We start from the raw sequence: 115,343 nt of genomic DNA, 5'->3' as shown, positions 1-115,343 counted from the left end.
CTAACTTTTAATCCAAGAGAAGTTTTTTTCATCACAAATAAGATTGCTAAAAATACAGCAAATGCAAATATAATGATATAAAGTCTGTTGTATGTTAAAAACAGCGTACTATTTACTTCTAAAGCTCCACTCATCCAAGATGGTGTTTTTACTTCTTGATTTAAAGGCGAGTAGATTGTTCTAACTAATTGTTGTAAAATCAAACTAACCCCAAATGTTGCTAAAAGTGTTTCAAGTGGTCTTCCATAAAGATGTCTAATAACCAATCTTTCAATTAAAATCCCAACAATACCACTTACAATAAAAGCAGCAGGAATAGCAATAAGAACCGAGTACTCAATAAGTCCTGGCATAACTTGCTGAATTGTATAAGTTGTATATGCTCCAATCATAATAAGCTCACCATGAGCCATATTAATAACCTTCATAACACCAAAAGTAATAGCTAAACCAATAGCAGCTAAAAGTAGAACAGACCCCATACTTAAACCAAAAAATGCAGTTTCAATAAAAGAGTAAAAAGACTTACTTGATTCAATACTTTTTATTGATTTTTGGGCAGTTTGAACTAAAACTTTATCTTCACTGCTGTTTTTAATCTCATTTAATGTTTGAAGAGATTTAGAAGATAAAAACTCTCCTAGTTTTTTTGTAGCTTCAATTTGTTTTTCTTTTGTTGAAGCATATTTTGCATCAAGATTTGTTTTTATTTCTTCTAAAACCTCTTTTACATCGCTACTTTTCTCTTTGTTTAAAGCTTCTAAAACTAAAGCTTGATTTTTTACATCTAAGTTTTTAAGTAGATTTTTTGCTGACTTAAGTCTTTTGTCTTCATTTTTTGAAAAAAGATTTAATTTAGCAAGTGATTCTTTGATAACACTTCTTAATTTATTGTTTATCTTTATCTTTTTAAAATCATATTTTGATTTTTTATCTAAAGTTTTTTTTGAGAAAACCTCAACAGTTAAATACTCATTTTCTATTTTCTCTTTTAAAAAAACTAAACTTTTATCTTCCTTTGTATAGTAAAGTTTACCCTCAAGTACAGCTTGTAAAATTTCTTCTAAATTATCATTTGTTGAGTATTTTGAAGTTAGATTTAAAATAGCTTTTTCTTTGTTTTTAAAACTATTTGTAATTAAAGAGTTTGCCTCTTCTTTTAAAGTATTTGCATAAGTAAAACCTACTAGCAATAAATTAAGTAATATTATTTTTAAAATATTCATATTAACCTTTCATTATAAAAGTATGGAAGAGAACTTCCATACTTTTATTAATTTGCACCTATACATTTATTAGTTTTTGTGTTGTAGTTTCCACAATTAACTGGTTTAGTCCAGTCAGAAATCAAGTCTTTACTTCCTGGTAAAAAGTCAGACCATGCATCACCTGCAACTTCACCATCTGTTTGCCATACAGTTTCAAATTGACCGTTTTCTTGAATCTCACCAATTAAAACTGGTTTTGTTAAATGGTGGTTTTTAAGCATTTTTGCAGTTCCACCTGTAAGGTTTGGAACAGTAATACCAATCATTGCATCTCTTACTTTATCAACATTAGTAGTTCCAGCTTTTTCTACAGCTTTTACCCACATGTTAAATCCAATATAAGTTGCTTCCATTGGGTCATTTGTAACTCTTTTATCATCTTTGATAAATGTTTTCCACTTAGAAATAAACTCATCATTTGCCTGAGACTCAGCACTTTGGAAGTAGTTCCATGCAGCTAAGTGACCAACTAAAGGTTTAGTATCAATTCCTGACAATTCTTCTTCACCAACAGAGAATGCAACTACTGGAATATTTTCAGAAGTAATACCTTGGTTTCCTAACTCTTTATAAAATGGTACATTTGCATCACCATTGATTGTAGAAACAACTGCTGTTTTCTTCCCAGCACTACCAAACTTCTTAACATCACTTACAATACTTTGCCAGTCAGAGTGACCAAATGGTGTATAGTTAACCATAATATCTGAAGCAGCAACCCCTTTTGCTTTTAAATATGCTTCTAAAATTTTGTTTGTTGTTCTTGGATATACATAGTCAGTTCCTGCTAAAACCCATCTTTTAACACCAACTTCATTCATTAAGTAATCAACTGCTGGAATTGCCTGCTGATTTGGCGCAGCACCTGTATAAAATACATTTTTAGAAGACTCTTCCCCTTCATATTGAACAGGATAGAATAATAAACCATTTAACTCTTCAACCACAGGTAAAACAGATTTTCTAGATACTGATGTCCAACATCCAAAAGTAACATCTACCTTATCTTTAGTTAAAAGACCTCTCATTTTTTCTGCAAATAAAGGCCAGTTTGAGGCAGGGTCAACAACTACAGGCTCTAATTTTTTACCTAGTAGTCCACCTTTTTTATTTTGCTCTTCTATTAGCATTAAAACTGTATCTTTAAGTGTTGTCTCACTAATAGCCATAGTTCCTGATAAAGAGTGTAAAACACCAACTTTAATTGTATCAGCAGCTTGTGCCATTAAACTCATACTAACCAACGCCGAAGCAGCTAAGGCTTTTGCAAATCTTTTCTTCATGAATTCTCCTTTTTAATTCAAGTCATCTTGACTTCTAAAAAGAAGTATAAAAAAGAAGTGTTGTTTTAGTGTTGTTTTTTAGATTAAAAATAAAGACTTAGTGTATATATTTTATACACAAGTCATTTATCTTACTGTAGTTAAAATCATCTAGTAGGACTTTTATATAAGCCTTTTGATCCTCTAATAGTTTATAAGTTTCAAGAAGTTCAACTATCTTATCTTCATTCATATCTAAACTATATTTTTTTAATAGTTCAAAAAAAGTTTTAGAGATGCCACTAAAACTATCTTCTATATTTTCTACTTTTACAGTTTTAGGTAAAGTTTGAGGTTTTGAACTTAGATTTAAATATTTTGAGATTTTAGAAATAAGTTCATTTTCATCTATTGGTTTACTTATGAAGTCATTTGCACCACAAGCTAAAGCTTGTGTTTTATCTTCCTCATATACATTTGCAGAAATAGCAATAATAGGCAAGTCTAAATTTAATTGTTCTCTTATTATCTTCATAGTTTCTAAACCATTTAAATCCTTCATCAAAATATCCATACATACTAAATCTATATCATACTTTGAGATTAACTCCAAAGCTTCTTTACCACTACTTGCTTCATATGTTTTAAATTTATATTGTTCTAATATTTTACAAATCAAATCCCTATTTACTTTTATATCATCAACCACTAAGATAGTTTTATTTTTATTTTCTATTATTGGATTAGTCTCAAACTCTAAAACATCTACTTTTTTAACTTTATCTTGTGATAATTCATATTCAATACTAAAAAAGAATTGAGTTCCTTTATTTATTTGGCTCTTAACATAAATATCTCCACCCATTAAAGTAACTAACTCTTTAGTAATAGATAAGCCAAGACCTGTTCCTTTTAGTTTAAACTCATCATCAACTTGCTCAAATGGCTTAAATATCTTTTCTAAATCTTCTTTTTTTATTCCTTTTCCACTATCTTTTACTTCAAAGAAAAGCTTTTTATTTTTTTCATAAATATTTACTATAATCTTTCCTTCTTTATTGGTAAACTTTAAAGAGTTTCCTAGCAGATTTATAAGTATTTGTTTTAATCTTTGCTCATCTGTTTTTATATATTTAGGAAGAGTTGATAAGAAATTTATCTCAAAATCAATATCCTTTGATTTACATCTAAAACTAAAAATTGAGTCAATCTCTTTTACTAAATCATGAAAGTCAAAACTTATTGGTCTTATCTCAATTTTTCCTGCTTCTATTTTTGAAAGTTCTAAGATTTCATTTATGATATTCAAAAGATGTTTACCACTTTTTTGTATGATATTTAAACTCTCTTTTTCATTTTTGTTTATAGAGGTTGATTTTTGAAGTAAACTTGTAAAACCTAAGATAGCATTTAGTGGTGTTCTTAATTCATGGCTCATTCTTGCTAGGAAGATGGATTTTGCTTTATTTGCATTTTTGGCTTCATTTATTGCTATTTTTAACTTAGATTCACTACTTATAAGTTTTGTAGTATTATCTTTAAAAATCTCTACAGCACCTATCATATCACCTATTTCATCATCGTATTTATTTTTTTCTAACTCAACACTCATATCATTTTTTGAAAGTCTTAACATGATTTTTCTAAGTAAATCAAGGGGGTAAACTATTCTAAAAAGAATAATAAAAAAGGAAGTTAAAAATATAAGTATAGATAAAACCACAATCACATTTACATTTAGTTCTTGTTGTTTTACTACATTAGCAGCCTCAATAACTTTTTGTTTTGTTCTTTTTTCAAAGGCTTTATAAAAAGTATCTAAAGGCTTCATAATTCTAATCTTTGCCTCATGATACTGCCTTGAGTGCATAATCTCTCTTGCTAATTTAAAATTTGGTTTATCTTTGATTGTATAGTTTCCTTCACTATCTTCAAAGATACCTTTTACGGCATTCATTGCTTTATGCTCTAATCTTGTCAAATCATCTGATTCATTTTGTGAAGTAAAAAGTAAGTTTAACTCCTCATCTGGGAAGTTTGCTTCTTTCATCAACTGTCTTAAAGGTATTTTTTTTCCATCAAGTTTTGCCACACTTCCATCAATAGTTAAAAAATCCCAAAAAATACCATTATATCTTTGGGGTCTTGGTTTTAATCCATTTCTTATATCAAGAACAGTTTTATACTGCTGTTCAAACATAGGATTTCCTGTTATTACATATGTTCTTGCCATTCTTGTTAAATCATCACTACTTTGTCTTAACTCATGGGCTAAGATAAGTGATTTGTATTGCATTTCATAAGCGTCTTCTAAATCAATGGTTGCTTTTTGATATTTATTAATCACAATTGCCATACTTATAAAAGCAACTGTATTAAAAATAAACAGCAACATAAAAAGTTTCTTCAATTTCACCTAAAATCCTAAATCTATCTTTATATCTATTTGCTTATAATTGTAACAACTAGCAAAAGCAAAAAGAGTAAACATATGAATAGAAAATATACAGTACTTATAATAGATGATAAAATTGAAAACTTAAAGTATTTAAAAGAGATTTTAAAAGATGAACCTTATGAATTAAAAGCAAGTCCAGATGCACTATTTGCCATAGAAGCAGCAAAAGAAAATCCACCAAATCTTATACTTCTTGATATAAAAATGCCAAATATCGATGGTTTTGAAGTATGTAAAATAGTAAAAGAAGATGAAAAACTAAAAGAAATACCTATTATTTTTATAAGTGCTTTAGATGATGTTTCTATAAAAGTAAAAGCTTTTGAACAAGGTGGTGTTGATTATATTACTAAGCCTTTTGAACAAGAAGAAGTAAAAGCTAGAATAAAAACTCAACTTCAAATCTATGAAAACAAACAAACAATCTCAAAGTTACTAAATCAACAAGACTTTTTTTTAAAAAAAATCATTCATGAAATAAATACTCCTTTAAGTGTAATCTCTTTAAATGTAGATAGTTTAGAAGAACAAATAGGACAAAAAGAACAACTTGAAGTTATAAAAGCCTCTTCAAAATCACTCTCATCAATCTACAATGATTTATACTTTTTAACAAAAAAACAAACAAGAGAAAAGTCAAATGAAAAGATAGATTTAATTTCATTTTTATCTTCAAGAGTACAGTTCTTTGATGAGATTGCAAAAACTAAAAACATTCATATTCATCTTGAAATATATAAAGAGTTTGAGCTTTTTATGGATAGATATGAACTTGAAAGAGTAATTGATAACACCCTTTCAAATGCCATAAAATACTCTTTTGAAAGTGAGGATATAGAAATAGTTTTAGATTATGAAACAGAAGGGAAAATTGAAGTAAAAAACAAAGGTATTATTATAGAAGATACAGACTCAATTTTTGAAGCATACTATCAACAAAAAAATAAAAATATTGGCTTAGGTTTAGGCTTAAATATTGTAAAAGAGATTTGCCAAAACAATAAAATACAAATAGATATAAAATCAAGTAAAGAAGAGACAAGTTTCTCTTATATTTTTCCAACAAATATGACAAAGGAAGTTTTATGAAAATACTATTATTAGAAGACGACCATAATCTAAATAAAATCATAAAAGTTTCCTTAGAGAAAAAAGGTTTTTTTATAGATAGTTTTATAGATGGATATAAGGCTGTTGATAAAATACTAAATGATAGTTATGATTTATATATATTAGATGTAAATGTTTTAGGTTTTGATGGGCATAAAACTTTGGAATTTATTAGACAAAAAGATATAAATACTCCTGTCATTATGATAAGTGCAAAAATTGATATTGAAAATATCAAAAAGTCATACAATCTTGGATGTAATGATTATATTAAAAAACCTTTTGATTTTGAAGAGTTGTATCTGAGAATTGAGTATCATTTATCTCATTTAAATTTAGAGAAAAATAGTGAGCTATTAAAAGACTTAGGCAATAATTTTTCTTTTGATTTAATAGAGCAAAGACTTTATAAACATAAACATGAGATTGATTTAACTACAAAAGAAAAGCTTCTTCTTACACTTTTTTCAAAAAATATCAATAAAACAGTTACAAATGAGATGATTCATGAGTATGTATGGAGTTCAAGACAAATGCAAACAGTTAGTATGAGAAGTGTAATTCATAAATTAAAACAAAAATTAAAAAGTGGAATGATTATAAACTTAAGAGGTGTGGGATATAAATTGATTAAATGAGTTGAGAGAAAAGCTTCTTTTAGAAGCTTTCCCACTCATCATCACTACTTGTATCAGTAAATGACTGGCTTGTACTTGCAGCTGGTGCTGGCGTACTTTTTTGTGTTTGAGTTCTAGTCTCTTTTGGTTTAGAAGATGAAGTTTTAGTATTAGTTTGAACTCTAAGCTCTGCTAAAATCTCTTCAGAACTTTTATTACTTAACTTAACTGCTTCACTTTTAATACTCTCTTTTCCAATAAACTCTTTTTCATTTGCCTGTTGAACAATTAATTTTGCTATCTCATCAGTTTGCATAGCAATACTATGAGTAGTATTAGAAATCACAACATTTTGTTGAGTTTGTTGGTCAAGTTGAGTTACTGCGTCATTAATTTGTTCAATTCCAGCTCTTTGCTCTCTTGAAGCTTCTGAAATAGTTGCAATTAATTCTGTTGTTTTTAAGATACTTTTATTTAAAGATTCATAACCTTTAATCATCTTATCAGCACCATCTTTACCAGCATTTGCTTTTTCAGTTGCTTTTTCAACAATATCTTTAATCTCTTTTGCAGCTTCTGCAGATCTTGCTGCAAGATTTCTAACTTCTTGTGCTACAACTGCGAAACCTTTTCCTGCTTCACCTGCTGTTGCTGCTTCTACTGCTGCATTTAATGAAAGAATATTTGTTTGGAATGCAATTTGATCAATTACAGTAATTGCCTCTGCAATATCTTGTGTTTGCTCATTAATTTCATCCATAGATTTTACAGTTCCAGTTGCTAAATCTTGTCCAATCTGGATTGATTTAGATAACTCTTCTGAGTTTGCCGCCATTGTTGTAATACTATCAGTATTATTGATAATTGTACTTGTAATCTCTTCAAGAGCTGCTGCCGTTTCTTCTAATGCTGCTGCTGTTGTTGTAGAGTTTTTATTTAATTTATCAACATTTTCAAGTAATACATCAGAACTTGCATCTAATGTTAAACCATTTTGTTTATTCTCTGCTAACATATCATTAATAATCTTAGATAGTTCATTGATAGCAACTTCAACTTTTCCTCTAGCATCTTTGATATTATCTCTAAAGTCTAGTTGTCCATAATTAGATAATACATCTAGAATCACATTTGTATCTCTACCAATATTATTCTCTAAATTATCTAACATCTCATTAATTTGAGTTTGTAATATTTGTAAAGCTTCAGTTTGAGTTGTTTTTTCAACTCTACTATCTAAATATCCATCTTTAATATTACTTACAACTCTTGTTACATCTTTAATTAATGCGGCGTCTTGTTCTATTAAAGATTTTGTTTTTACAACATTTTGATTAATGATTTTTGCCATTCTTCCAATTTCGTCATTAGCACTATCATCTAAATGATCAACATCATCTTTCTCTTTATTTATATATTTAAAGAAGTTTAATAAACCATCTTGGAAATCTTGTAAAGGTTTAAAGATTGCTTTATTTGATAATACTGCCATTAAGAAAGCTAAAACAATCATAATGATAAAAATAATTATACAGTTTCTGATAATTACATTTAAAATTTGTTCTTGAGTTTCAGCTTCCATTTCAGCAATTTTCACTTCAATATTATCAACATAAGCACCTGTTCCTATAATCCAATCCCAAGGCTCAAACTTTTTAACATATGAGAATTTTAATCTAGGGTCACCAACTTTTCCTGGTCTATCCCATTTATAACTAACTAAACCACCCTCTTTTGATTTATTAGCAACTTTTGACATTTCAACAAAATGTCTTTTTCCTGAGGCATCAGCATTATTAGTTAAGTCTTTTCCATTTAAAGCTGGTTTTAATGGATGCATTACCATTTTAGGATATGAGTCATTAATCCAGTAATATCCATCTGTTCCATATCTCATATCAGCAATAGCTTTAAGAGCATCTTCTTGTAATCTTGAAGTTACATCATCAACATATTCACCAGTTCCAACTACCCAACCAAAAGGCTCAAATAGTTTAACAAAAGATACTTTATCTTGAGGAGCTTCATATCCAGGTTTTGGCCATACATAATCTACGAATCCTTCACCTTTTTGTTTTGCAACTTTTGCAAATTCGAAGAATATTCTTTTTCCACCTTTATCTTTATATTGAGATAAGTCTTTTCCATCAAGTTGTGGTTTAATTGGATGCATTACAATATTTGCATCTAAGTCATTCATCCAGAAATATCCACTTTTTCCATATCTAGTAGATTTTACTGCTGTTTTAACTAACTCTTTTAACTCATCATCAGAAACTTTACCTTTATACTTTTCATAAGTTCCTTCCATTACAGATAACATAAAACCTGTTTGTTCTTTTAAGTAATTTTGAACTTCAGCTTTTACTTTATCTTTAGCAGTTCTTGCATGATAAGATTCAACTGTCTTCATAGCTAAAGATATATAGTTTTCTAACTCTTTCTCTTTAGATTTGTACGCATCAGCTTTAAACTTTTCAATCACAGCCTCAGAAGTCTCTTGTAAAGAGATAATTGACTGAACAATCATAGCAACAGAAACTACTACAATTGATGTGATTACAATTATTAAAAGCTTTGCTTTAATCGATATAGATTTAAACATTACCGCCCCTTTTTTTCTTTTCATAAAAATTGTTAAATAACAACCCTTATTTATTAATAACTCTTATAAACCCCATAAAGAATTATTAGCTTAAGTAAATAATATTCTGTTTTTAATTAAAATAACTTTAATATGAAAAAGGCAAGATTAAACATTTATTAATTACTTTTTATCCTACGATAAGTTACATTTTTCTAGTTTTTCTCATCTTCATGGCTCTTACCAAATAGATATTTTTGTGATGTTTTAACAGAAAAATATCTTACTATAAGTAAGAATGCAATTACACCTGACAATATAAGTAAATTATAGTTTACCGAACTATTAAATATAGCTTCTATCGTACTTAACTCTTCTTTATTTACTTTTACAACATTTACAATAAACTCTCTTAAAGCTAAAATTATAAACGCATCAACAAGTAAACTTAAAGCAACCCTTTGTTCCCGTATATAGTTTATTACAGCACGAACAATCTCTAAAAAAATTATAAAGTAAAGCATATAGATAATAAAATCCATCAACATATCTAAAGCCAAAGCAATAATAAATAAAACTGAGGCTATTGCTAACTCAATATATAATTTGTCAGAGAAAAAATTTAAAATTGTTTTTTTCATAAGTCTCCTAATCTATTACTACTTTTATGGCTAACCAATCTTGAGGTATTTGATTGATTGAATTATTTGCCATAAATATTATTGAAGCAATCATAGCTCTAGCACTAGAATCACCACCAGCTTTTGCATTTTCTATTAACATCTCTTTTAAGTTATCATATTTTAAAAGAAGATGTAATGTTCCTGCAAAACCTTGGTCAATATCACATGCTGGACCAAAACCTCTAATAGTTTTTACTGTCTCTTCATTTTTTGAAGCAATTGCATTTTTTATATGTTCTTGAATTGTTATGTTAAAATCATCTTTTATCATAAGTATTGATTCTTCAATACCTTTTTTATCTAAAACTTTTAGCAATAATCTTGCAAAAAACTTGGCTGTACTTAAAGCTTTTGCAGAGTTATGTGTAAGCTTTACAAACTTTTCCACATTTTCTAAAAACTCTTCTTTTGTTTTTGATACTTTTAATAATGGAGCAATTCTTCCAACTATTGATAAATCAGTAGAGCTTGAACCACTTGGAGATACATTATTTTGTATATTTTCTAAAGTATTTCTCGATGCACCATCAATATAACCATTATAGCTATTCATTTTTGCAAGCCAAAAGTTTAAAAACTCATCTGCATTAAACTCTTCTTTGTCTTTTAGAAACTCATATAACCAATATGTTTGATCTCCATAGTGAGTAAACTCACCAACTTGTTTGTCTTTATGCCAGATAGAAAGAGGTTTATTTAGTTGTGAATAATCTATTGAACTATCAGCTAACTGCTTTTCATCATAAACCCAATGTGTACCTAAACAATATGCATCTGTAACAAGAGAAGTTAAAACTAACTCTTTTACTTTTTTTTGATCAAACATTTTTTCTCCTTATTATTTATCTATTCCAATTTTTATAATTTGTAAAAGCAGGGAACTGTTCTTTAAACTCTTCTTTATCAAATAAGAAACAGTAAGAATCCATATATGCACAAAGTAAGTCATAAGAGTCTTTTATTTCTTGAAACTTTTCGTGACTTCCCTCTGGCATATCAGGATGATATCTTTTTGATAACTTTAAGTATTTTTGCTTTAAATCTTTTCTTGAAGTTCTAGTTAAAACACCTAAAGTATCCACTGCTTTTTCAAACTCTTCATAATCCATTTTAATCCCTAATTTTATAATCAATTATATTCTACAATATTTTTTTTAAATGAATATAGTATACTACAACTATAATATAAATTTTAGGAGAATATATGAAATCAACACTTTATCATATTCATGACCCCATGTGTTCATGGTGTTACGCTTTTAAACCAACTCTTGATAAGCTAAGAAAAGAACTTCCTTCAAATGTAGAACTAGTTCATGTAGTAGGTGGATTAGCAAGACACTCAAGTGAAGAAATGCCAAAAGAACAACAACAAACTATTCAAAATATTTGGCATCAAATTACAAATGAAGTGGGAACTACATTTAATCATGATTTTTGGAGTAAATGTACACCAAGAAGGTCAACATATTTAGCATGTCAAGCTACAATGTTAGCTAGATATGAGAATAAAGAAGATGAGATGATAGAAGCAATTCAACAAGCTTATTATCAAGAAGCAAAAAATCCAAGTGATGCTTCAACTTTAATAGAGTTAGCAAAAAAAATCGGTCTAGATGAAAAGAAATTTGAAGAAGATTTAAAAAGTGAAAAAATAGAAGAAGATTTACAAAATGAGCTTAATTTAAGAAGGTCACTAAAAGTAAGAGTATTCCCCTCACTTGTATTAAAATACAAAAAAGAGCTTTATCCAATAAATATAAAATATAATGACCATCAAGCTATGTTAAAGCAAATTGTGGATTTAACACAAAATATCTATTTTTAAAAAAGGATTAAACTCCTTTTTTAAACCTCATTTTTTATTATCTTTAATAACTTATATTATATAATGACATTGAATGTTATAAAAGGTAAAAAATGATAAAAACAAATAATGATAAGCTTATAATTTTTTTTATAAAGTATGCACCTATTATATTTGTTATTATCTTTTCAATAATCGCTACGAAAATTATTTTAAATGAAAAAGAAGCTGCCTATAAAAAAGAAATACTAGAACTTGAAAAAAACTACTATGAAAGAAACAAAACTAGAGTATATGAAGAAGTTCAAAGAGTCTATGATTATATTGAAAGTGAAAAAAACAATACTGAAAATGAACTAAAAAGTTTTATCAAAGAGAAAGTATATTTAGCCCATGATATAGCTTCAAAAATCTATGAGAACAATAAACACACAAAATCAAAAGAAGAGATTCTATCAATAATAAAAACAACCCTTGGAAGTATTATTTTTAATGAAGGAAGAGGTTATTTTTTTATAAATGATAAATATGGAAACAATCTTTTACAACCTTTAAATAAAAATATTGAAGGTAAAAACTATTCTAATTTTAAAGATAAAGAAGGTAACTATCCTGTTAGAAAAATGATTGAAACTATTAAAAACAAGAGTGAAAATTTCGATTCTTATTTTTGGTATAAAAACAATGATACAAAAAAAGCTTATAAGAAAATATCTTTCTATAAATATTTTGAACCTTACGATATTATAATTGGAACAGGAGAATATATAGTTGACTTCGAAAGCAAACTAAAAACAAAGATTTTAAACTATATACAAAAAATCAGATACGCAAATAATGCGTACATCTTTGTAATTGACTTTGATGGTAAATATCTAGCACATTATAAAACTAATCTAATAGGAAAAAATAGAATTAATTTTAAAAACAATGCGGGTAAATATTTAGTACAAGATATAATTAATTTTGCAAAAAATCATGATGGTAAATATATGACTTATGTTGCAACAATAAATACAGATAAAAGTGCATTAAGTAACAAAAAAATATCTTACATAAGAAAATTTGAACCTTATAGATGGGCAATAGGTACTGGATTTTATACTGAAAATCTAAATAAAAAAATTGAAGAAAAAAAGCTTTTACTAGAGAAAAAAAAGAAAGATAATATTGAAACTATTTCAAAAATAAGCATACTTACAACGCTACTTCTTTTAATCATTTCATTTTTCATTTCAAGGGTTTTAGAAAACAGATTACAGCTATATAAAGAAGAGATTGAAAGAAAAATTCTAGAAAACAAAGAAAAAGATGATTTAATGTCTCAACAATCAAAAATGGCAACAATGGGAGAGATGATAGCAAATATTGCCCACCAATGGAAACAACCACTAAATCAAATTTCAACAATATCTTCTGGTATAAAAATGCAAAATGAGTTAAATTATTTAAATCTACAAGATATCAATGCTCAAATGGATAAGATTACAAAGTCAACAAGATATTTATCTGAAACAATAGATGATTTTAAAAACTTCTTTTCACCACACAAACAAATCACAACTTTTGATGTAAGAGAAACAATAAATAGAACACTAAAACTTTTAGAAAGCTCTATTAAAACTCATAATATTAAAGTTATAAAAGAAGATAAAAGTATTCTAATTGAAAATAATGAAAATGAATTACTTCAAGTTTTAGTAAATATTATTAAAAATGCTTCAGAAGCACTTGAAGATAAAAAAGAACTACTTGATAAAAAGTTAATATTTATTAAAACTTCAGTAGAAGATCAAACATTAAAAATCAAGATTTGTGATAATGCAAAAGGTATAGATGAAAATATAATAAAAAATATCTTTAATCCATACTTTACAACAAAAGGTAATGAGGGGACTGGTATAGGTCTTTATATGTCAAAAAACATTATAGTTCAAAGCTTAAAAGGAAAACTTTTAGTAAAAAATAACTCTTTTGAATATGAAGGAGAAGAACAAATTGGAGCACAATTCGTAATAGAATTGCCATTGTCATAAAAGCCTTTATTTTAAGGGCTTATAAGTTAACTATTTTTTTTATTGTTCCAAATTTGTACTAGTAATGTTCTAATCTAAAAGAAAAGAACCTCTCTTCTTTTTCTCACTCTTTACATATTTAGCATAAACTTGTAAAGTAATATTTGCATTCTTATGACCTAACATTGATGAAACCCAGAGAATATCTTCTCCATTAGAAATCATCATTGATGCAAAAGTATGTCTCATTTGATATAAAGTTCTATGTTCTATGTTTAAATTTTTAAGAACCTTCTCCCAATAAGTAATTGATATTTTTGTAGCTGAATAATAAGGTTTTTTAAACCTAGTTAAAAACACATAATCATCATTAAAACCTTTATATAATTTTATGTGATTATTTAAGTATGGAAGAAGAATATCTAATATCTCAACTTCTCTAAAACTAGATAATGTTTTCGGAACAGTTTCTATTCCTTTATTTCTAGTCTTATTAACTTTTATAACTCTATTCTCTAAATCAATATCACTATATCTTAAAGCTGTAATCTCTCCAGTTCTAAGTCCTCCAAAGAAACCTATTGCAAAAAAGGCTTTTATTTTATCAGGAGTTACATCTAATATTTTAAATATCTGCTCTTTTGACAAAGGATTAATCTTTTTAATAGTTTCTATTTTTGGAAATTTCACAAGAGATAAAGGGTTTTTTGGAATTATTTCATCTCTTAATGCATCTTCAAATATACCATTAAATATAGCTCTTATACTTTGAATATATTTACTTGAAAAATCTTCTTGTAATTTACTTTGCCATAAAGATAAGTCAGAAGCTTTTATAGAATTAATTTTTTTATTTCCAAAATAAGGAATTATATGCTTTTTAAAAATACCTTCATAAGCCTTTGTAGTTAAAACTTTACGATTCTTTTTATTAATTTGTATGCTAATATCAATCATTTCTTTAACAGTTGGAACAGTTTTGTTTTCAAAGAACTCTCCACTATGTACCTTTAAAAGCATTTGTGGAATTATTTGTGCTTGGGCTAATTTTCTATTAGCTTTACTATCTTCTATATTTAGTGATTTCTTAATCACTTTACCATCTAAACTAAACCTTACCCAAAGTTTTTTCCCTCTAGTGTAAAGTTTAGGTTGTGTCATTTTAATCATGTGTTTATCCTTTTGAAAAACACCTTGATTTTAATACTTCTAAACGACTTAATTTTACTATAACTCATATTAAATCTTTAATAACATTATTAGCTATTTCTTTTGCATTCATTTTTGTTAATGTATGCATAACCCAGTTATCTAATTCTAGCTTATCAAATAAAACTCTACCAGCCTTTTTATAGTAGTGTTTACCTTCAATTAGATAATTATCTTTTAGTTTGTGGATATGCTCTTTTGAATATCCAAGATAATAAGATGCTTCTTTTGTATTTAGCCATCTTTTCTCACTATTAATTTTTTGTTCTAATGTATTTAATTTCTCTAATACTTCGTTTATTTTTTCTAAATTCTCAAATGGTATATTCATTGTTTTAATTCTCCTTTGATTATCTGTTTAAGGGAGGGAATAAATCCCTCAATGCTGTATATACTTTTTAAAAAAGTATCAAAAACCTTGTGCCTCATTTGGTGTAATATCTAATACTAAATTTCTCTTTGTAGCTTCTTTTAAAGCAACATAGTAAATATGCTTATCTCTTGAAGATAAATGTTTCTTCTCTTTTGTTTTGTCTAGATAAATAAGTAAGTCATAATCTTGTAATTTAGATACTGTTTCAGTTCTAAGAGGTTTAATTAAATTTCCATCTTCTAATAATCTAAGGTTTTCAGTTGAGCCATCTTGATTTACAATCTCTACTTCTGTATATCTTTTCTTTAATTCTTTGTTTGTAGTTGTTTTATTTAATGACTCTTTTGCATCTTTAAATAACTCATCTAAAAAATTTGAATTAATGTTTAGATTGTTTATAAATGCTTTTCTAATTAAAGCTATATACTCTAACTTGAACTTATAATCATCATATATTGAAATAGCTCTTTTAACTCTACTTAGTGGTAATTGTATTTGTAAAAAATCTTCTAAGTAATATTCACTCTTTATTTCTTCCCAAATAGCTAAAGTATTAGCTCTGTGTTTATTGTTATGTTCAATTGCTTTATTTGATAAAGAGTTAATATCTATTAGTCTTATATCATCCATAGAAGCTTTAAATAGATTTACTGCATTAGAGAATAAATCTTCAATAGTAAAGATATTAAACGTTTTTAAATATGCTCTATGTAATTCAAACTCAACATTAAAAATCTCATCTTCTATATCAAAACCATTATTCAAAAAATATTCATACATCAAATCTTTTTTCTTAGACTTTTTTAATTCTTCTTTTTTGTTATATAGTCTTAGTTTAAAAGGCTCTTTTCCTACATATAGAGTTTGCACTTTAGAAGCATTGCCAATTTCACTAATTGTTGAGTATTGTCTTTTTCTTGTACTAAACATCTCTTTTGTAACAAAGCTAAAATCATATTGAACAAAACAGTTTAAATCTGCTCTTGTAATTGGATTAAATCCAGTTGTATAATCTTTTAGAAGTTCAACATTAATAAACTCAACTAGTGATTTAATACCTATTGTATAAATTCCTACACCTTGAAGTTGCACTCTAATATCATTTAATCCTCTGTTTTTATATTTATCTTTAAAACCTATTTTAAAGAACTCATTTATATCTTTGAACCAATGAAAGCCTTCTGCTTTACCTAAAAAGTTTAAAGGTGTATCGTTTATATTTATAATTATGTCATTGTTCTCAAACTCAATATCTTTTTTTTCAAACTTACCTTTTATTTCTTCTACTTGGTCTAATATTTCAAGATATAAATCATCATAGTTTTCATTTGATTCACAGAAGTAATAAAGTGAATCAATACCAAATATTTTTTTTACTTTACTCATTTATTCCTCTTTATGACGTATAGAACGGGGTATTACTATAAACCCCGAACATAAATTTATTTTGTTGTCACGAATAAGAAAAAACACAGAAGGCTCTCTGTGTTCTTTTCTTATTCTTAGACACCATAAAATGAATATTTTTCTGAGATTATTCCTACTGGAATTTCAACTTCTTTATTAACCTTATCTTTGTATAAAGGTATTTTTCCATCAGGAATAGAGATAGTATGAAGTTCTTTTACAATTGAGCCATTAGCTCTTTTATTTTCTACTAGAACTTGAACTTTTGCTTTTGTATCTATTTCTAAACCTTCTTTATTTTTATACTTACTCTTGTCGATTATATTAAGTAGTATTCCATTGATTTTTAACATTTTTTATCCTTTAAATTAATATTGGATAACGCGTTATCTTTTGTTGCCGACAAGAAAATATTAATGGTTAATTTGGTATTTGTCTAGATTATTTGAGTGTTAATTTGGTAACAAGTGCCACAAATATGGTATTTAAAGTTTTAAATGGTAGTTTAATGTAATCAGTAAAAGTTTTTTTATAGTTTTCATCTAAAATCTTAATAAGTTTATTAGGATTTTGTACATATGTAATAGAAGTAGCTTTTATAATCTCACTAAACCTTTCTTCATTTTCATAAAAGTAGTCTATGTACTGTCTATGTTCTTTTTTTACTAATTTGTTAATTAGAAGTGTATTATTTATTTTAGATTTTTTCCTTTCACTATTAATCATCCTATAAAGTTTTTTAATATCTTTTTCTGAGTAGTATGATTCTTTTTTTGTAGAAGTATTCCATTGAAAAATAGGTGTACTGTTATAAATCCCTGCACAATAGATTTCTCTTTCAAAGAAATTCGCTCTTAAACTTGATGGAGCATCTTCTGAGAAATGAGTATTTATAATACTACGAATAAATTTTAGTCTTTCTTCTTCTGAGACTTCAGGAACAGATATCTTTAAATATTGGTATACAGCTATTGCACATGAATTAACAATTTTTTGTGGAGTTAAATATGTAAATTCAAAAAAGTTGAGTGCTTTATTATATGCATTTATAATTATCTCTGAATATCCACTAAAAAGTAATATCTGTTTTTGTAATTTTTCTATTTGAGGTTGATACATATAAAAGTATGTAAGTAATAAATATGCAAACTTATAATCTCCTTTTAATATTCTTTTTAAAATAAGGTTTTCATAGAAAGCTGTTAATTTAGTTTCATTAGAAATTGAGGTACTTTTTAGTAGTTCTTTATTTTTTTCAAACCTATCTTTTCTTTTTTTATTTCCTTTTCCTAATGATTCTAAAGTATTAATTCTAGAATTCTTTTCTTCTTTTTTTGATTTAGTATAGGCTAGGTGATAATCATTTATCAAATGAAACAATACTAAGTTATGTTTGGGATAAAAATTACCGTTAAATTTTAAGTTTATATCATTTGGAATAGTTGTTTTAATTTGATTTATAATATCTTGTTTTTGTTTAGGAGAAAAAGTTTTTAACTTACTTTCAAATAGACTATTCATATAATTAGTAAAATAGTGATTTGTGGTTAAATCTTAAAACTTATGATGAAATTGTTCCAAAAAGTTTAACTTCATCTTCTGCAATTTCTAAATCTAAGCTTGATTTAATTTCTTCATTTACGATTGACTTTTTATCAAAGATATTTTTAATATCATCCGTAACCCAATCATTATTCCACAATGAAATTTCCTGATTATCTATTAGTTTACATATTTTTTCATTAAACTCAATGTTTGATGAAGTTTGATTTACCAACATTCTTTGTAACCAAATTTCTAAATAATTTGTGTTTGGGATATTAGAAAACTTTTTAATTATTTTAGATACAGTAGTTTTTAAAACTTCTTCACTATCAATTCTCTTCAATAATGTACTAATTATGGCAATTGAAACGGGGTATGTCTTGGAATTAAGAAACGCAATATCTGTAATAATACTAATAAGTACTGTTAAGTTTTCATATTTTGTTGTATCTTTATTTTTTCTAATTTCACTTAACAACTTTTGCAGTTCTTTAACAATTGTCCCTGAATTTGGATGTTTTAATGAATATGAATGTAAGTGTAACAATTTCTTTTGTATTGATGTTTGATATTGAGTTTGCTCTAACCAATGAATTTTATCTTCTTTTATCGAACCTTGAATTATATTTGAATGAGAAAGTGTTTTATTTGCATGCAGTTTCAATCCTAGGTCAATAAGGACCTCTGTAAGGTTTTTTACAATTATATCAGCTACTTGAGGATTATTTGTAAATATTCTATAATCATCTCTGTATCTTAATATATGATAATCATTTTGTGGTATATCAACTATTTTTTCTGATAACTCAGAATCTGCATATCCTAAAACAATCTCCGCAATAAAATCCATAAGAATACTTCCCTGAGGAATTCCATTTGTTTGACCATGTCTCATTCTTCTAATTATTGTATCAATTAAATTCCCAATTAATGAGTTTCTATTATTTTCTTTAGCAACTTCTTTTGTATGAAGTGCCCATGGAATTGAATGAGTATAAATTGAACCATAACAATCTGTAATATCAGTATGACAAACATATGTATAGTCTAAACTAAATTCTAATGATTTTTGTTCTACTTTTTCCCACCAAGTTATTACTTGTTCTGCTTTATCTGATTTAGAGCCTGAAGATTGCACTGGCATCCCCATACACTCAATTGAACTATTTTTTGTATGAAATTCAAAAAGTTTTTCTTTTATTTCCTTCCAGTTTTCTTCTTTTGTTATTTCTTTTGCTAAAACTACATATAAGATTGGATTAATAAGTTCATATGGTCTCCAGTCATATTTACTATTCTTGTTATAAAGTAGAGTGTAGTTCACGTTCTCAAAGTTTTTAGGGTCATACTTTTTATTATTCTTATTATTTTGTTCTTCTTCAGGGAAGAGTTTTTGAATTGCATTAAAATCACGAGCACCAATAGTTCTATCTATTTCTTTTAACAACTCTTCAAATGTAATATATGTAGGTAAGTCAACATTTATATAACTTTCATCTTTCAAAAAAAACTCTTTTGCTTGTGTATGATTTAGACTTAATATATTTTTTGATTCAATAGAGGTATTAATCTCTTTACTTTGAGTAATATTATTTTCTGATTTTTTAAAAAGATTGATAATAAAGTTTATAATTAATTTTAACATGTTTTAGTTATACCTATGTATTTTAAGATTGAAATATTTTAGTTAAATATTTATTAATAATGAATTAAGTAATTCTTATTAGATATAAATTGAAATTATAATCTGAAAATTGTTCCAGAATTGTACTAAATAAGAAAATGTTTTACGAGTTTAATTTAAATATTAATTTTTAGAAGTCTTAAAACAAGGTGTTTTATAGTTTTTTAATTTATTTCAGTAAAATTTGTAATTGAACTGCCAATAAGTAAAAAAAGTTAGAATGATAATTTCTTTATGTCAAAAATATTCTTATATTAAAGGATTATTTTTATAAAATTGGACATAAAGGAAACACAATGAAAAAGCTATTATTAATACTTCTATTTACTACTACAATCTTTGCAAATAATTACATCGCTAAAGTTACTAATATAAAAAACAATATTGAAATTCATAGTAGTTCAAATACTATAACTATTGCTAAAAATGGCGATACTTTAAAAGTTGGAGACAAAATAAAAAGTGATAAAGACAGTAAAGTTGATATTACTTTTGAAGATGGAACACTAGTTACCCTAGGAGAGAAAAGTCTTTTGTTCGTAGATGATTATATATATAAACCTCAAGAAAAAAAATATAAATTTGAAGTATTTTTAGATAAAGGTGTTGCTGTTTATGAATCTGGTAAAATAAGTGAAGCATCACCACAAAGTATAGAATTTAAAGTACCTACAGGAACTATAGGTGTTAGAGGAACAAAATTCTTAGTTGAAGTTACAGAAGAATAAAATAGGTATATTTTATGAAATATTTTTTTATTCCTATTTTTATACTCATTTTATATGGATGTAATAATAATCAAAATTTACAGCTAAATAATCAATCAAAACAAAATTTAGACTCTTTTTATGAAACTCCTCTTCATGATGCAATTAGAGCAAAAAACTTAAATGAAGTTAAACTTTTAACTAATGAAAATAATATCAATATTAAAAACAATTTAGGACATACTCCTTTACATTTAGCTGTAATGATGAATGAATACAAAATTGTTAAATTCTTAATCAAAAATGGTGCAAATATTGATACTATTGATATTTTTGAAGATTCTGCATTAATTGACTCAGTTAGAAATAGAAAAGATAATATTTCTAAACTTCTAATTTGTAATAATGCAAACACTAATATAAAAGATAAGTATCAATTAGAGGCTTTAAACTACGCTAAAAAAGAGACTCTTATTTATAATGCACTTAAAACAAAAGAATTAAATATACTTTGTAAAGCAACTAATAAAAAAGTAGTTGTTACTCTTTTAGAACACCACAAAAAAATCAACTCAGTTTTTGTAACAAATGGTTTTGATGAAATTATTTTAGATAAGCCATATCAAAGTACAACTTTTAATACTAATAAAAAAAGTAAACTTCATATAGAAAATAAAAATAAAAAAGAAATAGAAGATAAGTATTCTAATCTTATAAATAAAAAAGTTGTTAAAAAAGTAAAAGTAACTCTACTTGAACACTATAAAGATAAAAGTTCTATTATCATCTCTAATAAAAAAGGTCATTTAGTTTTAGATAAAGCCTATGAAACTGCTAATCTTACTAAAAATTTGGCTCCTACAAAAGCCCTTGAAACTGCATCTAAAAAAGAGATATTTGAAAACTATGGTTCTTTGATTAAAGAAAAAATGAATTTAAATTTTAAATACAATAGTGATGAAGTAACACAAGAAACAAAAGAAAATCTAAAAGAGATTATAAACTACATTAAAAATTGCGATAACTGTACAATTACAATCAAGGGGCATACAGATACAGTTGGAAATGACTCTTTTAACTTAGAACTATCGAAAAAAAGAGCTAATAAAATAAAAGAGATTTTAGTAGATAATAAAATAGAATCAAGCAAAATTAAAACAGAATATTATGGAGAAACAAAACCGTTTATTAAAACTGCTGATGAAATCAAACAACCATTAAATAGAAGAGTAAATATTACTGTTCAAAGAGGTAATAACTAGTGAAATTAAAAACAACAATTCTTTTAATAGTTATTACTTTTCTTTGGCATTTCAATATTCTAAACTCATCTTTCTTAGAAAAAAATGATCATTTATTTTTTGATTATTCTAAACAAATTCTATCATTTTTTAATAAAAATGAGATAGAAAACAATACAACTGTAATTATAGATATTGATGAAAAAAGTTTAAATGCTATTGGTCAGTGGCCTTGGCCTAGATTAATAAATAGTAAACTTATTGATAACCTTTCAGAAGCTAAACCAGCAACTATTTTAGTTGATGTTATTTTCCCAGAAAGAGATAAAACATCACCAAATAATATTGAGAGTTTTTATAAAAACTTTTTAAATGTAGATGTAGAAGTTAAAGGTTTGCCTAATTGGCTTAAAGATAATGATAAGATTTTTGCCCAATCACTTAAAGAATCAAGAGTTATTTTACCTATTTATTTAAACAATGATAAAACTATAAATAAATCATGTCAAAACCTAAATCCTTCATATAAAATCAAATTTGAAAACAATAAAAATTTTTATACTGCAAACAGTATATTATGTAATAATCAAATATTACAAGAAAACTCAAAATCTATTGGTTTTATAAATGCTTCATCAGATAAAGATGGAGTATTTAGAAGAGTTCCTCTTAGTATTAAATTTGAAGATAAATATTTTACAACTTTAAGTATGGCAGCAATTTTATCAACAGAAGTTTATGGAAAAGACATAACTATAAAAGAGTCTTTATTTGGAACGAAAATAGAGTTTGATAAAAAAGAGTTTTTTACAGATAAACACACAAATGTTCTTTTAGATTTTTATGGATTAAATCAATACAAAAAAATATCTGCAATTGATATTTTAACAAAAAACTTTGATGCAAAAGAACTTAATGGAAAGTTTGTAGTTATTGGTACCTCAGCTGTAGGATTACATGATTATTATTTGATTAATACAGGTGAGAATATACCTGGGGTTTATGCCCATGCTACACTAATTGAAAACTTTTTTAATAATGATATTATTTCAACTTTAGACTTTTTCAAAAATTTTAATGTTCTAGTTAGTTTAGTTTGTGTTTTACTTCTAATTTATTTAATGTACACACAAAGACACCTTTTTGCAGCATTTTATACTTCTTTAATTACAGCTTCATATTTACTTTTATCAATAATAACATTAAGTAGTAATAACTATATTTTTATAGGATATTTCTTTATAAACTTTATTTTTATGTTCATTGTAATCTCTTTTGCCTTTATGATTATTAGCTACATTGAAAAAAATAAATTCTTTGAAGAACTAAGCAAATCACATCAAGCAACACTAGAAAGTATGGCAACAGTTGCAGAAAAAAGAGATACTGATACAGGTGGACATATTATTAGAACAAAAACATATATAAAACTTTTAGCTATAGAGTTGGCAAAAAAAGATAAACATAAAGCAAAAATCACTCCTAGCTATATAGAGTCTTTATATCATGCTGCACCACTTCATGATTTAGGAAAGGTTGGTATTGCTGATTCTATTTTAAAAAAACCTGGAAAACTAACACCTCAAGAGTATGAACAGATGAAAAAACACTCAAAGTTTGGTTATGATATTCTACACAATGCTCAATCTAACTATAAAAACAATGAGCTTTTTAATGTTGCAAAAAATATAGCTTATTATCATCATGAGAAATGGGATGGAAGTGGATATCCAAAAGGTTTAAAAGAAGAAGAAATCCCACTTGAAGCTAGACTAATGGCTGTAGCTGATGTTTATGATGCTTTAATAAACAAAAGAGTTTATAAACCATCTTTTACTTATGAAGATGCTGAAAATATTTTACAAGAAGGTAGAGGAAAACATTTCGATCCAGAAATAATTGATACTTTCTTTGAAATAAAAGAAGAATTCAAAAAGATTGCAGAAGAGATAAAACATTAAACTTCTGCAACTATTTTACGTTAAACTCTTCTTTCATATTTGATACTAGTTTTGTCATTAAATTTCTTTCATTAATAGTCATTGAACTATTTAGAATATCATCTAATTGCCCTAATTTAGTAAAAAAACTTTCTTTAAACTGTTGGTTTATTTTATTATGATTATTTAAAAAAGCCCCTAGTTTTATTAAAGAGAATACAACATCTTTTTTACCCATAATTACAGCATAGTTAATAGGTAAAATTCCAAATCTATCTGGTTTATTTATTAAGTCTCTATTTTTTAAAGCAATCTTTTTTAAGATATCTATCTTATCGCTCCATACAGTATTATGGATATAGTTTCTACCTTTATTATCAACTGCTCTATAATCCCCTACTCTTTTTGTAAGAATATTAATTACTTGTAAATCATGGTCTAATATTGCCTTGTGAATTACATTTCCACCATATGAATCTTTACAATCAATATTTACATTATTTAAAATCAAAAAGTTTAATGTTTTATGAAAGTTTTGTTTTTGATTTTTTTGTTCTTTCCCTGCTTGTAAAACTTTATAAAAAATATTTAAGTTATCTTTTTTACTTAAAATATCAAGATTTGAACCATATTTTTTAAATGTTTCAAGTAAAGGAACATTGAAATATTTAGCTATTTCAAAAATAATTGGTTCATCTTCAAACATAACTTCATTTATATCAACTTTTATAAACTCTAAAAGTAAATTTAGAATTTGATTATAATTTACTTCAGGATAAACCCTAATATTAGATATTTTTCTAACTCTATTAGGAGAGTTCTCACTTAATATTACATCAACAACTTTTTCAATCACACTGTAGTCATTTTTATCTTTTAAGCTTGAATCTATATTTGAAAATAGAAGTCTTTTAATCAAATCAATATTTGGTTTTCCATTAAATATTGCAATATCTAATACCGTATTTCCAATAGCATTTGATTGGTTAACATTGATTTGAGTTGAGTTTAAAACAAAATCTAAATTAAGATCATCATTGGCTCTAATAATATTAAAAAGGATATTCTCTTCTTCTAAATTTAAAAGATTAACATCTGCTCCATTTTCAATAAATGTCATAATTCTATCTTGATACTTATTGATAAAACTTTTATTTTCATATACTTGAATATCATATGATAAAAGTTTATTTACTAAATGCATTAAGATTGTATTTTTTTTAGAACCGTATCTTCTATTTAGAGAAGCATTATTTCTAATGGCAAAAGAGAAAAGTTTGTTATTTAAACCTAAGTCTAAACAGTTTAAATATAAAAAATCTTCACCTTTGTTGTTTACAATATTTAAATCTAAACCTGCATCAATTAATCCATCGAATATATTTAAATCAGCTGTTATCTCTTTTAAATGAACTATAGTATTTCCAGCATTATCTTGCTGATTAATATCAATTTCACTTAAATTTAAAGCTTTTTTTATAGCTAATCTATTTTTAGACTCTATTGCATAAAATAAAAAAGATCTACCTAATTTATTCTTTTTATTTATATCTTCAGTTCTTGATGCAATAATATCAATTAATTGAATTGCTCCAAACTTAAATGCTAAATGCAAAGCAATTTCACCATCTAGATTTTCTTGATTAACATCAATTGATTTTTTTAATAAAAGTTTTGCTGTTTCTAAACTAGAGTTTTTTAAAGCTGTAAATAGTACGTTTTCATTAAACTCATTTAATGAATTAAGCTTAACTCCAATTTTTAATAAATAACTAACAGCATTAAAAGCATCATGTTTTACACAATGATGCAATAACGAAGTATCATTTCTATTAAAATCTGTTTTTGCTAGTTTTTTCTCTACAGCTTTTTCATCAAAAGGTTTTTTAATTATTAACTCTTCGATAGATTCATTACTACCAAATAATTTACTAAGCATATTTTTACCTTTTATTTTTCAATATTGAAAGGGTATCTATTTTTTTATTATATATATATTAAAAAGCCTTATTTAAGGGCTTTAATTAATTATTTATTAAGTTATATTAAGCTCTTTTTGCATACTTCTTACAAGTTCTGTCATTAAAGTTCTTTCATTTTCTGTCATAGTAGAACTTAAAATATCTTCAAGTTTCCCAAGCTTTGAAAAGAACTGTTCTTTAAACTGTTCATTAACTTTATTTGGATTATTTAAATATGCCCCCATTTTAATTAGTGCAAAAACAACCTCTTTTTTTCCCATAATTACACCATAATTAATAGGTAATAATCCGAACTTATCTGGAATATTCATTAACTCTTTATTTTTAAAAGCAATTTTCTTTAGAATATCTGCTTTATTATTCCAAACTGTATTATGAATATAAGTTCTTCCTTTTCTATCTTTAAATTTGTAATTTTTAACTCTTAGCATTAAGATATTAACAACTTGCAAATCATGGTCTAATATTGCTTTATGTATTACATTTCCACCATATGAATCTTTATGGTCTACATCAACATCACATAAAACTAAATATTTCAGCATTTTTAAAAATAATGCCCTTTCATCTTTAGCATTCTTACCTGCTTCTAAAACCTTATAAAAAATTGTAAGTTTATCTTTCTGCCCTACTATATTTAGATTTGCTCCATTTTTCTTAAATAGCTCTAACAATGGAACATGAAAAGATTTACCAATCTCAAAAATTATTGGCTCTCCTTCAAACATAATCTCATTTATATCAATTTTTGTGTAGTCTAAAATAAAACCTAAAATTTGAGTGTAGTTAACATTGCTTTCACTTTTCGTTTTTCCTATTTTTCTTATTCTATTAGGAATATCTTCACTTAAAATTACATCAACTAGTTTTTCAATAATTGTATAGCCATCTTTATCTTTATCAGTACAATCAATATTTGTATAAATAAGTTTTTTTACTAACTCAACATTTGGTTTGCCATTGAAAATTGCTAAATCAAGTAAGTTTTGTCCTTGTAAATTTTTTTGATTAATATTTACTTTTGTTCTATTTAGTAAGAACTCTAAAACTAAATCATTTTTTGCTCTAACCACATCAAATAAAAAGTTTTCATTTTCATTATTTAGACCATTTTCATCCACGCCATGTTCTATAAAAGTAATAAGCCTTTCTTGATATTTTGTAACAATAGATTTATTTTCTAAAACTTGAATATCAATAGAAAGAATATGTTTAACAATTTTCATTAAAATATTTTCACCATTTAAACCATACTTTCGGTTTTTTAGGTTACTTTTTTGTAAAAAAGAAATAAACAAAGCATCTGGAATCTCTAAATCTAAACAGTTTAAATATAAAAAGTCCTCATTATTTTTATTTATACTATCTACATTTAAACCTTTAGATACAAAGAATTTAAATAAATCAAGATTTGCAGTAATTTCTTTTAAATGAACTATCGTATTATCTTGTTTATCTTTGAAGTTTAATTTTATTGAAGTTAATTGGAATACTTTTTTTATAATCTCAAAGTTTTTTGATTCAATTGCATAAAATAGAATATTTCGTCCATCAATATCTACTATTTCCAAGTCATCTAATCTATCAGTTAAAATATCAAATATTTCTTTCATACCACTTCTTGTGGCAAGATGTAAAGCAGTTATGTTATTAATATTTGCTTGTTTTATGTTAATATTATTTGCAAGTAAAACTTTACAACACTCTTTTGCCATTTTTCTAATAGCTAAAAAAAGAAGATTCTCTTTATTTACATCAATTTTATCAATTTTAAAACCTACTTCTTCTATAAGAAAAGCTAAGGCTTCATGACAATTATTTTCTATACAAAGTTTTAATAAATATTGATTGTTTAAGTCTAGTTCATAAGAACTTATTGTTTTTTCTAACTTCTTTTGATTAAAAGGCTGCTTTACTACAAGCTCTTCTAAAGTCTCTTTTTTTCCAAATAAAAGTTCTTTTTTTTCTAATAATTTATTTAACATAAGATTACAAACCTAACTATAAAGTATAGTTTAGATTAACAAAAAATAAGTTATAAAAAGGTTAAATATAAGGGGTATAAGAAAAGAGAGAATAACTCTCTTTTCTTTATTTCATAAGTGGATCTACTACTTCTAGTACATACATACCAACAAGTCCTATGATACCTGCTAGTAAACAATAATAAATTGTAGGAATAATTGTTCTTCTTAAAGTTTGACCTTCTTGATCTAAAAGTCCAACAGTAGCACTTGCTGCAACAACATTATGAATTGCAATCATATTACCAGCAGCAGCACCTACTGCTTGAAGAGCTACCATAAATGCAGTTGATACACCTAAAGCGTCTGCTACACCAAATTGATACTGTGCTAACATCATATTTGATACAGTATTACTTCCTGCAATAAATGCACCTAAAGCACCAACCATTGGAGCAAATAAAGGATAAACATCACCAACTGCAGAAGCTACAAAATTAGCCATTGCAACAGGCATAGAATCAAATCCAGACTCATTTACACCAGAGTTAATTAAAATTCTAACTAATGGAATAGTAAAGATAAGTACAAATCCTGCACCAATCATAACTTTTGAAGACTCACTAATTGCTTCTTTCATCTCTTTGAATTCCATTCTGTGTAAGAAATAAGTAACAATTGCTACAAATACTAAAATACCACCTGGTAAGTAAAGTGGAGTGATTGAATACCCTAAGTTTTCACCTAAAATATCTTTAAATGGAATTACCCAAGCTTTAACAAATGCTTTTGCTTCATCACTAACTCTTGTGATAACTAAAATTACTGCAACTAATACATATGGAATCCATGCTTTTGTTAAAGACATTGGAACTTTTGCACTCATTGCATCTAATTTAATCTCTAATTTTGAAACCCATGAAACTGGCCATTTCTCTTTTGGAGCAAAATCCCAAGCTTTTTTAGGAACTAAGAAACCTTTTTTTGCTGCAAATACAACAATTGGTAATCCAACTAAAGCACCAATAATTGATGGGAACTCAGCACCTAAGAAAACACCTGTTAAAGCATATGGAATTGTAAATGCAAGTCCAGCAAAAATAGCAAAAGGTAAAATACTTAAACCTTCACTCCAAGATTTATTTTCACCAAAAAATCTTGTTAACATTACTGTCATAAATAAAGGAATTAATGTACCAACTATAGCATGAGTAATTGCAACTTGTGATGTAATAATTTGTAAATAAACATCCCAAGACGAACCAAGACTCTCTAAAGTAAGACTAATTCCTTGAGCATCTAAACCTTTGTTAACTCCAATTAAAATAGGAGTTCCAACAGCACCAAATGATACAGGTGTACTTTGAATCATCATACCAACCATTACAGCAGCCATTGCAGGGAACCCAATTGCAACTAAAAGTGGTGCTGCAATAGCAGCAGGTGTTCCAAATCCAGAAGCTCCTTCAATAAATGATCCAAATAACCAAGCAATAATAATAACTTGAACTCTTCTATCTGGGCTAATATTGTTAAATCCTTGTCTAATTACAGCAATCGCACCTGAATGTTTTAGTGTATTTAAAAGTAAAATTGCACCAAAAATAATCCATAAAACAGCAACTGTTATAAGTAGACCTTGAATAGTTGAAGCCATAACTCTATTAAAAGAAACTTCCCATACAACAAATGCAACTCCCACAGTTGCTAAATATACTAAAGGCATTGCTTTCTTAGCAGAAACCCTTAATCCAACTAGTAAAATACCAGCTAAGATGATAGGTAATGAAGCAAAAAATGCTTGTAAACCAATACTCATACTTTCCTCCTTGAATTGATCGAAAAAAAGAATATTCCTAGCATGTGATATTTTTATGATAATTCTTTCATAGCAACAAAATAGCAATATTTTTAAAGTTTTAATGATTACTTTTGTAACACATTTAATTTACATAATTAAATTTTGAATAAGTAAAACCTTTAATTTACTTCTTGTAAAAAGAATACTATAATACGAGTTTATTTTAAAGGATTAACATTTTATGAACAACACAGTTATTTACATTTTTAATAGATTAGTAAGACTTGCTATAATATTTTTTATTCTATACCTTATTTTCACTAACTTTGGCACTTTCCTTATGATTTTAGGTATTATTTTTATTATTGGATTTATAATTATTTATAATTTAAAAAAGAAAATCCGTTCTAGTGGTTTTCATTTTAAATTTAATGGACAAGAGTTTTCACAAGGCAATAATGCAAACTTTAACTTTAATGATTTTAAAAATTTTAATGCAAATGACTTTCAAAATTTTGCAAATCAACCAAGATATGATGAAGTACAAAAAGCAAAAGAGTTTTTTGGATTTACTAGTGAGCCAACAAAAGAAGAGATAAAAAAAAGATATAAAGAGCTTGCAAGAAAATATCATCCAGATATAAATGGTGGTGATGATACAAAAATGAAAGAACTTAACCACTTCAGAGATGTACTAATAAAAACTGTAGAATAGTATGTTTATAAAAAACCTTCAAAAGTTTTTTCTTTTTATAACTATAAGTGCTACAGCACTTTTAGTTTATCTTTGGTATGAAGATTATACTTTTTTAAAAAAGCCCTTAGAAGAAAAATATATTCAACAACTTCAACAAAAACATAATGAGTTAAGATATCTTACAAAACTTCATTTCAATATTACAAGAACATTTCCTATCATAATATCAGACGAGATGAGTGATAAAAGATTTGGAATGGCCGTTTATGAAAAAGGAACTATTAAAATCTATTTAAATAAAAAAAGATTTCAAGAAAGTTCTAACTATATGATAAATGATGTTTTCCCACATGAATATGCTCATGCGATTATGTTTCACATTGGTGATTTTGCAAAACAAAACTCAGGACACACTAAAAAATGGCAAAATATTTGTAAAAAACTAAATGGATTAAGATGTGAAAGATTTGTAAATCATAATGATATTTTGATAGAGAAAACAAAACTTTTTGATTGATTTATTTACACAATCAATTCACTTTTTAGATATAATATTTGCTTTAATTTAAAGGATAAACATGAAATTTATAATATCAACTTTAATACTTACAAACATAGCTTTTGCTAACTATAGTATCAAGTTTAAAGGTATAACTCTAGGTGAAATAGAGAACTTTAAATCACTAGAAAACAACTATTTAGAAGCAAAAGTAACAAACTCTATTGCAAGATTTCTATTAGGAAAAGATAACTTTATTTTTTATAATGAAGATTTTACAGGAAAAAAAGATAAAGAAGATACTAAATATAAAAAAGATAAATATGCAATAATCTATATTCTTAAAAAAGCAATAGCAAATGATGTAAAAACAGAAAAAATAGAAGTAAAAAAAGATAAGTTTATTACTGTTAGCTTTGATGAAAACTTTAAATTTATTTATGATTCAAAAGGAAGAGTTAAAAGTGAAGGTTATTTAGAAATGAAAGATAACAAGCTTTTAAAACTAGTTGAGAATATAAATGATATAGAAATTTCAAAAATTAAGTAGTTTTTAATAAACTAGCCTTGACAATTTATTAAAAACATAGTATTATTTCGGCCTTATTACAAAAGGCGGGGCGTAGCGCAGTCTGGTTAGCGCACCTGGTTTGGGACCAGGGGGCCGGAGGTTCGAATCCTCTCGCCCCGACCATTTCAAAAAACAAATCACTAAAAATATCACAAACTAACATTTTTTTCAATCGAATAAAATTCTTTTTATGCTACAATAATCAAAAATTATTTGAGGATACTTTATGACATACTTAGTAGTTGATGATTCAAAACTAGCTAGAAAAATGACAATTAAAAATTTAAAAGAGATTATCTCAGAAGACTCTGAAATAATAGAAGCTACTAATGGACAAGAAGCTATTGAACTTTATAAAGAACACAATCCTTCTATTTGTTTTATGGACTTAACTATGCCTATAATTGATGGGTTTGAAGCTACAAAACAAATTAGTCAATTTGATAAAGATGCTAAAATCATTATTGTTAGTGCTGATATTCAAGAACAAGCTATGCAAAAAGCTAAGGATAATGGAGCTTTAGGTTTCATCAAAAAACCAATTAATTTAGATAACTTAAAAAAGATGCTTGAAAAACTTGGACTAATCTAATGAGTAAAAGTCTTATCGATCTTAATGAAGATGAAAGAGATTGCTTACAAGAATTAATGAATATTGCTTATGGGGAAGCAACAGCTGCCATTTCAAAAATCATTGATAAATTTGCAACACTTAATATTCCAATTATTACTACTGTTACAAGTGAAGGTTTAATAAGGCATTTAAATGAAAAAATAGTTGAAAATGGTAACTATTTTATTGCTAACCAGTTAATTCATGGAAATATCTCAGGAGAAAACCTTTTTATTATTGATGAGAATTCAAGTTATAATCTTACTAAAGAGTTTGGATTAGAAGATAATGAAATTGATGAAGATGAGATTAAAGATGTTGTTTTAGAAATCACAAATATAATTTCATCAGTAACATCAGGAAAACTAGCTTCACTAATAAATGCCAATATCTCTTTTTCTTCACCAAATATTAGAAGAATAAGTAATATTCAAGAGTTTAACGAAAGTTTTAATAAAGAGTATGAAAATATTATCATTATTTCTACAGAATTAAACTTCAAAGATGAAAATATAAAGGGTGAATTGATTATATTATCAAAAGATGAATCATCTAAATATTTAAGAGAATCTATCACAAAATTTTTAGAGGATTTATAAAACTAAATGATTGATATAAACAATAATGTAATATTTGATAGTGTTGATAATGGTATTATAATTCTTGATAAAGATTTAAATATTTTAGCTTGGAATAGATGGCTAGAAATACTTACATATAAAAAAGAAGAAGATGTTATAAATAAAAATATATGTTCCCTTTATGAAGATATAAATGAAAAAAAACTAAAAAGAAAAGTAAAATCTGTTTTAGTTACTAACAACCCATCTTTTTATAATGTAGACCAAAATAAATATTTAATCAGAATACCTTTAGACTCTGTTACAAATAGTATTTATAAATATATGCAACAAAATATTACAATTGTTCCTTATGATATTGAAAAAGAACAAGTTTGTTTATTTATTTACAATACTACAAATCTTTGTGAAACCAACCATAAATTAGAGCAACTTAATGAAAACTTGGTTGAATTAACACATAAAGACCCACTTACAAAACTATCTAATAGAAGATATTTTTCTATGCAATCTAAAAAAATCAAATCTTATAGTAAAAGAAATGATACTTGTATCTCTTTAATTGTATTAGATATTGATAAGTTTAAAAATATAAATGATACATATGGTCACCTTATAGGAGATGAAGTAATTATTCATATAGCAAGAGCGCTAGAAGAGAACTTAAGAGAGAGTGATATTATCTCAAGATTTGGTGGAGAAGAGTTTGTAGTTCTTTTACAAGATTGTAATATTGAAAATGCTTACCTAGTAGGTGAAAAAATAAGAAAATATATTGAGAATTCTGAAGTTAAAATAAATGAGAATAAATCTATTAAATATACTATTAGTTTAGGAATTGCAAAATTTGATGAAGTTTTAGATAATGATAATTTAGAACAAACTTTTGCGAGAGCAGATAAAGCCTTATATAAAGCAAAAAACTCAGGTCGAAATAAAACTGTTGTTGCTACATAGACTCATAATTTCCAAAAAATTTTACTATACAACAAGCACTAATACCAACTAACATAATACAAGCAAAGGTAATATATATAATTTCCATACTTTCTCCTTTTGCGAATTATATACTACAATTATAACAACTTAGTTACAAAAAAATGTTTTTAAGTTGTATACTTTTTAATCCAATAAAACACTATATAAAATTATTTTATGTTATAATATTTTCATACATATGATAGGTTAGAAAATGAAAAACAAAAACTTCATTATTTATTTCATAATAACTCTAATTTTCTTAGTTACAATAATAATTGTTAACTATATCCATCAAACAAAAGTAAGTTATATTCAAGTTTCACAAAAGATTCTTTTTCAAGAAGCATCAAGTCTTTTCAATAATATTGTTAATACAAGGCTTTGGGCATCTAAACATGAAGGAATTTATGTAAAAGCTCATGATGGGATAGAACCTAATCCATATTTAGAAGACAATCATACTTTTACAAAAGATGGAACTTTGCTTATCAAAATAAATCCTGCTTGGATGACAAGACAATTATCTGAATTATCAAATGAAAGAAATAAAAACTATTACTTCAAAATAACAAGTTTAAACCCTAAAAACCCCCATAATAAACCTGATCTTTTTGAAAGAGAAGCATTAACATATCTTGATGAGAATAAAAATGAAGAGTTTTACACAAAACTAAATCATAAAAGTTATGACCTTTTAGGAGGTCTTAAAGTTGATGAATCATGTCTTAAATGTCATAAAAACCAAAACTATAAAGTTGGTGATACTATGGGTGGATTAAGAGTTAGTATTCCAACAGAAGTTTACAGCCAAAATGTAGAGTTAATTACATCTAAAACGAATATCTTATTTGTAATAACTTTCTTTACAAGTATAGTTTTTATTTTTATTATTACATATACTATAAATAGTATTTACACTAGAGAAAGAAATATACTAAGACTAAATAAAACACTAGAAAGAAAGGTTATAAAAAGAACAAAAGAGTTGCTTGAAGCAAATGAAAAGCTTCTAAAAATCTCAACTTCAGACTTCTTAACCCAAATTCCAAATAGAAGATACTTTTTTGAAATGGGACAAAAAGTTTTTGATTTATCAAAAAGAGAAGAGTTAAGTATTTGTGTACTTTGTATTGATATAGATTTCTTTAAAAAAGTAAATGACACCTATGGACACCAAACTGGAGATGAAGTATTAAAATATGTATCTACAACTTTAAAAAATGCCATTAGAAAATCTGATATATTAGCAAGAACTGGTGGAGAAGAGTTTATGATAATAGTAAATAATACTGATGAGAATGGAGCAAATAATTTAGCAGAAAAAATTAGAAAACTATTAGAGAATAAAGTCTTTGAATATAAAGGTTTAAAAATAGCAATAACAGTAAGTATTGGTATTTCTCAAAACATAAAAAATGATGAGAGTTTAGATTCAATTATTGCAAGAGCTGATAAAGCTTTATATAAAGCAAAAGAAAATGGAAGAAATCAAGTTCAAGTAAACTAATAAAATCTTCATACAAAATAACAGTAAATTGCGTTAAAATATATAAATAATTAAAAGGAAGATGTTATGATTTTAAGATTTACTATTATTTTTTCACTTTTTATAGGAAGTTTATTTGCAAAGGAGAATGTTATGAGTATTTATGATTTTAAAGTAAAAGATATAGATGGAAAAGAAGTATCTATGTCAAAGTACAAAGATAAAGTACTTTTGATTGTAAATGTAGCAAGTAAATGTGGTTTTACTTCTCAATATGAAGGTTTAGAAAAACTTTTTGATAAATACAAAAATAAAGAGTTTATGATTTTAGGTTTCCCATCAAATCAATTTGCAAACCAAGAACCAGGAACAAACAAAGAGATAAAAGAGTTTTGTACGTTAACATATGGTGTTAACTTTGATATGTTTTCAAAGATTGATGTAAATGGTGATAATGAAGATCCTTTATATACTTATCTAAAAAAAGAAGCTTCTGGAGTTTTAGGAACTGAAAGTATAAAATGGAACTTTACAAAGTTTTTAGTTGATAAAGAAGGAAATGTACTAGATAGATTTGCACCTACTACAGAACCTTTTGATATAGAGCCTAAAATAAAAGAACTTCTATCTAAATAGAGTTTTTTATACTTTTTTTGATATATTTCCTTTTTTTAAAAAGGAAATAATATCGAACAATTTTTTACACCTATTATAGATTACTTAAAAATCATGTCAAATTTAGAAGCCATTGCTATGGCTTTGTCTATTGCTTATTTACTACTTGCTATTAAACAAAATATTTGGTGTTGGGTAGCAGGATTTTTTTCAACACTTATTTATGCCATAATATTTTTTGATGTATCACTTCTAATGGATAGTGCTTTAAATGTCTACTATTTAATAATGGCTGTTTATGGTTGGTATTCATGGAAATATACAAACAAACTTCAAGAAGAACTAAAAATCACATCTTATGGAATAAAAAAGAATATACAAATAATTATTGCTTTAAGTATTTTATCTATGGCTTTAGGTTTTATAATGAATAACTATACTAATGCAGATTTTGCATATGTTGATTCTTTTACTACTGTATTTGCAATATTTTCTACTTACATGTTAGCAAAAAAAGTTATAGAAAACTGGTTATATTGGATAGTAATAGATGCTGTTTCTATTTATATTTATATTCAAAAAGAGTTAAATTTAACAGCTGTATTATTTGCTATTTATACAACACTTGCTTTTGTTGCTTACTTAAACTGGAAAAAAGATTATGAACATTCAAACTCTTAAAACATATAAGCTATTTAAAAATAAAAAGCTTACAAGTCTTGAACTTTTAGAAAACCAAGGAGTTTGCAACACTATTTATAAGCTAAAAACTTCTAATAAAACATATACTATTAGAGTATTTAAACATAAACATAAAGATAAACAAAATAGAAGAAATGAGTTTCAAATACAAAGAAAAGCTTTCAAAAAAAATATTGCTGCACAAGCATATAAACTTGATGAAAAAAATGGTTTAATGATTTGTGAATTTTTAAAAGGAAATCATAAAGAAAAACTTTTAAAAAAAGATATACAAAAAATAGTTAAAAGTCTTAAAAAACTTCATACTATAAAAATAAAAGATAAAGCCTACAATCTAAAAAAAGATTTCAAGTTTTATAAAAAAACTTTAAAAGATAAAAAACTTCATAATATAATAAATAGCTCTTTATTAGAACTTGAAAAATTGAGTAAATACAAAAAAGATTTAGTCCTTTGTCATCATGATTTAAATCAAAAAAATATACTTTTTAATAAAAACAAAGCTTTTTTTATTGATTGGGAATTTTCTTGTATAAATGATAGATTTTTTGATTTAGCAGCTTTATGTATTGAATTTAAATTAAACTCTAAACAAGAAGATATTTTATTAAAAGAGTATTTTAAAAAAGTAAAGAAAGAGCATAAACAAAAACTAAAATCTTATAAAAAAATCTGTACAAATCTTTGGATTTTATGGTTTAAGGCATTAGAAAAGTGATAATTGACCAGAAGGTTTAATCTCTTTTTCTTCTACTTTTTCAATACAGGAAGGTTTATCAAATAAAACTTTATTTACATCACTAGAAACTTCATATAACTCTAAATTCTTAGAATCATATATTTTAAATAAAGAGTTTACTTCTTTTAAATCATCACTTTTAAGCCAAGTTCTAAAATCTTTTTTTTCTAAAACTACAGGCATTCTGTGATGAATTTTCTCTAATTTATCATTTGCATCACAAGTAATCAAAGCAACTGTAACAATATTCATATTTAATGAAGGTTCAAAATACTCATCCCAAATTCCAGCAACTCCAAGATAATCTAAATTTGAATCTTTTACAAAAAAAGGTGTTTTTTCTTTATCTTCGATTTGCCACTCATAAAAACCATTTATAGGAATAATACATCTTTTAAATCTAAATGATTCTCTAAATGTCTTTTTTTCATAAATACTTTCACTTCTAGCATTTATATTCATAGAAGATTTTGATGTTGCCCAAGAAGGTAAAAATCCAAAATGTGTATATAAATAATTACCATTATTTAAAAGTGCAGGAATTGGTGTTGTAGGAGGAATATTATATCTTTTTTGTAAAGATGAGACCATATCATTTTTGATTAAATCTTTTGAATCTTTTTTAAAACTTCTATCATCAAAAATAGCTAATCTTCCAGGCAATACTCTTCCTTTTTTTGATGAAATCTTAATAGTATTTAACTGTAAAAAACCTTATTTAAAATTTTTTAAATTTTATTTCAAGATATTAGAATATACTTTAAAAATTAAATAATTTTTTTTGAGGGAAAAATGAACAAAATACTATTTTTTATATGTATATCTATACTTTTTTTAAGCAATATTGCAAATGCAGAAATTAAAACCTATTCAAAAACCTATGAAAATGAAGTTTTAGTTGGCTTTTATGGAAGACCAAATAGTAAATCTCTGGGTATTTTAGGAGAAAATAATATTGATGAACTAGTTATTAAAATGAGAGAAAAAGAAGAGTACTATAAAAAAAGTTTAGCAAAAGAGAATAAAAATCTACAGGTTAAAATGGCTTTTCATATTATTCATTCTCTTGCAACTAAAGATCCAGGAAGAAGAAATGACTACTTATTAGGTATAAGTGAGAAAAGTGTACTTAAATATATAAAAAGAGCTCAAAAAGAGAATTTTGCAGTTATACTAGATGTACAACTTGCTGTTAAAACACCTAAAGAAGCTGTTGAACCATTATTAAAATATTTAAAATATGAAAATGTTCATATTGCAATCGACCCAGAATTTAGAATACCAAAACACAGAAGATATCCTCCAGGAAAATATGTAGGACATATTAAGGCAAATGAGTTAAATGAACTACAAGAGTATGTAAGTGACTATTTAAAACAAAATAATATAAAAGAGAATAAAAAACTAATTGTTCATATGTTTCATAAAAGAATGTTAAGACAAAAAGAAGAAGTTAAAAACTTTGAGAATATAAAACTAATCTATAACATAGATGGACATGGGCAAGCAGGTGTAAAAGTTAAAATCTACAATGCACTATACGCAAGAGAACAAATAGATAAAGCAATTGGTGGATTTAAAATATTTTACAATAACGATATAAAACCTTTAATGACTCCGCAAAAAATACTAGGCTTTGAAAATGTTGGTAGTCAAATAATAGAAGAACAACCTTATTATATAAATTATCATTAAAAAAATTTCTATATAATAAATAAATTTTTAATTTAGGAGTAAAAATGGCAAAAATTATAGTACCTATTTCAAATGGATTTGAAGAAATTGAAGCAGTATCAATAATAGACATTTGTAGAAGAGCTCAAATTGAAGTTTGTGTAGCAGCTGTTGAATCACTTGAGACAAAGGGAGCAAATGGTATCAAAATTGTAGCTGATTATATGATTGAAGAAGTAAATGCAAATGACTTTGATATGATTGTTCTTCCAGGGGGATTACCAAATGCCTTTACTCTTGCAGAAAATGAAAAAGTGCAAGAGCTGTTAAAAACCATGAAAAAAGATGATAAATATGTTGCAGCAATTTGTGCAGCACCATACGCACTTCATACGGCTGATGTTTTAAATACAAATTATACATGTTATCCTTCATTTGAACAAAAAATAAGAGATGAAGGTTATACTTCAACTCAAGATGTAGTAGAAGATGGAAAAGTTATAACTTCAAGAGGTCCTGGGACTGCTACAACTTTTGCTTTAAAACTTGTAGAAACTCTTTGTGGAAATGAAACTTATGAAAATGTAAAAAATGGACTTTTAGCTAAGTAATTAGCTAAAGGTTTATTTCAACAAAATTTAATCAAACTTATAATTCTTGTAAAGCATTTTTTAGATATTATTTCAAAATGCAATTAGAAGAGAAACTTAAACAACTCCCAAATGATGCTGGGGTATATCAATACTTTGACAAAGATGGTCATTTACTTTATATAGGAAAAGCAAAAGTACTTAAAAATAGAGTTAGGTCATACTTTAAATTTACTCCAAAACTTCTTCCATCAGATAAATTAGGTCCTAGAATTTATAAGATGATTACAGAAGTTGTATCATTAGAATGGATAGTTGTACCAAATGAGCATGATGCTTTAATTTTGGAAAACTCTTTAATAAAACAGTTAAAACCTAAATACAATATTCTTCTTAGAGATGATAAAACCTATCCTTATATTATGGTTGATTATAATGAACTATATCCTAGACTTGAGATAACAAGAAGAGTATATAAAAACAAAAATATCAAATACTTTGGTCCTTATTCAACTGGTGCAAAAGATATGCTTGACTCTATTTATGAGATAGTTCCCCTTGTACAAAAAAAATCATGTGTAAAAGGAAAAGAAGCTTGTCTTTTCCATCAAATCAAAAAGTGTTATGCTCCTTGTGAAGGTAAAATTTCAACTGCTGATTATGGAAAAGTAGTTGAAGAAGCACTTGATTTTATATACAATAAAACAAAGCTTATTTCAAAACTAGAAGAAAGAATGATGCAATACTCAGAAGAGTTTAGATTTGAAGAGGCTATGAAACTTCGAGATAGAATAAAAACAATTGAAAAATCTCAAATTAAATCAGGTATGGATTTAGCTACAAATGAAGACTTAGACTTATTTGCAATCAAAGCAGGAACAAAAAAAGCTGTGATTGTAAGAATGTTTATAAGAGATGGAAAACTAACTTCCTCTTCTCACGATTTTGTAAAGCTAGACTTTTTAGAAGACAATACAAATATTGATTTAAATGAAGCCTACAAAAGAGCTATTATAAACTACTATGACAATGAAATACCACTTTTACCAAAAGAGGTATTAACAGCTCAAGAAATAGAAGATAAAGAAGAGATTGAAGAGTTCTTAAAAAACAGATTTGAAAGAAATATAAATATTATCACACCACAAAGAGGGAAGAAAAAAACTCTTTTAGAAATAGCCCTAAACAACTGTGATGAGTTACTTAGAATTGATTCAAGTAGAAACCAAACTACGATTTATGATGAATTAAAAAATCTATTTAATTTAGCAAGTCTTCCTTACAGAATAGAATCATTTGATAACTCTCATATGATGGGTCAAGCAACAGTTGGTGCAATGGTTGTATGGAATGAAGAGTTAAACTCTTTTGATAGAAAAGCCTTTAGACACTATAACTTAGAATCAAAAGATGAATACTCTCAAATGAGAGAAATGCTAATGAGAAGAGTTGAGAGTTTTGAGAAGAACCCTGCACCTGATTTATGGGTTATTGATGGAGGTGAGACTCTACTAAAACTTGCTTTTGATATAGTACAATCAGTTGGTGTTAACCTTGATATAATAGCCATTGCAAAAGAGAAAGTTGATGCAAAAGCCCACAGAGCAAAAGGTGCAGCAAAAGATATAGTTCACTATAAAGATAAAGATGGAACTATTAGAAACCTAAAACTAAAAACAAGTGACCAAAGACTTCAGTTTGTTCAAAGACAAAGGGATGAAGCCCATAGATTTGTAATCAACTTCCATAAAAAACAAAAAAGAAGAGAAGATAAGCAAATCTCTCTACTTCAAATCAAAGGTATAGGAGAAGCAAAAGTTAAAAAGCTTCTTTTATACTTTGGAGAATTTGAAAAAATCAAAACTGCATCAGTTGAAGAACTAAAAGAAGTTATCAATGAAAAAGATGCAAATTTAATACATAATTACTTTAGAGAGAATGAGGAATAACCTTGGCAAAAATCTTATTAAACAAAAAAAATCTATTTCATAACTTAGAAATAATAACAAATCATGCAGGAAGTAAAGATAAAGTTGCCGTTGTATTAAAAGATAATGCCTATGGACATGGTCTTGAACAAATAGCCACATTAGCAAAAGAGTTTGGTATAGAAAAAGCAGTGGTTAGAACATATGAAGAAGCAATAAGAATTAAAGATTTTTTTGACTATATATTAATTCTAGCTGAAACAAATTTCCCTACTTATTCACACACTTTTCACATAGCTTTAAACTCACTAGAAAATATTAGTCTTTTACCAAAAAATGCTAATGTTCATATCAAAGTAGATACAGGTATGCATAGAAATGGAATATCAAAAGATGAGCTAGAAGAGTGTATTGATGGTTTATGTAAGAAAAATGTAAACATTACAGGAGTATTCACTCATCATAGAAGTGCTGATGAATTATCAACAGAATTTTATTGGCAGAATGAGAATTTTAAGGAGATTAAAAGTATTGTTATGAACTTATGTGAAAAACTTTCACTACCTCTTCCAAAGTTCCATTCTTGCAACTCATCTGCTCTATTTAGACATAACCACTTCAATGAAGATTTTGCTAGAGTTGGAATAGCCACTTATGGGTATATTGAGAATAAAAAACCTTTAAGGGTACCAGAACTAAAACCTGTATTATCTCTTTGGGCAACAAAAATAGCAACAAGAAAAATAACAAAAGGTGATGCTATAGGATATGGTGGAACATATATTGCAAAAGAAGATATGATAGCTTCAACTTATGACCTAGGTTATGGCGATGGTTTTTTAAGATTAAATGAAAGAAATGAATACTTCACTCCAAAAGGTTATAAAGTTTTAGGAAGAGTTTCAATGGATAATTTATCTTTAAACACTCAAGATAAAGAAGTATGTATTTTTGATAATGCAAATGATTTAGCAAAAACTCACGATACAATTACATATGAAATAACAACAACTTTAAGTACTCAAATACCAAGAGAAATTGTATGAAAAAAGTAGTTGTAAGCTTAGGTATTTTATCAAATATATTATTAGCTACAACTACAAACTACTATGAAGAGGCTTTAAAATATATCAAAAATAAAGATATAGACAAAGCCTACACCCTACTTTTATTAGCACAAGAAAACAAAAATTTAGATGCTTACTATACCTTAGGGAAAATATATTTATCAAAAAAAAGTAATTATTATAATGAAAAAAAAGCTTACAATAGTTTTGTATATGCTGCCAATAATGGTCATGCAAAATCTCAGTTATTTGTAGGAAGACTTTTTTTACAAGGGCTTACAACACAAAAAGATTATGATAAAGCCCTTTACTATTTTAAAGAAGCATCTAAACAAAAAGAGTATAAAGCGAACTGCTATATTGCATATATGTATGCAAGTGGTAAGGGTGCATTTCCAAACTTTGGACGAGCTCATGTTTTTGCAAAAAAAGAGTATCACAAAGGCAATAAACTATGTATCAAAGTTTGGAATGATTATAATCTAGCTAAGTATCCCAAAGATAAAGGCTGGAATATTGGAAGTTATAATAAACCAACAGAATAACTTTTAAAAGCTAATATCTTTTAAAATATACTCTACCCTATTTTCTTCTAAATAGTCTATAAAAAGTTGAAAATGTTCATCAACCTCAACACTTTCATATCCTGCAAGAGAAAGTACTACTTTTCTTTTATCTTCTATGATTTTAGGTAAAGAAGCAAAGTCTAAATGATTTGGCATTTTTTTCATAATATCAATTAAATCATTTTCCCCACAAGAAGCTGTTAATACTCTTCTATATTTAGAAATACTCTTAGGATATAGTTTATCTAAAGCTTCAATAACCATACTTTGACTCATAGAAGGGAAACCTGGTGTAAAGAAAAATCTATCTTCTAAATAAAAGCCTGGAATGTCATTTACTACATTCTTAAGTAGTTTTGCATTTATAGGTAAATATGCCATATTTATTCTATGGGGATATGCTTCTTCTTTAAATCTATTCTCTATTTTTCTTTTTGATTCTTCTTGAAATTCCATCTTTGAATCAGTAAAGGCCTTAGCAGCTGTTTGTCTTGTATAATCGTCAGGTGTTGAGCCAATACCACCAAAACAAAACATAACTGAGTCTTTATCTTCTTTTATAAGATTGAAGATATTTAGCATTAGTTCTGGGTCATCTTCTATTACAAAAGAGGCTTTGTGTTCCCAACCTCTTTTTAATAGTTGTTCATTTAAGAAAGAAAAATGAGCGTCAACTCTACGCCCATTTAATAATTCAGTTCCTATAATAACTGAGTAAAAGTTAACTTTTTTAATCATTAAATTTTAGATTCAATAAACTCATTCATTTCAGTTACAATCTCTTCAATAGTTCCCTCACCTGAAATCACTTTATGTAAATTTCTCTCTTGATAAAACTCTTGAATCTCTTTTAAAGGCTCTGTGTAAACTCTCATTCTATTTAAAAATACTTCTTCATTATCATCAGCTCTTACAACCTCATCTTCTGCTGCTCTTCCTAGAACTCTTTTGAAAGCTGTATCTTTTGATACTTCAACTTCAATTACACTTGATAACTCAACTTCTTTTTCATTTTCTAAGTATTTATCTAGTTCTGTCATTTGTTCATTTGATCTTGGATAACCATCAATAATAACTACTTTTGTTGGAGCATTTTTAATAGCATCTACAATTGTTTCAATTGCAATATCAATAGGAACGATAAGTCCTTTTGAAATAAAAGAGTCTATTAACTGTCCCCTATCACTACCACTTGCAACCTCAGCTCTAAACATACCACCCGCAGAATAATGTGTAATATCTTCATGTTTTTGTGCGATAAGTTCAGCATCAGTAGTTTTTCCAGAACCTGGAGCTCCAATGATTAAAAATAGTTTTTTCATATATAGATTTTCCTTAAATGTGTTTTACTGTTTTTAGTGATGAGATTCTAACAAAAATGTGCTTTTATAAATGTTTTGTGATTAGAAATATTATTAAATCAAGGTATAAAACCTTGATTCAAATTTAAAAAGTATTAACTTAAAAATTACCCTTGCATTCCTGCACCAAACTCTTTTTTCTTTGTTCCACCATAATGGTTAAACTTATGTTTTTCAATAACAATCTCTTTTTGTTTCTCTTTTTTTCTAGGGTCTTTTTCTACAAATATTTTTTTCTTTGTAAATGGATCAAGACCTGTATAATACATAACAGCTGAGTATGTTCCAGGTGTTGGTGTAAATACCTGTGCTTGTTCTGGATTCATTTTAAGTTCATTTGTAGTGAAGTCTTTAAGCTCTCTCATATGCTTCTCTTCACATCCAGGATGAGCTGCAATTAAATAGTAAGTTAAGAACTGTTTCTTACCTGATTCTTTATTTAATCTATCATACATCTTTTTAAAATCAATAAGTGTTTGCTTTCCAGGTTTTCCCATATGATGAAGAACCTCATCACTTGTATGCTCAGGTGCTACTTTCATCTGACCTGAAATATGATGATCAACCATCTCTTTTAAATACTCATAACCATGCTTTTTATCAGCTGTGATTAAATCATATCTAACACCAGAAGCAACAAAGGCTTTTTTAATTCCTGGAATTTCTCTAATATCTTTTAGAAGTTGAATATTTCTGCTATGATCAACTTTCATTGTTCTACATAATCTAGTTGCATCTACACATCTTTTATTATCAACACAAGTTCCAAGCTTCATTTTCTTTTTACACTCATAACCATACATATTTGCAGTCGGACCTCCAACATCAGAGATAATACCTTTGAAGTCTTTCATTTTAGTAAATGATTTTGCTTCTTCTAAAATATTCTTTTCACTTCTAGTTCTAATTGTTCTACCTTGGTGAGCAGCAATAGCACAGAAGTTACACTCTCCCCAACATCCATGGTGAGTCATAATTGAGAATTTGATAGTTTCTAAACACTTAACTTTACCATCTTTTTTATGGAAAGGGTGTGCATCTCTTTGATATGGGAAAGATGCGATTTTATCCATTTCATCTTCATCCATATGGTCACTTGGTGGGTTTTGGATTAGGTATCGTGTATCTACTTTTTGATATAAACCTTTTGAATAAATAGGGTCATTGTTATCATAAAAGTCTCTGAAAAGATCAATATACTTTTCTTTGTCATCTAAACAGTCTTGATGAGATGGTATTTCTTTAAAGTTTTCATCAGTAGGAGCTTCTTTTGAGATATAGCAAAGTCCTCTAATATTTCTTGGATCTCCACCTTCTCTTAAAGTATTTCCTAAATCAATAATAGCTTGCTCACCCATACCATAAATCATATAGTCAGCTTTTGAATCAAATAAAATAGGTTTTCTTAATTTATTTGTCCAGTAATCATAGTGAGTTAATCTTCTAAGACTTGCTTCAATTCCTCCAAGTACAACAGGAACTGTATTTTTAAAATGTCTTCTAATTAGATTTGTGTATACTAAAGTAGCTCTATCTGGTCTTTTATTGTTTTTTCCACCAGGAGTATAATCATCAGAGTTTCTAAACTTTTTTGTTGCAGTGTAGTTTGACACCATTGAGTCAATACTTCCACCACTTACTCCCCAAAAAAGTTTAGGCTCACCTAGTCTTTTTATATCAACATCAGAATCAACATCAGGTTGTCCTATGATTCCAACTCTTAATCCTATGTCTTCTAAAATTCTTCCAACAACTGCAATTCCCATGAATGGTGAATCTATATATGCATCACCTGTGATTAGAACAACATCAAGTTCGTCCCAACCACGCTCTTTCATTTCAGCTTTAGTTGTTGGTAAAAATTTATTTGGTTTTTTATTATGGCTCATTATATTTTCTTTTAAATTTATTTGTATTTATATTTTTCGTATTGTGCCACAATATGTTTTAACATATACTATAAAGACTCTACCCTACCCTTTGCGTCAGGTTATCATCGATTTTCTTAATATCTAAAATCATTGCAACTTTTGATTCATTGTTTTCTGTGATATCAACTAAACTTTGAACTAATGTTCCTGAACCTAAGAAGTGATTTTCTATATGTTGAATAGAACTTCTTTTTACAACACTAATACTTTGCAGTGTTGAAACCATTATTCCAATACAGTGTTCAATATTATCTTTATCATATTCAAATAAGATTATATTATTTAGCTCATCATTACTTACATCTACATTGATAAAATCTCTAATATCTAAAACAGAAATAAGTCTATCTTTATATAAAACCATTCCTTTAAAAGGATTATTTTTATCAATATCTATTGACTCTTCAAGTTCATCAATAGATATTGATTCTAGTACATTTTTTGCTTCAACTGCTAAAAATTTATTACCGATATTAAAAGTTGCTAACTCTGTACTATCTTCGTCAAACTTTTTATTGTCATTTTGATTTGTAAATGTATTATTTTTATTAGAAAGCATTCTATTACTATTTTCAATATTTCCAATTTTTATAAATACAAAACATAAAACATCATTTTTATAATCATCAACTCTACTTTTGTACTCTCTATATCCCATTGAACATCTAACACCAACAGCATAATAACAACCATCATATTCAATAATTTCACTGTATTTATGACCATTTTCAATTGAGAAAAACTTATCTTCAATATCTAAGAAACCATCAATTTCAAATTTCTCATTTGTAGATGAGATGATTTTTTTTGCTCTGTTTGTAAAAAGTGCAAAAACTCCACTTTTGTTTTTTGGAAGTGTTTCATCAAGCATTGCATGAAACTGTGGAGTTGAATCAAATACAATTGCAATACCACCATTTATTTGCTTCTCATTTTTAAAAGACCTAATCGCAGCACAATAAACATATGTTGGCTCATTATTATAAAGATTTGTTTTATCAAACTTTGATACAGTATATTTAGAAGTATCACTTAAAGTTAGAGTCTTTCCTACCCACTCTTGAGATAAAACTTTTCCTACTAAATACTCATCTTTTTCATTTGATACAGCTATTACTTTTCCATCTTTATCAAAAATAAGAAGATTTGTATACACTGTATATAAATCATTTATGTATTTTAAAATTGAACTAATTTCATCTTTTTTATGAGCAATTGAGTTCATATCATCTAAAGCTTCTCTAAAATAAGAAGTTAAAGCCCACCATCTACAATCATTTGCTCTTTCATAAAGGTTTCTATCCATAATATCAATAGCTAAAGAAGATAAAAATTCACTATCTTTTAAAATTGAAGTAATAATAGTTTGGTTCAAATTTTCTAAAGAAGAGTTTGCTTTAATACCAGTGATTCCAATCTCATTTAATAAAGATTTTGAGAAACCTCTATTTGAAGAGTTTAATTTACTTTGAGCAATATTACCATTCCAAATTACACGACTAAGATTATCTTGAATAGTTCTACTTTTATTAAATACATCTTTTAACTCTTTTGAAAAATGTTCTTCATTATCCATCATAGCTTCAATGATGTTATCATCTGTATCAATAGGATTTAAATCATCACTTAAAAAAGCATATTCAATTGGTATCATAATATGCCCATACCATTTAAGTCCTTTAAACCCTTGATAACCATTTGTCTTACAAGTTTTAGCTATATAATCTCTTCCTGAAAAAGTCACAACTTTATAGTCTTCATTTAAAACAATTGGTAGCTTTGAACCAAGAGGAATATACTCATTATCACTTGAAGCAATAACACAACCATCTTTATCTAAAATAGTTAAAGCCTCTTTATTTCTAGTATCAATTAAGTTTTTAAAGATACCTTTCATTTCATCAGTAAATCTAAAACAAAGACAAAGAACTCCTAAGTTCTCACTACTTGGGTCATTTGTTTTTGTAACTTTATATGAATAAACTAATGTCTTTTTATATTGGGGAATAAAATCATGATGCTTATATGTCTCAACATATTCATCACTTGTATTTAAAACTTCTTGAATAAAACTATTATCTATTTTATCAACTTTGTTTGTTTCATCAAGTCTAGCAATCACTTTACCATTTGGATTAGCTAGTACAATATCAAAATATACTGAATATTTAGCTACATACTCTTTAAATCTTTTTTGGATTTGTTTTTTAAGTTCTAAACTCTCATCATTATAATCTGATACATAATTTTGTATAAAGTTTCTAATATCATCATCTGTTGCCAAAAAACCAATATCAGCTGTTCTTTCAAATAGGTTTCTAATAACAACATCAATAGCAACTTGTGATTTAAACTTCATCTCTGCAGTAACTTTTTTTATAGTCTCTTCACTTAAGTGATTTAATAGTGTTGATGTAAGATTTAAAAAATTCTCTTTTGTCTTACCAATATCAATATTAATATCCCCTAATTGACCAAGAAGAGCAAAAATATCCCAAGAAGAACTAAGTCTTCCCAACTCTTCTCTATATTTATCTACATCTTCAATATGTTTAATAATAGGATACAAGTCTTTTTTAACATTTATACCTTTATAATTTATAAACTTTTTTGACATACTACTTCTCCCAATTTGTATACATTTATTATACACATTATGGAAGAAATAATTTTTATAAGGGTGTATACTTTTTATACTCTTGTATAATTTTTTATAATTAACTTGATAATTTTTTAGATAGGTTTTCTAAGTTAAAAAAGAACAACTCTTCGAAAATATCATGCTCTTTTATAATAATATTCATTTTTCCTGCTAAGGACTTTGCATATGGTTTAGAATCTTTATTTTGAATTAATATAGCTTTTATCTCTCTTGAACTTGTATAGTTTTCAATCTTTTCAATATTATGTGCTTTTACAATCTCTTTTTTTCTTTTATATAAGTTTAATGAAAATCTATTCGCAAAGTAATCCCAATAATCATCAAATACATAGATATTATATATTTCACTTGCATAAAGATTATCTCTTATATCTAAAAAAAGTTTATCTAGTTTAACTAATAACATTTCATAATTTCTTCTATAATGGTCTTCATTTATTGAATCTAGTTCAACTAAATAGTTCAATATATTTGTAGCCACATCTCTTAAAAGTAAAGGATCAGTCCAAATATATGGATTTATCTCTCCCGTTTTTGTCTTAAGTTTTTTAATTCCTTTTGACAAATCATAAATTTTTATTTGAGGATTAATTTCTTGAAGTTTTGAAATATAAGTTTTCTCAATGTCTAAACCAAAATGAAAATATGCTCTTGTTTGAGCAAGTCTTGAAAGGTCTGAATATTTTAAATCAACAGGTTTATCAGTATAGTATAGTGTGATTTTTTTAGCTCTTACATAGTTTTGAGCTATTTTTTTAATAAAAAACTCTTCTATTGGCATATAGACAGTTATTTGAAACTTACTAAATGCCAATAAAGGAAGAATTAGTAAAAAAAGAGTTTTTTTCACAATTCTTACCTATTAAAGATTATTGTTCTATTTTTCTAATTCTTAAGCTTAACTCTTTTAATTGTTCAGCATCAACATCACTTGGTGCTTGAGTTAATAAACATTGAGCTTTTTGAGTTTTAGGGAATGCAATAACATCTCTAATTGAGTCAGTTCCCGCAAGTAACATAATCATTCTATCAAGACCCATTGCAAAACCACCGTGAGATGGTGCTCCATATTGAAGTGCATCTAATAAGAATCCAAATTTCTCTTTAGCTTCTTCATCAGAAATTCCCATTAATTTGAATACTTTTGCTTGAATCTCTTCTTTATGAATTCTGATTGAACCACCACCAAGCTCTGTACCGTTTAATACGATATCATATGCAATTGATTCAATATCTTCAATATCTTCAATATTATCTAAATCACATTTTTCTAAGTTAGGCATAGTAAATGGATGGTGTAATGCTTTTGTTCTTCCTTCTTCAACTTCAAACATTGGGAAATCAACAACCCATACAAACTCATAAACGTCTGCTGGAATAATTTCCATTTGTTCTGCTAAGTAAAGTCTAAATCTTCCCATGTAATCCCATACAGTTTTCTTATCACCTGCACCGAAGAATACAACATCACCAACTTCTAATTCAGTTGCTTTAACAATAGCTTCTAAATCTTCTTCAGAGAAGAATTTAGTTAAAGGACCTTTTAATCCATCTTCTTTCATTTGGAAGTAACCTAAACCTTTAGCTCCAAACTTTCTAACGTAATCTTCGAAACCTTTCATTTGTCTCTTAGAGAAGATATTATCTCCATTTGGACATCTTAAAGCCTTGATTCTATTGTTTTTTGTATCTTTTGCAATATCAGCAAAAATTTCATTTGTAGAGTTAGCAAAAATATCAATAACATCTACCATAGCCATATCAAATCTTAAATCAGGTTTATCAGAACCATATTTTTCCATAGCATCTGCATAAGTAATTCTTGGGAAAGTAGATGGTACTTCTTTTCCACAAGCTGTAAATACATCATAGATTAATCTCTCAGCTACTTTAATTACATCTTCTTGATTACAAAAACTCATTTCAACGTCTATTTGAGTAAATTCTGGTTGTCTATCAGCTCTTAAATCTTCATCTCTAAAACATTTTGCTATTTGGAAGTATTTATCAAATCCAGATACCATTAATAATTGTTTAAATAATTGAGGAGATTGTGGTAATGCATAAAATTCACCTGGATGTACTCTTGATGGTACAAGATAATCTCTTGCTCCCTCTGGTGTTGATTTTGTTAAAATTGGAGTTTCAACATCTAAGAAACCTAGTTCATCTAATGTATTTCTAACTTGAATAGTTGCTTTTGATCTTAATTTGAAAATATCAAACATTTTTGATGATCTTAATTCTAAGAATCTATTTCTTAATTTAATCTCATCATTTACTTTTTCATCATTTAAATCAAATGGCATTGGCTTAGATCTATTTTCAATTACTAATTCATCTAAAACTATTTCAATCTTACCAGTAATTAAATTTGGATTTTCTAATCCCTCACCTCTTTCTCTTACTTCACCAGTTGCAATTAATACAAACTCATCTCTTACACTTTCAGATTCTGGTAAAACTTTTGGATCTGCTACTAATTGAACTATTCCACCCTTATCTCTTAAATCAATAAATATAATTCCACCGTGGTCTCTTCTACTGTTTACCCAACCAGCAACAGTAACCTTTTCCCCGATGTTCTTTTCAGTTACTTCTGTACAATAATGCGTTCTCAATTCAAAACTCCATAAATATAAATATGCGCGATTTTATCTAACTTTTACTTAATTTCTAAAAAACCAAATCTAGTGGTTTTATACAACTTAGGTTCATAAATAACCTGATTTTCTTCAATTTTTGTATTAATTCCATTTGATTTACTTGATTCAAATAAATAATTAATTCCAACTAATGTTGAATAATCAACCCAATTGTATTCAACATCAGCACCAAACATCTCAATAGTATCAATTAATTTATCATCAACTTTATCAATAGAACTAGCAACAACAAAGTTACTTCTATCTTTTTCTTGAGTTAATGCAATAATCTTAGGATTAAAGTTTAACTGTGTAGATAAAATCACTTTGGGCTCTGTTTCATATGCTCTTAGTTGAGATAAAATTATTGATGTTTTAACAAGTTTAGTATTTAAAAAAAGAGTTGAATTATTTAATTTATAATCTTTTACAATTCCTTTAAAATAGTTTCTTTTATTTTTAATAAGCTTTGTAACTTTTGTAAGAGGAACTTGTTGTTCATATTTCTCTTTTAATCTTTTTCCAATATAAGATTCTTGATAAAACATTGTATGATTAATATTAGAATATTCGATTAATTTTTTTATCTGTCTATCATATGAAATAGCGCCATAAACAAAATTTTCACTAAAAGTTTCATATTCATCTTTATTATTTAATGGTAAATAAACATTTAAAGAAGAACTATCTAAACTATGTAAAGTCCCTAAGGCATTTGGTGTAAATAAAGCTATAACTTTTGCGAAACCATCTGATTTTAAATCTTCAAAAGCTTTTGTGATATTTTGAGGCGTTTCATCTTCTGTATCATATATTTTAACACTATAGTTCGCTTTCATAAAAGATAAATAACCTAAGATTGTATTAACAGAACTTTTAGCATATGAGCCTATTAATTTAGAAGGATATACAACAGCGATTTTTACAAATTTTGATGACTCTTCTAATGCAAACTCATTTTCTTGAATAACTAAAGGATCAAATACTTCTACCTCTTCAGTAACTTTTTCACCTAATTCAAAATCATTTGTAATAGGTTTTCCAAGTTGCTCACTGGCTTCATTTGGAATATCAATTACTACTTCTTGTTTTGGCGTACAACCAATAAATATAGCTGCAATAAATATAATACTTAATAACTGTTTCAATTTAAAGACTCCAATTGATTTTTAATTTTTAGCATATCAACATATGCATCTTTTTTAGATGAGGGATTTCTAAGTAAAAAACTTGGATGAAAAGTTGGTATTAAAACCATATCCTTATAATTTATAGTTTGACCTCTCAACATATTAATATTAACATCTTCATTTGTTAAATACTTATATGCGTTTTCACCTAGTGTTACGATTATTTTAGGTTTTATAAGCTCAATTTGTTTAAATAAATAGGTTTTACATAAATTAGCTTCATTACTAAAAGAACTTGTATTTATAGGTTTACACTTTAAAATATTTGCAAAATAAACTTCTTCTTTTTTTATATTTAAAACGTTCTCAATCATTTTTGTAAGAAGTTCACCTGTTTTTCCAACAAGTATTTTTCCTGTTTCATCTTCAATAGATGATGGAAAATCTGAAATAAACATAATTTTAGCATCACTATTACCACTTGAAAAAACAGTATTTTTTCTTGTTTTAGATAGTTCACATAAGTAACAATTTTCAACACTATTTTTTAAAGCTTCAATATTATTAGGTAATTTAAATCCATTTATCTCAGTAGATATAAAATTTATTGGCTCATGATACGAGTAACCAATAGATTTCAAAAACTTTAAATGATGTAATAATTTATATTTAGTTAATTTTGTCATGTAAAATTGTACAAAAAACTTACTTTGTTAACTATTTATTCCAATATTTGGAACAATATTATAAATTTTTATTGACTTTTGTTCCAATATTTTATAAAATATTTCAATTCTTTATAAGAAAGGTTAAAATGACTACTCCAAGTCTTAGAAAATTAGAAGAGGATTTAGAAGTAAATAAAACTACATTACATAATTGGAAGAAAAATAGACCTAAGCTTTATGAATTTATAATAAATTCCTATAAGGATAAGGAACTACTAAAAAATAATCTTGAAATACTTATTAAACAAAAAGAAATAATTGAACATGAGATTAATCTAACGAAGAAAAGAGTATAATAATAATATATAAAGCTATGAAGCCATAACTTTTAATAAACTTTTTAAATTGCGCGAAATATTAATTGTTAGAGGCTTCATAGTTTTGTATATTTTATGAAACCAAAAAAAGAATAAATAAGGAAAAAATTCCTTATTTATATCTGTGAGTAATTCTACCTTTATCTAATGAATAAGGAGTAATTTCTACTTTAACCTTATCACCTGGTAAAATTTTAATGTAGTGCATTCTCATTTTTCCTGAGATATGACATAATACTACATGGCCATTATCTAATTCAACTCTAAACATTGCATTAGGTAAAGCTTCAATAACCTTACCATCAATTACAATTACATCATCTTTTGCCAATTTTTGTGTCTCCCTAGTTTTCAACTGTACTTAAAATAACTGCTTTGCCATCAACAACAGCAACAGTATGCTCGTAATGACTCCCTCTTAATCCATCTTTAGATACAACATCCCAATCATTTTCTAAAATAACAGGTTCTCTATCTTTATGACAAATCATAGGTTCTAAACAAAATACCATACCATTTTTAATTTTTGGTCCAGATTTTGGACTACCATTTTCTAAGTAGTTTGGAATTTCCGGCTCATCATGAGGCTTCTTTCCAATACCATGACCACAGAATCTTACAAGTGGTTGATAACCTCTTGCTACAATAAAGTCTTCAATAGCTTTTGAAAGTTCTTTAAATCTCATACCTTCATGAATAATATCAATAGCATAATATAAAGAGTCTTTTGCACAAGCAATTAATTCTTCATCTTCTTTTGATATTTTTCCAATTGGCATAGTTATCGCAGAATCACCATACCATCCATCAACTTCTGTTCCAATATCAAGGCCAAGTATATCACCCTCTTTTAAAACAGTATCATCTGGTATTCCGTGAATAATTACTTCATTTAAAGAAGTACAAATTGCATTAGGGAAACCATAAAGACCTTTAAATGATGGTCTTGCCCCTAAATCTCTTAAGAATTTTTCACCCATGGCATCGACTTCTAATAAAGTCATGCCAGGTTTTACGTTTTCATTAAGATAATTAAGTGTTTTAGCAACAATTTCATTTGCTACTTTAAGTTTAGCTATTTCGTTAGGTTTTCTAATTGGAATAGCCATTTTTATAGACCTACTGCACTTAATGTTTCATATTTATTTGTATATTGTTGTGCTTCAATTTTTCTCATTGTATCAATAGCAACTTGAACAACGATTAGTACTGCAACACCACCAAAATAAAATGGAACACCCATTCCTTTTACAATTAACCAAGGAACAGTTGAGATAGCACCTAAATAGATAGCTCCCCAGAATGTTAATCTACTTGCAACTTCATTTAAGAAATCAGCTGTACTTGCTCCTGGTCTAACACCTGGAATAAATCCACCTTGTTTCTTTAAGTTTTCAGAAATATCTTTTGCATTAAATGTAATACTTGCATAGAAGAATGCGAAGAATACTACAAATAAAAACATAAATACGTTAAAAGTATAAGAACTTGGGCTTAAGTAATCAGCTATAACCAATAAGTACTCATTTTGTGAACCTTGTAACACTGTTGCAGGGAACATTAAAATTGCACTAGCGAAAATTGCTGGAATTACACCTGATAAGTTAACCTTAATAGGTATATAATTCATAACTCTTTTCTTTTGATTTTGCATCATAACTTTTCTTGAATATGATACTGGAACTCTTCTTTCACCTAACTCAACATAAATAATTGCACCAACAGTAGCTAAAATAATAACTAAGATTGCAATTACAGTTAAGAAGTTCATTTGCCCATTATTAACTAAATCAATAGTACCACCAATTGCACTTGGAATTGCAGAAACAATACCAGCGAAGATAATTAATGAAATACCATTTCCTATACCTTTTTGAGTGATTTGTTCACCAATCCACATAAGAAGCATAGTACCAGTTAACATTGATACAGAAGATACAAATATAAATGTATTCATATCGATTGAAATTGCACCTTGCCCATTTTGACCAGTTAAAGAGTTTAATCCCATTGATACACCAATAGATTGAATTAATGTAATAACAATAGTAGTATATCTGATGATTTGCATATATTTTTGCATACCATCTCTCTCTTTTTTCATTTTACCAAGTGCAGGGAAAGTTGCAGCTAACAATTCCATAATAATAGAAGCTGTGATGTAAGGCATAATTCCTAGTGATATGATAGACAGTCTTTCAACTGCGTTACCACTAAACATATTAACAAGACCTAATGCATTGTTTGCATTTGAATCGAAGAATTCTTTAACTACGTCTATGTTTACTCCAGGTACTGGCACGTATGCCAGTAACCTGTATAGTAAAATAAAACCTAATGTAATAAGAATCTTATTTATTAGATCTTTACTCATAACTATTTTCCAGTAGTTGTTACGTTTTCGTCTTTAATTTTAGATGCTAAATCTTTAGCAGTTGCTCCAACTAATTTAACTTTCACAACTGATTTAGATAATTTGTATACAGATTTGATTGACTCAACTGTAATCTCGTCAAGTGTAGCAATAGCTTTAACTTTATCAGCATTGATAGAGTAAGGCTTAGCTACTCTTGAGAAGAATCCAATCTTAGGAAGTCTTTTTTGCATTGGCATTTGACCACCTTCAAATCCTCTCTTGATCTTGTAACCAGATCTAGATTTTTGACCTTTTTGACCTCTAGTAGCAGTCTTACCCATTCCTGAACCTTGACCTCTACCTACTCTCTTTCTGTTTTTTGTACTACCAGCTGCTGGTTGTAAATTTTCTAATGCCATCTTACTATCCTTTGATTCTTGCTAAAGCTTCAACTGTAGCTTGTACAAGGTTGTTTGGATTATTTGAACCTAAAGATTTTGCAATAATATCTTTAACTCCAGAAAGCTCAAGAACTGGTCTTGCAGCTCCACCAGCGATAAGTCCTGTACCCTCTGATGCTGGTTTTAATAATATTTTAGATGAATTATATTTGTGCTCAATATCATGTGCAATAGTTGTACCATGAATATTAACTTTTACTAAAGATTTAAATGCATCATCTAAAGCTTTTTTAATTGCATCAGGAACCTCTTTTGCTTTTCCTGTACCAAATCCAACTGTTCCGTTTTTATCTCCAACAACAACTAAAGCTGTAAATCTGAATCTTCTACCACCTTTTACAACTTTTGTTACTCTTCCGATTTTAACGATTGCTTCTTGAAAATCTTCTCTATTTACTGCCATCATTAACCCTTATAATTTGATACCGTTAGCTCTAAGTGCATCAGCAAATGCTGCAACAACACCATGGTAAAGGTATCCATTTCTATCAAATACTACTGTTTCAATACCAGCAGATTTTAAGTTCTCAGCGAATTGTGCTGCAACTTTCTCTGCGTTCTCTTTAGTTGCTCTTAATCCCATATTTTGAGAACTAACAGCTGCTAAAGTAACACCTTCAACATCGTTAACCGCTTGAGCGCTTAAGTATTTGTTAGATTTAAAGATTGATACTCTTGGCTTATCAGCAGTACCAAAAATTGATCCTCTAACTCTTCTTTTTCTTTTTGCTCTTAATGCATTTTTCTTTGCTAGATCTTTTGCTCTACTCATCATTCACACCTTACTTCGCAGTTTTTCCGGCTTTTCTAACGATATGCTCGTCAGTATATTTAACACCTTTACCTTTGTAAGGTTCTGGTTTTCTAAAGCCTCTAATAATTGCAGCAGCTTGACCAACTTGTTGTTTGTCTGCACCTTTAACGTGAATTAAGTTTTTCTCAACAGTAACTTCTAATCCCTCTGGGATATCGTAATTAATTGGGTGAGAGTATCCTAATTGTAACTCTAAAACTTTACCTTTAACAGCAGCTCTATAACCAACACCGTTGATTTCTAAAGATTTTTGGAAACCTTTATCTAAACCTTCGATAGCGTTGTTAATTAATGCTCTGTAAGTTCCCCAGAAAGCAGCTGATTCTTTTTCTTCACCAACTTTTCCTAAAACAACTTGATTTTCAGCAGTTTCTACAGTTACTCTTCCGTGTGTTTCAACAGGAATAGTTTTGTTACCTTTTTTTACGTTTACAATAGTACCATCAACTGATACTTCAACCCCTGAAGGGATTGCGATAGGTTTTTTTCCAATTCTAGACATTACACTCTCCTACCATACTGTACATAGTACTTCACCACCAACTTTAGAAGCGTAAGCTTCATCGTTAGCGATAACACCCTTGTTAGTTGTAACAATGATTGTACCATATCCATTTTTGAAGTTTTTTAATTCATTAAAAGGTTTGTAAACTCTTCTACCTGGTTTAGAAACTCTTTTAATTTCGTTAATTACAGAGTTATCATTATCATCATATTTTAATGTAACCTGAACAGTTCTCTTGTTGTTTTCACCTTCGATAACTTTGTAACTTTCAATGTATTCTTTTTGTTGTAATACTTCTAAGATTCCTACAACTGTATTTGAATGTAATAATGTTGCAACGTCTAATTTTCTCATTGCAGCATTTCTAATTCTAGTTAAAGCATCTGCGATTATATCATTCATCATAGCTTATTTTCTCCCTACCAACTAGCTTTTCTAACACCTGGTAATAAACCTTCGTTAGCCATTTTTCTTAAACAAACTCTACAAAGTCCGAAGTCTCTGTATACTGAGTGTGGTCTACCACACACTGAACATCTTGTGTATGCTCTAGAAGAGAACTTAGGAGTTCTCTTTTGCTTAGCAATCATAGATTTCTTTGCCATTACGCTCTTCCTTTTGTAAATGGAATTCCTGCTAACTCTAATAATCTAAATGCTTCAGCATCATTATCAGCACTAGTAGAAATTGAAATATTCATACCGTGAGTTTTGATAATATCATCATAAACTACTTCTGGGAACATTAATTGCTCATCTAAACCGAAGTTGAAGTTTCCTCTTCCGTCAAAACCATTTCTGTTTAAACCTTGGAAGTCTTTTACTCTTGGTAATGCAATAGAACATAATTTGTCTAAGAATTCATACATTCTCTCACCTCTAAGTGTAACTTTAACACCTACAGGGTAACCTTCTCTTACTTTAAAACCAGCAACTGATTTTTTAGCAATAACTTTAACTGCTTTTTGACCAGCAATTAAAGAGATAGTATCTTGAATGTTTTGCATTAATTTACTATCTTTCATAGCTTCACCCGCACCAACAGAGATAACTACTTTTTCTAACTTAGCAGTTAACATTTTGTTTTTTGGGAATTCAGTTTCTAATGCTGATTTAATTTCTGCATTATATTTTTCTAATAATCTTGCTGCCATCTTACTCACCTTCTACTTTTGCTACATTTGAAACGTCAATAGGCATTTCTTTGTTTACAAAACCACCTTCTGGGTTTTTCTCTTGATCAGGCTTAACAGTTTTTTTAGCAACTTTACAATCTTTAACGATTACTTTCATTTCTTTTGGTAATACAGCTAAAACTTCTCCAGTTTTACCTTTGTCATCACCAGCGATGATTTTTACAGTATCACCTTTTTTGATTTTTAATTTAACTGCCATAATTATAATACCTCCGGTGCAAGTGAAACGATTTTCATGAAACCTGAATATCTTACTTCTCTAGCAACAGGTCCAAAGATTCTTGTACCAATTGGGTCTTTTTTAGCATCTAAAATAACTGCTGCATTGTCGTCAAATCTGATTAATGAACCATTTTCTCTTTGAACTTCTTTGTGAGTTCTAACAACTACTGCTTTAACTACTTGACCTTTTTTAACTTTTCCAGTTGGTAAAGCTTTTTTAACAGAAGCAACAATTACATCACCTACAGATGCATATCTTCTTTTAGATCCACCAAGAACTTTGATACACATGATTTCTTTAGCACCTGTGTTATCAGCTACGTTTAATCTTGTAAAACTTTGAATCATTACTTAACTCCTGTAGCAACAATAGTTTTTAATCTGAAAGACTTAGTTTTTGATAAAGGTCTACACTCAACAGCGATAACTTTGTCACCTTCATTTAATTCGTTTCTTTCATCGTGAATTAAATATTTTTTAAATCTTTTTACAGTCTTGTGATATCTTGGGTGTAAAACGTATCTAGTAACTAAAATAGATGCTGTTTTATCTCCAGATTTTTTTACCACTACACCTTGAATCTCTCTTTTATGTGTCATACTTTGGATCCTTAGTTAGCTTTTGCTGCAGTCATAGCTGTTTGAATTCTAGCGATATCTTTTTTAGCCGCTTTTAATTCAGATGTATTTGTTAACTGCATAGTTTTTAGCTTCGCTTTTAATTCAAAAAGAAGCACCTTTTTTTCTTTTAATAACTCTTGAAGCTCGTTAAGGCTTTTGTCTTTTAAATCAGTATAGTTCATTTTCGCTATCTCTTGTTACAATTTTAGTTTTAAATGGTAATTTATGTTGTGCTAAAGTTAAAGCTTCTCTTGCTAACTCTTCAGATACACCTGCCATTTCAAAACAAATTCTTCCAGGCTTAATGTTCATAACCCATTTATCAACAGCACCTTTACCTTTACCCATTCTTGTTTCTAATGGCTTAGCAGTAAGTGGCTTATCTGGGAATACAGTAATCCAAACTTTCGCTTGTCTTTTAACTTTTCTTGTCATAGCAATTCTGGCAGATTCGATTTGTCTTGAATCAATTCTTCCGTGCTCAGTTGCCTTAAGACCGATTTCACCGTATGCTAAAGAGTTACCTCTATGAGCTTTACCTCTATTTCGGCCTTTCATCATTTTTCTGTATTTAGTTCTTTTAGGCATTAACATGATTATTTACCTCTTCTTTTAGATGGTCTTCTCTTTTGCTTAGGCTCTTCAGTTCTTTCAGCAGGAATACCTTTAGCTAAAACTTCACCTTTGAAGATCCAAACTTTAATACCGATACAACCGTAAGTTGTATGAGCTTCAGCGAATCCGTAATCAATTCTAGCTCTTAAAGTATGTAAAGGAACTCTACCCTCTAAGTACCACTCAGTTCTAGCCATTTCAGCTCCACCAAGTCTACCAGAAACAGATACTTTAATACCTTTTGCACCAGATTTAAGAGCGTTTTGCATAACTCTTTTCATAGCTCTTCTAAATGCAACTCTTCTTTCTAATTGTTGAGCAACATTTTCAGCAGCTAATTGACCAGAAAGTTGTGGCTTTCTCTCTTCTTTAATATTAACAGCAATTTCTTTTCCAACTAAGTTAGAAAGACTTACTTTTAATTTTTCAACGTCTGCACCTTTTTTACCAATGATGATACCAGGTCTAGCAGCAACGATTGTAACTCTGATTTTCTTAGCAGTTCTTTCAACGATAGTTTGAGCAACACCTGCGTAGTATAACTCTTTCTTAACGAACTTTCTAATTTTATCATCTTCAGCAACGTTTGCTGGCATGTTGTTGAACTTAGGAAACCATCTTGATTCCCAGTTTCTATTGATACCTAATCTTAAACCTATTGGATTAACTTTTTGACCCATTACTTATCTCCTTTTTCAGCAGCCGCTACTTCAATCATAATGTGTGCAGTTGGTTTGTGCTTAGGTGATGCACTACCTCTAGCTCTTGGAGTAAATCTCTTAAGAACTGGACCTTTGTCAACTCTAGCTGAAGTAATTACAGCTTCTTCTGGCTCTAAACCAGCATTTGCTACTGCAGATGCAATAACTTTTGAGATGATTCCAGCAGCTTTGTTAGGAGTAAATTCTAAAGATGCAATAGCATACTCAGCATTCATACCTTGAACTTCTCTAGCAATTAATCTTGCTTTTGTAGGAGAAAGTCTAATAAATTTTAATATTGCTTTACCCATTGATTACGCCTTCTTCTGTACAGAGCCTTTGTGACCCTTAAATGTTCTAGTTGGTGCAAATTCACCTAATTTATATCCAACGTGGTTCTCTGTAATATTTACAGGAACAAAGTTTCTTCCATTGTGCACATTAAAAGTTAAACCAATCATATCAGGTAATACCATTGATCTTCTTGACCAAGTTTTAATTGGTTTTCTATCATTAGCTTCATTAGCTTTGATAACTTTTTTCATTAGGTGTGCATCTACAAATGGACCTTTTTTAATTGATCTTGCCATCTTTTAAACCCTTACTTCTTTCTTCTTGAAATGATTAGTTTGTCACTAGCTTTTTTCTTTCTAGTTTTGTAACCTTTAGTTGGCATACCCCATGGAGTAACTGGATGTCTACCTGAGTTAGTTTTACCTTCACCACCACCATGAGGGTGATCAATTGGGTTCATTGCAGAACCTCTAGTTTGAGGTCTAATACCCATGTGTCTTGTTCTACCAGCTTTACCAACAACCATATTGATGTAATCTTCGTTTCCAACAATACCAATTGTAGCGATACATACACCTAAAATTTTTCTCATTTCACCAGATGGTAATCTTAAGATAACATACTTGTCTTCTCTACCCATAATTTGAGCATATCCACCAGCAGATCTTGCAATTTGTCCACCTTTACCTGGTTTCATCTCAATGTTATGAACCATAGTACCTACAGGGATAGATTTTAATCTCATAGCATTACCTGGAATAATATCTAAACCAGACTCAGCAGCTTGAACTTTATCACCAACTTTTAATCCAGAAGGTTGTAAGATATATCTCTTATCACCATCAGCATAAGTAACTAAACAAATTCTACAGTTTCTGTATGGGTCGTACTCAATAGTAGATACTGTTCCCTCAACACCAAATTTATCTCTTTTGAAATCGATAATTCTATATAATTTTTTAGCACCTGCTTCTTTATGTCTAGAAGTGATTCTACCGTTATTATTTCTACCAGCTGAAGCTTTTACTCTTACAAGTAAAGATCTAACTGTTGGTTTAGAAGTAATATCAGAAGTATCCATAACAGACATGAATCTTCTTGCAGGAGTTATTGGTCTAAATTTTTTAATTGCCATCTATAATCTCCTTAAGCTGATAGGTTCGCTATTTCAGCGCCCTCTGGTAATGTAACGTAGAATTTTTTGAAATCTGGTCTTTTACCAGGCTTTCCTCTAAATCTTTTAACTTTACCATTTTGTCTTAAAGAATTTACTTTTGATGGAGTAACACCAAAATACTCTTTAAATACTTCTTTTAAACCGTTTTTAGTCATTCTTGGACTAGTTTGAACAACGATTACACCATTTTCTTGAAGCTCGATTGTTTTTTCTGTATATAATATCGCTTTAATATCTGTAATATCTGCCATCTTAAGCCTCTTTTGTTAATGCATCAAATACTGATTTTTCAATTAGTACTGAGTGGTATGCAGCAATTAAATAAGCGTTAACTTCTTGCTTTTCAACCATATAACAGTTTTTAACATTTCTAAACGCTAAGTATGTTTTCTCATCAATTGTATCAACTACAACAAGAGTATCTCTTTTGTCTAGTTTACTTAAAACTGCAACTGCGTCTTTAGTCTTACCTGATTCAACTTTAACAGAATCTGCTACAAATAATGAACCATTGTTAGCTTGTGCATTTAAAGCGAATTTTAATGCTAAAGCTTTTTGTTTTTTGTTAACTTTTTGGTTATAGTTTCTTGCAGATGGTCCAAATACTTGACCTCCACCAACGAATAAAGGAGATCTTTTAGAACCCCATCTAGCACCACCAGAACCTTTTTGAGCTTTAGGTTTTTTACCACCACCGCTAACTTCAGATCTGTTTTTAACTCTAGCTGTATTTGCTCTTAATGAAGATAAGTACGACTTAACATATAAGTATAAGTTGTGAGAGTTAATCTCTTCATAACTTGCTGGTAATGCTAACTCACCATTATTTTCAAATTTCTCGTTTAATACTACTGCATTACTCATTTAGCAACCTTTACTTTTCCTAATGCACCATTTGGTCCTGATACTGAACCTTTAACAACTAAAATTCCAGTTTCAGCGTCAAATGAAACTACATCATTTTTAACACTTACATTTGTATTTCCGTATTGACCTGGCATTTTCTTACCTGGCATAACTCTACCTGGCCATTCACAGTTACCGATTGAACCAGTTCTTCTACCCATTCTGTGACCGTGTGATGCTCTACCACCAGCGAAGTTCCATCTTTTAACCCCACCTTGGAAACCTCTACCTTTAGTTTTGAAAGTTGTTTTTAAAACTTTCGCTTCAGATAAAGGAGCAACATCTAAATCACCAGCTTCAGTATTTGCTACAGTTGCTGTTGCAAATCTATTAAACTCTTTAGATAGATTATATTTTTTTTGTTGACCTTCAATTGCTTTGTTCATCTTCTTTCCAGAAGCATAAGAAACAATTGCTACACCGTCAGTCACTTCACATACCTTAGTATCTAGAACTCTTAAAAGTGTAACAGGAACAGCAGGAACTGAAACAGTTCTACTCATACCAATTTTTTCTACGATAAATTCCATTTATTACCCTTTCTTCTTATTCTTGACCCATAGATCTAACTTCAACATCAACTTCAGGAGCTAAGTCAAGTTTCATTAATGAATCAACTGTATCAGGAGTCGCTGCAATGATATCAATCATTCTAGTGTGAACTCTGATTTCGAATTGCTCTCTTGAATCCTTGTTTACGTGAGGACCTTTAAGAACTGTATATCTTCTGATTTTAGTTGGAAGAGGGATTGGACCTCTTAACTCAGCACCAGTTCTTTTAACAGCTTCAACAATTGAAGCAACACTTCTGTCTAAAACTCTATGATCGTAAGCTTTAAGCTTTAATCTGATTTTTTCCATTTTTTTCCTTTAAAGAACTCGTTAGATGTGCCGAAAAAGCACTCTAACCACATTTAGTGGACGCGGATTATAACTTAAAATGTATTAAATGTCAAGTATTATGGGGTTTTGGTGTAAAAAAACAATATTTTATTTCCTTTATAAAAGGAAATATGTAGTATTTTTAGTATCTTTTTAAGTATAAACTAAGGATAAACCTTAAAAAATAGGACTATTACAAAATGGAAACAATTTACGCTATATACTTGCATTCAACTATTTCAATATATAAAACTATATAGTTATATACAACTATATTCATTTACAATACATACTTTTATTTTATTAAGAATTTAATTTTATTGAATGTCTATTTTAAGTAAAATCTTTAATATTTTGTATTTAGCCTATTCTCTTTTACAGCAGCATGTAAAGTATATAGTAAAATAAACAACATTAGTGCATTTAGAATATGCCACATAAAATGTGTACCTATATTTAAGTTGTTACACAAATATATATCAAATGTTCTAAAAGTAAGAGAAATTATGAAAACAAAAAAAGCAATGACAGAATACTTAAATAAAATTCTTCTTTTAACATACAAAGAGATGCAGAATATAAACATAAAGAATAATGCTGGTGCATATTGTAAAGAGCCGTTTAAAAGCTTTGTATTTGAGTTTTCACTATTTGCAAGGTCAAATCCTAAGTATGCTAAAACAAATACTATTGTCATTATTCGTAATGTTTTAAACCATGTGGCCTTGAAAATTATTCTAAGTATAAACAATACATATAAAACAACAAATGACCATATAGGAATTGTATCAGCAAGAGAACTCCAAGTATTAGCAAAAGTATGAAATAAGAATGAGCCTACACCAATAAAACCAACCATTATGGATAAAAATATATATGGCTTATTATTTAAGCCCTCTTTTTTATGAATATATAGTGCATATAATGAAGCGAGTATAAAAGCTAAATTCGTTAAAGTATTTATAGGTTCAGCCCAAAAAGATGTATCAACTCTTTCACAATATAAATCTATAGATTCTGTCCACATGTGTAACTCCTATTATTTATACTAACATTTAAAAGTTACACAATGAACATACTATCTTTTATAAACTATCTTTCTTCTCCACATGAACAACAATACTTTAAAAATGAAATAGTCATATTTCCACAAGAGTTACATTTTACTCTTAATTCATTTTTACAGTTAGGGCAAAAATTCATTGTTTCATAATTAACCTTATTGTTACAGCTATTACAAATACTTTTATTAAATGACTCAATTTTTGAGATAGTTGTATTTTGAAACTCACTACTACTTTCTCTATACTTTTTTTGTATTCTTATTATTATAAATGTAAAAATGATTACTAAAACACCTAATGCAAAATAGTAAACAACAAATGGTATTTCTAAGTTTGCAAAGAATTGCATAAGCTTTTCAAAAAAGACTTTTGGTAGTAGTGTATAAATTAAAGATATAAATGAAATAATTGTTGGTATTGATATAATCACTAAAATATTCTTTGCAATTACATATACAACATAATTTTCTTTTAACAAAAACTTTTTCATTGAATAAAAAGCAACAAGCAATAAAGGAATTAAAAACGCAAGTGTAATTAAATCTTTTTTCACTTCATATATTTTAATTTGTGCCTTATGATTTTCTTTTATCAAGTCTTTATTTATATCAATATACGAAACCAATTTTTTAATACTTTTTGAAGAAGAAAAAGTTTTTTCTAAATTGTCAATCTTATTAGCTAGCTCTTTATTTTTTTCTAAGTACATATTGTACTTCTCTTTTATACTTGAATCTATGTTTTTTGTATTATCAGTTTGTATGTTTTCAAATAATTTTGTATTATAGTTTTTTCTGTAAAAATCTAACTGATTATTAATAGTTCTTAACTCATTTTTTAATATTTGATTTTCTTTTCTTAATTCATTTATATTATGCTGTTTTTTTACTTCATCAAGTAATGTAACAATTTGTTTACAACTTGGTGATATTTCTTCTTTTTGAATATTGTTATATTTATGTTCATTCTCATATGTATAATAGTAATAACTCTCGAAACTTTTTATTTTATTTGAATTTACAAGATTATTACAAAGTTTAGAATATGAGTTGTTTGGATTGTTTATTATATTTACTTGAAAATCAATTCCCATTTGAAGAATAGAAAGAACAAATAAATCTAGTAATATTATAAATACAATTGTTAGCTTTGAAAGCTTTTCTTTACCCTTAAAAATAAAATTGTTTTTGTAAAAGTCTTTAAAAACATTTTTCATATTAATCCTTTAATTTTTAAATATATTTTTTGGATAGAATATTCTTATTATTAAAATACCCATAATTAAACAAAGAAGTATAGGTAAAGTTAAGTTTATACTAAATAAAAAAGTAATCAATAAAAATATAACCAAAGCTATAGTAATCCACACACTTACTAAAAAGATAAAAATACACCCTATTCTAAAAATTGTTCCCATATAATTACTCATTGTTTAACCTTTGAACTCTTAATATTTCTTCAATTTGTCTTCTATGAATAAAAGTATGCATAAACATAAAACAACTCCAATCATGATTGTTAAAATTAATAAACCAAGGATGAGCTTTTGTCATAGTTGATTGATTTTTCTTATGTTCTTTTATAAACAGCTCATACTTATTCATAAAGTCTAAAAAAATTTTTATTGAATCTTTATCTTTTCCAATAGGCTTCACATTTTCTATTGTAATACTCTTTTTATATTCCTTTTCCCTTGATAAAGAGTCTATTACTTCCATGATTACCTCACTCGTAATATATAAATGTTCACAAATCATATTGATTGAATAATCACTACTATGTTCTTCTATTGCAAAAGTTCTATCTACTTTTACTCTTTTTTCTTTTTCTTCGTCACTTAATAAATTCGTCAAGTTTTCAATAATCTTTCTTTCTCTTTTTAATAAAAAAAGAGCTAAATTCCATGTCATAAGTAATCTTACAACTGGTATCAAAAAGTACCTAATAACAGCTCTTTCAATAAGAGGCAATCCATCTCCTGCTTTTGCTTTCATGTGTAATCCTTCTTGTTATTTAAAGATTTTAATATAGATTATTTTACAAGGAACTTAACTTTAGAGTAATTACTCTAATTTATTAAGTAAAAGCTCTAAAATGTTAAAATACCCTTATGAAAAAAAAGATAGATGCAAAAACAAAAATAAAACAAAATGCCCTTAAACTATTTAATGAAATAGATTCATTAAGTATAACAACAAACCATATAGCAAAAGAAGCAGGAATATCTCCTGGAAATCTTTACTACCACTATAAAAATAAAGAAGAAATCATTCTAGATTTATATCTACAGTTAAGTTCTGAATTTGTTGAACTAAATAGCTTTGAGAAAATGCTTTTACATGAAAATTTTTTTGAAGCAATGGATGAAATGTTCAATCAATATGCAAAACTATTTTTTAAATACAGGTTTATATTAAGAGATGCAACAGTTCTAATAGCTATGGATTCAAAGTTAAAAGAGGCTTTTGCTTCGAATCAAGAATTAAGAATTAATCAAATAGAAAATCTTCTAAACTATTTAATAAAAGAAGGCTTGTTAAAAGAACTAAATAGAAGTTCACTTCATAAAAGAGCTAAGTTACATTGGTTTATTACAGCTTACTGGCAAACATTTGCTTCAACAACAGGAGATGTAACTTTAGAGACACTCCAAGAATCAAAAGAGGTATTTTTTGAATTTATGATTTATCCAAATCTTACAGAAAAAGGAAAAGATTTAATTAGAAAAATGAGTAAATAAAACTAAATTTTTCCCACAAATAAGCTTTTTGTAATAAAAAATAACTTAAAATTAATATAGCCAAACCTATCGTGAGGTAGGGACGGAAAGTCACGGGTCTTAGATTTAAGATAGCCGGATTGCACACTCTTATATCCAATGCAATTGGCAATTTTAATCTAGTCTACGAATTAAAATCAAGAAGTTATACGCGAACTTGGCTTCTTTGGACATTCTAGGAGATTAAAAATGAGAACACTAATGATTAAAGGATTTAAAAACAGCTGCATTTTAGCTGCTTTTTCATTCGCACTTATATTACTTATGCATATGCAAAATAGCATACCTGTTTTCAGACTATTTACAACATAAAAATTAATAATATAAGAGTTTAGATTAATAGAAGTTTTCTTCCAAAAGGAACTTCTATATCTTCACTTAGAACCCAAACACTCTCATATGAAGGTTCCTCATTGGGAAACTTACCAAAACCATCAGTAAAATATAAAAGTAAATTTACCTCATCTATATTCTCATCTATATAAATAAAAGTATTCTCAAAATTTGTACCACCGCCACCTTTTAAAGTATATGACAATTCATCACCAGCATATAAAATATGATGTTCATGAACTTTTACATCTGCAACTAATAAATCAATCTCAAAATTTTCAAAACTATTCATAATTAATTCTACTTCTGCTAAAAACTTCGATAGTAATTTACCATCAATTGAGCCAGAACTATCGATACAAACTACTAGTTTTGCTTTTGTTCCCTGTAAAGATGGCAATGCAAAACCTTGAGAAATATATCTCTTGTTAGGAGGTATTAATCTATAATCAAATCTTACAGACTGCTCTATGATATTATAAAGTTCTTGCTCCCAAGATATTTTTCCTTCATATATATTAGGAACTAGAATTTCTATTCCTAAGGGTAAATCACCTTGTAATTTAGCTTTATTTAAAAGCTGTTCATGCATATCTTGTATCTCTTGATTATCATCTATTTCTTGTTCTTGATGTCTTTCAAACTTTATTTGAGATACTTGTTCAGGAGTATGTTTATCATCATCAATTTCATTTTCTAATGCTGAGTATATTGCTTCTGCACTCATATCATCAAATCTCTCATCATAATTTACCCCATCAGGTAATTCCAAGCCATTATTTACAAGTAAACAATTTATTGCATAATCAGTAGCTAAAACCCAAAGCCACTGCATTCTAGAATCTACTCTTTTATCATGTAAAAAAGCTTGATGCATTGCTGAGTTTGTAAGCACAAAACCTAGTTCTTCATCACTTAAAGAGTTTATATAATCATCGTTGTATTCAAAATTTAAACTTGTTGAGAGATAAGTTTTTAAATCTTTATTTAAAACAGCTTTTTGACTTGAAGCAATAGAACCAAAATAAGGCTGTTCTATTATAAGAGAAGACTTAACTCTTGATATTCTTTGCTCTATTTGATTTTGCAAAATTTATCCAATCAAAAACTTATTTGCATCACTCCATGTTTTCCATGAAGGTGAACTCTCTATATTGATACCCTCTTTTTGAATATCTCTAATAAGCATTACTGAGAACTCATTTGGCAACTCTAAAGAGTAATTTAAAACATTTGTGATTCTTTTGTTATCACCTTTTTGCTTTAAAGCATAAGTTAAACCAGTACATAAAGCATATAAAACAGAATTATTAGATGGTACAGTATCTAACTTTCCTTCTAATATATCATCAATACTTGGTAACTCTTTCATAACCTTACAATAGTTCATAAACTCTACAGCACTATCTTTTCCAATGGCACCACTTATAACCTCTTCTAGTAAACCTATATCTAAATTTGATTTTAATATATCATCAACATAAGACCATGATCTAGGAGTTGCAAAAGATTTTTCTTTCGACTTTGCATCAAAAGTAAATAGATTCTCACTTTTGTAAGATAAAAATGAGATAATTCTACTATCTATATTAGAATCATATGCCCATTTTTTCCATTCATCAAAATCTAAATCAAAATCAAGATGAACAAACCTATTTGCTAATGGTGTTGGCATTCTATAAGTTACACCTCTATCAGTTTCATAATTTCCTGCTGCAATGATTGCATAATTTTTAGGAAGAATATACTCACCTATCTTTCTATCTAAAATTAATTGGTATGCAGCAGCTTGAATAGTTGGAGGAGCTGAATTTATTTCATCCAAAAAAAGTATTCCTTCCTCTTCAATCTCACTATTTGGTAAAAATTCAGGTTTTGCCCATACTGCACTTTTTGTTTCACTTTGAAAAAAAGGAATACCTCTTAAATCTGTAGGGTCTAATAAACTTAGTCTTAAATCAATAAAATTCATATTTTTTTGATTAGCTATTTGTTTAACAAGTGAAGATTTTCCTACCCCTGGATTTCCCCAAATAAATACAGGTACTTTACTTTGTATCAAAGATTCTAAAGAGTTTTTTAAAGCACTCGCTTTCATTTTACATTCCTATATTTTTTCTTGTAAACTCTCTAAAACTATCATTATTAGAGATAATTGATTTTAAACCACCATCATACTGAAATTGTAATAATACCCCAATAGGAGTAGAAGTATTTGCACATAAAATCTCATTTATAGCTCTATCTTCTTTTAGACTTAAATCTTTTAAAATTGTACTTGGTGTTTTAATATTTGAAGCTAAAGAGATATTAACATCATAATCATTTAAACTATATAGAAAATCAAACTGTTCTTGATTTAATGCTTCATTATGAGCTAAAGAGATATTATAGATTTTATCCTCTTTTTTTAAAAATTCCTCTACTCTATTTTTAGGACAATTTTTATTTTTTAATAGATTTATATTTGAATTATCAATATTTTTAGCAAATGCTTTATCAATCATTTCACTTGTTAAACTACTATTCATACTTAAATAAATAAGTGAAATATCATCTATATTTTCAAAAAACTTTTCAAAAGAATTTTCATCTAATTTTATAGTCTTAAAAAGCTGTTTTTTTAGAATATCATTATCTAAAAACTCTTCAATCATTGAGTCATCATAATTAGAAGCTTTAATCAATGAAAGATTTACTTCTTGTCTACCTTTTTCAAAAAGCTTTTTTTGAATCATAGGAGAGATTGCTTCATTTAATGCCAAAAATTTTAACTCATTTACTCTATTGTTTTTTATAATCTGCAAATGCATGCTCTTTGAACTATTTGGATTTAAAGCAACAACTTCTTTTAAACTCAAAGGTTGATCTTCATAAGCATTTTTACTTGAGATTGAAAAGTCTGGCATATTATAGATAACTTCTAAAAGTTTTGAACTATTAGCTTCTAAAGCTGTATAATATACACCAATAGGAGCATATTGTATATTATGATTTGTTTCAACCAAACTACAAAATCTCTCAACTATTTTTGTACAAACATCTCTATTTTCATCAGTATCATATATATCTTCATTTTTAAAATCATATAAACTTAATAGTTTTATAAATATCTCATCTTCAAAATACTCATTACTTAGAAGTTTTATTAACCTCTCTTGGTTTTTAGATATTTTAATAGCAACTAAAATTGAATCTATATCTAGATTCTTTGAAAACTCCTCTTCTAATTTATCAATTTCTAAAATATCTAATTGAGTCAATGAAAGTTCATATAACTCCTCTTCTATAACAATAGGTGTAAATTTACCCTTTATAACAATATCTGCTTTTTGTATACTATCAACAAGAACTGCACCCTTTTGCAATAAATACTTTTCTAATTCTTCTAAATCAATTAGGTTTGTTCTTCCTGTAAAAAATATATTTTTATTTTTATAATCATTCATGTTGAAATCTTATCTCACTATTCTTTAAAATACTTAATTAAATTAAATATTTAAGTTTTTATTTATATAAATAGTTACAAGTCATACACTGTTCATTTACTTTTTTATTGTAGAATTAAGTTATAACAAAATGAAGGGAGTTGATATATTATGAATATTTCATCAATTGATAGTTATGGTTTAGATATACCAGACTATTCTGATTTTTCTATACAACCTTCAAGTCAAACTTTTGAAACACCAGATCCAGTAGACCAAATTGCTCCTGTAAGCGAGATTGGTTCTGCTTCAGTTGTAAGTATAAGTGCTGTTGCACAAGAAGATATTCAAACACAAGCTTTACAGCAGGATTTTCTATACAATTTAGATGAATTAAAAAATGGAAATATTTCAAAAGAGGATTTTTCCAACTTTCTTGGAGATAGTGGATTAAATAACTTAAATTTACAAGAGCAATTTTTAAATACAAAAAATGATATTACTACAGATGCAAACTACGCAGCAGCTCTATTTAGTGTAACGCAAGAAACTGCAAATAGTAATAGCGAAAATAAACTTTCATCTTTTGCTAATATGATGGATAAAATAAATGAGCAAACGCAAAGTGCTGATGTAAGAGATAAATTACAAGCTTATACAGCAAATCTTAGAAACTAAATACTTATTCTTTGGACCCTACCCTTGGTAGAATCCAGAGAAAAGAAGAACATCATCATCTTCTTCATTTTTCAAATCATTTACAATTAGATTTTCAAGTGTTTTTGCAATACTTGGAGCAAAAGTCATTCCAAGCCAACCAAGTCCCATTGCATATACAAGATTGTCATACTCTTCATCTTTTCCAAATAATGGTCTATCATTTGGTGTTAACGGTCTAAAGCCACTCCACTCTTTTATATTCTTCATCTCAAAAGGTTTTGTATACTTTTTAAAGTTTTCTTTTATACTATCTATTTGAGCTTTTACAATAGCAGGATTTGAAGAACCTAACTCTAGTTTTGAAGTAAGTCTTACATCATTTCTTCTTGGTGTCATCACAATAAATAAGTCATTGAATAAACAAGAAGTTTTAGGTTTTAATTCTTCTGGCATATCAAAAGTAATACTATAACCTTTTGCAGGTGTCATTAGAAGCTCTTTTTTTCTTCTTTTTGCTAAAAGTGTTTGATATCCTGTTGCCATTATAAAACTATTTGCTTCGTATGTTGCACTTTTTGAACTAACACTTACTACTTTTTCATCACTAAAACTAATGTCTTCTATTTTTTCATTTAATATTATTTCAACACCATTTTCAGTTAGATATCTTTTCATTTCAAGCATTACTCTTTGAGGATCTAAATGGGCATTTTTCTTAAATAGAATTGCTCCTTTTACATCAGAACTTGCACAAGGTAAATACTCTTCAATTCTATTTTTAGTAAGTATTTCAAATCTATTACTATCTTCATAGTTATACTGTTTTAGCTTTTTATCATAACTATCTTGCTCTGTAAAAACAGATAACATTCCAGTATGGTGAAAATCAAAATCTAAGTTTTCTTCTTTTTGAATTTGTTTATAAAAATCGATTGTTCTTTGCCCATATTTTTCAAAAAGAATAAGTGTTTTTTTTAGTCTTTCTTCATTTGCATTTTTCACAAAAGCCAAAAGCCATTTAAAAAGTTCATAGTCAAATTTAGGATGAAGTTTAACAGGAGACTCCCCTTTTAACATCATTTTTATTGTTTCACCAACAACTCCCGGATGACTTAAAGGTGCTTTATCAAAAGAGGATAATAAACCTGCATTTCCAAAAGAAGTATTATTTGTAATATCATTTTCATCTATTAAAGTAACTGTTCTACCTGCTTTATGCAAGTAATAAGCACTCATTAAACCAATAATACCTCCACCAATTATTACGATATCTCGTTTCATAAAAAATCCTTAGAATATTTTTTAAATAATATATTAATATTTTGTATTTTTGTAGATAAAATATGTGGAAATATTATATTATAATTTAATTAAGCAAGTAGTTATAAGAAGTAGTTTGATGCACTATTTTTTAATTTGTTAAAAATCTCATCAAAATTTGCAGGGTAAACTCTGTTACCTCCAATTGAACTAATAAAGTTAGTATCCCCAAGCCATCTTGGAAGCATATGATAATGAACATGTTGTTCTATTCCTGCACCTGCTGCTTTTCCTAAGTTCATTCCAATGTTTACACCTTCACAAGGCATAACTTCTTTTAGAAGCTTTACACCTTGTCTTACTCTTACACTCATAACTTCCCAAACTTTATCATCTAGTTCTTCTATTTTATCAGTATGAAAATGAGGTATTACCATCATATGACCAGGAGAATAAGGAAACTTATTCATAACAACATAACAATACTCATCATGGAATAAAACTTGAAGGTTTTCATTATCTAAATTTTTTGAAATGTGACAAAAAACACAACCTTCAATTTTTTCTTCACTAACATAAGAGTATCTCCATGGGGCATATAAGTGTTCCATATTTAGTTATCCTATATAAAATTTGGTGCATCATTTGCAAAAAGGATTAAATCTCCTGACCTAGTTTTCTCTGCTAAAGTCTCTTCCATTTTTGATTTATCTTTTAAAATAAATACTTTATTCTCATCAATATTTGAACTTAGTAAATGAGAGTTTAAATCCCCTGTAATAATCGCAAAATCAAACTTTTCATTAATTGCATTTGCAAGTAACATATTTGCTTCATCTGTTGACTCAACTAAACCAGGTGTTATAATTACTTTTCTTCCTTCATATGAAGAACAAATATTAATTCCTTCTAACATACCTTCTATATTACCGTTAAAAGAATCATCAATAATTACTTTTCCACCTGCTTCTATTTTTTGAAGTCTATGCTCTACTTGAGGTAAGTCTTGAAGTGCTAATTTAATCTCATCTATACTCATACCTAAATGATGTGCTACTAAAATTACAGCTGTTAAGTTGATTGCATTAAAGCTTCCAAGAACAGGAGCATGGAAATGTTCAATTTGCCCATTTACTTCCACATCAAACCAAATACCATTTAAATCACTTTTTGTTACATGTAAACCATTTGGAAATTTAGTGATAGTATCATAATCTTTTATATGTGTAGACTCATGAACAAATCCCATTTCCATTTTTGGTGATTTTAAAAGTTCCATTTTTGTATGAATAATATTATCAATTGTTTTGAAGTATTCAATATGTGCTTCACCAATAGAACCTACTACACAAATCTGTGGCTCTAAAAACATTGCAATCTCTTCAATATCACCTTTTACTCTTGCACCTGCTTCTGCAATATAAACTTGTGTATCATCAGGTAAGTCTCTATTTACATCTAATACAATTCCAGCTATTGTATTTACAGACCTTGGTGTTTTGTATGTTTTGTACTTATTCTTAAGAACATGATGTAAGAAATTTTTGATTGATGTTTTACCAAAAGAGGCTGTGATAGCTACTGTTTTTAAACCTCTAATATTTTCATATCTTTGTTTTGCTTTATGTTTAAAAGATATAAAAAATATCTTTTCTAAAATAGTTGAAATACCATAAGCTAAAAGTAATGGTGCAAAAATAAATTTATTTGAACACTCTTGGCTAGCCAAGCAAAGTGCTGTTAATATAAACGTTGTAAATAAAAGTATTGTTAAAAATCTTTTAACTCTTGCTGTTAAAACCAAAGGTCTATCTAGTTTCTTATTCCATAAAACAAAGCTTACTAAATATAAAGCATAAAAATAAATAGCATAATAAAGTTCAGGAATCAGATAAAAAAGAACGATTGGAGCTAAGAAGTAAGTAATATGCCACTGCCATTTGTGGTGTTTTAAAACAACTCTTTCGATTTTGTAGTTGTACCATTGAAGGTTAGTAATAAGGTACCAACCTAAACTCATTATTAAAACTATGTGTGTAAATATATTAAAATATTCAAGGTATTGCATTTTCTATTCTCTCACTAATATCTTTTGCATTTTTAGCAAAGAAGTAATGGTCACCATCATATGATATAAATGTTGAGTTGTTTATTAAAGTGGCTATTTTTTTACCTGAATCTAAGGAAGTGGCTGTATCTTTTTCTCCCCAAAAGATTAAAGCTTGATTTTCAAAAGCTTTAAAGTTTGAACTAAAATCTTCATTTACAACATTTTTAAAAGTAGCATACATATTTTCACTCATTGTATTTACATCTTTACTTCTAAATGCTTTTGTGATTTTACCTAAGCCAATTGAGTTAAAAAACTTAGACATAGCAATTTTAAATTTAACATCGAAAGGTTTTTCTTCTAAAATTCCTGCTGTACTTAATAATACTAAATTTTTAGGCTTTAAAAGTGTTGCTACTTTTCCACCATAAGAATGACCAGCGATTATGTCTTTTGAAGAGTTTAACTGCAATAAAAACTCTTCTATTACTTTTGCATATAAAGGTGTAGTTAGTTCATAAGAAGTAGGACTTTTGCCAAATCCAGGCATATCAATATAGATATGTCTAAAATCCTTCAAATATGAACCAAAAGAGTTTTTCATAATCTCTTTATTTGATCCCCATCCATGTAACACAATAAAATCTTTTTTTGCACTTGGATTTACTAAATCATATGAAATCTCAAACTCTTTATTTTCTATACATACACTCTTTTTAGCCAAAACTACTTACCTTTAGCACTATGAATTTTATTTACATACTCATATGAAATTGGAATGTGTTTTCTTTTTGGAAGATTTGAAGCTACTTCATTTAATAAAGCATTAAAATCATCAAATAAATAGTTTGCCATTGACCCTGGAATTGAGTTAATTTCATTTAAATATACTTCATCATCAATAACAAAGAAGTCACATCTTATTATTGAACCTTCAAATAAGTTATTATAAATTCTTTTAAATGATTCTTTTACTTTTGTATTTAACTCTTCTCCTAAGTCTACTGCTTTAGCTTTAGATGTTCTTGAGAAGTCTAAATATTTCTTATCAAAATCTAAGAATTCAGCTTTTTGAGGTTCTTCTAGAATAGAGAATTTAAATTCACCATTTACTTTAGTACCAGCTAAATTATACTCTTTTACACCACTAATAAATGGTTCAATAATAATTGCATCATCAAATTCATATGCTACATCTAAAGCATAATCTAATTCTTCTTTTGATTTTACAATAGATACACCAATTGAACTACCTAATTTAACTGGCTTTAAAATTACAGGATATTGTTCAATCTCTACTTTATCACCTTTTGTAAAATATTTATAATCAACAACATTTACATCAACAGAAGAAGCATAACCTTTTGTTAAAAACTTATTTGAACTAACAACACAAGCCTCTACTCTTGGAGCTAAATATGGAATATTGTAGAATTCAAAAAGTGAAGCTACTACACCATCTTCACCATCACCACCATGCATTAATGTTAAAGCAATATCAAAATCTAAAGGTTTTTCTTTAGAGAATAAACCACCCTTTTTATAAAAACCATTTCTTGCAATACTTAATTTATCAAATTTTTTATAGTCCCCTGAACTAAAAAGTTTTGATTTAATTACATCAGTTGGGATATGATAGAACTCTCTATTTTCATCTAAAAATATATAAACTAATTCATTTTTTAAAACATCTTTCATAGCTATTGAACTTACTATTGAAATCTCATGTTCAAAGCTTATCCCACCGAAAACTATTGCTATTTTCATTAAATTCCTTTTATGATTTTATTTTTGTAATTTTTTTAAAGCCTCTTTTACTAGGTCACTAGTATTTGTAGCTTTACAAGTTTTTAAGATTTTTGAAACCATATCTTTTTTGAATCCTAAAGATTCTAATGCAAGGGCAGCTTCTAATGAAGCAGATGCAGTTTGATTGTGTTCTTCTGAACCATCATCACTATCAACAATAAATCCAGATAACTCTACTAAAATTCTACTTGCACCTTTTGGACCAATTCCAGGTACCCTTTTTAGCATTGATACATCATTGTCTGTTACTATTTGAGAAAAAGAGTTTGGAGTAAATGTAGAACAAATTGCCAGTGCTACTTTTGGACCTACACCATTGATCTTAATTACTGTATCAAAAAGCTTCTTTTCATTAGGATCCAAGAAGCCATAAAGAGTATGTGCATCTTCTCTTATTATTTGAGTTATGTGTAGTGAAATTTGATTATCTGTGATTCTTTGAGAACAGTTTAGAGACACATGTACTTCGTATATTATGCCATTTACATTAATGTTTAATAATGTGGGCTCTTTTTTAGTTATTTTCCCTTCAAGACCTACAATCATTTTCTCACTTTTTGTTAAATTTTATGTTATATTTAATATTTTATAAATAAATTAGATTATATAATAAATACACTTAAAATTAAAGGCTGCAAGAATGTTTGATTTAGTGACGAAAAAGATTAGTAATAAAATCATATTTTCTCTATTGGTTTTACTTACTATTAGTACGTTAACAATTGTTTATTTTAGTACTAAAGAAGTTAGTAGAAATACGATTCAAAACACAAAAGAAAACTTGGAAATGTTAAATGCTGCAATGTTCCAAAGTTTAAGAAATGCGATGAATACAGGAGACCCTGCTCAAATTAAAAAAGCAGAAGATGATGCAAGAGAAATTAAAGGTGTAAAAAACTTAACAGTTGCAAAGAGTAAAGCTTTAATGGAAATGTACCCTACAGAGGGCGCTTTATTTACTACAGATCCTGAAATCTTAAAAACATTTGATACAAAAAAACCTTTATTATTAGAAACAGATGATGACAATGGCCATGCATTAAGAATGGTTAAACCAATGATTGCATCACAAGAGTGTTTATTATGTCATGCGAACCAAGCAGAAGGTGATGTTATTGGTGTAATGGACTTAACATTCTCTTTAGATGAAGCTGATGATGAAATCTGGGATTTATTAGTTCATATTTTAGTTGTTGCAACAATAGCTGGATGGATTACTATTTTATTTGTATTCTTTATTGTTAAAAGAGCTACTAATACAATTGGTGATTTAAAAACTGGTTTTGAAAAACTTCTTGAATCAAATGACCCTACAATTACACTTGATGTGCAATCAAAAGATGAAGTTGGTGAAGTAGCTGATTTATTTAATGCTTATATGGATAAAGTTAGAGCCGGACTTAAAAAAGATGCAATAGTAATTGAAGAAGCTAATGATATTTTAGAAAAAACAGCAAGTGGATTCTTTGTTTATCAAGTTCAAAGTACAGCCTCAAATCCACATGTTGAAAATCTAAAAAATCAACTAAATTCTATGATTTCCCATACAAAAGAAACCTTAGATAAAATCAATGAAACACTTAGAAAATACTCTGAGTCTAAATTTGACTATAAAATTGATGATAAAGGAATTTATGGTGATTTAGGTTCATTAGCATCTGGTATTAAACTTGTAGGAAATAATACATCTGAAATTTTAGCTATGATTATGAATACGGGAGATTCTTTAAAAGAGAATACAAATATTTTATCTAGTGCTTCAAATAATCTTTCTGCATCTTCAAACCAACAAGCAGCCTCACTTGAAGAAACAGCAGCAGCACTTGAAGAGATTACAGCAAATATTCAGTCAAATACACAAGCAACAGTTAGAATGTCACAGCTTGCACAAAGTGTAACTAACTCAGCTAAAAAAGGTGAAAGCTTAGCAAATAGAACTGCTGGGTCTATGGATGAGATAAATACACAAGTAAGTTCAATTAATGAAGCAATTGAAGTTATTGACCAAATTGCATTCCAAACAAATATTCTTTCATTAAATGCGGCAGTAGAAGCAGCAACAGCAGGTGAAGCTGGTAAAGGTTTTGCAGTTGTTGCTCAAGAAGTAAGAAACCTTGCTTCAAGAAGTGCTGAAGCTGCAAAAGAGATTAAAGCAATAGTTGAAGCAGCTACAAACAAAGCACAAGAAGGTAAAGTTATATCTGATGAAATGATTGAAGGATATAAAGAGCTAAATGAAAATATTTCAAATACAACTGTAACTATTGAAGAAGTTGCAACTGCTTCTAAAGAACAAGAAAAAGGTATTATTCAAATTAATGATGCAATCAATACTTTAGATCAAGCAACTCAGAAAAATGCACAAGTTGCAGGTGAAATTTCTCATATGGCTGAAAATATTGCTAGTATGTCAAACTCTCTTGTAACAGCAGCATCAAGAGCTTCTTTCTTAAAAGAATCTTTAAATAAAGTTTGTGATGTTGATTTAGTTTATGATACAGCAGAACTTAAAGTAGATTTACTTACTAGAAAAGATTCAACTTATTCTAAATTGGGAAGTTTTAACTCTTGGAAAGTAGAAGAAGATTCGACTCTTAAATCTTGGTGTGAAAAGCATAAAAATTCAGGTAAAAAACAAAACCCTGAAACAATGAAAGAACTAACTGAGCTTACAGATAAATTTAGAGCAAGTCTTCAATCTTTAGTTGATGCAAATGCAAATAAAGAGGCAAATGAATCACTTAATCAAAAAGCAAAAGATGTAGAGATAACTACTCTTAAAATATTTGGTAATTTAAATCATTTAAAAGAGGATGCCTGTAAAAAATAAAAGGATAAACCTTTGATAGAACATAGTAGTTTTGATGACAAAACCATAATAGAAGGAGAGTTACTTTTATTTAGAGCTCTTTGGAATACATCTAATGATAATATGTTTATCCTAACAAAAACAAAAGATGGTGAGTTTACTACAAACAGAGTAAATCCATCTTTACTTCAAACTCTTCAACTTGAAAAACATCAAGTTGAAGATATCTGTCTAAAAGACTTACTTGATACAGATACATACAATAAAGTAAAAAAAACTTATGAAAAGTGTTTAAATCTAAATAAACCAATTTCTTATGAAGAAGTTCATAATGTAAATGAGAGTAACGAAAAAAGATATTGGAATACAACAATACTTCCTGTTATAGATGAGAAAAGAGATATTATTAGAATTTTTGGAGTTTCAAGAGAAATTACAGAACTTAAAAAAGCAAATGAAGTCTTAGAAATAAAAGTAAAAGAAAGAACTGCCGAGCTAGAAAAAGCACTAAAAGATATAAAAGAAATTTCAATAACTGATAAATTAACACAAATTTATAATAGAAGATATTTGGATACTATCTTAGAGAATTCAAATAAAAACTTAAGAAGATATGGAACTTGTTATGCTGTAATGATTTTTGATATTGATGATTTTAAACAAATCAATGATAATTATGGTCATCAAACAGGAGATATTGTTTTAAAAGAGTTTGCAAGACTATTAAAAAGCTCTATTAGAGAGACTGATATACTTGGAAGATGGGGTGGAGAAGAGTTTTTACTTATTGTTCCTCATGCAAATGAAGAGAATATTGTAAATTTAGCAAATGCTTTAAAACAAAAAATTGAAAAATATGAGTTTTTAAAAAATAAAAGTATTACTACAAGTATAGGTATTAGTATCCAAAACAAAGAAGATAATCATGAATCTTTAATAATTAGAGCAGATATTGCCCTATATAAAGCTAAAAGAAAAGGTAAAAACTTAGTTGAACTAGAAAGATAGTACTACTAAGCTTGCATTTGTTTTATAAGTTCTTCTAGTTCTTCTTCACTTAGATTATCATCACTATCAATATTTTTTGCACTATTTGCAAGATTGTATTGAGATTTATCTATATCATTTTTTTCACAAACAAAATTTACAACTTTTTCTATTCTTTGTCTATATAAATCTTGATGTTGAAGATGTCCCATTGCATCTGAGATTTGTTTTCTAATTTTGTTTTTTTCATGTTCTATAACATTTAAACTCTCTGTAGAGTCTGATATATTTTGTAGATTTTCATATATTAATGTAGCGTTATTTTCTGATTGTTTTATAACATCACACAACTCATGTATTAGCTCTTCATACTTCATATGTTTTCCTCGAATATACTTAATACATGAGTTTAACCTATTTTTACTTAATGAAAAGAAAAAACAGTTTTTTATTACTAATGGATTATTTCTGCAATTAATTCTGTTGCGTAAGAACCTTTTGGAAGATAAAATTGTAACTCCATCCAGTTCTTATCTTCTTTATAATTACTCTCAACTTCTTCTGGAAAAACCCATGCGAATCTTCTTGCTCCATCTTGAAAAGTTTTAGCATCAAACTCTTTTTCAATCTCATATGCTAGGCCTTCACTATTTTTAACTCTTTTACCAGCTAAAAGACCTGTTGGAACTCTATCTCTTTCATAAAACTTATTTGATTCTGTTTCTAAATCATCAATACAGAATATTTTTCCAAAAGGATAGTGAGAAAGTAAATCTCCAGTTACTAGCTTAAATGGATGTGGTTGTTTTTTCATTTCTTTTACAACATCTAGTGGTAAATTTAATTTTTCACAAATATCTTTAGGTTCAAAGGCATCAACTAACTTTGAAATTTCTATTCTTTTTGAAAGCCAAGAATTAAATAGATAACTTTGATAAGCATTAATATACATTTGCTTTAAATTCTTTCTTTTCTCTTTTAATTTACCATCAATAATATCTTTACCTTTTTGATAGTTATCACCCTCTATTCCAAATCTTTGGAAGCCAAAATAGTTTGGCATACCAAGAGTAACAATATTTTCTAAAGCTTGTTCTATTTTTCTTTGATCTACAAGGTTAACTCTTTTTAATCTAATAAAGAATTTATTTCCTTTTAAATGCCCTACTTTAATTTTATTATTATGGTAAGTTTTCTCTAAGATTTTTATATTTGGATGATCAAAATTATCTATTTTATCTTCAAAACTTTTATGAAGAGAAATAGACTGAACTGTCATTGCATTTTTATCTTTTAAACCTGCGTATCCGATATCTCTTACTTTACAACCAACATGATTTGAAATAATCTCAACAGCATCCCAAGTTGATAAATCTTTTTTTCTTATTTTTAAAATAAGATGTTCACCTTCCCCCGAGAATTCGTATAAAGGTATCTCTGTTACAACAAAGTCGTCTTTTGTTTGTTTAAATACCACATCAATCTTTGCATGATTTAAATATCTTTGTAATTGTTCCAATAATTTTCCTTAATTTAATTAAAAGTGATGATTTTTTGCTTCTGTTTTAAAACTACCATCAATAGCTTTTGCAAATATATTTAGCTTTACATTATGTTTTTTTGCGATTTTTTCTAATTTTTTACGATTTTTTTCCTCAAAAGTAAAAAGTATTTCATACTCTTCACCCGAAGTTCCAACCTCATCGCTAATTTTTTCAAAAAATTCAAACCCTACTTTACTCTGCTTTGATAAACGCTCTAGTTCAAAAAATAAACCATCAGAAATATCTAAAGAAGCATTAATATATTTTGAAGCTTCATAAAAGAAATCTGCATTTAGTTTTGGTTTTATAAATTTAGATTTTTTAGAAATCTTCTCATTATTAAAAAGCTTTTCTAAATCTCTTTTACAAGTTCCTAAATCACCTGTAAAACAAACTAAATCATCTTTTTTTACACCACTTCTAAATATGGGTTTTTTTATTTTTGAAATAATAGTAATTGAAATATCAAGCTTTTCATTTGAGATAGTATCTCCACCAATGATTTCTATATTAAACTCTTTTGCAGCTTTTTTAAACCCTTTTGCTAAACTTTTTAAATCATCATTTGTATAAGACTTCGGAATAGCTACACTTAATAAAGCATATTTAGGATAAGAGTTCATTGCAATTGCATCAGAGATATTTACTATCATAGATTTATAAGCTATTTGTTTTAAGCTCATCCACTCTTTTTTAAAATGCACATTTTCAAAAAATGCGTCCATTGAATACGACCATTTGCCTATAGCAGCAGCGTCATCACCAATAAACTTACTATTTGAAAACTGTTTTATAAAATAATCTTCTTTATTCATACGAAATTATACCAAAGAAGAATAAAACATGCCCTTTTTTGTTGCAGAAAAGTTACATTTTTAAATAGGATAGTTTTTATCCTATTTATTTTTAAGAAAATTATTGTATAATATAAGTCAAATTAAAATTATTAGGAGAAAACATGCCAAAAATTAATAAATATGTTGACATTGATACTGTTGAAAGAGAAGCAAAAAAAGATTTAATTGATAGACACTCACCATTTATTCACTGTGCTGAGACTGCAAAAGCAGGTGAGCCATTTGAAGTAACTGTTAAAATGGGTAACGAGTATACTCACCCAGATGATTTCGATCACTACATTGAGTCTGTATCATTATTCAACGGTGAAACTTTATTAGCTAAAGCTACTTACGTTCCAGGAACTTTAGGAAACGTTAAAGCTCACAATACTACAACTTTTACAATTATCCCAACTGGTAAGAAATTAAACTTAGTTGCTCACGGATACTGTACTAAGCATGGTATTTGGGAAGGTACTCCTGTAGAAGTAGCTGTAGAAGCTTAATCTATATATACCAATAAGATTTAGAAAGGTAAAAGCTTTTAGCTTTTGCCTTTTTTTATTTATTTTTTAATATATCTTCAGGTTTTGCATAGTAAAAACCTTGACCTAAATTTGCACCAAGTTTTATTATCGTTTCTTCTACTTCTTTACTATCAATAAATTCAGCAACTGTTTGAATATTACTTTTTTGAGATAAATGTATTATAGCTTCAACAATATTTTTTGAATTTTCATTTGTATTTATATCTTTTATCAAACTACCATCAATTTTAACAATATCAGGTTTCATATTGAAAAGTTGAGTAAAGTTAGAGTAACCACTTCCAAAATCATCAATTGCTAATTTACAGCCATAAGATTTAATTTTTTCAATAAATTCATATATATACTCATAATTATCAATTTCATCACTTTCAAGTATCTCAAAAGTTATATATGATGCTATTTCTTTGTTATTTGATAATGTTGTGTAAATATACTCTAAAGTATTTGTATCAATAATATCTTGATAAGAAAGGTTAATTGAAACAGCTTTTCTTTTTTGATTAATAAACTCTATACTTTTTTTGATTACAATTTTTGTAATTTCAGGATAAAGTTTAGACTTTTTTGTAATATCTAAAAAGAAAAATGGACTAATGGCTTTATTTTCTTCATCAATCAATCTTACTAAAGCTTCATACTTTACAACTTCTTTTGTTTTTAAATCTACAATAGCCTGAAAAAAAGGTCTAATATTATCTTCTTCAATAGCTTGTTTAACTTTTGTAAGCATAGAGAAGTTCTTCAAAGTATCATCTTTTTCATTCATTTGGTTACTGTAAATATTTATTCTTTCATAACTGTTTTTAGCTTTAGAGATTGCAATTTCTGCATTTTTTAAGTAAGACTGAATATTTGAAATACCAATATTTATACTAACTGGCACATCAATAGACCTATACACAAATTTATTATTATCAAGTTCTAATAAAAGCTCTTTTGATATAACAATCAATTCATCTAAACTCTTATCTTCAAAAATAATTGCAAAATGATCAACTCCAACTCTATAAACTTTCGTGAATCTAAACTTTAAAAAGTCAGAAATATCTTTCAATAAAAAGTCTCCACCTTCATAACCAATTAGAGAATTAACTTTATTAAAATCTATTATATCAATCAAAATTATAGCTTTATCATCACCTTTTGAATCCAATGAATATGATGTTCTATTTAATAGACCAGTTAAATCATCATACAATAAACTCTTTTCATTTTTATCTTTTAGTTTTATAATATTTTTAGTATCTCTTCTTGACTTATCAATATAATATAAAATTAAAACTATTGATAAAATGTAAGCAAAAAGTACTATATAAAATTTAAGTTGCACTTTTTTTCTAAGTACCTTAGACTCTTTTTCTAAAGTAGTAAACATTAAGTCGTTTATCTCTAAAAGTTTTGTTTGTTCTATATCTTTTAAAGACTCTTTTAACTCAGGTATAGTTTTATAAAGTAAATCAACATGCAAGAAAATCAAAGCATAATTTGGGTTATCAACTTTTTCATAATATTTAAAAAATAAATATGTTTGTCTATCTATATTTTTTTTCAAATCATAAGAACTATTTAAAAGAATAAACTCTGAAACAATATCCATCAGTTTAGATGAGTACTTTAAATCAAACTCTGTTTTAGTACTGATATTTCTTTTAAGATTAGTAAGAGAGTTTTTTACTTTTGCATTTTTTTGCATAAAATCGTATGTAAGTTCTTCAAATTTTTTATATTCAATTTGATAATCACCAATCAATTTAAATGTTTTAGGATAGTTTTCATTGTATTTCAAGTTCTCTATAAAAGCCCTATTTTCTTTTATTTTAGAGACGATATTGTCATTATTATAGTGCAAAAAGATAATAGAGTTTTTAATCTCTTGAATATGACTAGTTACATTGTATTTAATCTTATAAATATTTTGAACTAATTGATTATAATCTTTATTAAATTTATCTAAATCTTTTTTTAGATTAACAGCCAAAAGTAAAACAGAAAAAGAAAGAATAAGCAAAAATAAAAACTTTAAATTAAATCTTTTCATATTTACCTCTCAATCCATGTTTTTGGTAAATCACCAGTTAATGTCTTTAAAAAAGATTCAATTAGCTCAACTTCTTCATGTTTAATCAAAACGCCAAGATTATAATATCCCATTAAACTAATAGCATGTTTTAAATCATAAATATCTCCTGAATGGAAATAAGGTGCAGTTTTAGCAATATTTCTTAGACTTGGAACTCTATAAATATCTTTATCTTTTGGATTTTTAGTATGATGAAACCTATCTTCCCAAAAACTATCACTATTTACAACATTATAATTTACTATTGTTCCAAACTTTTGATAAGAGTTTCCACCAATATTTATTCCATTATGACAAGAAACACATCCATAAGAGTTAAATAATTCAAGGCCTTTTTTCTCTTCTGATGAAAGGTTTATTTCACCTCTTAAATACTTATCAAATTTTGAATTAGGTGTAATTAATGTTTCTTCAAAAGCTATTATTGCATCAATACTATCTTTAAAATTTGGTTTATTACCATATGCGTTAAAAAAAAGTTTTTGATATTTTAAAGAAGCTTTTAACCTCTTTTCCATACTCTCTTTTGTTATATTCATTTCATGTTTATTAAAAAGTGGACCATCTAATAACTGCTCTTTTAAATTATTAGCTCTACCATTCCAAAAAAGGCTTAAATTAAAAGTAGCGTTAAATAAACTAGTAGTATTAATTGTTCCTACTTTATTATTATCACCTATACTAAATTTCTTATTATCAGCTCCATAAAAATTATGGCATGAAGCACAAGATATTTTTCTTGATTTGGATAATAGTGGATCAAAAAAGAGTTCTCTTCCTAATTTTACCTTGTTTTTATCATAAGATACTTTTGTAGGTAAAGGTTTAAATATTTCTTGAGCACTAAGATTTAACAATAATAAGTTTAATAAAAAGATTAATTTAATTTTGCTTTTAATAACCATATATAAAAGTTATTATATATATTGAATACTTAAAAAAAGATGTTTTTATGGGATTTTTTTGATTATATTTAAATTTAAAGTAGTAAGAAATAACAATTATTTAAAAGTTAATTTTATTTAAAGATACTCTTTTTCTTTTACAATGCGATTGATACCGCATTGTTAAGAAAACGATTATTTAATAAAAGAACAACAATAGTCTACTAAAGAGTGCACTTTTAATCTAAATTTTGAATTTGCAGGAACCTCAAAAGTTGCTGGACCTTCATACTCAACCCAATCTTCTGCAGGAAGCATAACTTCAAGTTTACCTCTTTGAATATCCATAATCTCTGAATGTACTGTATTTAATTCATACTCACCTGGTAACATAATTCCTAATGTTTTTTTAGAACCATCTTCAAATTCAATACTTCTACTTGTAATATTACCTTCGAATAAGATATTCGCAGCTTTTGCAATAGATACATTATTAAATTCTGCCATTTACATTTTCCTTACATAATTATTTTTAAATATCATATCATAATTAAAATATATTTTTAATGAATATTCAAGGGAAAGAGTAGTTGTTTTTTGTTATAATCCAAACACTATACATTAAGGGTAAATATGACTATTCAAAAACAACTAGAACAATTAATAAAAAATGATGTGTTAACTCATGTTGAAGACTACATAGATGAATTATTTGAATTAATTGCATCAAAAAAAGATGATGAAAGAACAAAAGAAGAATTAGCAAATATTCAAGAGATGAGAGATGATTTTCTAGAAATGCTTAAAGATTTAGAAGAAGGCAATATAGATGATGAAGAGTGTCAAGAAATCATTGAAGAAATTGAAGAGATGTTAGAGGACAAATAGCATTTGCAAGGATATATAATAGATATAAAACCTGTTAAAGATGATGATTTAATAGTTACAATCCTTACAGAAAACTATTTATATACAACATATAGGTTTTATGGAGCTAGACATTCAAATATCAATATAGGTTATAAGATTGATTTTGAGCTTGAATCAACAAAATCTGCCATTCCTAGATTAAAAGATGTAATTCAATTAGGCTTTGAATGGATTTTAGATTATGAAAAAATGTATTGTTGGCAAAGATTCATAAAACTATTTCATCCACATTTAAAAGATTTAGAAGAAATAGACCCATACTATTTTTATCTTCTAGATCACTTAACTCATATTATGATAAAACAAAATGCACTAAGAGCAATTTGTGAAACCTACTTAAATTTATTAGAGCATGAAGGAAGACTTCATACAAGTTATGAATGTCTTTTATGTGAAAACATTATTACTAAAGATATATCACTAGTTAGAAGCTTTCTTCCTGTTCATGCAAAATGTACTTATAGTAAAGTATTTGAAATAAAAAAAATAAAAGAACTTTTTGAAGAAAAAAAACTTATTAGTTTCACAGATGAAGAAGTGGAGTATTTGTGGAATATCATTCTTCAAGGTTTATAAGTAAAAAAGTAATATAATATATAACATTTACCTAGGGAGTTATTATGTCTGATATTTCTTCAAATAACGCGAGTGCTTACTTAGATATGGACAATGAAGACTTAGTAGTTGAAAGTCTACTTAATAAATATAATATACAAATCAATTCAAATAAATCTTTTTTATATGATTTAAACGATGACTATGATGCCCTAATAGAGTACATTTCAGAGTTATATATAGAAGAACTTGAAATACCTTCTGATATAGAACATGAAATAAATAACAACCTACATTTTAAAACATATTTAGTAAAAAGTTTAAACGATAGATTAAATAACATTTTGGATAACAGTTCAACTATTTTTTTTAAAGAGATTGTAACAATTATAAATCTTCTATCGTTTGGAAAAGATTATAATCTATTTAAAAGTTATAATTTATTTAACCTTGAAAATTTAGCAAAGTTATTTAGGGATTATGAAAACAAACTTCATACCTATTTACAAAATGGTGAAATTTACGAGTTTGAAAATCTTTTCTTTCAATATATATTATTAATTGAGACATTAAATAAAGTTTGCATTGTTAATTCAAATGACGTATATAGAAAAAGAACAATCAATGAACTTATAGATTTAGTAACAGAAACTATAAATATTAGTAAATTTAGAATCAAACTTAGTGAAAAGAAAGTAAATATACTAAATAATATTTTAGGAAAGCTACTATTTTACTACTCTCATATACCATTTATAAATATCAAAGGTAAAGAGTTTTCTTACTTAATAGAAGAGTTTTATTTTTACTTCCAAAAAACATGCGATGGATATGAGTTATCAAAAAATACGAATTTTGCAAATGATGAAAATCAAACTAAATACTATATAGTTTTCCTAAATTCTCTTACAACTTTATTATCAAATCTTATTTATAAACTAAATAACAATTACGATGTAAATAATTTAGAAATAATTAATAAGTTTGAAGACATCTTAGAACTATATAAAAAAATGATTACTCACAAAGATATAAAAGAGTTTAAATCTTTAGATGAATTCCAAGAAGATTTAATAGATAATTTCTCATATATTTATAATTATAATACAAATAAAGAGTTTAACTATACTCAAATTGTAGATGAATTTATATCAAATAAAGAGTTTAGTAGTATCAATATGCAAACTATTTTATCAATAGTTCTTTATTCTAAAGGATTTGATGAAAGAAAACTATTAGAAATTTTAAATATCTTAATCAAAAAAGATAAGTTCGATAATGATTACCATGAATACTTCAAACTATCACTATGTGATGTTATTATCAATAAACTTACAAAAGTAAGAAATGATTCTATTAAAAATGAATTACACTCAAAAATTATTGATTATATAGAAACTAATAAAATTGCTTCACACTTAATGGCAATATATTCAAAACTATATTTATCTTTATCAGCTTATTATTCCTTTTATAAAGATAACAAATCAATTGAGATAACAAAAGAGTATTACTATAAATATCTAAGCATAAATGGTAAATCTTTACTTGAAAATGAATATTTAGATTTAAATAATATTGTACTATTAAATCTAGGGAAAAACTTTGTTGAAGAAATAAAGATTGATGATATAGTTTATGAAGATAAAAGATATAAAGAGATTGGTAATAGCATTATTGATAAGTATGCTAAAAGATTTGAAGTTACAATGAAATACAACATCAATCAAAAACTATCAAATATAGTAAGTGAAATCTTTACAAAAGAGGGTTTAGATAGTGATTCACTAAATAAAAGTATTGAGCAATTTATTTCAAATGAGATATTCCATGGGCTAATTTTCTGTGCTATAGAAGGCTTATGTGAGCATAAATGTAGATTAGTTGATTTGGGTTATAAAAAAGTAGAGATTCCTTTAATGGAAGGGTATAAACTAAGAATGGCTTACTCAAAAGTATATGAACATATCTTCTTGGATATATTTGAAAAAAACAAAGCTTATATTGTTCAAAATTTAATAAATATTATCATTAGCTATTTAAAAAGTATTCCTATTTATATTGATTCTATTACAAAACTATTTAATCTAAATAAGTTAAAAAAAGATTTAGAGAAAAAAGAGAATGAAAAGATTTTATTCGTTGAACTTTATTTTAATAATCTAAAAAACATAAACCTGAAACATACTTATGAAAAAGGTAATGAAATATTTAAAGAATTTGCACTAAAAATAAATGAATTATCAACAACATATAGACTTCAAGGTCCTAGTCTTGGATTCTTTTGTGATGAAGAAATATATAAAGATATAATTGAAAAAATAAAAGATTTTGAAATTGAATATGAAGATATAAAGATAAAACCAGAACTTCAAATTTCAGTTACATGGGGAGATAAAGAGAATATTCTAGAGAAATCTGAGTATGGAATGTCTTTGGCAAAAAATAGCGATAATGCTTATTATGAATTCAAATAATTAAGGTTAAAAACCTTAATTATTCATCTAGTAGTCTATCTTGTAGTGTCTCTATAGCTTTTTCTAATGACTTAGTATGTAATCCATACTTAGTAGCTTTTTCAATTGCTTTTGCACAATTCTCTTCACTTAATGGATCAACAACATTACATGCAGTTTTAATTACATCTAATATTTGAGCTTTTTGTTTGATTGAAGGATCACATTTTTCAACATCATCAACAAACTCAATCATATCAATTAAATTATCACTTAATTTCCAGTGTCTGAAAATCTTAGCAGTAATCTCTGATGTAGATAATCCAATAAGATCTTTTTCTATTGCTGCAATATCTTCACCTTGTGCTAACTTTGATTTAAACATTTCTGTCTTTTTATCTGACACTATAATATCAGCTAAAATAAACTTCCCTGCTTCTTGTAATAATGCAGGAAGTAAAAGTTCTTCTTTTAAATCATAATCAAATTTAGAAACCCATAAATGAGCTAATGTTGAAGATAAGTTTGATGCTCTCATAAAATCATCACTACTAATACCATATGGTTCTAAATTTGACATAAGTAAATTTTGTACTGTTCCACCAATAGCAATAGAAATCGTAAAGTTAATTCCTAAAAGATTAATTGCTCTACTTGGTGTTTCTACTTTTGATCTAAATCCAAACATTGCTGAATTTGAGATTTTTAATAATGTAGAAATAATTAGAGCATCTTTTTCTACAATTTGTAATAATTCAAACGCTTCTTTATCACTTTTTCTTCTAAACTCCTCTATTTCGCTAATTGTCTTAGGAAGGGGAGGAAGAGATTCTATTTTTTCTAATATGCTTATAGATGACAATTTAAACTCCTACTAAAATAATTTTTTATTGTAACATAATATATATCAATTATGTATTAAATCTGAAGTGCATTACATCACCGTCTTGCACAACATAATCTTTACCTTCAAGTCTTAGTTTTCCTAACTCTTTACACTTAGACTCACCACCATTAGCTACAAAGTCTTCATATGAAATAACTTCAGCTTTAATAAATCCTTTTTCAAAATCGTTATGAATAACTGCTGCTGCTTGAGGAGCTTTTGTATTTTTTCTAATAGTCCATGCTCTAACTTCAACTTTACCAGCTGTGAAATAACTCATAAGTCCTAATTTATCAAATGCTTTTTGAATGATTTGCTCTAATCCTGATTCTTCAACACCTAAGTCATTTAATAACTCTTTAGCTTCATCATCATCCATACCAACAAGTTCTTCTTCGATTTTAGCACATAATGTAATTACATCAGCATCAACTGAATCTGCATGTTCTTTTAATCTATCAACATACTCATTTGTACCTTCCATTAAAGAATCTTCATCCATGTTAGCACCATAAATTACATCTTTATTTGATAAGAATCTTAACTCTTTATCCATTTGTAAGAATAAATCATTCTCTTTATCTTCAAAAGTTTTAACAGGTTGTAATTCTGATAAGTGTTCCATTAAAGCTTCTGCTACAACTAACATAGCTGCTGCTTCTTTTGAACCTTTTGATTGTTTCTTTAATTTCTCAATTTTCTTCTCACATTGAGTGATATCAGCATAAATTAATTCTGTTTCAATAATTTCAATATCTCTAATTGGATCAACATCACCTTCAACGTGAGTAATGTTACCATCATCAAAACATCTTACCATATGTAAAATAACTTCTACTTCTCTAATATTTGATAAGAATTGATTTCCAAGTCCTTCACCTTTACTAGCACCTCTTACAAGTCCAGCAATATCAACAAAATCAATAGTTGAATGTTGAATTTTATTTGGGTCAACAATCTTTGCTAACTCATCTAATCTTTTATCAGGTACTGGAACAACTGCCTTATTTGGTTCAATAGTACAAAACGGATAGTTTTGAGCCTCTGCATTTTGTGCTTTTGTTAAAGCATTAAAAGTTGTTGATTTACCTACATTTGGAAGACCTACGATTCCTACGCCTAATCCCATTTATTTCCTTTTTACTAAAATCTAGAAAAATCTTTTTATAAATATTTTTCTAAATTTTACCTTTATTTTAAACATCTATTTTATCTAAAAAATGATTATGTTCTTATGATAAATTTTATAATTTAATAAACTTTAGATTATAATTTATTAAATTATTTAAAAGGCTTTAAAATATGAGATTTTTTCTGTATTTTTTACTTTTTTCAACCCTAAATGCAATTGAACTTCAAAAGCCAGAAACATATAATAGTAATGTTCATACAATAAAAGGCTGGTATATGAGTGAAAAACTTGATGGGATTAGAGCTTTTTGGGATGGGAAAATACTTATGAGTAAAAATGGAAATAAAATAAATGCTCCTACATGGTTTATCAAAGATTTTCCACCTTTTAAATTAGATGGTGAGCTTTGGACAAAAAGAAATAATTTTGAGAATATTCAAAATATAGTATTGGATAAGAATCCTTCTTCATCATGGAAAGAGATAACATATAATATTTTTGAAGTTCCAAAACAAAAAGGTAATTTTCAAACAAGACTTCAAACAATTAAAGATTGGCAAGAAATAAATAAACATAAATATATAAAAATTATACCTCAAATAGTTTGTAAAGATAAAAATCACTTAGATAAATATCTTAATGAACTCATAAATTTAAAAGCAGAAGGAATAATACTTAAAAACCCTAATTTAGACTATTTTACAGGAAGAAATAAAAATATATTAAAAGTAAAAAAGTTCTATGATATGGAAGGATTAGTAATAGGAATAAACAAACATAAAAACAAAGAATTTAAAAGTTTGAAAATAAAATTAAAAAATGGTGTAGTTTTTGATTTAGGTGGAGGATTTACAAACAAACAAAAGTTATCTCATCCTAAAATAGGAGAAACTATTACTTTTAAATATTATGGTTTTACAAAATATAAAAAACCAAAATTTGCATCTTTTTTAAGAGTTAGAAGAAGTGAGTAAATTCACTTCTTCATAAAAAACTATTTATCTAAGCCTTTTAAAAACTCAATAGTCATTCTAACACCTGCACCAGAACCACCATAAGGATTATATCCCCATGCTTTTTGTGCATATGCTGGTCCTGCAATATCAAAGTGAATCCACTTATCTTTGTTTTCTTCACAAATAAAGTTATCTAAGAAAATACCTGCTGTTATTGCTCCACCATATCTAGTATTTGCAATATTACAAATATCAGCTACTTCTGATTTGATAGTTTTTCTTAAATATCTGTTGAAGTCTAAAGTTGTTGCATATTCACCTGATCTTAAAGCACTTAAAACGGCATTTCTTTTTAAGATATCATCATTACCCATAATACCAGTAGTATATTCCCCAACACCAACTACACAAGCACCTGTAAGTGTTGCATAATCAAAAATATAATCAATATCATCGATTTCATCTTGTGCATAACATAAACAATCTGCAAGAACTAATCTTCCTTCAGCATCAGTGTTTCGCACTTCAATAGTTTTACCATTTTTAGCAACTAAAACATCGTCAGGTTTATAAGCATCTCCACCTACCATGTTTTCAACAGCTCCAACTATTCCATGTACTTCATAAGGAAGTCCTAGTTTTGCAACTGCCCAAAGTGTAGCCATAACTGCACAACCACCTGCTTTATCAAGCTTCATAGTAACCATAAAATCAGCTGGTTTTAAAGATAATCCACCTGAATCATAAGTAAGACCTTTACCAACTAAAACTATTTTTTTCTTTGCATCTTTTGGTTTATATGACATATGAATAAGCTGTGATTCATGAACAGAAGCTCTTCCAACACTTAACATTGCATTCATATGATTTTTTTCTAAGAAACTCTCTCCATAAACTTTACAATCAATACCAGCATCACTTGCTAACTCTTTAGCTAAATCTGCCATTACCATTGGATAGAAGTCTTGTGGTGTACTATTTACCATGTCTCTTGCTTTATTTACAGCTTTAGCAATAACTTTTGAGTCATTTAATACTTCTTCAATAGCAGTTTCATCTTCTACAACTAAAATAAGTTCTTGTTTTTTCTTCTCTTTTTTCTCTGACTTATATTTATCAAAACTATAAGAACCAAGAAGAGCGCCTTCGATTAATCCTTTTAAGTTTTCATTTAAAGATCCATCAGTTAAATCAAGTTTTGCTGTTTTATATTTCGTTGATTGGAACTTTTTTAAAGCAGTTGCTATTGCAATTGCTATACTATCATATGTATCATCTTCAAAACCAACATAAATTTTTTTAGACTCAGGAAGTAAGATGCAAGCTTCATCAACAGCTTTAAAATCTAAAGCTTCTAATATCTCCACATCTTTTGTATCATCGATTTCATTTATTAAAATAATTTCTAAATCTGCTTTAACTTTTTTATAATTTTTTGTATTTATACTAATTTTCACTGTTAAATTCCTTTTTTAAACTTTGTTTATCAACTTTTTGTGTCGCTTTGTTAAAGTAATAAATTATACTTCCACCAAATAATAAAGCAAATGGTAAAGCTAAATACCAATGTTCTTTTGCCCAATGAAGTACTTTTAAGATCTCCTCTCCAAAATACCAAACAGGTATGATAGTAAGTGCAGCCCAACACCAAGCTGACATTAGATTAATAAATGCAAACATCTTTGCACTATATCTTGTAAGACCAATTGAAATTGGAATAATAGTTCTCATTCCATACATATATCTTTGTACAAAAATTATAGGCCAACCATATTTTTTAAGTAATAAGTGTGCTAAAGCAAACTTTCTTCTTTGACCTTTAAATTTTTTATGTACATAAGCTTTATTAAACCTACCAGTATAAAAATATACTTGATCACCCACAAAGCCACCAAGACCAGCTATAAAAATAGCCATATATAGATTCATATTTCCATCATGAACAAGTAAACCTGCCATAATAAGACCTAGTTCTCCTTCTAAAGTACTCCATGCAAAAAGTATTACATATCCATATGTTTTTAGAAGGTAAACAAATTTATTTTCAAATCCTTGAACAGGAGCTATATAAAGGTTATATGCTAAAAAAGATAAAAATGTCAGAACAACTGCGAATAAAATTTTTCCTGAGTGGTTTTGTAGTTTTTTTAACATATTATACTATTTAAACTCCAATAAATCTTTTGCTTGAACCATATCCTTATCACCTCTACCTGAAAGGTTAACAATTACAGTTTTACCTTTAAATTTATCTTTTGCTTTTTTCAAATAAGCAATAGCATGAGATGATTCAAAAGCTGGAATAATTCCTTCTTTTTGACTTAACCAAACAAAAGCATCTAAAGCTTCATCATCAGTAACTGAGTCATACTGTACTGTTTTCATATCTTTATGATAAGAGTGTTCAGGTCCAATACCAGGATAATCAAGTCCAGCACTCATAGAATGAGCTTCTAATACCTGACCATTTTCATCTTGTAAAAGGTAAGAACATTGTCCGTGTAAAACTCCTGGTCTTCCTTTTTCTAGGGAACATCCATGTTTGTCTGTATCAAGACCTAATCCCCCAGCTTCAATACCAATACATGTAACTTCTTCATCATCTATAAAATGAGAGAACATTCCAATAGCATTTGATCCACCACCAATACAAGCTACAACATAATCAGGAAGTTTTCCTTCTTTTTCTAAGATTTGCCTTCTTGCTTCGTAACCAATAATTGCTTGGAAATCTCTAACCATAACTGGATAAGGGTGTGGTCCTGCAACAGTTCCAATCACATAAAAAGTATCTCTTGCATTTGTAACCCAGTATCTAATAGCATCATTCATAGCATCTTTTAAAGTCTTACTTCCAGATTCAACAGCTATAACTTTTGCACCTAAAAGCTTCATTCTAAATACATTTAATTCTTGTCTTTGGACATCTTTTGCACCCATAAATACTGTACATTCTAAACCTAAAAGTGCTGCAATTGTAGCACTAGCAACACCATGTTGCCCTGCTCCTGTTTCTGCAATAATCTTAGTCTTTCCTAGTTTTTTTGCAAGTAAACCTTGTGCAATTACATTATTTACTTTATGTGCACCAGTGTGATTTAAATCTTCTCTTTTTAAATATACTTTAGCACCTATTTCTTCACTAATATTTTTTGCATGATAAAGAGGGTTTTCTCTTCCTACATAATCTCTTAAAAGCTCATTTACCTCAGCCCAAAACTCTTTATCAAATCTATATTTATTATATTCTTCTTCTAACTCTTTTAAAATTGGCATCAATGTTTCAGGCACATATTGACCTCCAAAGATACCAAATTGTCCTTTTTCATCAGGATCGTGTTTACTTGGTTTTGGTATATAATCGTTCATATTTCTCTCTTTAAACATCTAGCACTGAATAAACTGGTGCTACTTTTTTTAGTTTTGTTGCTCCATCTAAAATTTGAATGTTCATTAAAAAACACATTTCAACTAAATCAACATTTAATTTATTTATAAGATTAGCAGCTGCATAAGCAGTTCCGCCACTTACAATAATATCATCTATTAAAAGAACTCTTGCATGAGTATCACCTCTAAAGGCATCAAGATGAAGTTCAATTTCATCAAAACCATACTCTAGTTCATACTTTTCACAAACTGTAGTACTTGGTAACTTTCCTTTTTTTCTTACAGGAACAAAACCTATACCTAATCTATCTGCTAAAGCTGCTCCAAAAATAAAACCTCTTGAATCAATACCAGCAATATAATCCAAATTGTAATCTTTATATCTATCTTCTAAGTGTTGCATAAGTAAAGAAAAGGCTTCTTTATTGTTAAGTAGAGTTGTTATATCTTTAAAAATGATACCAGGTTTTGGAAAGTCTTCTATATCTCTAATAGAATCTAATAATAGTCTTTTGTCATCTTCTTTTAGTTTTTTTAAACTCAAAATATTTCCCTTTTTATCTAGATGATATTTTAGGAAATATTTTAGCTAAAAGTTTATTATTGTTTTATAATTGTAGTTTTAAGAGTAAAATTTATTTAACTTTTATACCCATTTGGGTTGTTTGATTGCCAGTTCCATGTATCTAGACACATTTCATCTATACCTTTTTTTGCTTCCCAATCTAAAACTTCTTTTGCATAACTAGGATCAGCAAAACATTTTGCAATATCACCAGCTCTTCTATCTACGATTTTGTAAGATACTTTTTTTCCACTAGCTTTTTCAAAAGCTTTTACCATATCAAGAACACTATAACCATTTCCTGTTCCTAGATTTACAGTAAGTACTTCATTTATACCATCAATTTTTTCCAAAGCTTTTACATGACCTGCTGCTAAATCTACTACATGAATATAGTCTCTAACACCTGTACCATCATGAGTATCATAATCACCACCAAATACACTTAAAAACTCTCTTTTCCCAACTGCAACCTGAGAAACAAATGGCATAAGATTATTTGGTATTCCATTTGGGTCTTCACCAATTGTTCCAGACTCATGAGCACCAACTGGATTGAAATATCTTAAAAGAATTATTTTAAACTCATTATCAGAAATATAAACATCTCTTAATATCTCTTCAATGAAATATTTTGTTCTACCATATGGATTTGTAGTAGCTCCCACTGGAAAGTTTTCTTTGATAGGAGTTATATGTGGGTCACCATAAACTGTTGCAGATGATGAAAATACTATTTTTTTACAGTTATGTTTTTTCATAACTTCAAGTAAAACTAAAGTACCGTTTATATTATTATCATAATATTCTAAAGGATTAGTAACTGATTCGCCCACAGCTTTAAGCCCTGCAAAATGTATAACAGAATCTATCTCATACTTTGAAAAAACCTCATCTAAAGCATCTTTATCTCTAATATCACCTTCTACGAAGTCAATTTCTTTTCCAATAATTTTTTCAACTCTTTTTAAACTCTGCTTTGAAGAGTTACATAAATTGTCAAAAACTACAAAATCAAAACCAGCTTCATGTAAAGAGATACAAGTATGACTTCCTATATATCCTGCTGCACCTGTTACTAATACTTTCAATATTTTTCCTTTAGATTTTTAATTTTAATATTATAATTTATTATTTATTATAGTTGTCTTTTACAAAATTTAAAGTAACATATTTATAAACTATTAAACTAAATAAAAATCCTAAAAACATACCTATAATATCAGCAAAGATATCATAAAAAGAGAATTGTCTATTTGGTATAAAGTATTGAATTATCTCAATAGAAAATGCTATACATAAAAGAAGTAAAATTTTTTTTAAAAAAGATATATTTTTATAAGAGAAATCTAAAAGTATATATAAAGTAAAAAAAGCAATTATATGATTTAATTTATCCCAACTATTTTTAATAGTATCAATTTCGGAAGAAGTAGTTGCTAAATAAAAAATAACAACAATAGAAATAAAAAGAATGGTTTTAATAAAAGTTTTTATGAATTTTTCCTAATTTAAATAATAACTCTTATTATATCATAAAAATTAAAAGTGCAGATGATCTACACTTTTAATTTTTAAAGTTTCCATGTAGCTTCTTTAGCTATACCTTTTACATCTATGATTATCTTTTCATCACTTATTAGTGATTCTAAATCCTCTTGCGTAATCTCTTTAAATTTATCATGTCCTACTGCTATTATAATAGCTTCATACTTTTTATCATTTTTTAATGGATCTTCTATAAAGTTATAATCATAATAAGACTTATCTTTTTCATCTATCCATGGCTCATATATATCAATGTTTGATCCATATTCTTTAAGCTCTTCTATAATATCAACGACTTTTGTATTTCTAATATCTGGGCAGTTCTCTTTAAAAGTAAGACCTAAAATCAAGATATTAGAATCTTTAATTCTTTTACCTTTTTTTATCATAAGCTTAATTGTTTTTTCAGCTATAAACTTACTCATACTATTATTTATTTGTCTTGCACCTAAAATAAGGTTTGGTTTATATCCTAACTCTTCTGCTTTATATGTAAGATAATATGGATCTACACCTATACAGTGCCCTCCAACTAATCCTGGCTTTAGTTTAATAAAATTCCATTTTGTTGCAGCTGCTTCTATAACTTCATTTGTATCTATATTCATAGTATCAAATATTAATGCTAGTTCATTTATAAGTGCTATATTTACATCTCTTTGAGTATTTTCTATTACTTTACTTGCTTCTGCTACTTTAATACTTGAAGCTTTAAAAGTACCTGCTTTAATAATTGAATTATAAAGTTCATCTACTATATCTGCTATTTTTGGTGTTGATCCTGATGTTACTTTTAAAATCTTTGTAACAGTATGTTCTTTGTCACCTGGATTTATTCTCTCAGGTGAGTATCCACAAAAAAAGTCTTCATTGAACTTCAAGTTCGAAGTAACTTCTAGTTGTGGTACACACACTTCTTCTGTAACACCTGGATAAACAGTAGATTCATAAATAACTATATCATCTTTTTTAAGTACTTTCCCTACTGTCTGAGATGATTTAATAAGTGGTGTTAAATCAGGTCTATTTGAGCTATCAATTGGTGTTGGTACTGTTACAATATAAATATTTGCTTCTTTTATATCATCTAAGTTTGTAGTATAAGTGATATTTTCTTCTACATCTTTTAATTGATTTGATTCTAATTCTAATGTGGAGTCAATATTGTTTTTTAGTTCTTCTATTCTATTTTGATTTATATCAAAACCTATAATATTTTCATATTTTGTTGCAAATGCATGAGCTAAAGGAAGTCCTACATATCCTAGCCCTACTATACATATCTTTTTATCTTGCAATTTATTTTCCTTGCTTATTTTAAATAGTGATGTTTGTAATTATGCATGTATTATATCTAGTCTTTTGTAAAAGAGGGGTGAAGTCTTTTAAATTAATTTTTAATATAAAATAACATCAAATAATTTTTTTCAAAACAAATAAAAGATATAATGACAAAAACTTTTATTAACACAAAGGTAAACATGCTTATTCTTGGAAGAAAATATAAATTTACTAAATTCGAAAAACAAAGACTTAAAAATAAAAATATAAAAACAACTATTATCAGATATACAGATAAAGAACCTAATGAAGTTTTAAAAGAGATCAAAGAAACACTAAAAAAAAGAAAATGTAAAACAATAGTACTAAATACAAAAGCTACAGTAGATGATGAAATCATCAAATACCTTACAAACTTACAGTTCACTCAAAATATATCTATGATAACAATAGAAAAGTTCATGGAAAAATATCTAGAAAAGTGCTACATACCAGATGACCATAAAGATTTAGCATACTTAGAAAATATCAAACCTTTTAATACTTTCCAATATATCCAAAAAAGAATCATAGATTATATAGGAGCTATAACACTACTTCTTATCTCATGGCCTATTCTTTTATATGCAAGAAAAAAGATAAAACAACAATCACCAGGGACTAGTATGTTTAAACAACTAAGAGTTGGGAAAAATAACAAAGAGTTTATATGTATCAAGTTCAGATCTATGCGACTAGATGCAGAAAAAAATGGAGCTCAATTTGCAAGTAAAAATGATCCTAGAATCTTTGCATGGGGTGAGACTATGAGAAAAACAAGAATAGATGAAGTACCACAAATACTAAATGTACTAAAAGGTGAGATGCATTTCATAGGACCAAGACCAGAGAGAAAATACTGGATAGAACAATTTGAGAAAGAAATACCATATTACAATGAAAGACATCTAATAAGACCAGGTATCACAGGATGGGCACAAGTGATGTACCCATATGGTGCAAATGCCCAAGATGCCAAGCAAAAACTTATGTATGATTTATACTATATCAAATACTGGAATGCTTGGCTTGAACTGAAAGTAGTTTGGAAAACTATTTTAATTGTATTAAGGAAGAAAGGGGTTTAATTTCTTTCTTTTATCTTTTTAAGAGTTTAATTAAAATATTCCAACATAAATAATAAAATGCTTTAATAAAAGAAAAACCCTCATGCTCTTTAAATAGCAAATAGTTATATTTTAAAAGTTTAATTTTATTACTTGATACAGAATTTGTCATTAATCTGTATGTAGCTAAAGGTTCAGCAAAACCATAAGCAAAATCTGTTCGTTTTAATATTCTAAGCCACAATCCATAATCTTGTCTTTTTTTTATTAAAGGCATATATATTTTTCCTACTTTTTTTGTATCATAAATAGCAGTAAGACAACCTATACAATTTGTTTTTAATAAATCTGTATATGAAAGTTTTAAAGGAGGAATAATAACTTTTTCCGACAATTCACCTTCCTCAGACATTGTTTTATAAGAGCTATAAGATAATGCACAATCTTTTTCTTTCATAAACTTTATCTGTTTCTCAAGTTTTTCTAGTTCCCATAAATCATCAGCATCTAAAAAAGCTATATATCTTCCTTTACTTTCCTCAATTGCCCTGTTTCTAGCTACCGCAGGTCCACTATTAACCTCTAAATGAATAAGCTTAATACGTCTATCCTTTTCACAGTAATCTTCAATAATTTTATTTGCATCATCAGGAGAGACATCATCGACAATAATCATCTCCCAATTTTGATAAGTTTGATTCAAAACAGAATTAATTGTTAATGATATAAAACTTGACGAATTATACGATGGTGTTATAATTGAAATAAGATCTTTATCCATTCAAAATTTCCTTTATTTCATTTTCTGTCATATTTTCTTTAACAGCACAATATAAGTAAAAATTTAATAACTCTAAATAAGCTCTTTTCTTCACTTTTGTACTTAATACTTTGTTGAATGTAATTCTATCAATTAGAACCATAGGTATTTCTTTGGTTAAAAATTTTTTTAAAAATTCTTCATCCAAATCTAAAAATAAATCAACACCTCTTTTATCTTGATTCCATGAAATTTTATTCTTTAAAAGTTTACGTAAAGGTACTTTATTTACTAGTTCTTCAAAATTTAATTTTTCATCTACAGGTATATTAAAACAATAGTTAGATAGTTCATTATCTAACCATGGAAATACTGCATTTGTAAATAAATAATTTGCAGCAGTTTCTGTTTTTCCCATCATACATTGTCTATCTAAATATTTACCTCTAGAAAATGCTCTTAAGTCTAAAAAGTGCTCTTTATCTAAAGATGCTTTAATACCTTTAAAATATTTATTTAAATCGTAAGCATACGGAAAACTAAAAAAACAAGATAATGTTGAAAGTAAACCATGTGATTCAATTGGAGATCTAATATACCATTTGTATGATTTAAAATTACTTGGCAAAATTTTCCATAAATTTATTTTTGAGAACTTAAAAGACTGAAGCTGTTCTTTACTTGGCATATGACCTAAATATTCATCATTACCCATTCCATCATAAACTTCATAATCAGAACTTGACAATTTATATTTTTCAAAAAATAATTTCAAACCAAAAAGAAAAAATATATATCCTTGGTCAAGTACAGGATTATTCATACTTTTAAAAGACTTTTTAAACTCTCCCATGTCAAGACTTTGAATAATTTCATTTACTGTAATAAAATGAGCATTATGTCCTAATTTAGTAGTCACTTTAGTTAAATAACTCTTCATTTCATTATCATCATTTTTCAAAAAAGTTATTGTATCACAGCTAATATTTAATTCATTAAACGCAATTGCTAAACATAAAGAGTCTTTGCCATCACTCAAAAGTAATAATGGTTTCTTTTTAGGATTTGATTTATTTAAAATTGATTCCTTTATATATTTTAATAGTTCATCGGAAGAAAACTTAGTAATATTATCAGTTTTTTTTTCTGTATGTTTAAAAATATAATTTTTATAATCATCCATACCCGTTTTCATAATATCTTTTATGATTTTTTCCGAAATAGTCTCTGGACAAACCATATGTTTACCATAAGTAGAAATAACTTTTTTTTCCATATTTACTCCTTAATGTTTTTAATTTTAGTATAATTTAACTGAAGAGTTATAAATATTATTATAAAAAAATAATTCAAATAAATTATAGAATCATTTTGAATAATAAGAACTAGGGACAAAGAAAATAAAACTGATAGGACTATTTTTGTTTTACTATTTAATAACAGAATTTTAAGATATAAATATAAATTAAAAAACATAAATAATAAAAAAGATACTATACCTAGCTCTGAATAAATTTTTGAATATAATGACTTTGGTGTAATGTAACTTTCACCACTCACAGCTGCATAAACACTTTCATAGTTAAGTGAAAATGAAAAATATTCATTAATATAATAAGGATATATATATCTATATCCATCTAACCCTGTACCCAAGTAAAAGGTATATTCTCCTGACATAAAACCAATTATTGGATTCATAAGTCTTTGAAAAGCAGATCCATCAGATTGAACTACTGTGCTTAATGTTTTTAAATCTAAATTGGTAAGTATTTTTAAAACAATATCAATTTTATTTAAAGTATAGTCATCCAAAAAGTTATTCATCAAAACCCAAATTAATATAAGTAATAAACTTATAAAAGAAAGTATTCTTAAATTAAATATTAACTTTGGTTTAAACAAAACTATATATACAATAAAAAATAAAAATATTGTAACATATCCAAATGTTGAACCACTAACAAGTAAAAAAAAGATTATTAAAAAAATAACAATTTTTCTATATTTGCCATAGTAATAAAAGTAAATAAAAACCCCTAAAAATAGGATATTTCTAACCATCATTGATGGTTCACCAGATACCATTTGAATTCTATTTACAGTTCTATAAGAAAAAAGTAATGTAATCTGTTCAGATACCCCCTTAGGAACAAGTCCTAATTTCATAAAAAATTGTATAAAACCTATTATTACCATAAATACAAAAGAATAAAAAGCCCACTTACCAATTTTTTCACAAAAATCATCTTTATTTATAAAAAAATTATGACTTATAGCCTTATAGTATACAGATAACATTATTATAAATAGTGTTGTAGTTATTATTGTTTTTTTAATGTGGGATAAGTTATCAAAGAAAATACTACTCATCATTATAGAATATAATATAATAAAAATACTTGCAAATATTGTTAATATTGTAAATCTATTTAATCTTCCAAAAGAAATCATTATCATGAATCCAAGAATCAAAGGAAAAAATGAAATTGGTCTATAAATTGAATCCGTAGGGAATAAAGGAAAACTATCAAAAGGAATTAAAAATATTGAAATAAAAAAAAGCTTAGTAATAAGCTCATTCCTATTTATTTTAAAAAGGTTCTGCATCACTTTTTAACCATATATTTAACATAAAACTTTAAATATTTATCATATCCTAGTATTTTTTGCAAAATAAATTTAATAGTGTGTAAAATAATTGGTTTAAAATATTTTCCATTTAATTTTATACTATCTTTTACAATTTGTTTATAAGTTTTGTATGAAGAATAGTAATTTGACTTACCACCTAATTCAAAATTTGACACAATTAAATCAACTTCATGATAAGAGTTTTTAAAAGCTTCTCTAAGATACACAGTATCAGCAAAAATTTTATATTCTAAATTATATTTCATTGTTTTATAAATATTTTTATTTATAAATATTGCTTGATGGTTAGGCATATTTGTATAATACCAGTCTTTATTTTCAGTATTAAAGTCTTTAAACCTTAAAACTTGATTCTCTTTATAATAACTAATTGACTTACCAAAAACTATATTTTCTTTAATTCTTTTTTCAAATATTTTTTTTAAGACATCATTAGAATAAAAAGAATCTCCCGCATTCATAAAATTAATCCAGTCACCAGTAGCAAGAGAAATTCCTTTATTCATAGCATCGTATATACCATTATCCTTTTCACTAATACAGTAATCAATTTGATTATTATATTTTTTAACTATATCAATTGTTCTATCTGAACTATTACCATCAACAATAATTAATTCAATATTATCATAAGTTTGCTCTAAAATATTTTTAATTGTTCCTTCAAGTATATCTTCACCATTATAAACAACCGTTATAATTGAGATAAGAGGTTTTACCTCTTCTGTACTTTTAAAAACACCTTGATTTCTTAAACCATAACTACATAATTTATCATTTTCACTTTTCCAAAACAAAGTAGTCTCAGAAGAATTTACTTCAGGTTTATTCTCTTTTAATAATCTATTTGTACTATATCTATCTGAAATTTCTAAACTATTCAATAACTCAACCTTTATATTTTAACATATTAATAATATTCTCTATTTTTTTTCTATTACTTAAGAGTGAATATTTACCTAAAAAAACATCATAAGCTTCATTTAATTTTTGATTTTCAGATTCATAAGACTTCAAAATATTAAGCAGATTGTTTTTAAAATCTATCTCATTATCTGCTATGCTAATAGCATTTTCATGTTCAATTCCTTCTGCACCTTGAGAAGTACTTACAATTGGTGTTTGTAAAGCCATTGCCTCTAAACATTTTAATCTTGTACCACTTCCATGTAAAAGAGGAATTATAGATATTTTAGATTTAGCAATATATTTATTGATATCATCTACCATTCCTACTTCTTCTATTGATTCAAAATTTTCTATATTTAATTTAGATAAAATACCTTTTGAACCTTTTCCTACTATTTTTAAAGTCGTTTTTGATGCAAGTTCTTCATCCCATATATTTTCTAAAAACCATTTTAATCCATGAAAGTTTTGATACGCATTAAAATTCCCTGTCATAACAATATAATTTTCTCGACTAAGATTATCATTTAAATATAAACTTTCATCAAGAAAATTAGGTATTACTTCAATTCTACTTCTCTCTACAAAGCTTTCATGATACTCTTTATCAGGATTAGAAACAACTAAAAGTTTATCTGCATTTGGAAAGTACAATCTTTCATGAATAAATTGTAAATAATAATTAATATTTTTAACAAGATTAGATACTAAAGTATTTTTATCTTCTTGTTTAGTTAAATTTGCTTGAGCATTATGAGTCCCATAGATAACAGGTATATTTTTATTTTTAAAATATTTTATAAATGAACCTAAAAATAGATAATCAATTATTACTAAATCAAAAGAATCACTCAAATCATCAATAATCGATTTAATTTGTTCATCCATTCTAAAATAATTCATTGCCGTATTAAACTTACTACTTTTATTTCTTTTAAAAGTTTTAAAATTAATTGAAGATAATTTGTATTTGTTTACATAAGAGTCAAAATCAATTGAATCGTTATTTGAAACAATTGCTGTAATATCATTGGCTTCATTTACTAATGATTTTAAAAGACCATATGTTCTTATTTTTTCACCCCCATTAATTGGAAATAGAGATATTTCTGTTATATATAAAATTTTCATGCTATAAACTATCCTTGGAATTTAAATTATTTAAAAGAAAATCAATTGACTTTTCTTTATTTTGGGCCAATAAACTATTAACCTTTACCCAATCAATTTCATTATTTAAAAGATTAGCAGAGATATCATCAAATGAATATATTAATCTTTCTTCTAAGTTAAAAAGTTTTAAAATAGAATGAAATCTTGTCATCCCTCTTTTGCTATTACCATAAACAATAAAAGGTTTATTAAATAAAATTGAAAATACACAGCCATGAAAAGAGTCTGTAACAATAAATTTTGAATATGCAAAATTTTTCAACCATTCTGTTATAGAGGGATAAGACTTATCTTTATCAGATTCTAATTTAATACTTGAAATATCAAACTTTAATTGTTGAGATACAAAGTTAACACTTTTTATCTTATCATTATTCACATCTAGTATATAAGTAAATAATTCTATTTTAGGTATAACTTCATTTTCTTCATTGATTATTTTAATATAGTCAGAAGGATTTAATAAAAGAGTTGGATCAAGTACATGTTCTGCATCAATATCAAAATATTTTTTACAAAGATTTACTGCACTTTCCTCTCTTACTGAAACTGCTCTAAATTTTTTAATTTGTTCTTTATATTTAATAGTATCACTATCAGAATACAGCCACTCATCCACTCCAAAAGAAGGAGCATAAGACAATAATATAGCATTTTCTTTTTTTACAAAATCAAAAAAAGCAAAATCTATATATTTATACATATCTGGACGCCACACTTGATCACTACCTACAATATATGCACCATAATCGTTAACTATTTCCAAAAATTTATTTTTATTATAAATAGGTTTTGTTTTTGGTTCAATATATTTATCAATAAAATATCTAATATTTTTTTCTTTTTTCTTTTTAATAAAATTTTTTACAATTCTTTTTAATGAAGACAAAAATAATGAATCCGAAGAATTAAAATCATGAACATATAATAATTCAGGTTCATACCCAAGCTTTTTTAATGATGTCATTAAAGCATATGATTGAAGTAATCCTCCGTAATTATTATTAAAAACCATTGTTAAAATAGCAATCTTCATATTAAACACTCCATTTTACATTTTCTTTTATAACTTTAGCAGGGCTACCAGCAACTATGGTATTGGGTTCTACATCTTTAGTTACAATAGAGCCTGCTGCAATAATTGCTCCAGAACCTATTGTTACACCTTTTAGAATCATAGCTTTATTCCCTATCCAAACATTATCTCCTATATTTATAGGTTTAGATATCTCATAACCTGGAATTTCAATAGTATGTCCATCATAATCTCTAATTACAACATCTCTAGCAATAGTACAGTTTTTACCAATTTCAATTTTTGAAGCACACGTAATATCAACACCTTCATTAATAAAACCACCATTAAGAATTAAGTGTCCATTCTTTATTATTCTAATATACCCTCCAGCATACATTTTAAAAGAACCTTTTACTTCTAATAAAGAATTTTTTTCTAATAAAAGTCTTGTTTCCAAATTAGATGCTAACACTTGCTTAACACCCATAAAAAATTTACCTTGTAAATTAATCTTTGAATTATATTCCAGCTGTATTTTACTATTTCTAAAAGGAATAAAAGCTATCTTAGATTTCTTAGTTATCTTGTTTTCTAGAAAATTATATTTATATAGTTTATACATATTAAATGGAGAATAACCTATATCACTTACTAAAGAAAGACCCTTTTTCAATTTGTTAAATTTTCTTTTGAATTTATTTTTTAATGTTGGCATAGGGAAATATTTATCTGCAACAATATCAAAAGAATAATTATCCAAATCTCTATAAAAAGACTCCCTTTGTTCTTTATTAACAGTATTTAATGCGTCCTCGTATAAAGCAGGGTTACCAGGTTCTGCATCTTTGAGTGTAAATTTTTTTGATACTATTGAGTCACCTAAAGATTCATAATATTCTTTACCTTTTTCTGAATTTACCATAATTAGAGATGTACCCAAATCTTGATCCATAGATTTATCTATATTTTCAATTCCCCAAAAATCAGCTAATGTTATATCTGCAGGCCGAGGGAATCCTCTAAATTGACAATTAAAACAAGCTTCCATAGTAAAAAGTTCTGTTCCTAAATAACCAACAAAAAATGGATCATGGTATCTATCTGCAACATATGATTCACCATTTTCAAAATCAACTCTCATTGAGAACTTATGCCAACCTGTTGTTTTGTCTTTAGCCTTTATTTTCTTTACTTTTGATTTATACTTACGCTCAAGCCATTCTATATATTTTTGAAATACTTTTGTTGAATTTACTGATTTACATATAAAATCACATGTAATTAAATTTTCATGATCTTTTTTAAGATAGGTATATAAACCTGATATTTGACATGGTGCACCACAAACTAAAACTTTGTTACCCTCTTTTAATTGTTTTTTTACTTCAGGAAAAAGTTCATCTGTTAAACTAAATGTATATTTAGAACTTCTGATCTCATTTAACTTATTTCTATCATTTGTTAATATATGAGAAACGCTATTATCTTCATTATAAACTGCTCCACCAACATACCCATTCTTATCAAACATTTTAAAAGCTAACTCAGAAAAAACACCACCGGATGTACTATCTAGTCTAACTTCATGATTTTTGCTATATGAAGCATAAACTAAAGGGGTTTCAAATCTTTCAGGTTTTTTTTGTTTAAATGTCAATTCTGGAATATATGGGCAAACTTTTTCACACTTATCACAATCTACACAGGTATTAAGGTTTACACTTGGATAAAAGAAGCCTTTTTCATCTTTGCCCATTGTTATACACTCATCGATTGGACAACTCACAGTACATGTATTACATCCATTACAAAGTGCTTTATCTGTTATATTTATCATTTATATTCCTATTTAAACTTTAAAATAATCTACTGTATCGGGATTATACCTAACTCTATAATCTTCATTAATAGCATCAATCTTTTTAATTTCTTCTTTTGTTAATTCAAAATCAAAAACATCTAAATTTTCTTTTATTCTATCTTTATTCCCTGATTTAGGAATAGTAATAATTTCATTTTGTATATCCCATCTTAATATAATTTGAGGTACAGTTTTATTATATTTTTTTGCTAATTCCATTAATACGGAATGACTAATAAGTTTAGAATCCATTCTAGCTACGGGGGAATATGCTTGAACTTGAATCCCTTTACTTTTACAATATAACCTTAAAGACTCTTGTGATAAAAGAGGATGTAATTCTATTTGATTAATAGCGGGAATGATTTCCGCAACTTCCAATAACTTTTCTAGATGATGAACATGAAAATTACATACACCAATTGCCTTAACTAATCCTTCCTTATAAAGCTTCTCCATTTCTTTCCATGAATCAAGATATGTATCAGGATTAGGCCAATGCATAAGATATAAATCCAGCTGTTTAACTTTAAGTTTTTTCATCGAAGTTAAAAGTGCTTTTCTTATATCTCCTTTTCGTTGACTTGTGTTACTTAACTTTGAAGTAATAAAAATATCTCTCGTTCCATAGAGTTCTAAAAGCTTTAAAGATAAACCAAGCCACCATTCATTACCATAAGCTGAACTAGTATCAAAACTTTTACATCCAAATTTATTTGCATTTAGTATTGTTTTTAATAAAGCAATTCTATTTAAAGGATAAGTACCTAATCCAATTATTGGCATTTTCAAATTATTATTTAATGTTATATATTTCATTTATTACCTTTTTTTAATTTTATCAAACTTATTAACTTTTCTCTTTGTTCACTACTAATATCAATAAATAATACTGTTAAAGAAACTAAAATAATACATGCTAATAAATTTATTATAAATTGAAGATGGAAACATGTAAGAAGATACACTCCAACTACTACAACTACCAATACTTTAATAATGGGGAATAAAAAATCACTCCAATATTCTTTATAAGAAATTCCTGCTAATTTTTTTAATAAATAAACTTTTATTACAAAAGAAACTATTATTGCTGCAGTAATCTGTATATAATAAATTATTAGAGGTTCAAGTTTTAAGTAATAAACAATCATATATGAAACGGGTAAAACAAAAAGATAAACACCACCTGATAAAAGTTGATTTTCTTTAACCTTACCTATAGCCTGAAATACAATTCCAAAAGATAAATCAAAAGATTGGATAAGCGAAAATATCAAAATTAATTTACAAAATTCAACAGTCCATAATGGAATTTCAGTAAGCCAAAGTTCCAAAATTGTTTCTATTTCTAAATATAATGGCAAAATTAAAATAAGAGCTAAATAAAAAGTATATCGAGCCCCTAACAGTGTTAAGTTTTTCATACCTTTAATATTATTACTACTATACATTTTTATAATCTGAGGATTTATAGCTGTTCTAAAACTATTTATAAGAGAAACTATTGCCATATTTACTTGCATTGATATACTTCTAGAAGCATTAACTACTGGACCAAAAAATATATTTAACATAATATTTATACCGTGATTCATAAGTACCCATGCTACACCACCAAATACATTCCAACTACTAAATGAAATCATTTCTTTAATAAGTTTTTTATCCCAAATAAAAAAAAGTTTTGACTCATCATTATAATGTTTTTTTATATAGTAGAAATAGAAAAGAAATATTAATAAAACAACAAAAAAGTTTAATACAGCATAAATAATTAATTTATCAAAACTAATCAATAATAGTAAAAATACAACAGATAACTTTAATAATGCTTCAAGTATACTCACATAAGCAAAAAAGCTCATTCTCTCATGTGCAATAATCAATGCATCATAAGGTACTTTTATAACATTTATAATTATACTTAATACTGCAAATTGAAGTACCCAAAAAGTAGCATCCATTCTATCTATTGGTATATTAAGTTTATTATTTAAAAACCACACACCAAATACTTCTAAAAAAATCCCTAGAAACAATGCAAGTAATGTATGTATTATCATAGAAGTAGAAAAGACTTTCCTTAAATTACTATTTTTCCTTTTACCAAGTTCAAAAGTAATATATCTTTGTGTTGCCAAAGTCAAACTTGTATTAAAAAAACTTAAAATAAGAACTATACTTCCAACAACATTAAAAAGCCCAAAATCTTCAGCTCCAAGTGCTTCTAGAACAACTCTTATAGTATAAAAACTTACTCCCATAATTAAAATCATACGAAAGTATAAAAATACTGTGTTTTTAGCAATCCTTTTATAATTATTAATCATATTTAAATATTTTTCAAAGATAAATACCAATTAAACATAGTCTTAATACCATCCTCAAGCTCAACCTTATGTTTCCATCCAAGAGAATGAAGTTTACTAGGATCAGTTAACTTAACCATCGTTCCATCTGGTTTTTCTGTATTAAATACTAAGTCACCCTTAAATCCAATAATATCTTGAATTAAAGTTGCTAACTCTTTTATAGATATATCTACACCTGTTCCTATATTTATATGTGTATTTCTTACTTCTTTTTGATTTTTATCATAAGTATCTGTAAAATCTCTATTCTCTAGTAAAAATACACAAGCATCTGCCATATCTTCTGAATATAAAAACTCTCTTCTTGGTTTCCCTGTTCCCCATATCTCTACTGAGTCTTTATTCACACCAAATTTTTCAAGGTAATTGTTAGCTTCTTCTAAAGAATTCATATTTAAATCATCTAATACAGCTTGTGTATTTCCTTCATTTAAAAGTTTTGCTAAGTATATCTTTCTAATTAGTGCTGGAAGTACATGTGATTTCTCTAAATCAAAGTTATCATTTGGTCCATATAGATTCGTTGGCATTACAGATATAAAGTTTGTTCCATATTGTAAGTTATATGATTCACACATTTTTATACCAGCTATTTTTGCTATTGCATATGGTTCATTTGTATATTCTAGTGGACTTGTTAATAAACAATCCTCTGGCATTGGTTGAGGAGCCTCTTTTGGATAAATACAAGTTGATCCTAAGAATAGAAGTTTTTTTACTTTATGTACATATGATTGGTGTATTACATTATTTTGAATAGCAAGATTTTCATATATAAAATCTGCTCTATATGTATTATTTGCAACTATTCCACCAACTTTTGCAGCAGCAAGAATTACATACTCTGGCTTTTCTAGACTAAAAAACTCTTCTACTGCATTTTGATCTGTTAAGTCTAGTTCTTTATGTGTTCTATAAATAATATTTGTATAACCTTTTGATTGAAGGTTTTTAACTATTGCAGAACCTACTAAACCTCTATGTCCTGCTACATATATTTTTGAATTTTTATTTATTATATTTGACATATTTAAATATACTTTATATTAATTTTATTACTATTCAAAGTAACTCATAATTTTATAACCACCATCTTTTAGATATTGGTCTTTTGTCATAAGTTTTATATCACTTTGCATCATATCTTCAACTAAGTCTTGAAGATTATACTCTCTATTCCATCCAAGCTTCTTCTCTGCTTTTGAAGGATCACCTAATAGTAAATCAACTTCTGTTGGTCTAAAGTATCTTGGGTCTACACAAACAACTGTTTGGTTAAGTTTTAAATGAGATAAATCAATACCCGATACTTTTGCTTTTTCTTCATCAAAACTATCTATAATACCAATTTCATCAACACCTTCATTTTCAAATCTTAAATTAATACCTGCATAAGCAAAAGCAAACTTAACAAAGTCTCTTACTGTTGTAGTTTGTCCTGTAGCAATAACCCAATCTTCTGGTTCATCTGCTTGTAAAATCATCCACATCATTCGAACATAATCTTTTGCATGTCCCCAATCTCTTTTTGCATCTAAATTACCTAAATATAATTTATCTTGTAAATTTAGTGCTATTTTAGAAGCTGCTCTTGTAATTTTTCTTGTTACGAAAGTCTCACCTCTAACAGGAGATTCATGATTAAATAAAATACCATTACACGCATACATTCCATATGCTTCTCTATAATTTACTGTAATCCAGTAAGCGTACATTTTTGCAACTGCATAAGGAGATCTTGGATAAAAAGGAGTTGTTTCACTTTGAGGTGTTTCTTGAACTTTTCCATATAATTCTGAAGTAGAAGCTTGATAAATCTTTGTTTTTTTCTCTAAACCTAGTAGTTTCACTGCTTCTAAAATTCTTAATGTTCCTGTACCATCAGCGTTTGCTACATATTCAGGTGTTTCAAAAGAAACTGCAACATGGCTCATTGCAGCTAAATTATAAATTTCATCTGGTTGACACTCAGCAATAATTCTTGTTAAATTCATAGAATCTGTCATATCACCATAATGTAATATTAGGTTTCTATTTTCTACATGAGGATCTTGGTATAAGTGATCTATTCTATCTGTATTAAATAAAGAAGACCTTCTTTTTATACCATGTACGATATATCCTTTTTTTAGTAAAAATTCTGCAAGATATGATCCATCTTGTCCTGTGATTCCTGTTATTAATGCTACTTTTTGCTCTGCCATTCTTATTATTTTCCCTTT

At 27.3% G+C, this 115,343-nt stretch carries 119 protein-coding genes, 1 tRNA gene, 2 pseudogenes and 1 riboswitch (1 of these 123 running past the window's edge); of the genes and pseudogenes, 35 read left to right on the top strand and 87 right to left on the bottom strand.

Going from position 1 to position 115,343, the window contains the following annotated elements:
• The 3 genes from urtB to ACH5BF_RS10425 form a co-directional block, all read right to left on the bottom strand.
• On the bottom strand, nt 1–1,226 hold the 5' portion of the coding sequence (urtB, locus tag ACH5BF_RS10435) for an urea ABC transporter permease subunit UrtB (protein ID WP_423274177.1). 373 nt of this gene lie to the left of the window's left edge; 1,226 of the gene's 1,599 nt are visible here — the first part of the coding sequence; its start codon is at nt 1,224–1,226; its stop codon lies off the left edge, out of view.
• 47 nt (nt 1,227–1,273) lie between these two features.
• On the bottom strand, nt 1,274–2,551 hold the full coding sequence (gene urtA, locus ACH5BF_RS10430; RefSeq protein WP_423274176.1) for an urea ABC transporter substrate-binding protein: 1,278 nt from the start codon (nt 2,549–2,551) through the stop codon (nt 1,274–1,276).
• Nucleotides 2,552–2,648: 97 nt separating this feature from the next.
• Nucleotides 2,649–4,946: a response regulator gene (locus tag ACH5BF_RS10425; RefSeq protein WP_423274175.1), complete on the bottom strand. Its 2,298-nt coding sequence runs from the start codon at nt 4,944–4,946 to the stop codon at nt 2,649–2,651.
• 75 nt (nt 4,947–5,021) lie between these two features.
• Here ACH5BF_RS10425 and ACH5BF_RS10420 point away from each other — a divergent pair, with 75 nt between their 5' ends.
• The gene (locus ACH5BF_RS10420) at nt 5,022–6,077 is read left to right on the top strand and encodes a hybrid sensor histidine kinase/response regulator (protein ID WP_423274174.1); all 1,056 of its coding nucleotides are present in this window, start codon (nt 5,022–5,024) and stop codon (nt 6,075–6,077) included.
• On the top strand, nt 6,074–6,736 hold the full coding sequence (locus ACH5BF_RS10415) for a response regulator transcription factor (protein WP_423274173.1): 663 nt from the start codon (nt 6,074–6,076) through the stop codon (nt 6,734–6,736). The genes ACH5BF_RS10420 and ACH5BF_RS10415 overlap by 4 nt, the downstream gene beginning before the upstream one ends.
• Nucleotides 6,737–6,755: 19 nt before the next feature.
• Here ACH5BF_RS10415 and ACH5BF_RS10410 read toward each other — a convergent pair whose 3' ends face one another.
• The 4 genes from ACH5BF_RS10410 to ACH5BF_RS10395 all read right to left on the bottom strand — a co-directional run bounded on the left by ACH5BF_RS10410 (nt 6,756) and on the right by ACH5BF_RS10395 (nt 11,091).
• A complete protein-coding gene (locus tag ACH5BF_RS10410) occupies nt 6,756–9,320 on the bottom strand; it encodes a methyl-accepting chemotaxis protein (RefSeq protein ID WP_423274172.1) in 2,565 nt (854 codons plus the stop codon).
• 194 nt (nt 9,321–9,514) lie between these two features.
• Nucleotides 9,515–9,940: a hypothetical protein gene (locus ACH5BF_RS10405; protein WP_423274171.1), complete on the bottom strand. Its 426-nt coding sequence runs from the start codon at nt 9,938–9,940 to the stop codon at nt 9,515–9,517.
• A 7-nt stretch (nt 9,941–9,947) separates the two neighbouring features.
• Nucleotides 9,948–10,808 (bottom strand): ADP-ribosylglycohydrolase family protein, encoded by an 861-nt coding sequence (locus tag ACH5BF_RS10400; protein WP_423274170.1) that lies wholly within the window; start codon nt 10,806–10,808, stop codon nt 9,948–9,950.
• A 16-nt stretch (nt 10,809–10,824) separates the two neighbouring features.
• A complete protein-coding gene (locus ACH5BF_RS10395; RefSeq protein ID WP_423274169.1) occupies nt 10,825–11,091 on the bottom strand; it encodes a DnaJ domain-containing protein in 267 nt (88 codons plus the stop codon).
• A gap of 95 nt (nt 11,092–11,186) precedes the next feature.
• Between ACH5BF_RS10395 and ACH5BF_RS10390 the strand changes: the two genes are divergently transcribed.
• Together ACH5BF_RS10390 and ACH5BF_RS10385 are read left to right on the top strand one after the other, a co-directional pair.
• Nucleotides 11,187–11,810: a DsbA family protein gene (locus ACH5BF_RS10390; protein WP_423274168.1), complete on the top strand. Its 624-nt coding sequence runs from the start codon at nt 11,187–11,189 to the stop codon at nt 11,808–11,810.
• Nucleotides 11,811–11,902: 92 nt separating this feature from the next.
• A complete protein-coding gene (locus ACH5BF_RS10385; protein ID WP_423274167.1) occupies nt 11,903–13,825 on the top strand; it encodes a sensor histidine kinase in 1,923 nt (640 codons plus the stop codon).
• Nucleotides 13,826–13,894: 69 nt separating this feature from the next.
• Here ACH5BF_RS10385 and ACH5BF_RS10380 read toward each other — a convergent pair whose 3' ends face one another.
• The 6 genes from ACH5BF_RS10380 to ACH5BF_RS10355 form a co-directional block, all read right to left on the bottom strand.
• On the bottom strand, nt 13,895–14,974 hold the full coding sequence (locus ACH5BF_RS10380; protein ID WP_423274166.1) for a tyrosine-type recombinase/integrase: 1,080 nt from the start codon (nt 14,972–14,974) through the stop codon (nt 13,895–13,897).
• 64 nt (nt 14,975–15,038) lie between these two features.
• Nucleotides 15,039–15,344, bottom strand: coding sequence for a hypothetical protein (locus ACH5BF_RS10375; RefSeq protein ID WP_423274165.1), 306 nt, complete (start codon nt 15,342–15,344; stop codon nt 15,039–15,041).
• 78 nt (nt 15,345–15,422) lie between these two features.
• The gene (locus ACH5BF_RS10370) at nt 15,423–16,772 is read right to left on the bottom strand and encodes a hypothetical protein (RefSeq protein ID WP_423274164.1); all 1,350 of its coding nucleotides are present in this window, start codon (nt 16,770–16,772) and stop codon (nt 15,423–15,425) included.
• A 116-nt stretch (nt 16,773–16,888) separates the two neighbouring features.
• Entirely contained in the window at nt 16,889–17,146 is a 258-nt protein-coding gene (locus ACH5BF_RS10365; RefSeq protein WP_423274163.1) for a hypothetical protein, read from the bottom strand.
• Between the two features lie 88 nt (nt 17,147–17,234).
• The gene (locus tag ACH5BF_RS10360) at nt 17,235–18,314 is read right to left on the bottom strand and encodes a hypothetical protein (RefSeq protein ID WP_423274162.1); all 1,080 of its coding nucleotides are present in this window, start codon (nt 18,312–18,314) and stop codon (nt 17,235–17,237) included.
• Between the two features lie 40 nt (nt 18,315–18,354).
• Complete coding sequence (locus ACH5BF_RS10355) at nt 18,355–19,983, bottom strand: RNA-directed DNA polymerase (protein WP_423274161.1); 1,629 nt, start codon at nt 19,981–19,983, stop codon at nt 18,355–18,357.
• Between the two features lie 335 nt (nt 19,984–20,318).
• On the opposite strand from ACH5BF_RS10355, the gene ACH5BF_RS10350 reads away from it, so the two are divergent.
• From ACH5BF_RS10350 to ACH5BF_RS10340, 3 genes are read left to right on the top strand one after another with little or no spacing between them, the layout of a single operon-like run.
• Nucleotides 20,319–20,750, top strand: coding sequence for a FecR family protein (locus tag ACH5BF_RS10350; protein WP_423274160.1), 432 nt, complete (start codon nt 20,319–20,321; stop codon nt 20,748–20,750).
• 14 nt (nt 20,751–20,764) lie between these two features.
• Nucleotides 20,765–21,991 (top strand): OmpA family protein, encoded by a 1,227-nt coding sequence (locus ACH5BF_RS10345; RefSeq protein ID WP_423274159.1) that lies wholly within the window; start codon nt 20,765–20,767, stop codon nt 21,989–21,991.
• Nucleotides 21,991–23,931 carry a CHASE2 domain-containing protein gene (locus tag ACH5BF_RS10340; protein WP_423274158.1) on the top strand — a complete coding sequence of 647 codons (1,941 nt, stop codon included), beginning with the start codon at nt 21,991–21,993 and terminating at the stop codon, nt 23,929–23,931. Before ACH5BF_RS10345 ends, ACH5BF_RS10340 begins: the two co-directional genes overlap by 1 nt.
• Nucleotides 23,932–23,941: 10 nt before the next feature.
• Here the strand turns inward: ACH5BF_RS10340 and ACH5BF_RS10335 are convergent, their stop codons facing one another.
• From ACH5BF_RS10335 to ACH5BF_RS10325, 3 genes are all read right to left on the bottom strand, one after another.
• Nucleotides 23,942–25,849, bottom strand: a complete 1,908-nt coding sequence (locus ACH5BF_RS10335) for an ankyrin repeat domain-containing protein (RefSeq protein WP_423274157.1) — start codon at nt 25,847–25,849, stop codon at nt 23,942–23,944.
• Between the two features lie 96 nt (nt 25,850–25,945).
• Nucleotides 25,946–27,877, bottom strand: a complete 1,932-nt coding sequence (locus ACH5BF_RS10330) for an ankyrin repeat domain-containing protein (protein WP_423274156.1) — start codon at nt 27,875–27,877, stop codon at nt 25,946–25,948.
• 106 nt (nt 27,878–27,983) lie between these two features.
• Complete coding sequence (locus tag ACH5BF_RS10325) at nt 27,984–29,675, bottom strand: L-lactate permease (RefSeq protein ID WP_423274155.1); 1,692 nt, start codon at nt 29,673–29,675, stop codon at nt 27,984–27,986.
• Between the two features lie 223 nt (nt 29,676–29,898).
• Between ACH5BF_RS10325 and ACH5BF_RS10320 the strand changes: the two genes are divergently transcribed.
• The 11 genes from ACH5BF_RS10320 to ACH5BF_RS10270 all read left to right on the top strand — a co-directional run bounded on the left by ACH5BF_RS10320 (nt 29,899) and on the right by ACH5BF_RS10270 (nt 37,120).
• On the top strand, nt 29,899–30,372 hold the full coding sequence (locus tag ACH5BF_RS10320) for a J domain-containing protein (protein ID WP_423274154.1): 474 nt from the start codon (nt 29,899–29,901) through the stop codon (nt 30,370–30,372).
• A 1-nt stretch (nt 30,373) separates the two neighbouring features.
• Nucleotides 30,374–30,871: a SprT-like domain-containing protein gene (locus ACH5BF_RS10315; RefSeq protein WP_423274153.1), complete on the top strand. Its 498-nt coding sequence runs from the start codon at nt 30,374–30,376 to the stop codon at nt 30,869–30,871.
• 61 nt (nt 30,872–30,932) lie between these two features.
• Entirely contained in the window at nt 30,933–31,403 is a 471-nt protein-coding gene (locus ACH5BF_RS10310) for a hypothetical protein (RefSeq protein WP_423274152.1), read from the top strand.
• 66 nt (nt 31,404–31,469) lie between these two features.
• A tRNA-Pro gene (locus tag ACH5BF_RS10305) sits at nt 31,470–31,547 on the top strand.
• Between the two features lie 103 nt (nt 31,548–31,650).
• On the top strand, nt 31,651–32,016 hold the full coding sequence (locus tag ACH5BF_RS10300; RefSeq protein WP_423274151.1) for a response regulator: 366 nt from the start codon (nt 31,651–31,653) through the stop codon (nt 32,014–32,016).
• Nucleotides 32,016–32,636: a chemotaxis protein CheX gene (locus ACH5BF_RS10295; RefSeq protein ID WP_423274150.1), complete on the top strand. Its 621-nt coding sequence runs from the start codon at nt 32,016–32,018 to the stop codon at nt 32,634–32,636. Before ACH5BF_RS10300 ends, ACH5BF_RS10295 begins: the two co-directional genes overlap by 1 nt.
• A 6-nt stretch (nt 32,637–32,642) precedes the next feature.
• Complete coding sequence (locus tag ACH5BF_RS10290) at nt 32,643–33,575, top strand: GGDEF domain-containing protein (protein ID WP_423274149.1); 933 nt, start codon at nt 32,643–32,645, stop codon at nt 33,573–33,575.
• 235 nt (nt 33,576–33,810) lie between these two features.
• The gene (locus ACH5BF_RS10285; protein WP_423274148.1) at nt 33,811–35,106 is read left to right on the top strand and encodes a diguanylate cyclase; all 1,296 of its coding nucleotides are present in this window, start codon (nt 33,811–33,813) and stop codon (nt 35,104–35,106) included.
• A 132-nt stretch (nt 35,107–35,238) separates the two neighbouring features.
• Nucleotides 35,239–35,721 (top strand): glutathione peroxidase, encoded by a 483-nt coding sequence (locus ACH5BF_RS10280; RefSeq protein WP_423274207.1) that lies wholly within the window; start codon nt 35,239–35,241, stop codon nt 35,719–35,721.
• A gap of 93 nt (nt 35,722–35,814) precedes the next feature.
• Nucleotides 35,815–36,381 (top strand): nicotinamide riboside transporter PnuC, encoded by a 567-nt coding sequence (gene pnuC, locus ACH5BF_RS10275; protein WP_423274147.1) that lies wholly within the window; start codon nt 35,815–35,817, stop codon nt 36,379–36,381.
• Nucleotides 36,362–37,120, top strand: coding sequence for a phosphotransferase (locus ACH5BF_RS10270; RefSeq protein WP_423274146.1), 759 nt, complete (start codon nt 36,362–36,364; stop codon nt 37,118–37,120). The genes pnuC and ACH5BF_RS10270 overlap by 20 nt, the downstream gene beginning before the upstream one ends.
• On the opposite strand, the gene ACH5BF_RS10265 is transcribed toward ACH5BF_RS10270, so the two are convergent.
• Entirely contained in the window at nt 37,109–37,804 is a 696-nt protein-coding gene (locus ACH5BF_RS10265) for an SOS response-associated peptidase (protein WP_423274145.1), read from the bottom strand. The two genes, ACH5BF_RS10270 and ACH5BF_RS10265, sit on opposite strands and share 12 nt — an antisense overlap.
• A 129-nt stretch (nt 37,805–37,933) precedes the next feature.
• Here ACH5BF_RS10265 and ACH5BF_RS10260 point away from each other — a divergent pair, with 129 nt between their 5' ends.
• From ACH5BF_RS10260 to ACH5BF_RS10240, 5 genes are all read left to right on the top strand, one after another.
• Nucleotides 37,934–38,836 (top strand): hypothetical protein, encoded by a 903-nt coding sequence (locus ACH5BF_RS10260; RefSeq protein WP_423274144.1) that lies wholly within the window; start codon nt 37,934–37,936, stop codon nt 38,834–38,836.
• A 44-nt stretch (nt 38,837–38,880) separates the two neighbouring features.
• Nucleotides 38,881–39,426 (top strand): DJ-1 family glyoxalase III, encoded by a 546-nt coding sequence (locus ACH5BF_RS10255; RefSeq protein WP_423274143.1) that lies wholly within the window; start codon nt 38,881–38,883, stop codon nt 39,424–39,426.
• Nucleotides 39,427–39,503: 77 nt separating this feature from the next.
• A complete protein-coding gene (gene uvrC / locus ACH5BF_RS10250) occupies nt 39,504–41,354 on the top strand; it encodes an excinuclease ABC subunit UvrC (protein WP_423274142.1) in 1,851 nt (616 codons plus the stop codon).
• Nucleotides 41,355–41,356: 2 nt separating this feature from the next.
• Complete coding sequence (locus ACH5BF_RS10245; protein WP_423274141.1) at nt 41,357–42,379, top strand: alanine racemase; 1,023 nt, start codon at nt 41,357–41,359, stop codon at nt 42,377–42,379.
• Nucleotides 42,376–42,945, top strand: a complete 570-nt coding sequence (locus tag ACH5BF_RS10240; protein WP_423274140.1) for a tetratricopeptide repeat protein — start codon at nt 42,376–42,378, stop codon at nt 42,943–42,945. The genes ACH5BF_RS10245 and ACH5BF_RS10240 overlap by 4 nt, the downstream gene beginning before the upstream one ends.
• Nucleotides 42,946–42,948: 3 nt before the next feature.
• Here ACH5BF_RS10240 and ACH5BF_RS10235 read toward each other — a convergent pair whose 3' ends face one another.
• The 8 genes from ACH5BF_RS10235 to ACH5BF_RS10200 all read right to left on the bottom strand — a co-directional run bounded on the left by ACH5BF_RS10235 (nt 42,949) and on the right by ACH5BF_RS10200 (nt 53,381).
• A complete protein-coding gene (locus tag ACH5BF_RS10235) occupies nt 42,949–43,704 on the bottom strand; it encodes a competence/damage-inducible protein A (protein WP_423274139.1) in 756 nt (251 codons plus the stop codon).
• Entirely contained in the window at nt 43,704–44,288 is a 585-nt protein-coding gene (locus tag ACH5BF_RS10230; RefSeq protein ID WP_423274138.1) for an adenylate kinase, read from the bottom strand. Before ACH5BF_RS10230 ends, ACH5BF_RS10235 begins: the two co-directional genes overlap by 1 nt.
• A gap of 146 nt (nt 44,289–44,434) precedes the next feature.
• Entirely contained in the window at nt 44,435–46,216 is a 1,782-nt protein-coding gene (locus ACH5BF_RS10225) for a YgiQ family radical SAM protein (RefSeq protein WP_423274137.1), read from the bottom strand.
• A 79-nt stretch (nt 46,217–46,295) separates the two neighbouring features.
• Complete coding sequence (locus ACH5BF_RS10220; protein WP_423274136.1) at nt 46,296–48,875, bottom strand: chemotaxis protein CheW; 2,580 nt, start codon at nt 48,873–48,875, stop codon at nt 46,296–46,298.
• Nucleotides 48,876–48,975: 100 nt separating this feature from the next.
• Entirely contained in the window at nt 48,976–49,770 is a 795-nt protein-coding gene (locus tag ACH5BF_RS10215) for a metal ABC transporter solute-binding protein, Zn/Mn family (protein WP_423274135.1), read from the bottom strand.
• Between the two features lie 19 nt (nt 49,771–49,789).
• Nucleotides 49,790–51,541 (bottom strand): aspartate--tRNA ligase, encoded by a 1,752-nt coding sequence (gene aspS / locus ACH5BF_RS10210; RefSeq protein WP_423274134.1) that lies wholly within the window; start codon nt 51,539–51,541, stop codon nt 49,790–49,792.
• A gap of 44 nt (nt 51,542–51,585) precedes the next feature.
• Complete coding sequence (locus ACH5BF_RS10205; protein ID WP_423274133.1) at nt 51,586–52,713, bottom strand: hypothetical protein; 1,128 nt, start codon at nt 52,711–52,713, stop codon at nt 51,586–51,588.
• The gene (locus ACH5BF_RS10200) at nt 52,710–53,381 is read right to left on the bottom strand and encodes a uracil-DNA glycosylase (RefSeq protein WP_423274132.1); all 672 of its coding nucleotides are present in this window, start codon (nt 53,379–53,381) and stop codon (nt 52,710–52,712) included. Before ACH5BF_RS10200 ends, ACH5BF_RS10205 begins: the two co-directional genes overlap by 4 nt.
• 128 nt (nt 53,382–53,509) lie before the next feature.
• Between ACH5BF_RS10200 and ACH5BF_RS10195 the strand changes: the two genes are divergently transcribed.
• Complete coding sequence (locus ACH5BF_RS10195) at nt 53,510–53,719, top strand: transcriptional regulator (protein WP_423274131.1); 210 nt, start codon at nt 53,510–53,512, stop codon at nt 53,717–53,719.
• A gap of 133 nt (nt 53,720–53,852) precedes the next feature.
• Here the strand turns inward: ACH5BF_RS10195 and infA are convergent, their stop codons facing one another.
• From infA to ACH5BF_RS10065, 26 genes are all read right to left on the bottom strand, one after another.
• Nucleotides 53,853–54,071 (bottom strand): translation initiation factor IF-1, encoded by a 219-nt coding sequence (gene infA, locus ACH5BF_RS10190; RefSeq protein WP_072682044.1) that lies wholly within the window; start codon nt 54,069–54,071, stop codon nt 53,853–53,855.
• Nucleotides 54,072–54,084: 13 nt separating this feature from the next.
• Nucleotides 54,085–54,849, bottom strand: coding sequence for a type I methionyl aminopeptidase (map, locus tag ACH5BF_RS10185; protein WP_423274130.1), 765 nt, complete (start codon nt 54,847–54,849; stop codon nt 54,085–54,087).
• A gap of 2 nt (nt 54,850–54,851) precedes the next feature.
• Nucleotides 54,852–56,114: a preprotein translocase subunit SecY gene (secY, locus tag ACH5BF_RS10180; protein ID WP_423274129.1), complete on the bottom strand. Its 1,263-nt coding sequence runs from the start codon at nt 56,112–56,114 to the stop codon at nt 54,852–54,854.
• Between the two features lie 2 nt (nt 56,115–56,116).
• The gene (gene rplO / locus ACH5BF_RS10175) at nt 56,117–56,515 is read right to left on the bottom strand and encodes a 50S ribosomal protein L15 (protein ID WP_423274128.1); all 399 of its coding nucleotides are present in this window, start codon (nt 56,513–56,515) and stop codon (nt 56,117–56,119) included.
• 4 nt (nt 56,516–56,519) lie between these two features.
• Complete coding sequence (rpsE, locus tag ACH5BF_RS10170; protein WP_423274127.1) at nt 56,520–56,960, bottom strand: 30S ribosomal protein S5; 441 nt, start codon at nt 56,958–56,960, stop codon at nt 56,520–56,522.
• A 9-nt stretch (nt 56,961–56,969) separates the two neighbouring features.
• A complete protein-coding gene (gene rplR, locus ACH5BF_RS10165; RefSeq protein ID WP_423274126.1) occupies nt 56,970–57,329 on the bottom strand; it encodes a 50S ribosomal protein L18 in 360 nt (119 codons plus the stop codon).
• Between the two features lie 10 nt (nt 57,330–57,339).
• Complete coding sequence (rplF, locus tag ACH5BF_RS10160; protein ID WP_423274125.1) at nt 57,340–57,873, bottom strand: 50S ribosomal protein L6; 534 nt, start codon at nt 57,871–57,873, stop codon at nt 57,340–57,342.
• Nucleotides 57,874–57,882: 9 nt separating this feature from the next.
• On the bottom strand, nt 57,883–58,281 hold the full coding sequence (gene rpsH / locus ACH5BF_RS10155) for a 30S ribosomal protein S8 (protein WP_423274124.1): 399 nt from the start codon (nt 58,279–58,281) through the stop codon (nt 57,883–57,885).
• Between the two features lie 14 nt (nt 58,282–58,295).
• The gene (locus ACH5BF_RS10150) at nt 58,296–58,481 is read right to left on the bottom strand and encodes a type Z 30S ribosomal protein S14 (RefSeq protein WP_254577578.1); all 186 of its coding nucleotides are present in this window, start codon (nt 58,479–58,481) and stop codon (nt 58,296–58,298) included.
• A complete protein-coding gene (gene rplE / locus ACH5BF_RS10145; protein ID WP_423274123.1) occupies nt 58,481–59,029 on the bottom strand; it encodes a 50S ribosomal protein L5 in 549 nt (182 codons plus the stop codon). Before rplE ends, ACH5BF_RS10150 begins: the two co-directional genes overlap by 1 nt.
• Nucleotide 59,030: 1 nt before the next feature.
• The gene (gene rplX / locus ACH5BF_RS10140; RefSeq protein ID WP_423274122.1) at nt 59,031–59,270 is read right to left on the bottom strand and encodes a 50S ribosomal protein L24; all 240 of its coding nucleotides are present in this window, start codon (nt 59,268–59,270) and stop codon (nt 59,031–59,033) included.
• Between the two features lie 2 nt (nt 59,271–59,272).
• Nucleotides 59,273–59,641, bottom strand: coding sequence for a 50S ribosomal protein L14 (rplN, locus tag ACH5BF_RS10135; RefSeq protein ID WP_404307105.1), 369 nt, complete (start codon nt 59,639–59,641; stop codon nt 59,273–59,275).
• Nucleotides 59,641–59,892, bottom strand: a complete 252-nt coding sequence (rpsQ, locus tag ACH5BF_RS10130; RefSeq protein WP_423274121.1) for a 30S ribosomal protein S17 — start codon at nt 59,890–59,892, stop codon at nt 59,641–59,643. The genes rplN and rpsQ overlap by 1 nt, the downstream gene beginning before the upstream one ends.
• Nucleotides 59,893–59,903: 11 nt before the next feature.
• Nucleotides 59,904–60,095: a 50S ribosomal protein L29 gene (rpmC, locus tag ACH5BF_RS10125; protein ID WP_423274120.1), complete on the bottom strand. Its 192-nt coding sequence runs from the start codon at nt 60,093–60,095 to the stop codon at nt 59,904–59,906.
• Nucleotides 60,082–60,507 (bottom strand): 50S ribosomal protein L16, encoded by a 426-nt coding sequence (gene rplP / locus ACH5BF_RS10120; protein WP_423274119.1) that lies wholly within the window; start codon nt 60,505–60,507, stop codon nt 60,082–60,084. Before rplP ends, rpmC begins: the two co-directional genes overlap by 14 nt.
• Before the next feature lie 2 nt (nt 60,508–60,509).
• Nucleotides 60,510–61,208 carry a 30S ribosomal protein S3 gene (gene rpsC / locus ACH5BF_RS10115; RefSeq protein WP_423274118.1) on the bottom strand — a complete coding sequence of 233 codons (699 nt, stop codon included), beginning with the start codon at nt 61,206–61,208 and terminating at the stop codon, nt 60,510–60,512.
• On the bottom strand, nt 61,208–61,540 hold the full coding sequence (gene rplV, locus ACH5BF_RS10110) for a 50S ribosomal protein L22 (protein ID WP_254577571.1): 333 nt from the start codon (nt 61,538–61,540) through the stop codon (nt 61,208–61,210). Before rplV ends, rpsC begins: the two co-directional genes overlap by 1 nt.
• 3 nt (nt 61,541–61,543) lie before the next feature.
• Nucleotides 61,544–61,819 (bottom strand): 30S ribosomal protein S19, encoded by a 276-nt coding sequence (gene rpsS / locus ACH5BF_RS10105; RefSeq protein WP_423274117.1) that lies wholly within the window; start codon nt 61,817–61,819, stop codon nt 61,544–61,546.
• A gap of 11 nt (nt 61,820–61,830) precedes the next feature.
• Complete coding sequence (gene rplB / locus ACH5BF_RS10100; RefSeq protein ID WP_423274116.1) at nt 61,831–62,658, bottom strand: 50S ribosomal protein L2; 828 nt, start codon at nt 62,656–62,658, stop codon at nt 61,831–61,833.
• An 11-nt stretch (nt 62,659–62,669) separates the two neighbouring features.
• Complete coding sequence (locus ACH5BF_RS10095; protein WP_254577568.1) at nt 62,670–62,951, bottom strand: 50S ribosomal protein L23; 282 nt, start codon at nt 62,949–62,951, stop codon at nt 62,670–62,672.
• 1 nt (nt 62,952) lies between these two features.
• A complete protein-coding gene (gene rplD / locus ACH5BF_RS10090) occupies nt 62,953–63,564 on the bottom strand; it encodes a 50S ribosomal protein L4 (RefSeq protein ID WP_423274115.1) in 612 nt (203 codons plus the stop codon).
• Nucleotides 63,561–64,136, bottom strand: a complete 576-nt coding sequence (gene rplC / locus ACH5BF_RS10085) for a 50S ribosomal protein L3 (RefSeq protein ID WP_423274114.1) — start codon at nt 64,134–64,136, stop codon at nt 63,561–63,563. The genes rplD and rplC overlap by 4 nt, the downstream gene beginning before the upstream one ends.
• Nucleotides 64,137–64,152: 16 nt before the next feature.
• Nucleotides 64,153–64,467 (bottom strand): 30S ribosomal protein S10, encoded by a 315-nt coding sequence (rpsJ, locus tag ACH5BF_RS10080; RefSeq protein ID WP_423274113.1) that lies wholly within the window; start codon nt 64,465–64,467, stop codon nt 64,153–64,155.
• A gap of 367 nt (nt 64,468–64,834) precedes the next feature.
• A complete protein-coding gene (locus ACH5BF_RS10075) occupies nt 64,835–65,515 on the bottom strand; it encodes a ceramidase domain-containing protein (RefSeq protein WP_423274112.1) in 681 nt (226 codons plus the stop codon).
• Between the two features lie 65 nt (nt 65,516–65,580).
• Nucleotides 65,581–66,768: an ABC transporter permease gene (locus tag ACH5BF_RS10070; protein ID WP_423274111.1), complete on the bottom strand. Its 1,188-nt coding sequence runs from the start codon at nt 66,766–66,768 to the stop codon at nt 65,581–65,583.
• Nucleotides 66,769–66,973: 205 nt separating this feature from the next.
• Nucleotides 66,974–67,546: a hypothetical protein gene (locus ACH5BF_RS10065; RefSeq protein ID WP_423274110.1), complete on the bottom strand. Its 573-nt coding sequence runs from the start codon at nt 67,544–67,546 to the stop codon at nt 66,974–66,976.
• A 116-nt stretch (nt 67,547–67,662) separates the two neighbouring features.
• Here ACH5BF_RS10065 and ACH5BF_RS10060 point away from each other — a divergent pair, with 116 nt between their 5' ends.
• Nucleotides 67,663–68,292 (top strand): TetR/AcrR family transcriptional regulator, encoded by a 630-nt coding sequence (locus ACH5BF_RS10060; RefSeq protein WP_423274109.1) that lies wholly within the window; start codon nt 67,663–67,665, stop codon nt 68,290–68,292.
• A gap of 49 nt (nt 68,293–68,341) precedes the next feature.
• A riboswitch (cyclic di-GMP riboswitch) is annotated at nt 68,342–68,419 on the top strand.
• Between the two features lie 101 nt (nt 68,420–68,520).
• On the top strand, nt 68,521–68,643 hold the full coding sequence (locus tag ACH5BF_RS10055; RefSeq protein WP_423274108.1) for a hypothetical protein: 123 nt from the start codon (nt 68,521–68,523) through the stop codon (nt 68,641–68,643).
• Between the two features lie 19 nt (nt 68,644–68,662).
• Here the strand turns inward: ACH5BF_RS10055 and ACH5BF_RS10050 are convergent, their stop codons facing one another.
• From ACH5BF_RS10050 to ACH5BF_RS10040, 3 genes are read right to left on the bottom strand one after another with little or no spacing between them, the layout of a single operon-like run.
• Nucleotides 68,663–69,754, bottom strand: a complete 1,092-nt coding sequence (locus ACH5BF_RS10050; protein ID WP_423274107.1) for a vWA domain-containing protein — start codon at nt 69,752–69,754, stop codon at nt 68,663–68,665.
• 3 nt (nt 69,755–69,757) lie between these two features.
• On the bottom strand, nt 69,758–70,762 hold the full coding sequence (locus tag ACH5BF_RS10045) for an ATP-binding protein (RefSeq protein WP_423274106.1): 1,005 nt from the start codon (nt 70,760–70,762) through the stop codon (nt 69,758–69,760).
• Between the two features lies 1 nt (nt 70,763).
• Nucleotides 70,764–72,113 (bottom strand): hypothetical protein, encoded by a 1,350-nt coding sequence (locus ACH5BF_RS10040; RefSeq protein ID WP_423274105.1) that lies wholly within the window; start codon nt 72,111–72,113, stop codon nt 70,764–70,766.
• A 150-nt stretch (nt 72,114–72,263) separates the two neighbouring features.
• Here ACH5BF_RS10040 and ACH5BF_RS10035 point away from each other — a divergent pair, with 150 nt between their 5' ends.
• Nucleotides 72,264–72,770, top strand: a complete 507-nt coding sequence (locus ACH5BF_RS10035; protein WP_423274104.1) for a hypothetical protein — start codon at nt 72,264–72,266, stop codon at nt 72,768–72,770.
• A gap of 18 nt (nt 72,771–72,788) precedes the next feature.
• On the opposite strand, the gene ACH5BF_RS10030 is transcribed toward ACH5BF_RS10035, so the two are convergent.
• The 6 genes from ACH5BF_RS10030 to ruvA form a co-directional block, all read right to left on the bottom strand.
• Nucleotides 72,789–74,033 (bottom strand): NAD(P)/FAD-dependent oxidoreductase, encoded by a 1,245-nt coding sequence (locus ACH5BF_RS10030; protein WP_423274103.1) that lies wholly within the window; start codon nt 74,031–74,033, stop codon nt 72,789–72,791.
• A 101-nt stretch (nt 74,034–74,134) separates the two neighbouring features.
• The gene (locus tag ACH5BF_RS10025) at nt 74,135–74,623 is read right to left on the bottom strand and encodes an HIT family protein (protein WP_423274102.1); all 489 of its coding nucleotides are present in this window, start codon (nt 74,621–74,623) and stop codon (nt 74,135–74,137) included.
• 11 nt (nt 74,624–74,634) lie between these two features.
• On the bottom strand, nt 74,635–76,080 hold the full coding sequence (locus tag ACH5BF_RS10020; protein WP_423274101.1) for a Mur ligase family protein: 1,446 nt from the start codon (nt 76,078–76,080) through the stop codon (nt 74,635–74,637).
• Nucleotides 76,067–76,786, bottom strand: a complete 720-nt coding sequence (gene estV / locus ACH5BF_RS10015) for an EstV family lipase (protein ID WP_423274100.1) — start codon at nt 76,784–76,786, stop codon at nt 76,067–76,069. Before estV ends, ACH5BF_RS10020 begins: the two co-directional genes overlap by 14 nt.
• A 2-nt stretch (nt 76,787–76,788) precedes the next feature.
• Complete coding sequence (locus ACH5BF_RS10010; protein WP_423274099.1) at nt 76,789–77,829, bottom strand: D-alanine--D-alanine ligase; 1,041 nt, start codon at nt 77,827–77,829, stop codon at nt 76,789–76,791.
• A gap of 18 nt (nt 77,830–77,847) precedes the next feature.
• Nucleotides 77,848–78,417, bottom strand: coding sequence for a Holliday junction branch migration protein RuvA (gene ruvA / locus ACH5BF_RS10005; protein WP_423274098.1), 570 nt, complete (start codon nt 78,415–78,417; stop codon nt 77,848–77,850).
• Between the two features lie 94 nt (nt 78,418–78,511).
• Here ruvA and ACH5BF_RS10000 point away from each other — a divergent pair, with 94 nt between their 5' ends.
• Together ACH5BF_RS10000 and ACH5BF_RS09995 are read left to right on the top strand one after the other, a co-directional pair.
• Nucleotides 78,512–80,701 (top strand): methyl-accepting chemotaxis protein, encoded by a 2,190-nt coding sequence (locus ACH5BF_RS10000; protein WP_423274097.1) that lies wholly within the window; start codon nt 78,512–78,514, stop codon nt 80,699–80,701.
• 12 nt (nt 80,702–80,713) lie between these two features.
• The gene (locus tag ACH5BF_RS09995) at nt 80,714–81,688 is read left to right on the top strand and encodes a diguanylate cyclase (protein ID WP_423274096.1); all 975 of its coding nucleotides are present in this window, start codon (nt 80,714–80,716) and stop codon (nt 81,686–81,688) included.
• A 5-nt stretch (nt 81,689–81,693) separates the two neighbouring features.
• Here the strand turns inward: ACH5BF_RS09995 and ACH5BF_RS09990 are convergent, their stop codons facing one another.
• From ACH5BF_RS09990 to ACH5BF_RS09980, 3 genes are all read right to left on the bottom strand, one after another.
• The gene (locus tag ACH5BF_RS09990; protein WP_423274095.1) at nt 81,694–82,044 is read right to left on the bottom strand and encodes a hypothetical protein; all 351 of its coding nucleotides are present in this window, start codon (nt 82,042–82,044) and stop codon (nt 81,694–81,696) included.
• Nucleotides 82,045–82,121: 77 nt separating this feature from the next.
• Nucleotides 82,122–83,186, bottom strand: coding sequence for a tRNA pseudouridine(13) synthase TruD (gene truD, locus ACH5BF_RS09985; protein ID WP_423274094.1), 1,065 nt, complete (start codon nt 83,184–83,186; stop codon nt 82,122–82,124).
• Between the two features lie 18 nt (nt 83,187–83,204).
• Nucleotides 83,205–84,026: a thiamine-phosphate kinase gene (locus ACH5BF_RS09980; protein ID WP_423274093.1), complete on the bottom strand. Its 822-nt coding sequence runs from the start codon at nt 84,024–84,026 to the stop codon at nt 83,205–83,207.
• 143 nt (nt 84,027–84,169) lie between these two features.
• Here ACH5BF_RS09980 and ACH5BF_RS09975 point away from each other — a divergent pair, with 143 nt between their 5' ends.
• Nucleotides 84,170–84,556, top strand: coding sequence for a class II SORL domain-containing protein (locus ACH5BF_RS09975; protein ID WP_423274092.1), 387 nt, complete (start codon nt 84,170–84,172; stop codon nt 84,554–84,556).
• Between the two features lie 55 nt (nt 84,557–84,611).
• On the opposite strand, the gene ACH5BF_RS09970 is transcribed toward ACH5BF_RS09975, so the two are convergent.
• The 3 genes from ACH5BF_RS09970 to ppnP all read right to left on the bottom strand — a co-directional run bounded on the left by ACH5BF_RS09970 (nt 84,612) and on the right by ppnP (nt 88,072).
• On the bottom strand, nt 84,612–86,639 hold the full coding sequence (locus ACH5BF_RS09970) for an EAL domain-containing protein (protein WP_423274091.1): 2,028 nt from the start codon (nt 86,637–86,639) through the stop codon (nt 84,612–84,614).
• Nucleotides 86,640–86,641: 2 nt separating this feature from the next.
• Complete coding sequence (locus tag ACH5BF_RS09965; protein WP_423274090.1) at nt 86,642–87,538, bottom strand: cytochrome-c peroxidase; 897 nt, start codon at nt 87,536–87,538, stop codon at nt 86,642–86,644.
• 222 nt (nt 87,539–87,760) lie between these two features.
• A complete protein-coding gene (ppnP, locus tag ACH5BF_RS09960; RefSeq protein ID WP_423274089.1) occupies nt 87,761–88,072 on the bottom strand; it encodes a pyrimidine/purine nucleoside phosphorylase in 312 nt (103 codons plus the stop codon).
• Nucleotides 88,073–88,198: 126 nt separating this feature from the next.
• Here ppnP and ACH5BF_RS09955 point away from each other — a divergent pair, with 126 nt between their 5' ends.
• Genes ACH5BF_RS09955 through ACH5BF_RS09945 form a run of 3 tightly spaced genes read left to right on the top strand, consistent with a single transcriptional unit; the run spans nt 88,199 to nt 91,527 of the window.
• Nucleotides 88,199–88,453: a hypothetical protein gene (locus tag ACH5BF_RS09955; protein WP_423274088.1), complete on the top strand. Its 255-nt coding sequence runs from the start codon at nt 88,199–88,201 to the stop codon at nt 88,451–88,453.
• Nucleotides 88,454–88,456: 3 nt separating this feature from the next.
• The gene (gene recO / locus ACH5BF_RS09950; protein WP_423274087.1) at nt 88,457–89,071 is read left to right on the top strand and encodes a recombination protein RecO; all 615 of its coding nucleotides are present in this window, start codon (nt 88,457–88,459) and stop codon (nt 89,069–89,071) included.
• A 44-nt stretch (nt 89,072–89,115) separates the two neighbouring features.
• The gene (locus ACH5BF_RS09945; RefSeq protein ID WP_423274086.1) at nt 89,116–91,527 is read left to right on the top strand and encodes a hypothetical protein; all 2,412 of its coding nucleotides are present in this window, start codon (nt 89,116–89,118) and stop codon (nt 91,525–91,527) included.
• Between the two features lie 19 nt (nt 91,528–91,546).
• Here the strand turns inward: ACH5BF_RS09945 and ACH5BF_RS09940 are convergent, their stop codons facing one another.
• A complete protein-coding gene (locus ACH5BF_RS09940; RefSeq protein ID WP_423274085.1) occupies nt 91,547–92,368 on the bottom strand; it encodes an HDOD domain-containing protein in 822 nt (273 codons plus the stop codon).
• Nucleotides 92,369–92,417: 49 nt separating this feature from the next.
• Nucleotides 92,418–93,521, bottom strand: coding sequence for a redox-regulated ATPase YchF (ychF, locus tag ACH5BF_RS09935; RefSeq protein WP_423274084.1), 1,104 nt, complete (start codon nt 93,519–93,521; stop codon nt 92,418–92,420).
• A gap of 173 nt (nt 93,522–93,694) precedes the next feature.
• Between ychF and ACH5BF_RS09930 the strand changes: the two genes are divergently transcribed.
• Nucleotides 93,695–94,498 (top strand): DNA ligase, encoded by an 804-nt coding sequence (locus ACH5BF_RS09930; protein ID WP_423274083.1) that lies wholly within the window; start codon nt 93,695–93,697, stop codon nt 94,496–94,498.
• A 20-nt stretch (nt 94,499–94,518) separates the two neighbouring features.
• On the opposite strand, the gene ACH5BF_RS09925 is transcribed toward ACH5BF_RS09930, so the two are convergent.
• From ACH5BF_RS09925 to ACH5BF_RS09895, 7 genes are all read right to left on the bottom strand, one after another.
• Nucleotides 94,519–95,937 (bottom strand): leucyl aminopeptidase, encoded by a 1,419-nt coding sequence (locus ACH5BF_RS09925; RefSeq protein ID WP_423274082.1) that lies wholly within the window; start codon nt 95,935–95,937, stop codon nt 94,519–94,521.
• Nucleotides 95,927–96,634 (bottom strand): DedA family protein, encoded by a 708-nt coding sequence (locus ACH5BF_RS09920; protein WP_423274081.1) that lies wholly within the window; start codon nt 96,632–96,634, stop codon nt 95,927–95,929. The genes ACH5BF_RS09925 and ACH5BF_RS09920 overlap by 11 nt, the downstream gene beginning before the upstream one ends.
• A 6-nt stretch (nt 96,635–96,640) precedes the next feature.
• Nucleotides 96,641–97,849: a tryptophan synthase subunit beta gene (gene trpB / locus ACH5BF_RS09915; RefSeq protein WP_423274080.1), complete on the bottom strand. Its 1,209-nt coding sequence runs from the start codon at nt 97,847–97,849 to the stop codon at nt 96,641–96,643.
• A gap of 10 nt (nt 97,850–97,859) precedes the next feature.
• Entirely contained in the window at nt 97,860–98,414 is a 555-nt protein-coding gene (locus ACH5BF_RS09910) for an adenine phosphoribosyltransferase (RefSeq protein WP_423274079.1), read from the bottom strand.
• Between the two features lie 95 nt (nt 98,415–98,509).
• Nucleotides 98,510–99,526: a UDP-glucose 4-epimerase GalE gene (galE, locus tag ACH5BF_RS09905; protein WP_423274078.1), complete on the bottom strand. Its 1,017-nt coding sequence runs from the start codon at nt 99,524–99,526 to the stop codon at nt 98,510–98,512.
• A gap of 40 nt (nt 99,527–99,566) precedes the next feature.
• Complete coding sequence (locus ACH5BF_RS09900; RefSeq protein ID WP_490372050.1) at nt 99,567–99,887, bottom strand: VanZ family protein; 321 nt, start codon at nt 99,885–99,887, stop codon at nt 99,567–99,569.
• Between the two features lie 122 nt (nt 99,888–100,009).
• A complete protein-coding gene (locus ACH5BF_RS09895; protein WP_423274077.1) occupies nt 100,010–101,281 on the bottom strand; it encodes a nucleotide sugar dehydrogenase in 1,272 nt (423 codons plus the stop codon).
• Between the two features lie 150 nt (nt 101,282–101,431).
• On the opposite strand from ACH5BF_RS09895, the gene ACH5BF_RS09890 reads away from it, so the two are divergent.
• A complete protein-coding gene (locus ACH5BF_RS09890; protein ID WP_423274076.1) occupies nt 101,432–102,391 on the top strand; it encodes a sugar transferase in 960 nt (319 codons plus the stop codon).
• Nucleotides 102,392–102,401: 10 nt separating this feature from the next.
• On the opposite strand, the gene ACH5BF_RS09885 is transcribed toward ACH5BF_RS09890, so the two are convergent.
• From ACH5BF_RS09885 to gmd, 12 genes and pseudogenes are all read right to left on the bottom strand, one after another.
• A complete protein-coding gene (locus ACH5BF_RS09885) occupies nt 102,402–103,151 on the bottom strand; it encodes a glycosyltransferase family 2 protein (protein WP_423274075.1) in 750 nt (249 codons plus the stop codon).
• A complete protein-coding gene (locus ACH5BF_RS09880; RefSeq protein WP_423274074.1) occupies nt 103,144–104,406 on the bottom strand; it encodes an adenine nucleotide alpha hydrolase family protein in 1,263 nt (420 codons plus the stop codon). Before ACH5BF_RS09880 ends, ACH5BF_RS09885 begins: the two co-directional genes overlap by 8 nt.
• A 2-nt stretch (nt 104,407–104,408) precedes the next feature.
• Nucleotides 104,409–105,584 carry an O-antigen ligase family protein gene (locus tag ACH5BF_RS09875; RefSeq protein WP_423274073.1) on the bottom strand — a complete coding sequence of 392 codons (1,176 nt, stop codon included), beginning with the start codon at nt 105,582–105,584 and terminating at the stop codon, nt 104,409–104,411.
• A 155-nt stretch (nt 105,585–105,739) separates the two neighbouring features.
• Nucleotides 105,740–106,669, bottom strand: a complete 930-nt coding sequence (locus ACH5BF_RS09870) for a glycosyltransferase family 2 protein (RefSeq protein WP_423274072.1) — start codon at nt 106,667–106,669, stop codon at nt 105,740–105,742.
• Nucleotides 106,670–106,673: 4 nt separating this feature from the next.
• Nucleotides 106,674–107,825: a glycosyltransferase gene (locus ACH5BF_RS09865; RefSeq protein ID WP_423274071.1), complete on the bottom strand. Its 1,152-nt coding sequence runs from the start codon at nt 107,823–107,825 to the stop codon at nt 106,674–106,676.
• A gap of 1 nt (nt 107,826) precedes the next feature.
• Nucleotides 107,827–108,903, bottom strand: coding sequence for a polysaccharide pyruvyl transferase family protein (locus ACH5BF_RS09860; RefSeq protein WP_423274070.1), 1,077 nt, complete (start codon nt 108,901–108,903; stop codon nt 107,827–107,829).
• A 1-nt stretch (nt 108,904) separates the two neighbouring features.
• Nucleotides 108,905–109,078, bottom strand: a pseudogene (locus tag ACH5BF_RS09855) (DapH/DapD/GlmU-related protein); the annotation flags it as partial.
• A 693-nt stretch (nt 109,079–109,771) separates the two neighbouring features.
• Nucleotides 109,772–110,722 (bottom strand): annotated as a pseudogene (locus tag ACH5BF_RS09850) (Coenzyme F420 hydrogenase/dehydrogenase, beta subunit C-terminal domain); the annotation flags it as partial.
• A 12-nt stretch (nt 110,723–110,734) separates the two neighbouring features.
• Nucleotides 110,735–111,565, bottom strand: a complete 831-nt coding sequence (locus tag ACH5BF_RS09845; protein ID WP_423274069.1) for an aldo/keto reductase — start codon at nt 111,563–111,565, stop codon at nt 110,735–110,737.
• The gene (locus ACH5BF_RS09840) at nt 111,562–113,079 is read right to left on the bottom strand and encodes an oligosaccharide flippase family protein (protein ID WP_423274068.1); all 1,518 of its coding nucleotides are present in this window, start codon (nt 113,077–113,079) and stop codon (nt 111,562–111,564) included. The genes ACH5BF_RS09845 and ACH5BF_RS09840 overlap by 4 nt, the downstream gene beginning before the upstream one ends.
• Nucleotides 113,080–113,081: 2 nt before the next feature.
• The gene (locus tag ACH5BF_RS09835) at nt 113,082–114,137 is read right to left on the bottom strand and encodes a GDP-L-fucose synthase family protein (protein ID WP_423274205.1); all 1,056 of its coding nucleotides are present in this window, start codon (nt 114,135–114,137) and stop codon (nt 113,082–113,084) included.
• A 42-nt stretch (nt 114,138–114,179) separates the two neighbouring features.
• Nucleotides 114,180–115,325 carry a GDP-mannose 4,6-dehydratase gene (gene gmd, locus ACH5BF_RS09830; RefSeq protein WP_423274204.1) on the bottom strand — a complete coding sequence of 382 codons (1,146 nt, stop codon included), beginning with the start codon at nt 115,323–115,325 and terminating at the stop codon, nt 114,180–114,182.
• Nucleotides 115,326–115,343 lie beyond the last annotated feature (18 nt).

The sequence above is a fragment of the Arcobacter pernae genome, assembly GCF_049472135.1.
Taxonomy (GTDB): domain Bacteria; phylum Campylobacterota; class Campylobacteria; order Campylobacterales; family Arcobacteraceae; genus Arcobacter_B.
The sequence above is the reverse complement of the archived record's forward strand: the minus strand, read 5'-3'. Positions and strand labels throughout refer to the sequence as shown.

Coding starts and splice junctions, on each gene's coding strand:
- urtA (WP_423274176.1), bottom strand. CDS start 2,551: ATGAAGAAAAGATTTGCAAAAGCCTTAGCTGCTTCGGCGTTGGTTAGT.
- ACH5BF_RS10420 (WP_423274174.1), top strand. CDS start 5,022: ATGAATAGAAAATATACAGTACTTATAATAGATGATAAAATTGAAAAC.
- ACH5BF_RS10415 (WP_423274173.1), top strand. CDS start 6,074: ATGAAAATACTATTATTAGAAGACGACCATAATCTAAATAAAATCATA.
- ACH5BF_RS10410 (WP_423274172.1), bottom strand. CDS start 9,320: ATGTTTAAATCTATATCGATTAAAGCAAAGCTTTTAATAATTGTAATC.
- ACH5BF_RS10405 (WP_423274171.1), bottom strand. CDS start 9,940: ATGAAAAAAACAATTTTAAATTTTTTCTCTGACAAATTATATATTGAG.
- ACH5BF_RS10400 (WP_423274170.1), bottom strand. CDS start 10,808: ATGTTTGATCAAAAAAAAGTAAAAGAGTTAGTTTTAACTTCTCTTGTT.
- ACH5BF_RS10395 (WP_423274169.1), bottom strand. CDS start 11,091: ATGGATTATGAAGAGTTTGAAAAAGCAGTGGATACTTTAGGTGTTTTA.
- ACH5BF_RS10390 (WP_423274168.1), top strand. CDS start 11,187: ATGAAATCAACACTTTATCATATTCATGACCCCATGTGTTCATGGTGT.
- ACH5BF_RS10385 (WP_423274167.1), top strand. CDS start 11,903: ATGATAAAAACAAATAATGATAAGCTTATAATTTTTTTTATAAAGTAT.
- ACH5BF_RS10380 (WP_423274166.1), bottom strand. CDS start 14,974: ATGATTAAAATGACACAACCTAAACTTTACACTAGAGGGAAAAAACTT.
- ACH5BF_RS10375 (WP_423274165.1), bottom strand. CDS start 15,344: ATGAATATACCATTTGAGAATTTAGAAAAAATAAACGAAGTATTAGAG.
- ACH5BF_RS10370 (WP_423274164.1), bottom strand. CDS start 16,772: ATGAGTAAAGTAAAAAAAATATTTGGTATTGATTCACTTTATTACTTC.
- ACH5BF_RS10365 (WP_423274163.1), bottom strand. CDS start 17,146: ATGTTAAAAATCAATGGAATACTACTTAATATAATCGACAAGAGTAAG.
- ACH5BF_RS10360 (WP_423274162.1), bottom strand. CDS start 18,314: ATGAATAGTCTATTTGAAAGTAAGTTAAAAACTTTTTCTCCTAAACAA.
- ACH5BF_RS10355 (WP_423274161.1), bottom strand. CDS start 19,983: ATGTTAAAATTAATTATAAACTTTATTATCAATCTTTTTAAAAAATCA.
- ACH5BF_RS10350 (WP_423274160.1), top strand. CDS start 20,319: ATGAAAAAGCTATTATTAATACTTCTATTTACTACTACAATCTTTGCA.
- ACH5BF_RS10345 (WP_423274159.1), top strand. CDS start 20,765: ATGAAATATTTTTTTATTCCTATTTTTATACTCATTTTATATGGATGT.
- ACH5BF_RS10335 (WP_423274157.1), bottom strand. CDS start 25,849: ATGCTTAGTAAATTATTTGGTAGTAATGAATCTATCGAAGAGTTAATA.
- ACH5BF_RS10330 (WP_423274156.1), bottom strand. CDS start 27,877: ATGTTAAATAAATTATTAGAAAAAAAAGAACTTTTATTTGGAAAAAAA.
- ACH5BF_RS10325 (WP_423274155.1), bottom strand. CDS start 29,675: ATGAGTATTGGTTTACAAGCATTTTTTGCTTCATTACCTATCATCTTA.
- ACH5BF_RS10320 (WP_423274154.1), top strand. CDS start 29,899: ATGAACAACACAGTTATTTACATTTTTAATAGATTAGTAAGACTTGCT.
- ACH5BF_RS10315 (WP_423274153.1), top strand. CDS start 30,374: ATGTTTATAAAAAACCTTCAAAAGTTTTTTCTTTTTATAACTATAAGT.
- ACH5BF_RS10310 (WP_423274152.1), top strand. CDS start 30,933: ATGAAATTTATAATATCAACTTTAATACTTACAAACATAGCTTTTGCT.
- ACH5BF_RS10300 (WP_423274151.1), top strand. CDS start 31,651: ATGACATACTTAGTAGTTGATGATTCAAAACTAGCTAGAAAAATGACA.
- ACH5BF_RS10295 (WP_423274150.1), top strand. CDS start 32,016: ATGAGTAAAAGTCTTATCGATCTTAATGAAGATGAAAGAGATTGCTTA.
- ACH5BF_RS10290 (WP_423274149.1), top strand. CDS start 32,643: ATGATTGATATAAACAATAATGTAATATTTGATAGTGTTGATAATGGT.
- ACH5BF_RS10285 (WP_423274148.1), top strand. CDS start 33,811: ATGAAAAACAAAAACTTCATTATTTATTTCATAATAACTCTAATTTTC.
- ACH5BF_RS10280 (WP_423274207.1), top strand. CDS start 35,239: ATGAGTATTTATGATTTTAAAGTAAAAGATATAGATGGAAAAGAAGTA.
- pnuC (WP_423274147.1), top strand. CDS start 35,815: ATGTCAAATTTAGAAGCCATTGCTATGGCTTTGTCTATTGCTTATTTA.
- ACH5BF_RS10270 (WP_423274146.1), top strand. CDS start 36,362: ATGAACATTCAAACTCTTAAAACATATAAGCTATTTAAAAATAAAAAG.
- ACH5BF_RS10260 (WP_423274144.1), top strand. CDS start 37,934: ATGAACAAAATACTATTTTTTATATGTATATCTATACTTTTTTTAAGC.
- ACH5BF_RS10255 (WP_423274143.1), top strand. CDS start 38,881: ATGGCAAAAATTATAGTACCTATTTCAAATGGATTTGAAGAAATTGAA.
- uvrC (WP_423274142.1), top strand. CDS start 39,504: ATGCAATTAGAAGAGAAACTTAAACAACTCCCAAATGATGCTGGGGTA.
- ACH5BF_RS10240 (WP_423274140.1), top strand. CDS start 42,376: ATGAAAAAAGTAGTTGTAAGCTTAGGTATTTTATCAAATATATTATTA.
- ACH5BF_RS10235 (WP_423274139.1), bottom strand. CDS start 43,704: ATGATTAAAAAAGTTAACTTTTACTCAGTTATTATAGGAACTGAATTA.
- ACH5BF_RS10230 (WP_423274138.1), bottom strand. CDS start 44,288: ATGAAAAAACTATTTTTAATCATTGGAGCTCCAGGTTCTGGAAAAACT.
- ACH5BF_RS10225 (WP_423274137.1), bottom strand. CDS start 46,216: ATGAGCCATAATAAAAAACCAAATAAATTTTTACCAACAACTAAAGCT.
- ACH5BF_RS10220 (WP_423274136.1), bottom strand. CDS start 48,875: ATGTCAAAAAAGTTTATAAATTATAAAGGTATAAATGTTAAAAAAGAC.
- ACH5BF_RS10200 (WP_423274132.1), bottom strand. CDS start 53,381: ATGACAAAATTAACTAAATATAAATTATTACATCATTTAAAGTTTTTG.
- ACH5BF_RS10195 (WP_423274131.1), top strand. CDS start 53,510: ATGACTACTCCAAGTCTTAGAAAATTAGAAGAGGATTTAGAAGTAAAT.
- map (WP_423274130.1), bottom strand. CDS start 54,849: ATGGCTATTCCAATTAGAAAACCTAACGAAATAGCTAAACTTAAAGTA.
- secY (WP_423274129.1), bottom strand. CDS start 56,114: ATGAGTAAAGATCTAATAAATAAGATTCTTATTACATTAGGTTTTATT.
- rplO (WP_423274128.1), bottom strand. CDS start 56,515: ATGGCATTAGAAAATTTACAACCAGCAGCTGGTAGTACAAAAAACAGA.
- rpsE (WP_423274127.1), bottom strand. CDS start 56,960: ATGGCAGTAAATAGAGAAGATTTTCAAGAAGCAATCGTTAAAATCGGA.
- rplR (WP_423274126.1), bottom strand. CDS start 57,329: ATGAGTAGAGCAAAAGATCTAGCAAAGAAAAATGCATTAAGAGCAAAA.
- rplF (WP_423274125.1), bottom strand. CDS start 57,873: ATGTCTAGAATTGGAAAAAAACCTATCGCAATCCCTTCAGGGGTTGAA.
- rpsH (WP_423274124.1), bottom strand. CDS start 58,281: ATGATGAATGATATAATCGCAGATGCTTTAACTAGAATTAGAAATGCT.
- ACH5BF_RS10150 (WP_254577578.1), bottom strand. CDS start 58,481: ATGGCAAAGAAATCTATGATTGCTAAGCAAAAGAGAACTCCTAAGTTC.
- rplE (WP_423274123.1), bottom strand. CDS start 59,029: ATGGCAGCAAGATTATTAGAAAAATATAATGCAGAAATTAAATCAGCA.
- rplX (WP_423274122.1), bottom strand. CDS start 59,270: ATGGCAGTTAAATTAAAAATCAAAAAAGGTGATACTGTAAAAATCATC.
- rplN (WP_404307105.1), bottom strand. CDS start 59,641: ATGATTCAAAGTTTTACAAGATTAAACGTAGCTGATAACACAGGTGCT.
- rpsQ (WP_423274121.1), bottom strand. CDS start 59,892: ATGACACATAAAAGAGAGATTCAAGGTGTAGTGGTAAAAAAATCTGGA.
- rpmC (WP_423274120.1), bottom strand. CDS start 60,095: ATGAACTATACTGATTTAAAAGACAAAAGCCTTAACGAGCTTCAAGAG.
- rplP (WP_423274119.1), bottom strand. CDS start 60,507: ATGTTAATGCCTAAAAGAACTAAATACAGAAAAATGATGAAAGGCCGA.
- rpsC (WP_423274118.1), bottom strand. CDS start 61,208: ATGGGTCAAAAAGTTAATCCAATAGGTTTAAGATTAGGTATCAATAGA.
- rplV (WP_254577571.1), bottom strand. CDS start 61,540: ATGGGTAAAGCAATATTAAAATTTATTAGACTTTCTCCTACAAAAGCA.
- rpsS (WP_423274117.1), bottom strand. CDS start 61,819: ATGGCAAGATCAATTAAAAAAGGTCCATTTGTAGATGCACACCTAATG.
- rplB (WP_423274116.1), bottom strand. CDS start 62,658: ATGGCAATTAAAAAATTTAGACCAATAACTCCTGCAAGAAGATTCATG.
- ACH5BF_RS10095 (WP_254577568.1), bottom strand. CDS start 62,951: ATGGCAGATATTACAGATATTAAAGCGATATTATATACAGAAAAAACA.
- rplD (WP_423274115.1), bottom strand. CDS start 63,564: ATGAGTAATGCAGTAGTATTAAACGAGAAATTTGAAAATAATGGTGAG.
- rplC (WP_423274114.1), bottom strand. CDS start 64,136: ATGGAATTTATCGTAGAAAAAATTGGTATGAGTAGAACTGTTTCAGTT.
- rpsJ (WP_423274113.1), bottom strand. CDS start 64,467: ATGGAAAAAATCAGATTAAAGCTTAAAGCTTACGATCATAGAGTTTTA.
- ACH5BF_RS10075 (WP_423274112.1), bottom strand. CDS start 65,515: ATGTGGACAGAATCTATAGATTTATATTGTGAAAGAGTTGATACATCT.
- ACH5BF_RS10070 (WP_423274111.1), bottom strand. CDS start 66,768: ATGAAAAATGTTTTTAAAGACTTTTACAAAAACAATTTTATTTTTAAG.
- ACH5BF_RS10065 (WP_423274110.1), bottom strand. CDS start 67,546: ATGAAAGCAAAAGCAGGAGATGGATTGCCTCTTATTGAAAGAGCTGTT.
- ACH5BF_RS10060 (WP_423274109.1), top strand. CDS start 67,663: ATGAAAAAAAAGATAGATGCAAAAACAAAAATAAAACAAAATGCCCTT.
- ACH5BF_RS10055 (WP_423274108.1), top strand. CDS start 68,521: ATGAGAACACTAATGATTAAAGGATTTAAAAACAGCTGCATTTTAGCT.
- ACH5BF_RS10045 (WP_423274106.1), bottom strand. CDS start 70,762: ATGAAAGCGAGTGCTTTAAAAAACTCTTTAGAATCTTTGATACAAAGT.
- ACH5BF_RS10040 (WP_423274105.1), bottom strand. CDS start 72,113: ATGAATGATTATAAAAATAAAAATATATTTTTTACAGGAAGAACAAAC.
- ACH5BF_RS10035 (WP_423274104.1), top strand. CDS start 72,264: ATGAATATTTCATCAATTGATAGTTATGGTTTAGATATACCAGACTAT.
- ACH5BF_RS10030 (WP_423274103.1), bottom strand. CDS start 74,033: ATGAAACGAGATATCGTAATAATTGGTGGAGGTATTATTGGTTTAATG.
- ACH5BF_RS10025 (WP_423274102.1), bottom strand. CDS start 74,623: ATGGAACACTTATATGCCCCATGGAGATACTCTTATGTTAGTGAAGAA.
- ACH5BF_RS10020 (WP_423274101.1), bottom strand. CDS start 76,080: ATGCAATACCTTGAATATTTTAATATATTTACACACATAGTTTTAATA.
- ACH5BF_RS10010 (WP_423274099.1), bottom strand. CDS start 77,829: ATGAAAATAGCAATAGTTTTCGGTGGGATAAGCTTTGAACATGAGATT.
- ruvA (WP_423274098.1), bottom strand. CDS start 78,417: ATGATTGTAGGTCTTGAAGGGAAAATAACTAAAAAAGAGCCCACATTA.
- ACH5BF_RS10000 (WP_423274097.1), top strand. CDS start 78,512: ATGTTTGATTTAGTGACGAAAAAGATTAGTAATAAAATCATATTTTCT.
- ACH5BF_RS09990 (WP_423274095.1), bottom strand. CDS start 82,044: ATGAAGTATGAAGAGCTAATACATGAGTTGTGTGATGTTATAAAACAA.
- ACH5BF_RS09980 (WP_423274093.1), bottom strand. CDS start 84,026: ATGAATAAAGAAGATTATTTTATAAAACAGTTTTCAAATAGTAAGTTT.
- ACH5BF_RS09975 (WP_423274092.1), top strand. CDS start 84,170: ATGCCAAAAATTAATAAATATGTTGACATTGATACTGTTGAAAGAGAA.
- ACH5BF_RS09970 (WP_423274091.1), bottom strand. CDS start 86,639: ATGAAAAGATTTAATTTAAAGTTTTTATTTTTGCTTATTCTTTCTTTT.
- ppnP (WP_423274089.1), bottom strand. CDS start 88,072: ATGGCAGAATTTAATAATGTATCTATTGCAAAAGCTGCGAATATCTTA.
- ACH5BF_RS09955 (WP_423274088.1), top strand. CDS start 88,199: ATGACTATTCAAAAACAACTAGAACAATTAATAAAAAATGATGTGTTA.
- ACH5BF_RS09945 (WP_423274086.1), top strand. CDS start 89,116: ATGTCTGATATTTCTTCAAATAACGCGAGTGCTTACTTAGATATGGAC.
- ychF (WP_423274084.1), bottom strand. CDS start 93,521: ATGGGATTAGGCGTAGGAATCGTAGGTCTTCCAAATGTAGGTAAATCA.
- ACH5BF_RS09930 (WP_423274083.1), top strand. CDS start 93,695: ATGAGATTTTTTCTGTATTTTTTACTTTTTTCAACCCTAAATGCAATT.
- ACH5BF_RS09920 (WP_423274081.1), bottom strand. CDS start 96,634: ATGTTAAAAAAACTACAAAACCACTCAGGAAAAATTTTATTCGCAGTT.
- trpB (WP_423274080.1), bottom strand. CDS start 97,849: ATGAACGATTATATACCAAAACCAAGTAAACACGATCCTGATGAAAAA.
- ACH5BF_RS09890 (WP_423274076.1), top strand. CDS start 101,432: ATGACAAAAACTTTTATTAACACAAAGGTAAACATGCTTATTCTTGGA.
- ACH5BF_RS09885 (WP_423274075.1), bottom strand. CDS start 103,151: ATGGATAAAGATCTTATTTCAATTATAACACCATCGTATAATTCGTCA.
- ACH5BF_RS09880 (WP_423274074.1), bottom strand. CDS start 104,406: ATGGAAAAAAAAGTTATTTCTACTTATGGTAAACATATGGTTTGTCCA.
- ACH5BF_RS09875 (WP_423274073.1), bottom strand. CDS start 105,584: ATGATTTCTTTTGGAAGATTAAATAGATTTACAATATTAACAATATTT.
- ACH5BF_RS09865 (WP_423274071.1), bottom strand. CDS start 107,825: ATGAAAATTTTATATATAACAGAAATATCTCTATTTCCAATTAATGGG.
- ACH5BF_RS09860 (WP_423274070.1), bottom strand. CDS start 108,903: ATGAAGATTGCTATTTTAACAATGGTTTTTAATAATAATTACGGAGGA.
- ACH5BF_RS09845 (WP_423274069.1), bottom strand. CDS start 111,565: ATGAAATATATAACATTAAATAATAATTTGAAAATGCCAATAATTGGA.
- ACH5BF_RS09840 (WP_423274068.1), bottom strand. CDS start 113,079: ATGATTAATAATTATAAAAGGATTGCTAAAAACACAGTATTTTTATAC.
- gmd (WP_423274204.1), bottom strand. CDS start 115,325: ATGGCAGAGCAAAAAGTAGCATTAATAACAGGAATCACAGGACAAGAT.